Origin of the sequence: Mesorhizobium sp. SP-1A (assembly GCF_032460275.1) — a bacterium.
Taxonomy (GTDB): Bacteria; Pseudomonadota; Alphaproteobacteria; order Rhizobiales; family Rhizobiaceae; genus Mesorhizobium.
Genome location: NZ_JAVXZD010000001.1, coordinates 1 through 115,343, shown reverse-complemented (window position 1 = coordinate 115,343; position 115,343 = coordinate 1). Strand labels below are relative to the sequence as shown.

Genomic DNA, 115,343 nt, shown 5'->3' with positions numbered 1-115,343 from the left:
GTGGACAACAAGCAGTACATGATCCCGTACGGCTACTTCATCCGCGCCATGTTCTGGAACAAGAAGCTGTTCAAGGAGGCCGGGCTCGACCACGCGCCGGCGACGCTGGACGAATTCGTGGAATCGGCCAAGAAGATCTCGGCATTGCCGGGCAAATACGGCTACTGCCTGCGCGGCGGCCCCGGCGCCTTCAACGGCGCGCAGATGTTCATGAACACGGCCGACGGCAAGGGCGGCTACTTCAACGAGGACGGCACTTCGATCTTCAACGATCCGGGTTCGATCAAGGGCCTGCAAATGCTGGCTGACATCTACCAGAAGGGCTATGCGCCCAAGGACAGCGTGAGCTGGGGCTTCAACGAGATCGTCACCGGGTTCTACTCCGGCACCTGCGCCATGCTCGACCAGGACCCGGACGCGCTGCTCGGCATCGCCGAGAAGATGAATCCGGACGACTTCGCCGTGGCGCCGATGCCGGCCGGGCCGAACGGCAAGGCCTATCCGACGCTCGGCTATGCCGGCTGGGCCATGTTCGCCAATTCCAAGGTCAAGGACGACGCCTGGAAACTGATGGCGACGCTGCTTTCGCCCAAGGACAATCTGGACTGGGCCAAGGAAGTGGGCGTCATCCCGATCCACAAGGGCGCGGAAGAGGACCCGCATTTCAAGACCGAGCAGTTCAAGGGCTGGTTCGAGGAACTGAACGGCGGCGACAAATATGTCTTCGTCACCCCACCGACCCATCTGGAGAACCTCGGCAATTTCTATGACTCGGTCTCGGTGAAGGACCTGCAGGAAATGCTGCTCGGCAAGCGCACGGCCAAGGACGTCGCCGACGAGTGGGCGGCGTTCCTGACCAAGGAACAGCAGGACTGGATGGCCAAGAACAAGAAATAGGCCCGCTCCGGTCCGACCCTCTCCCTTTCTCCCGGGGAGAGGGTCTTTCCATCGACATCGAGCACGGGCCGACCGCGTGCGGCACCCCATGGACACGCAATGACCTACGCCGTTTCCGAGACAGGATCCGCCGGCAGGCCGCGCCGCGGGCGCTTCGCCTTCGCGGCAGTCGAGCCATGGCTCTATCTCAGCCCTGCGATCGTGCTTTTGATCGCGGTGCTTCTGGTACCGCTGGTCATCGGCATCGGCTATTCCTTCCGCAAGTTCTCGGCCTTCAAGTCGGAATATGTCGGGCTCGGCCAATACGAGGCGATGCTTTCGGACCCGCTGCTCGGCCAGGCGCTGTTCAACACGCTGTGGTGGACAGTGGCCAGCCTGTTCTTCCAGTTCTTCCTCGGGCTCGGCCTGGCGCTGCTGCTCGACAAGCCGTTCACCGGCCGCAGGGTCGTTCAGGCGGTGGTGTTCCTGCCCTGGGCGGTGCCGTCCTTCCTGTCCGGACTCACCTGGGCATGGCTGTTCAACCCGATCGTCGGCCCGCTGCCGCACTGGCTCTATGCGCTCGGCCTGATGTCGGCGCCGAACAACATCCTGTCCGATCCCGGCACCGCCATGTGGGGGCCGATCATCGCCAATGTCTGGTTCGGCATCCCCTTCTTCGCCATCACGCTGCTGGCGGCGCTGAAGTCCATCCCCGGCGAGCTGCACGAGGCGGCAGCCATCGACGGGGCCACGCCCTGGCAGCGCTTCACCAAAGTCACGCTGCCCTTCCTGGCGCCGACAATCGCCATCACGGTGATGCTGCGCACCATCTGGATCGCCACTTTCGCCGACCTGATCTTCGTCATGACGGCTGGCGGGCCGGCGGGTTCCACCAACACGGTGCCGGTCTACATCTACGTCAGCGCCTTCAAGTCGCTCGACAAGGGCTATGCATCGGCCGTCGCGGTGCTGCTTCTGGTGCTGCTCATCCTCTACGCCGCGGTGCTGATCGGCATCCGCCGCACGCTGACGAGGCACACGTCATGATCGCCGGACGCTCCAGTTCCTCGCGCCTCGTCGGCGGCATCGGCCTCTACGGGGCCATTGGCGCCTATGTGATCTTCGCGCTGTTTCCGATCTACTGGACGCTGAAAATCTCGGTGACGCCGTCCCGGCTCCTCTATTCTGAGGGCATCACGCTCTGGCCTTCGCGCACGACGCTGGAGAACTATGCCACCGTGCTCGGCGCCTCCGACTTCCCGCGCTACTTCCTCAACAGCGTGATCGTGTCGGTTTCCACGTCGGCGCTGGTCACCGTGATCGCCACGCTGGCCGGCTATGCCATGTCGCGCTTTACCTTCCGCGGCAAGGCCACGCTGGCGGTGCTGCTCTTGCTCACCCAGACCTTCCCGCTGGTGATGGTCATCCCGCCCATCTACCGCATCATGGGCCAGCTCGGCCTGATCAACAGCCTGACCGGGCTGATCATCATCTACACGGCCTTCAACACCGCCTTCGCCACCTTCCTCATGCAGTCGTTCTTCGACGGCATCCCGAAGGACCTCGAGGAAGCCGCGATGATCGACGGCTGCACGCGCGCCCAGGCGATGCGCCGGGTGATCGTGCCGCTGACCCTGCCCGGCCTGGGCGCCACGCTGGGCTTCGTCTTCACCGCCGCCTGGAGCGAGCTGCTGTTTGCGCTGATGCTGATCTCCAGCGATGAGCAGAAGACCTTCGCAGTCGGGCTGCTCACCTTCATCGGCAAGTTCGCGGTGGACTGGGGACAGATGATGGCCGCGTCGATCCTGGCCCTGATCCCGGTCTGCATCTTCTTCGCCTTCCTGCAACGCTATCTCGTCACCGGCCTCACCGCCGGGGCGGTCAAGGGGTAAGCCGATGGCTTCCGTCACGCTCGCAAAGGTCCGCAAGGACTACGGCAATTTCCGCGTCCTGGAAGCGGTCGACCTCGACATCGCCGACGGCGAATTCGTCGTGCTGGTCGGCCCCTCCGGCTGCGGCAAGTCCACGCTGCTGCGCATGATCGCTGGGCTGGAGGAGGTTTCCGGCGGGGAAATCCGCATCGGCGAACGCGTCGTCAACGACGTCGCGCCGAAGGACCGCGACATCGCCATGGTATTCCAATCCTACGCGCTCTACCCGCACATGAAGGTGTCGTCCAACATGGGCTTCAGCCTGATGCTGCGCAAAGCCGGCAAATCGGCCATAGAGGCGCGCGTCAACGGGGCTGCCGAGCGGCTCGGCCTGCAGACGCTGCTGGAGCGGCTGCCGCGGCAGCTTTCCGGCGGCCAGCGCCAGCGCGTGGCCATGGGCCGCGCCATCGTGCGCGACCCGGCCGTGTTCCTGTTCGACGAGCCGCTCTCCAACCTCGACGCGAAGCTGCGCGTGCACATGCGCGCCGAGATCAAGGCGCTGCACCAGCAGCTCAAGACCACCTCGGTCTACGTCACACACGACCAGATCGAGGCCATGACCATGGCCGACCGCATCGTGGTCATGCACGACGGCGCAGTGCAGCAGGTCGGCGCTCCGCTCGATCTGTACGACCGCCCCGCCAATATATTCGTGGCCGGCTTCATCGGCTCGCCGGGAATGAATTTCCTGCCTGCGACCGTGAGCATGAGCACCGGCAAGGTGGAGGCCGTGCTGGCCGACGGCCAGAAGCTGGCCTTGCCGGCCGGCCTGCCTTTGGAGAACGACGCCGCGATCACCGTCGGGCTGCGACCGGAGCATATCCGGCTGACCGACAACGGGCTGAAGGCCTTGGTGGAGGTGGTGGAGCCGCTCGGGCTTTCGACCCAGTTCTATGTCACGCTCGCGGGCCAGCAGGTCTGCGTCTTCGCCATGGGCCGCGCCGACGTGAAGTCCGGCGAAACCGTCCGGCTGTCCGCCGATCCGGCATCGCTGCACGTGTTCGATCCCGCGAGCGGACGGCGCATTTCAGCGAGCCCCAATTAGCCGCAAAAAGAAAAGCCGCCTTCGTATCGAGTCGAAGGCGGCCTTGTCTCCGTCAGTCCAGGAAACCGGTCAGACGACGCGGTCCGGCAGTTCCTTGCCTTCGAAGAAAGCGGTCAGATTGTCCACCGCCTTCATGCCCATGGCGACGCGGGTTTCCTCGGTCGCGCTGCCGAGATGCGGCAGCAGAACCGCGTTCTCGAGGCGCCTGAGCGCCTCGGGCACATTGGGCTCGCCGTCGAACACGTCCAGGCCGGCACCAGCGATGCGCTTGTTTTCCAACGCTTCGATCAAGGCCGCCTGGTCGACCACATCGCCGCGCGCGGTGTTGATGAGAAAGGCGCTGCGCTTCATGACCGCCAGCCGTTCGGCATTGATCAGATGCCGGTTGGCCGCGCCGCCGGGGCAGTGCAGCGAGACGAAATCGGCCTCGGCCAAAACGTCCTCGATGGTCGGAAGCTGGCGCGCGCCCATGGCGCGGGTCTCCTCGTCGTCCACCTTGGAGCGGTTGTAGAAGACCACGTCCATGTCGAAGCCGAAATGCGCGCGCTTGGCCGTCGCCTTGCCGATGCGGCCCATGCCGATGATGCCGATCTTCTTGCCGGTGACCTTCGTGCCGATCATGTGGGTCGGGCACCAGCCGGCCCATTCGCCGGCACGCAACTGGCGCTCGCCCTCGCCCGCGCGCCTGGCGACCGCAAGGATCAGGCTCAGCGCTATGTCGGCGGTGCAGTCCGTCAGCACGCCCGGCGTATTTGTGACGACGATGCCGCGCTCGCGCGCCGCATCGATGTCGATATGGCTGAAGCCGACACCGAAATTGGCCAGTATACGGGCGCGGACGTCTCCGTCGGGGAAGACGGAAGCCGGCATGTGGTCGCTCACGGTGGGCAGGATCGCGTCGAAAGCCTGGAACGCCGCCTTCAGCTCGATGGGACCGAGCGGCGCGTCACCCTGGTTGAACGTGGTGTCGAAGCGTTCGGCCAGAACCTGCTCGACGGCGGCCGGCCAGCGCCGGGTGACGATGATGCGTGGCTTCATGGAAAGTCCTTAGATTTGCTGCCTGCTGATAGAGCAGGAAGAAGGGGCCGGCAAGCCGGCCCCTTAGGATCGATCAGGCCGCAGCCTGCTTCTGCTGACGCAGCACCTCTTCCACGGTCTCGCCGAACGCAGCCGGGGTCGGCACGATGGCGACGCCGGCATCGCGCAGGATCTCCACCTTTTCCTGCGCGGATTCGCCGAAGGCGGAAATGATGGCGCCGGCATGGCCCATGCGCTTGCCCTTCGGGGCGGAAAGACCGGCGATGTAAGCGATGAGGGGCTTGCGCATATTGTGCTTGGCCCACTCCGCAGCCTCGGCCTCCTGCGGACCGCCGATCTCGCCGATCATGACGACGGCGTCCGTGTCCGGATCTTCCTCGAACAGCTTGAGGATGTCCTTGAAGGACGAGCCGTTGATCGGGTCGCCGCCGATGCCGACGCTGGTCGAGACGCCGATGCCCCTGGCCTTCATCTGCGAAGCCGCTTCGTAGCCCAGCGTGCCGGAGCGGCCGACGATGCCGACGCGGCCCGGAAGGTAGATGCTGCCCGGCATGATGCCCATCAGCGCCTGGCCCGGAGTGATGACGCCGGCGCAGTTCGGGCCGACGAGGCGCATGCGGTCCTCGTAGCGGAAGCGGCGCATGTAGCGCTTGACGCGCATCATGTCCTGCGAGGGAATGCCGTCGGTGATGCAGACGCACAGCTTCAGGCCCGCATCGGCGGCCTCCATGATGGAGTCGGCCGCGAAGGGCGGCGGCACGAAGACGATGCTGGCTTCAGCGCCGGTCTCGCGCACCGCGCCCTTGACGGTGTTGAAGACCGGGATGCCCTGGTGGACCGTGCCGCCCTTGCCGGGCGTGACGCCGCCGACGACATTGGTGCCGTAGCGTCTCATGTCGTCCGCATGGAACGTGCCGATCTTGCCGGTGAGGCCCTGGACGATGACGCGGGTGCGCCGGTTGAGAAGAATGCTCATGGTCGTCCTCCCTTAGTGCTTCTTGCTTTTCGAGAAGGCGTGCATCGCCTCGACCGCCTTTTCGGCAGCCTCGGCCAGCGTCTCGGCGACAATCACCTTCTCGCCCGACTCGGCCAGGATGCGACGTCCCTCCTCCACATTCGTGCCGGCAAGGCGAACCACCAGCGGCACGGAAACGCCGACCTCCCGGATCGCCTTGATGACGCCTTCCGCCACCCAGTCGCAGCGGTTGATGCCGGCAAAGATGTTGACCAGGATGGTCTCGACATTCTTGTCCGCCAACACCGCGCGGAACGCCTTGGCGACACGCTCGGGCGACGCACCGCCGCCGATGTCGAGGAAGTTTGCCGGCTCGCCGCCGGCGATCTTGATCATGTCCATGGTCGCCATGGCAAGGCCGGCACCGTTGATGATGCAGCCGATATTGCCTTCGAGGCCGACATAGGACAGACCGCGGTCGCTGGCGAAGGTCTCGCGTGGATCTTCCTGCGACTTGTCGCGCAGTTCGGAAATCTCGGCGCGGCGGAACAGCGCGTTCTCATCGAAGGACATCTTGGCGTCGAGCGCCAGGAGCTGGCCGTCCTTGGTCACCACGAGCGGATTGATCTCCAGCATGCCCGCGTCGAAATCGCGGAACACGCGGTAGCAGCCCATCAGCGTGTCGACTGCCTTGCCGATCAGATGCTTCTCGAGGCCGAGGCCGAAGGCGATCTCGCGGGCCTGGAACTGCTGCATGCCCGCACCCGGATCGACGATGGCGCGGATGATGGAATCGGGCTGCTTTTCGGCGATCTCCTCGATCTCCATGCCGCCCGAGGCCGAAGCCACGATCATGACGCGCTCCGATTTGCGATCGAGCACGATGCCCAGATAAAGCTCCTGGGCGATGTCGACCGTCTCCTCGATATAGAGGCGCGACACCAGCTTGCCCTTGGGGCCGGTCTGCTTGGTCACCAGCTTGCGGCCGAGCATGGCTTCCGCAGCATCCGACACCTCGCCGTCGGACTTGCAGACGCGGATGCCGCCGGCCTTGCCGCGGGCGCCGGAGTGGATCTGCGCCTTGACGACCCACTGGCCGCCGCCGATCTCGCTGGCGCGATAGGCCGCCTGCTCGGGGCTATAGGCGAGACCGCCGCGCGGGATGTGCACCGAATAGCGCGAAAGCAGTTCCTTGGCCTGATATTCGTGGATATCCATGTCGAACTCCTCCTCTGTTCGGCTCAGTTGGGAAGCGAAGTGCGGGCCTGGGCCGCGTGTTCGATCGCTTCGTGCATGATGAGCACATTGCGTGCCATGCGTTCGGATGCGGCGTCGATCATCTTGCCGTCGAGAGCGGCGGCGCCTTTGCCTTGCTCTTCCGCTTCCTTCAGCACTTCGATGATGCGACGGGCGCGCGTCACCTCCTTCTCAGGCGGCGAGAAGACGGTGTTGGCCAGCTCGACCTGGGAAGGATGGATGGCCCATTTGCCCTCGATGCCCAGCGCGGCGGCGCGCTTCGCGGCGGCGATATAGCCTTCCGGATCGGAGAAGTCGCCGAACGGTCCGTCGATGGCGCGCAGGCCGTAGGCGCGACAGGCCACGGTCATGCGCGACAGCGCGGCATGCCATTGGTCGCCCGGATAATCGGGATTGAGACCGCCGATGTTGACGGTGCGCGCCTTGCAGCTCGCCGCATAGTCGGCGACGCCGAAATGGAGCGCTTCCAGCCGGCTGCCATAGGCGGCGATGGCTTCGACATTGGCCATGCCGAGCGCGGTTTCGATCAGCGCCTCCAGGCCCACGCGGGTCTTGAAGCCCTTGGCCATCTCGATCTGGTTGACCATGGCCTCGACCATGTAGAGATCGGACGGAACACCGACCTTCGGCACCAGGATGGTGTCGAGCCGGTCGCCGGCCTGCTCCATCACGTCGACGACATCACGATACATATAGTGGGTGTCGAGGCCGTTGATGCGTACCGAGATGGTCTTGCCGCGGGCGCGCCAGTCGATCTCGTTAAGCGCCTGGATGATGTTCTTGCGCGCACGCTCCTTGTCGGGCGGCGCCACCGCGTCCTCGATGTCGAGGAAGACGTAGTCGGCGGCGCCGTCGGCAGCCTTGCGGATCATTTCCGGGTTCGAGCCCGGCACCGCGAGCTCGCTGCGCTGGAGCCGAAGCTTGCGCAGATGGTGGATGGTATGGCTCATCTGTTCCTCCCGTGAAGGGCCCGTGCCGCGTCAGGCCGCCTTGGCGACGGCCGGCTGCTGCGAAACCCGGTAGTATTCGAGCGCCGCGCCGACGCCCGAACCGGCCGTGATCTTCGCACCGCAGTCGCGCAGCGCCATTTCGGCGGCCGAAAGCGCGCCGCACATCATGACTTCGTTGACCCAGCCCAGATGGCCGATGCGGAACACCCTGCCGGCGACCTTATTGAGGCCGACGCCGAGCGAGGTCTGGTACTTTTCATACGCGGTCTTGACGATCTGGGCGCTGTCGATCCCCTCCGGGGCGAGCACGGCGCTGACCGTGTCGGAATTCCACTTCGCTTCCTTGGCGCACAGGCGCAGGCCCCATGCGTCCACCGCACGGCGCACGCCTTCGGCAAGCCGGTTATGGCGCTGGAACACGTTGTCCAGCCCTTCCTCCAGCAACAGGTCGAGCGAGACGCGCAGGCCGCGCAGCAACTGCACCGCCGGGGTGTAGGGGAAGTAGCCGGTGTCGTTGGCGCGGATCATGTCCTCGAAGGAGAAGTAGCAGCGGTTCGACCGGCTGTTCCTGGTCGAGTCCTTCGCGAAGTCGAGCGCCTTCTGGCTGACCGACAGGAAGCCGAGGCCGGGCGGCAGCATGAAGCCCTTCTGAGAACCGGAAACGGCGAGGTCCACGCCCCATTCAGTCTGGCGGAAATCGATCGAGCCGACGGACGAAACGCCATCCACGAACAGCAGCGCGGGATGCTTCGCCGCGTTGAGAGCGGCCCGCACCGCAGCGATGTCGCTGGTGACGCCGGTGGCGGTTTCGTTGTGCGTGCAGAACACGGCCTTGATGCGGTGCTCCTTGTCGGCCGCGAGACGCTCGGCGTAGAGCTCGACCGGAACGCCGGTACCCCAGTCGACATCGATCACGTCGACGTCGAGGCCCATGCGCTCGGCCATGTCGACCCACAGCAGCGAGAACTGGCCGAAGCGCGACATCAGCACGCGGTCACCGGGGTTCAAGGTGTTGGTGATGGCGGATTCCCAGGCGCCGGTGCCGGACGACGGGAAAATGAAGACGCGGCCGCCGTCGTTGCGGAACACCTTGGCGATGTCCTGGAAGAGCCCGCGCGTGAAGCTCGGATAATCCGGGGCGCGCATATCCTCCATGGGCATGTTCATCGCCTGCCGGACGCTCTCAGGAACGTTGGTGGGACCCGGAACGAAAAGCTGATTATAACCGGCCATTACAAAACCTCCCAAGGACAGCGGCGAGCCTCGTGCTCTACCTGTGGCATTGGGGTGATGGTGATGCGTGATGTCTTCTCCAACAACACCTAGCCAGATAGAAAAGCCGACCTTGTGAGACTGGCCCCAAACTACTCTTTCGGAGGCCCCGGGCTCCCATCGGATAGGGCAAAACCTACCCGTTCGCACCGCAGGGGAAAGGCGGAGCATACCGGTCTCCGGCCGGGCGAGCCGTCCGCAAGAAAGCTATTTTTCCAAGGAAAAACAACGGACCAACCGGCGCATCGCCGCCGGTCAGCGCGAATTGAGCGAAGGCGTGCGGTTCTTTTCGCTGGCGTAGAGGGCCACCGCCATCGCACGGTTCTTGACCTCGAGTTTGTCGTACAGGTTCTTGAGGTGGTATTTGACGGTATTCTCCGAAATGCCGGTGCGGGCGGCGATCTGGAGATTGGTCCAGCCGTCGGCGAGGACGGCAAGAAGCTCCCGTTCGCGTGTCGTCAATCGCGACAGCGGCGTGTCGTTGATCTTCGACACGTCGATATAGGGGATGCAGATGCGCCCATGGACGACCGCCATCAGCGTGTCGAACAGGATCGCGGGATCCTCGAACTGGTAGCAATAGCCCTGCGCGCCCAGGCGCACGCACTGCTTGAGGATTGCGACGTCATGGTCGTTGGAGAAGATGACCACCCGCGCCGGGAGCGAGCGGCGCTGCATCTCGGCCAGAACCTCGCCGCTGTCGGTGTCGGACAGCCGCCACCCGAGCACGGCCACGTCGAAAGGCATGGACTTCGCGGCAACAGCCTCGAGGAAGTCCCGGCCGTTCTGCAGGCTGCCGACCAGTTCGAACCGACCATCGCGCGAGATCATGTCGCCGAGCGCCGCCACGACCAATGGATTGCGCTCCGCCACCAAGACCTTGAATTTCTCCGCGGCCGGTTGCGCCGCCTTGCCATCGACGTGCTCGCCCTGATGCTTCCACGCTCGATCCATGTTCCTCCCCTGGCGACCGGCTCTTCCTCGTTATTGATCGCCGATGCACCATAACGCAACGGCAGCGAGGAAGATATTCTCTCTATGAGGCGGCCGTTCGCCTCTGCGCAACACTGCTGCCGTGCGCAAGCGGAGCTGCAGCGAAGGCAGTGTTTTCGATGCAGACTTTCTTTTAATGAAATTTTGTTGCCTGTCAGTTGACTATTAGGCGGCTATACCACATAGTCCCCCGCAGGTGCTCAACGCCGAGCACATCCTCGGATCGACGGGCGACAAGCTTCGCGTTCGCAAGCATTCGCCGCCACCGGAAACGGCGCGCCACAAGGCTGAGCCGACACCCGCTCCCGCGGCGTTCCTTCTTCTCCCAAGCAGGAACGCCCTTTTTCAGGCTTGGCACTCGTTGCCAAGCCATTTTTTTTACCCGCGACGAGCTTGGCGATGGATGTCCGTGGCCAAAACGACAAAAGCCCCGTCAGGGACGGGGCTTTTGCGTCAATAATAAAACCGGCTCTATGCGGCGGCAACCGAGGCCGACTGCAGACCGAATTCCAAGGAAGACTCCGCGACCACCCCGTAGAGACTGTCGGCGAAGCTTGTGAAAACCGCGAGATTGTAGACCGGCAACCCGTCTGCGCTGTCCGCATCGCGCCAAAGGTTGACTGCCGTATGGTCGAGCGAGGTCGTGGCAGCGGCGCCGACAGGAAAGACGCTGTCATGCAGGTCGAGCGACAGGAACTTGGCCATGGCCTGTCTCGCGCGCGAGCCGGAAATGCGGAGCAGGCAGCGGCCGTCGGACTGGTCCGACAGCGAGGCGCTACCTGCGAACGCCTCGGCGATCTTTCCAAGCTGGCTGCCGTCGCCCCGCGGCGCATAGGCCAGGAACTGGTCGGGGCCGGACCAGATCAGGGTCACGCCTTTGCCGGACGCGACGCCGGGCTTTGCCGGCGGCTCCGCGCCGAACAGCTTCTTGGCGGCCTTGGCCGTCTCTGCCGCCTTGCCGCGGCGCGCCATGACCTGCACCAGCAGGATGTCGCGAATCTCCGTCAAAGTGACACCGGCCGGCCCGGAGGCGCCATGGGCGCCCGCCACCAGCGCCTTTTGCAAAGGCGATTGGGTTGTCCAGGAAAAATCAGCCACGTTGACGCACTCCCTCCGGATCGTAGAAGACCGGGTTGCAAATCTCGGCCTCGTAGTCCTCGTTCCGCAACGGATCGTAGATGCGAACCACTTCGCCGAACCGCTCGCGTCCGCGCTTGACCAGGCCAAGTCCGAGCCATTGGTTCTGCGTGGGCGAGAAGCACACCGAGGTGACGTAGCCGTGATCCGTGTCCGGTCCGGGAATCTGTCCCTTCGGCACGACATGCGCGCCCGAGCGCAGCCGCCGCTGCCTGTCGACCGGCTTGATGCCGACCACCACCTGGCGATCCGGCGAAACCAGCGCCTCGCGGCCCGCCATCACCCGTCCGATGAAGTCCTTCTTCTTGGACATCATCTTGCCGAGGCCGAGATCGTCGGCCGTGGTGGTGCCGTTGAGCTCCGGCCCGGCGACATGGCCCTTTTCGATGCGCATGACGCCCAGCGCCTCCGTGCCGTAGGGCGTGACGCCGAAAGGCTTGCCGGCGATCATCAGGTTCTCGGCCATCGCGTTGCCATAGCGGGCCGGCACCGAAATTTCGAAGGCCATCTCGCCCGAGAAGGAGATGCGGAACAGGCGAGCCGTAACTCCGCCGCGCAGCTTGACCTCGCGGGCGCCCATGAAGGGGAAGCCTTCGTTGCTGAGATCCTCGGACGGGTCGCACAAGGCCTGCAGGAGGTCGCGCGTCTTCGGCCCGGCGATGGAGAACTGTGCCCACTGGTCGGTTGCCGAGGAAAGCTGGACATCCAGTTCCGGCCACAGCATCTGCCGGCAGAACTCCAGGTGCTGCATGACGGGACCGGCCTTGGCGGTGGTCGTCGTCAGGAAATAATGGTCGTCGGCCAGACGCGAGGTGGTGCCGTCGTCCATGACGATGCCGTCCTCACGCAGCATCAGGCCGTAGCGGGCCTTGCCCACCGCGAGAGAGGAGAACGCATTGATGTAGACGCGGTCGAGGAAGGTGCCTGCGTCGGCGCCGCGCACATCGACTTTGCCCAGCGTCGAGACATCGCAGAAGCCGACGCCGTTGCGCACGGCCATGACCTCGCGGTTGACCGATTGCAGCCAGTCCTTCTCGCCAGGCTGCGGATACCATTGCGCGCGCTTCCACAGGCCGACGTCGACGAACACCGCGCCGCGCGCCGCCGCCCAGTGATGCGACGGCGCAAGCCGCCAGGCGTGGAACGTCTCGTCTCTGTTGTGACCGGCGAAGGCGCCGATCGCGACCGGCGCATAGGGCGGCCGGTAGATCGTCGTGCCGGTTTCCGGGATGGAGCGGCCGGTGGCGGCGGCCATGATGGCCAGGCCGTTGATGTTGGAGGTCTTGCCCTGGTCGGTCGCCATGCCGAGCGTGGTATAACGCTTCAGATGCTCGACGCTCTCATAGCCCTCGCGCTGCGCCAGCGTCACGTCCGATGCGGTGACATCGTGCTGGAAGTCGACGAAAGCCTTGCCCTTGACCTTCACCTGCCAGAGCGGCGAGATCGCATAGGCTTCGTCGTCCGCCTGCGCCGGCGCGCCCGCGCCCTTGCCGAAGCCGCAGTCGGCAGCGGCCGCAGCGCCGGCCGCATGGCCGTCGCGCAGGCACTCGCCGAGCGAGAACTCGCCCTTCGCCGCACCGGCCATCGTCATGCCGGGCGGGCAATCGCCCGGAACGAAGGCGGCGATGTCGTCGCGCCACACCGGGCGGCCGCGATGGAAGCAGGAGAGGCCCACATTCGGGTTCCAGCCGCCGGAGACGGCAAGGCAATCCGCCGAAATCTCCTGGCTGCGGCCGTCATTCGCCGTCACCACGACGCCGCGGACGCCGTCGACGCTGCCCTTGATGTCGGACACGCCGCCCGCCACGACGCGCAGCCCGGAAGCCTTGGCCAGGTCCTGATATGCGGCGGGAACCTTGCCGCGCGGATCCACGACGGCGGCGACCGCGCCGCCGGCACGCTGGATCGCCTCCACCGTGCGCCAGCCGTCGTCATTGTTGGTGAACAGCGCAACCTGCCGGCCCGGCATGGCCGCGAAACGGTTGACATAGGTGCGGACGGCCGAAGCCATCATCACGCCGGGGCGGTCGTTGCCGGGGAACACGATCGGCCGCTCGAGGGCGCCTGCGGCAACCACGCTGCGCTTCGCGACGATGCGCCAGAGACGCTGGCGAACCTGATGCGCTCCGGGCACCGGAACATGGTCGTTGACGCGCTCGAGCGCGCCGTAGGTGCCGCCGTCATAAACGCCGAACAGGGCCGTCCGCCTCATGATGCGGACATTGGACATGCCTTCGAGTTCGGCCGTCGTGCGACGAAGCCATTCGCCAGCCGACACGCCGTCGATCTCGCCGCCGTCGCTGAGCAGGCGGCCGCCGAGCGACGTGTCCTCCTCCACGAGGATGACACGGGCGCCGGTGCGGCCGGCTGCAAGGGCGGCCGACAGGCCAGTCGCGCCGGAACCGATCACGAGCACGTCGCAATGCGCCCAGACCTTGTCATAGTGGTCCGGATCGGGCTGGCCCGCGCTCTTGCCGAGACCGGCGGCACGGCGGATCAGCGGCTCATAGAGCGATTCCCAGAACTTCGCCGGCCACATGAAGGTCTTGTAGTAGAACCCGGCTACGAAGATCGGCGACAGCAGCGAATTCACCGCCATGAAGTCCCGCCGCAGCGAGGGCCAGCGGTTCTGGCTGTTGGCGACGAGGCCGTCGTAGAGCTCCTGCGTGGTGGCTCGCGTGTTCGGTTCGCGGCGGGCGCCGGAACGCATCTCCACCAGCGCACTCGGCTCTTCGGAGCCGGCCGTCATGATGCCGCGCGGGCGATGGTACTTGAACGAGCGGGCGACCAGCTTGACGCCGTTCGCGACCAGCGCGGAAGCCAGCGTGTCGCCGGCGTAGCCGGTCATCGCCTTGCCGTCGAAGGTGAAGCTCAGCGGCGCCTTGCGGTCGATCAGGCCGCCGCTGCGAAGCCGGTGCGACTGCGCGCCGCCTGCCGCGCGCGCGGCCGTGCCAGCATCGTCTTCCTTCGCGGAAGTCCTGCTGAGGGGTTGGGATTCGGTATAACCCGACATGCTCATTCTCCCGGCAGTGCCGCCTTGGCCGCTCCCGCGCCAGGCGCGGCCTGCACCGATTTGAATTCGTGGGTGAGCGTGCTGCGTTCGGCTATCAGCCAGGAACGGCAGCCGCCTCCGTGATACCAATATTCACGCATGGTGCCGGCTACGTTGTCGCGCAGATAGACGTAGTCGTAGAAGGCATCCTCCAGCGCCGCGGGATCGGTGCCGTCGTCCACCGTGTAGCGTGGGCGTTTGGGGGAGGCGTCGCCGAGATAGCTGAACTCGCCGAGCTCGCGTTCGCCGCAGAAGGGACATGCAATACGCATCAGGCCTATCCCGCTTTCAATGTAGGTTTGGCTGGGCGCCCTGGCCCTTTTCGTCGACCATGGCGCCGCGCCGGAAACGGTCGAGCCGGAAGCGGGTCGCCTCCTGATGCGGCTCGTCGCGCGCCATCAGGTGGGCGAAGACGAGGCCGGAAGCCGGCGTCGCCTTGAAGCCGCCGTAGCACCAGCCGGCGTTGAGATAGAGGCCCTCGACCGGGGTCTTGTCGATGATCGGCGTGCCGTCCATCGACATGTCCATGATGCCGCCCCACTGGCGCAGCAGGCGCACGCGCCCGATCATGGGCATGATCGCCATGCCGCCCTCGCAGACGTCTTCCATCACCGGCATGTTGCCGCGTTGGGCATAGGAGTTGTAGCCGTCGAGGTCGCCGCCGAAGACGAGGCCGCCCTTGTCGGACTGGCTGACATAGAAATGGCCGGCGCCGAAGGTGACGACGCCCGGAATAAGCGGCTTGATCGCCTCCGAGACGAACGCCTGCAGCACGTGGCTCTCGACCGGCAGCTTCATGCCGGCCATGGCCGCGACGCGCGAAGTGTTGCCGGCGACGGCCATGCCGACCTTGCCGGCAGCGATGTTGCCGCGCGTCGTCTCGACGCCGGTGATGCGGCCGTTGGTGCGCTGGAAGCCGGTGACTTCGCAATTCTGGATGATATCGACGCCCAGGTCGTTCGCGGCGCGGGCGTAGCCCCACACCACCGCGTCGTGGCGGGCCGTGCCGCCGCGCCGCTGGGCGAGGCCCCCCAGGATCGGGAAGCGCGGGTTGGAATAGTTGAGGAACGGCAGCTCCTTGCGAATCTGCTCGGCGTCGAGAAGTTCCGCGTCGATGCCGTTGATGCGCATGGAATTGCCGCGCCGGGCAAAGGCGTCGCGCTGCGCGTCGGAATGGTAGAGATTGATGATGCCGCGCTGGCTCACCATGGTGTTGTAGTTGAGGTCCTGCTCCATCCGCTCCCAAAGCTTCATGGACAGCTCATAGAAGCCGACATTGCCCGGAAGCATGTAGTTGGAACGGATGATGGTGGTGTTGCGGCCGGCATTGCCGGAGCCGATCCAACCCTTTTCGAGCACGGCGACGTTGCGGATGCCATATTCCTTGGCAAGGAAATAGGCCGTTGCGAGGCCGTGGCCGCCGCCGCCGATGATGACGACGTCGTAGCGGCTCTTCGGCGCCGGGTCGCGCCAGGCCCTCGTCCAGCCCTGGTGGCCGGACAGCGCTGCCTTGGCAAGGGAGAATATCGAATACTTCATCGCAGTTTGCTCCGGCGAAAATGCGGCCGCGCAGTGGTTGCCCGCCGCCGGAGCGGCGGGCATCGGCATCTCAGATGTCGAGCGTGTTGTCCCGTTCCCACTGGGTGAAGTGGGAAGCGTAGGCGTTCCACTCGGTGGTCTTCATCTTGATGAACGCCGCCGAGAACTCCTCGCCCATGGCGGCCTTCAGCTCGCTGTCTTCGTCATAGGCGCGCAGGGCGTCAAGCAGATTGAGCGGCAGCTTGGCGCCGTGCGTGACGGTATGACCCTCGCGGTACATGTCGACGTCGCTGCGCGGGCCGGGATCGGCCTTCGTGCGGATGCCGGACAGGCCGGCCGCGATGATCACGGCCTGCATCAGATACGGGTTGGCCGCACCGTCGGGCAGGCGCAGTTCGAAGCGGCCGGGGCCCGGCACGCGCACCATGTGGGTGCGGTTGTTGCCGGTCCAGGTCACCGTGTTCGGTGCCCAGGTGGCGCCCGAAACGGTGCGCGGCGCGTTGATGCGCTTGTAGGAATTGACCGTCGGGTTGCAGATCGCGGCCAGCGCGGACGCATGCTTCATGATACCGCCGAGGAAATGGCGGCCCTGATCCGAGAGGCCGAGTTCCTTGCTCTTGTCGGCGAAGGCGTTGGACTTGCCGCTGAGGTCCCACACGGAGATGTGCGCGTGGCAGCCGCTGCCGGTGAGGCCCTTGAAGGGCTTGGGCATGAAGGTCGCCCGCAGCCCGTGCTTCTCGGCGATCGAGCGCACCATGAACTTGAAGAAGGAGTGCTTGTCCGCCGTCGCGAGGACGTCGTCATACTCCCAGTTCATCTCGAACTGGCCGTTCGCGTCCTCGTGGTCGTTCTGGTAGGGCTTCCAGCCCAGTTCGAGCATGGCGTCGCAGATCTCGGCGATGACGTCGAAACGGCGCATGACCGCCTGCTGGTCGTAGCAGGACTTCTCCGCGGTGTCGTAACCGTCGGAAATCTGCTTGCCGTCCGGCGTGACCAGGAAGAACTCCGGCTCGACGCCGGTCTTGACGCGGATGCCCTGCTCCGCCGCCTCGGCGACCAGGCGCTTCAGCGTGTTGCGCGGAGCCTGCCCGACGCTCTTGCCTTCCATGATGCAGTCGGAAGCGAGCCAGGCCACTTCCGGCCGCCAGGGCAACTGGATGACCGAAGAGGCATCAGGTACGGCCAGCATGTCGGGATGCGCCGGCGTGAGGTCCAGCCAAGTGGCGAAGCCGGCAAAGCCGGCTCCGTCCTTCTGCATGTCCGATATGACCTGGGCGGGCACCAGCTTTGCACGCTGTGCGCCGAAAAGGTCCGTGAAGGAGACCATGAAGTACCTGATCTTGCGAGTCTTGGCGAACTCGCCGAGGTCAGTTACTTCCGCCTGGTCGATTTTGGCATCGAAGGCCGTACCCATGAATTTTCCTCCCAATCGAGCTTGTTAAAAGGCGCTCTTGCCAGGCACCCAATTCGTCCCGGCCAGCGGGACACCCGCCATTGCTGCCGCCTCGATGGTCAAGGCGCACAGATCCTCCGGCTCGAGATTGTGGACGTGGTTCTTGCCACAGGCACGGGCGATCGTCTGTGCCTCCAGCGTCATGACTTTTAGATAATTCGCAAGGCGGCGACCAGCAGCAATCGGATCCACCCGCTTCATCAGTTCCGCATCCTGCGTCGTGATGCCGGCAGGATCCTTGCCCTCGTGCCAGTCGTCGTAAGCGCCGGCCGTGGTGCCGAGCTTCTGATACTCGCTCTCCCAACGAGGATCGTTGTCGCCCAGCGCGATCAGGGCCGCAGTGCCGACCGAAACCGCGTCGGCGCCCAGCGCCAGCGCCTTGGCCACGTCGGCACCGTTGCGGATGCCGCCCGAGACGATGAGTTGCACCTTGCGGTGCATGCCGAGGTCCTGGAGGGCCTGGACCGCAGGCCGGATGCAGGCGAGCGTCGGCTGGCCGACATGCTCGATGAACACTTCCTGCGTGGCGGCGGTGCCGCCCTGCATGCCGTCGAGCACGACCACGTCGGCACCGGCCTTAACGGCGAGCGCGGTGTCGTAGTAGGGGCGCGCGCCGCCGACCTTGACGTAGATCGGCTTTTCCCAGTCGGTGATCTCGCGGATTTCGAGGATCTTGATCTCGAGATCGTCCGGACCGGTCCAGTCGGGGTGACGGCAGGCCGAGCGCTGGTCGATGCCCTTGGGCAGGGTACGCATCTCGGCGACGCGGTCGGAGATCTTCTGGCCGAGCAGCATGCCGCCGCCGCCGGGCTTGGCGCCCTGTCCGACCACCACTTCGATGGCGTCGGCGCGGCGCAGGTCACGCGGGTTCATGCCGTAGCGCGACGGCAGGTATTGGTAGACCAGGGTCTTGGAATGACCGCGCTCTTCCTCCGTCATGCCGCCGTCGCCGGTGGTGGTGGAGGTGCCGGCGATCGTCGCGCCGCGGCCGAGGGCCTCCTTGGCCGGGCCGGACAGCGAGCCGAAGCTCATGCCCGCCACGGTGATCGGGATCTTCAGTTCGATCGGCTTCTTGGCGAAGCGGGTGCCGAGCACCACCTTGGTCTCGCACTTCTCGCGATAGCCTTCGAGCGGATAACGCGAAATCGACGCGCCGAGGAACAGGAGATCGTCGAAATGCGGGACCTTGCGCTTGGCGCCCGAGCCGCGGATGTCGTAGATGCCGGTCGCCGCGGCGCGGCGGATTTCCGACATGCTGTATTCATCGAACGTGGCCGAGTGGCGCGGGGTCGTCGGGGGATTGTGATAGGTCATGTTGCCCTCAATACGCGTCGGCGTTGTCGATGTTGAAATTGTAGAGGGTGCGCGCCGAGCCGTAACGCTTGAACTCCTCCGGCTTCACATCGGTGATGCCCGCGCGGTCCAGAAGCCCCTTCAGGATCGCGATGTGCTCGGGACGCACCTCCTTCTCGATGCAGTCGGCGCCGAGGCTCTTTACCTTGCCGCGCACGAAAAGGCGAGCTTCGTAGATGGAATCGCCCAGCGCGTCGCCGGCGTCGCCCAGCACGACCAGATTGCCCGACTGCGCCATGAAGGCCGACATGTGGCCGACATTGCCGCGCACGACGATGTCGATGCCCTTCATCGAAATGCCGCAACGCGACGAGGCGTTGCCCTCGATGACCAGCAGGCCGCCGCGGCCGGTGGCGCCGGCATATTGCGAGGCGTCGCCCTTCACGACGACGGTGCCGGACATCATGTTCTCGGCGACGCCCGGACCAGCGGAACCGTGGACCGTGATCGTGCCCTTCTGGTTCATGCCGGCGCAGTAGTAGCCGACGCTGCCGCGCACATCCACATTGATGGGCGCCTCGACCCCGACGGCCACGGCATGGCTGCCCTTGGGGTTGAGAACTTCCCAGGCGGTGTCGCGCGCGACTTCCTGGGGATCATGCAGGGCCCGGTTCAGGTCCCTGAGCGAGATTTCCGCCAGATCGACGATCCGGGCCTCATCGGCCCGCGCACTGGCGGGCATAGTAGCGAGATTGGATGTAGGCATCGTCTCAATGCTCCCAGAAATAGACGGTTGACGGCTCGGGCTCCCAGACCCTCGCCTGCTCGATGCCCGGCAGATTGACCAGGGCGCGATACTCGGAACCGAACGCCACATAGCGGTCGGTCTCGGCCATGACGGCCGGCTTGCAGGCGATCGGGTCGCGGACGACGCCGAAGCCGTTCTTGGTGCCCACCACGAAAGTGAAGAAGCCATCCAGATCGTTGAGGCTGGCCTCGAGAGCCTCGCCCAGACCCATGCCGCTCGCGATCTTGTGCGAGAGATATGCGGCCGCGACTTCGGTGTCGTTTTCCGTCTCGAACTTCATGCCTTCGCGCTTCAGCTCGCGACGGGTGTTGTTGTGGTTGGAAAGCGAACCGTTGTGCACCAGGCACTGGTCGGGGCCGGTCGAGAACGGATGCGCGCCCATCGTCGTCACGGCCGACTCGGTGGCCATGCGGGTATGGCCGATGCCGTGCGTGCCGGACATCTTCGAAAGTTCGAAACGCTCGGCCACCTTCTCCGGAAGGCCGACTTCCTTGTAGATCTCGATCGATTCGCCGACGCCCATGATCCGAACGTCCGGACGCAGCTCGGCGATCGCGCCGCGAACGCTCTCGACCTTGTCCACCGGAACCTCGAGCACGGCGTGGGTGGATTTCACCGTCATCGCGACGGGAGCCCCCACCTTCTTGGCGATCTCCTGATCGAGACCGGCGAAGTCGCGGTCCGGAGTCGGCGACTGGATCGTTATCTTGCCGCGATTCTTCTCAGTCGATCCGTAGATCGCAATGCCCGCGCTGTCGGGACCCCGGTCGGTCATCGAAACCAGCATATCCGACAGCAAGGAGCCCAGTTGCGGCTCCAGCGATTTGTCCTTCAGGAACAGCCCTACAATGCCACACATCGGTATCTCACCTCTTCCCAGCTCATGCCTGCTGAAATGAAAGGTAGCAGGGTCTTTGACGCAATTCAACTGTGATGAATGTTTTTTTCATTTAAGACAAGTCGCAATTTTGCCGGCGCCTTTGACGCCGGCTCCATGCGCGACCGGGCGGCGGTTGCCGCCGATGTCTCGACAAGGTGGACCGGAACGGGCGCACCTCGACGAACGCGATAAGGCTCCTGGCTCCACATCATCGAGCCGATCAGCCAGTTGCGCTGCGGATCGGCTCCCATGACGATGGCGGCACAACCGTGCCGCACCGCCTCGCGCAGAATGCTCTTGCGAGGATTGCGGGTGATGACGATGTGGCCGTCGGCCGCCACGCCAAGCTCTTCCAGCCTGGCGATGGCGCGGCCGACGTTTTCCTCCTGCTCCGACATTTCACGCTTGCTCGGCCGCAGGCCCGGATTGGGCAGGCCGAAGCCCGTCCCCCAGAGCCGTGCGACGGCAAGCACCCGGACCTGGCCGCCCCCCTCCCGGGAGATGCGGGCGGCCAGTTGCAGAACGTCTTCGCCGAAGCTCCGGCCTTCCGAGGCGACCAGAACTTTCGAACCCTCACGCGGGTGGACGGGCCGCGTTCGCAGCAGGAGGTTGCGCAACATCGATCAGCCCCCCGCCGCTTCGGTCAGGGGCCTGTCGAGCGATACCGCGCCGGCCCTGCGATCCTCCGCCTTCCTGTACCAGTACAGCGGCAGGTACATGAAGATGGTCGCGACGCCGAGGAAATAGTAGATCGCCTGTCCGCCGATGTAGGAATATATGAGTCCGCCGACGAGCCAGACGAAGAAGTAGAGCGCCGCCAGCGCGAGAGCCACATATTTGAAGAATTCCGGCAGCCGGAACGGACGGTTCACGTTCGGCCGATCGTTACGCAGCAGATAGTAGCCGATCAGCACGGGAACGAACGACCCGAGATAGCCCACGTTCGAGAAGGAATAGATCTCGATCGCACCGCCCATGAAGGCGATGAGCAGGCTTGCGGCCACGTTGGTCATCATGGCCCGGTCCGGCACATGGTGCTTGTTCAGGTGCTGGTAGAAGCGCGGGAACTGCCCGTCGAGCGACATCTGATAGAGCGAGCGCGAGCAGCCCATCAGCGAGTTCAGCGCCGACAGCACGAGCGCCACGATCAGCATGCCGGCCATCAGCCATTCCATCACCGCGCCGGCCACGCCGGGGAAGATGTTGCTGGCGAAGGTGACGAACATGGTCTTGGGATCGACGAAGGCCGGGTCCGAGATGGCCTTGGCGCCGAGCACGACAACGAAGGAGATCGGCAGCATGGTATAGACGAACACGCCGTAGCCGCCTTCCAGCGTCATGGCGATCTTCGCATCCCGCCCCGGATGCTTGCATTCGCCGATGTAGCAGGCCGCCGCCTCATAGGCGATCACCGTCCACAGCAACGGGAAAGCGTAGGCGACATACATCATCCAGGCCGGATAGCCGCCGATCGGACTGAGGAAGCTCGATCCGTCGAGATGCGGGAAGCCGGCGAGCTCGCTCCAGTTCGCGGCGCCGGGATTGAAGATGAAGCCGATCGACAGAAAGGTCAGCGGGATCATCGACAGAACCGCCAGGATCGTCGCCATCGAGGTGCCGAAGCGGATGCCGAGATAGGCCGGGATCGACAGGACGATCAGCCCCACGGCGGTGATCGCCAGCGTCCACCACGGAATGAACGTGCTGATGGGCGTGATGCCATGCGTGGCATCGAGGCCGAAAAGATGCGTTATATAGAAGGACGCCAATATCATATTGAGCGGTGCCACCGGCATCCAGCCGACCCAGTACATCCAGGCGGTGACGCCGTTGACATGGGGCGCGAGCCGCGGCCAGCGGTTCTTGAAAGCCGGATAGGCGTAGGACGGCGATCCGCCGGTGCGGCCCGGCATCATGGCCGACAATTCGGCCAGCAACAGGCAAAGCACGACGCCCGTCAGGGTAAAGAAGGTAATGAAAGGTATGTAGGAAGCACCGAAAACGGTGAGGAACGCGGGCGCCGCGCCGGTTACCAGAATGGTTCCGGCAAGGCCGATGACGAAGGCGCCCCACCAATTCGTTCCTGTCTGCAGATTGCCCTGTTCATAATCCAGGACGTCGGTTGCCGTAGATTCGTTGTAGCTCACTGGATGCTCCTCTCTTCATCCGTGTCCAACTTTTCAAAGAACTCCGATCGAACGTCCTCGCGTTCGATCAAGTCGAAAACAGGTATTCGCTTGCCCATCGTCTCTCCTCCATTGGAATCAAGCACCTGAATGAAATCGGCAAAATCGTGCTGTCGACCCGGGCGGCAGCCCGAGCTCCAATTCTTCTCCTTTCTCTGACGACGTCCCTCCCCCCACTGGCAACGGCCAGCTTTGCTGCCTGGCGCCGTATACTGTCAGGCAACAAATTTGATGATGAGGAAATCATTCGCTTTCCGGGTTGTCAACCCGAAGGCGTTTGCCGCGTTTTCTTGCAAACGCGGAAAAGCAATTCGATCTGGAATGCAAAATGGAACCGCTCGATGCCCGCGCGGGCACCCCTCGGCCGTGCGATACCAGCGCCGCAAGCCAAGGCCGTCGGCGTTCAGCGACCGGCCCTGAACCGATGTCTACTCGCGGCCGGCGCGCTGCGGATAGGAAATGATCGACAGATAGCGGATCGGCAGACGCGTCAGTTCCACCGGGCCGTGCGGCGCATCGGCGTCGAAGAACAGGCTGTCGCCCGGCACCATGCGATAGAGATGGTTGCCATGCCGGTACACCACCTCGCCTTCGAGCATGTAGAGGAACTCCATGCCGTCATGCTGGAAGGTGGGGAAAACGTCGGATTCCTCCGACAGGGTGATCAGATAGGGCTCGACGGTCACGCCGGCCGAGTTCGATCCGATATGGCCGAGCAAGGTATATTGGTGGCCGGCGCGCGTCCCGCGCCGCTCGACGTCGACACCCTGCCCCGCTTTGACGAAAACGGCGTTGCGCTCCTCCTCGAAGCGGCGGAAAAACGAGGTGAGCGGCACGCCGAGCGCACGCGAAAGCGCCTGCAGCGTGGTCAGGGACGGCGACGTGATGCCGTTCTCGATCTTCGAGAGCATTCCGAGCGAAATGTTGGTGGCGGTCGCCAGATCGGCAACCGTGATGCCGAGTTTCTTGCGGAAGGCGCGCACCTCGTGTCCGATCGCGACCTCCAGCACCTTTTCCCGCTCGTCGCGGATGGCATGGGGGTCCTGCATCAAGGGCGACACTTTGGCTACTCCACCACCGGCGGCGAGCGAACGGCTCTCCTTGTCGTCGTTCGCCGGCTTCTCCGCAACCTTCGCCTTTGCCATGCCTTCCCCGCGCTTCCTTGGCTTTATTTTCCTAAAGGTAAACTTTCCTTCAGTGTTCCACAACACCCAAGAGCTGGATTTCTTTCTCGCATGGCGTGCAAGGACACTCGCATGAAGCGAGGCCCCCTGGTTTAAAACAGGAAAATAAAACGGCGTTCCGCGCGGCTGCACGGAATTCAGCCCAGGATTTCAGCCTGGCGTGGTGACCCGCTTAGATGCAGGATTGCGACAACGCCATCCCGACCGGTGCCGGAGCCTGTTGCAGGCGTTCGAGGCGTTCGTCGCACAGGGGCAGCACGATCCTGGCGCCGTCTGCATAGAGCCCGGCGCCCGAGCGCAGCACGTTTCTGTCGACTATGGTTTCGATCGTGTCCCGGGTCCTGTGGGGCAAGAGGTCCGTGCAGGCCCGCATATGGGTGAAGATCATGCTGATCGGATAATGGGCGCCTTCGATCCTTACCTCAGGCTCCTCGCCGTCAACCCAGTCCTCCAGCGCCTCGACGGCGTCATGGAAAGCATTTTGAAGCGCAATCGGCGCATGGCCCTCATCAAGGCCGGGCAATACTTTCTGCATGTACGAACTCCTCTCCTAGGCTCGTCAAGATCGCGACCGGTCGCACGGATTTTTCAGGATCGAACTGCGGTGGGCGGCCTCTTCAATGTTTCATTCCAGACAACATACTTGCACTCAGGTTAAGCGCCGTCCATCCGCTTTGCTGCTGGCCCAATAGATCGCGCGCGGATCGTCCAATGCGTAACAGACGGCCGCCCGCTCGTCTCTCGCCCGAGCGGGTGGCGAAAGGCTGCCCGCAAGGCCAACGCGCCGGCCCCCTCAAGCGCCCACCCGATAGAACGGGATTTCTACCCGTCCGGGCGTTTCGGCAAAGCGCAAAACGCGCTCTCCTGCATCCTTGGCGCAAGCCGGCAAATCCGGCAAATCAATGGAGGCCGCGATGGAACAAAGCAGGCCACTCCGCTTTCGCGAAGATGTCCGCAGCCTGTTGCACAGACTGCTGGTTTCGGTCGTCAGCCAGCGCGAGCCCGGGCTAGCGGACGTGATGAACGGGCGGGCCAGTCTCGACTCGCTCGCCCCTGAGCAACGTATTGCCGCCTTGCAGGCCACCGGAATCTGGTTCCAGCTCGTGGCGATCGCCAACGAACTGCTCGCCATGCGCTCGCGCCGCGAGACGGAACAGGTCGGCGGGGCAGTGGAAGTGGTCGGCTCCTTCGCCAATGTGGTGCACGAGATGGCCACCGAGGGCTACCCGATCGAGCAGATGCAGGCCACCCTGGCAAGCCTGTGCGTCGGCCCGACGATGACCGCCCATCCCACGGAGGCGAAGCGCGTCACCGTCCTGGAGATCCATCGCCGCATCTATCGCAAGCTGACGGAACTGGAGCAGCTGCGCTGGGCGCCGCGCGAGCGCGACCACCTGATGGACGACCTCAAGACCGAGATCGAGCTCCTGTGGATGACGGGCGAACTGCGCCTGGAGCGGCCGACGGTCGAGCGCGAGATCGCCTGGGGCCTGCACTTCTTCCGCGAGGTGATCTTCGAGGCCACGCCCAAGCTCTACGACAGCCTCGAGGATGCGCTGGCGCGCCACTATCCTGGGCGCGAGCTTGCGGTCCCGTCCTTCATGCGCTTCGCGTCCTGGATCGGCGGCGACCGCGACGGCAACCCCAATGTGACGGCGAAGGTCACCGCCTATGCGCTGGCGGAATGCCGCAAGGCCGTCGTCGGCTGGTATATCTCGCAGGTGCGGCGGCTGGTGACCGTGCTGAGCGTCAGCGCCAATGTCGTCGATATTCCGGAAGAATTCACCCGGGTGCTGGCACGCGCCCTCCACCGAGCGGGGACATCCTCCGAAATCGTGGCGCGTAACCTCGACGAGCCGTTGCGGCAGTTCGCGGCCGCTATGCTGGAGCGCCTGCGGGCGATGCGCGGCGAAGGCTCGGCGCGGCCCTACAGGCGGTCGGACGCCTTCCGGGCCGACCTGCGCGCCTTGGAGGACGTTCTGTGCGCGCTGGGCGGCAGCTCGGTGGCGCGGCGCTTCGTGCGGCCGCTGCGCCAGCAGGTCGAGACCTTCGGCTTCCGCACCGTCGCGCTCGACATCCGGCAGAACTCGACCGTGGTCAACCGCGTCCTCGCCGAGCTCTTCAAGCTCAGCGACGGCGAGGCGGCGCCGCAGCCCGACACCCGGCAATGGAGCGAACGCATCCGCGCCGGACTGGGCAGCGGCGAGCAGATCGAACCCGACGCGCAAGCGCTTTCGGAGGAGGCACGCGAACTGCTCGACCTGTTCGGGGTCATCCGCGACGCCTCGGACGGACTGAACGGCGGCGCCATCGGCGCATTCATCCTGAGCATGACCAGATCGGCCGACGACCTTCTGGCGGTCTACCTGCTGGCGCAGTACAGCGGCCTCGCCACCGCCCTGGACGGCAGCGGGACGGTTCGCCTGCGCGTCGTTCCGCTGTTCGAGACCATAGCGGACCTCAGGGCCGCGCCGGACATCCTCGACCAGGTGCTTTCGGTTTCGATCGTGCGCCGCTCGGTGCGCGACTTCGGCAACCAGCAGGAAGTGATGCTGGGCTATTCCGACTCCAACAAGGACGGCGGCTTCCTGGCCTCGAACTGGGAACTCAGCAAGGCGCAGCGCCGCATCGCCGAACTCGGCCAGCGCCGCAAGCTCAGGATCAGCTTCTTCCACGGACGCGGCGGCTCGGTGAGCCGGGGCGGCGCGCCGACCGGCCGCGCCATCGCCGCGCAGCCGGCCGGCACCATCGGCGGCTCCATGCGCGTGACCGAGCAGGGCGAGGTGGTGTCGTCCAAGTTCGCCAATCGCGGCACCGGGCTCTACCAGCTCGAGATCCTGGCCGCGAGCGTGCTCGCCCACAGCGTGAAATCCCCGAACGAAGCGGAGCTGAAGGACAATCCGGAATTCAGCGAGGCGCTGGAAGCCCTGACCGGCATGTCGCAGGCCTCCTATTCCGGCCTCGTCAACGAGCCGGGCTTCATCGACTATTTCAACCAGGCGAGCCCGGTGGAGGAGTTGGCGCTGCTCAAGATCGGCTCGCGTCCCGCCCGACGCTTCGGCGCGCGCGACATCGCGGACCTGCGCGCCATACCCTGGGTGTTCGCCTGGACGCAGAACCGGCACCTGCTGACGAACTGGTACGGCATCGGCAGCGCCCTGAACTCCTTCGTCAATGTCCGCGGCGAAGCCGGTCTCGACGTGCTGCGCCAGATGTTCGAGCGGTCGCGGTTCTTCCGGCTGGTCGTCGACGAGGTCGACAAGGGTCTTTACCAGTCGGACATGGAAATCGGAAAGCTCTATGCCGGGCTGGTGAAGGACAGGGAGACGGGAGACCGCATCTTCAACAAGATCGCCGCCGAATACGCGCTCACCCGCAAGATGATCGGCGAGGTCAATGGCGGGCTGAAACTGTCCGAGCGGTTCCCGGCCTTCAAGCGCCATTTCGACCGCATCCGGCCGCAGATGGATTCGATCCACCGGCTTCAGGTGCAATTGCTGCAGGAGGTGCGCGCGCAGACGGACACCACCGCAAAGCCGAAGCGGGCGGTCAACGCGCTGCTGCTCTCGATCAACTGCATTTCGTCCGGCCTCGGCTGGACCGGCTAACGACGCCTTGCGGCGCATAACGGAGGACGAACATGAACATCCCCGCAAGATCCGGCACCGGCAGCACCCGGCATTTCTTCCGCACCAGCGTGGAAAAGTCCGACCCTGCCGTCAGCAACGCCCTGCAGCATGAACTCCAGCGGCAGCGCGAGGAGATCGAGCTGATCGCCTCGGAGAACATCGTCTCGCAGGCCGTGCTGGACGCGCAAGGCTCCGTCCTGACCAACAAATACGCCGAGGGCTATCCGGGGCGCCGCTACTATGGCGGCTGCCAGCATGTGGACGAAGTGGAAGACCTCGCCCGCGAACGGGCCAAGTCGCTGTTCAACTGCAGCTTCGCCAACGTCCAGCCGAATTCGGGCAGCCAGGCCAACCAGTCGGTGTTCATGGCGCTGATGCAGCCGGGCGACACGTTCCTCGGCCTGAACCTCGCCGCCGGCGGGCATCTGACCCACGGTGCGCCGGTGAACCAGTCCGGCAAATGGTTCAACGTCGTCTCCTACGGCGTGCGGCCCGACACCCACCGCATCGATCTCGACGAGGTGCGCGACCTCGCCCTCAAGCACCGGCCCAAGGTCATCCTCGCGGGCGGCTCGGCCTATCCGCGCGTCATCGACTTCCAGGCCTTCCGCGGCATCGCCGACGAGGTCGGCGCCAAGCTGTTCGTGGACATGGCGCATTTCGCCGGCCTGGTGGCGGGCGGCGTCCATCCCAACCCGCTCGACCACGCCCATGTGGTGACCACCACCACCCACAAGACACTGCGCGGCCCGCGCGGCGGCATGGTGCTGTCGAACGACGAGGAAATCGGCAAGAAGATCAATTCGGCCGTGTTCCCGGGCCTGCAGGGCGGACCCCTGATGCATGTCATCGCCGCCAAGGCCGTGGCCTTCGGCGAAGCGCTGACGCCGGACTTCAAGGACTACGCCCAAAACGTCGTCGCCAACGCCAAGGCACTGGCCGAAACGCTCGCCGCGGGCGGCGTCGACATCGTTTCGGGCGGTACCGACACGCATCTGATGCTCGTGGATCTCCGCCGCAAGGGCCTGACCGGCAAGGCGGTGGAAGCCGCGCTCGGCCGCGCCCACATCACCTGCAACAAGAACGGCATCCCGTTCGATCCGCAGGGGCCGATGGTGACGTCCGGCGTCCGGCTGGGCACCCCGGCCTGCACCACGCGCGGTTTCATGGCGGACGAGTTCCGCCAGGTCGGCCGCATGACGCTCGAGGTGATCGACGGCCTCGCCGCCAATGGCGACGACGGCAACGGAAAGGTCGAGGCGAAGGTGCGCGCGGAAACGGCGGAACTGGTCGGCCGCTTTCCGATCTACGAGTGAGCGCGGAGCGCCGGTCGCGGCGTCCCGGCACGTCGTCAAGGCCTGCAAATCACTGAGGATTGACCGCCGCGCACGGTGCAACCGCGCGCGGCGGTGCTACAAAGGCGGCATGGATGCCGAGACGAATCGACGGGCAGGCGGAGCCGTCCTGACGGACGACGAGCTTCTCGACGAAACGCAGCGCCTGTCGTTCGAGTATTTCGTCAAGGAGGCCAATCCGGCGAACGGCCTGATCGCGGACCGCAACCGAGAAGGCTCGCCCGCCTCCATCGCGGCGACCGGCATGGCGCTGAGCGCCTATCCGATCGCCGTCGAGCGCGGCCTGATGAGCCGGCAGGCCGCCGTGCGGCGAACGCTCGCCACCTTGCGTTTCTTCAGGGACGCTGCGCATGGGCCAGAAGCGGACGCCACCGGCTACAAGGGCTTCTACTACCATTTCCTCGACATGCAGACGGGCCGCCGCGTCTGGAAATGCGAGCTTTCGACCGTCGATACCGCCCTTCTGCTGGCCGGGGCACTCGTCGCCGGCGCGTATTTTGCCGAGGACGACGAGCAGGAAGCCGAGATCCGGCAAGTTTCCGACCTGCTTTACCGCCGCGCCGACTGGCGCTGGGCCCAGAACGGCAACGCGCTGGTGACGCATGGCTGGAGGCCCGAACGCGGCTTCCTGCGCTATCACTGGCTCGGTTACGACGAAGCGCTGATCCTCTATGTGCTCGGCCTCGGCTCGCCGACGCACCCGCTGCCGCCGGAAAGCTATGCTGCCTGGCTGTCCGGCTACGCCTGGAAGACGATCTACGGCCACAGGCTAGTGCAGGCGGGACCGCTGTTCATCCACCAGTTCTCGCATCTGTGGATCGATTTCCGCGGCATCCGCGACGCCTTCATGTGCCGGCACCAGTCGGACTATTTCGAGAACAGCCGCACGGCCACCTACATCCAGCGCGAATACGCCATCCGCAATCCGCGCGGCTTCGCCGGCTATCACAAGGACTGCTGGGGCATCACGGCCAGCGACGGCCCGGGACCGGACAGGCACCGGATCGACGGCCGCGAACGGCGCTTCTTCAACTATCTGGCGCGCGGCGTGCCTTACGGCCCCGACGACGGAACGCTTTCGCCGTGGACGGCAGTCGCCTCGCTGCCCTTCGCGCCGGAGATCGTCCTGCCGACGCTACGCCACTTCCATATCCTCGACCTGAAAAACGGCAATCCCTACGGCTTCACCTCGAGCTTCAATCCGACGTTCGGCGAGCCCGCCGGCAACGCACCCGGCTGGGTTTCGCCCGACCATGTCGGCATCAACCAGGGGCCGATAACCTTGATGATCGAGAACCACCGCACGGACTTCCTATGGCGGCTGATGCGCGCCTGCCCTTACATCGTTACCGGCCTGCGCCGCGCGGACTTCACCGGCGGCTGGCTGGAAGGATAGTCACCCGGAGTCCGCCGTCGCAAACGCCAGCCTGTCCGCATGTACGCCGATATCGCGCGGCCAGGCCGCCGAAAGCTCGCCGAAGCGGGCGCGATCGCCGGCGAACAGAGCGCGCGTCGCCTCCTCGTAGCCGGGCAGGTCGCCCGCCATCGTGGTCATGAAGCGATAGGCGCTTTCATGCGCGGCGCGCTGCCGGTCCGCCGCCCCTGCCGTGCGGCGCGCGTCATCAACCAGCTTGCGCAGGGCGACCGAGGCACCGCCCGGCTGCGCCGAAAGCCAGTCCCAATGGCGCGGCAGAAGCGTGATCTCGCGCGCCACGACGCCGAGTTTCGGCCTGCCGCGGCCGCGCGTCGCTTCCAACGGCTCGTCTTCGGGAGCGGCGGCCGGCGCCAGCCGCGCCGCGATCTCGGCGGCGCTGCCGCGCAGGTCGAGATCGACCACCCGACCCGTCGCATCGTCGAAGACCAGGATTGGCTCGGCCGCGCCCGCCTCGGTCGCGGCCTTGACCGCCAGCGCCACCTGCGCGAGCGGTCCGGAGGCAATGCGGCGCGGGCCCGCAAAGGCGGTGCAGGAAGGAGCAGCGGTCACGGCGATATCCTTGAGCGTATGTTCGATGCGCTCATTTATATCCGGGTATAATTCCAGTCAACATTGCCCGGGTAAAAATATTCTGCCGCCGCAGCCCCCCTATCCCCGCAATTCGCGCCGCAGGATCTTGCCGACCGGTGTCTTGGGCAACTCGTCCCTGAACTCGATCTGCTTCGGGCGCTTGTAGCCGGTGAGATTGGCGCGGCAGTAGGCGACGAGTTCCTCCACCGTCAGCGCCGGGTCCTTCCTGACCACGAACAGTTTCGGCACCTCGCCGGAGTGTTCGTCCGGGATGCCGATGGCGGCCACTTCCAGCACGCCGGGATGGCGCGCCACCACTTCCTCCAGCTCGTTGGGGTAGACGTTGAAGCCGGAGACCAGGATCATGTCCTTCTTGCGATCGACGATCTTGGTGTAGCCGCGCCCGTCCATGAAGCCCATGTCGCCGGAGCGGAAATAGCCGTCCTTCGTCATCACCTTCTCGGTCTCGTCCGGGCGGTTCCAATAGCCGGCCATCACCTGCGGCCCGCGGATGCAGATCTCGCCAACCTCGCCGAGCGGCATGTCGTTGCCGTCGTCGTCGCGTATGGCGATCTCGGTCGAGGGGATCGGCAGTCCGATGGTGCCGGTGAAGTCGGGCGAGCTGCATTTGTTGGCGGTGGCCACGGGCGAGGTTTCCGACAGGCCGTAGCCTTCGGTGATGTGGTTGCCCGTCAACGCCTTCCATCGTTCGGCCACGCCCCTCTGCACCGCCATGCCGCCGCCGAGGCTGAGCAGCAGCGTGGAGAAGTCGAGCTTGCGGAAATCCTCGTTGTTGAGCAGCGCGTTGAACAGCGTGTTGAGGCCCGGAAAGATGTGGAACGGCTTGCCCGACAGTTCCTTGACGAAAGCGGGAATGTCGCGCGGGTTCGGGATCAGGATGTTCATCGCGCCCTGCTGCATGCCCATCAGCGCGTTCACGGTGAGCGCGAAGATATGATAGAGCGGCAGCGCGCAGACATAGGTCAGGTGGTCCGGCTTGGGGCGGACCGTGTAGGCGTCCTCCACCCACAGCGCCAGTTGCGCCACATTGGCCAGCACGTTGCGATGCAGCAGGGTAGCGCCCTTCGACACGCCCGTGGTTCCGCCCGTATATTGCAGGAAAGCGGTGTCGGTCGGCATCACCTCGACCGGTTTCAGGTGCCGGCCGGCGCCCTGCCGCAGTGCGGCGGAAAAACGCACATGCCCGGGCAGCGACCACGCCGGAACCAGCTTCTTCACCCGCCGCACCACGAAATTGACCAGCGCGCCCTTCATGCCGCCCAGCATCTCGCCCAGTGAAGCGACGATGACATGCCTGACCGGCGTGCGGGCGACCACCGCCTGCAGCGTCGTGGCGAAATTCTCAAGGATCACGATGGCTTCGGCGCCCGAATCCCTGAGCTGGTGCTCAAGTTCGCGCGGCGTGTAGAGCGGGTTGACATTGACGACGACATAGCCGGCCCTGAGCACCGCCAGCATCGCCACCGGATATTGCAGGATGTTCGGCATCATCAGCGCCACGCGCGCGCCTTGCTGCAACCCCCGCGATTGCAGGAAGACGGCAAACGCCGCCGACAAGCGCTCCACCTCGGCATAGGAAAGGACTTTGCCCATGCAGGTGAAGGCGGGACGGCGCGCATATTGCCGGCATGCCGCCTCCAGCAGTTCACCGATCGAACCGGCCGGCAGGGTGCCGATTTCGGCCGGCATGTTTTCGGGATAGCTGGCGAGCCATGGCTTGGACGAAGCCGTAGCCAAGGGCGCATCCGCCTTGGGCAAGGACTTCGGCGGCGAGGCCGGCCTTCCAGTCGCAGTCTCGGTCGCAGCCTTGGCGCCCTGGGCGGCTTTCCCGGCCAAAACCGCCTTCGAGACCTTGCCGCCCTTCGCAGCAGGGCCTGCCGGACCCGTCGTCTTTGTCGCCTTCGCCATCCGATCCTCCGATGGTTACGCCGCTTCAAGGAGAATGCGGGCCTGTCCCAGGCAGGTGGGGTCCCAAGAACCCCGCCCGCCGGCCGCAATGCGGCTCGCCCCTACGTTCCCTTGCAGCTATCTATTGGCGACAATCGACGACCTTGCAAGCCTGCAAGGATCAGGCCGACATGCCGCAGCGGCACCTGGTTTCAAGACCGCGAAAGGAGCCGCCAGAATGGCTCGCTCAAGGAAAAATACGGACATTAATATCAACGTGAGGGCATGATCCGCGCCATATCCTTTCTTCGATCTGGCGCTTCAGGAAATGTTATTCCTCTTGCGGGGCCGCCAGCGGGCAGGCAGTTCCAAAGCCGCGAAAACGGTGCTTATATGCGCGCTTCACGAGCCTGATCAGAGGGGCTTGGAAAGCAATCAGGGAGTGCTCAATGAAAATAAAATCGACCCTTGCGGCCGCGTTGCTTGCCGCAACAGTCATGGGCGGAGCTGCCAACGCGAAAACGCTGGTCTATTGCTCGGAAGCCTCGCCCGAAGGCTTCGATCCGGCACCCTATACGGCAGGGCAGACCTTCGACGCCTCGTCGCGCACCGTCTTCAACCGCCTGGTCGAGTTCGATCACGGCAAGACCACCGTTTCGCCGGGGCTGGCGGAAAGCTGGACGATCTCCGACGACGGCAAGGAATACACGTTCAAGCTGCGCAAGGGCGTGAAGTTCGGGGCGACCGAGTATTTCACGCCCAGCCGTGAATTCAACGCCGACGACGTCGTGTTCTCGTTCCAGCGCCAGGTCGACAAGAAGGGTCCCTGGTTCCAATATATCCCCGGCATCGCCTACCAGTATTACAACGACCAGTTCGGCGACAACATCACCAAGGTCGAGAAGATCGACGACCTTACGGTGAAGTTCACGCTCAAGGAGCCGAACATCACCTTCATCCCGACGCTGGGCATGGATTTCGCCTCCATCGTCTCGAAGGAATATGCCGACAAGCTGCAGGCCGACAAGACGCCGGAGCTGTTCAACCAGAAGCCGGTCGGCACCGGCCCCTACATCTTCGTCGATTACCAGACCGACGCGGCCATCCGCTACACCGCAAACCCGGACTATTGGGGCGGCAAGCAGAAGCTCGACAATCTGGTGTTCGCCATCACCACCGACCCGGCCGTGCGCGCGCAGAAGCTGAAGGCCGGCGAATGCAACATCATGTCCTACCCGGCGCCCGCCGACATCTCGGGCCTGCAGGCCGATACGAACCTCAAGGTGGACGAGCAGGAAGGCCTGAACATCGGCGCGCTGATGTACAACACCCAGCAGAAGCCGTTCGACGACGCGCGGGTGCGCAAGGCGCTCAACATGGCCATCAACAAGCAGGCCATCATCGACGCCGTGTTCCAGGGCGCCGGCACGGTGGCCGTCAATCCCATCCCGCCGACGATGTGGGGCTACAACAAGAACGTCAAGGACGACCCCTACGATCCGGATGCCGCCAAGAAGCTTCTGGAAGAGGCCGGCGTGAAGGGCCTGAAGATGAACGTGTGGGCGATGCCGGTGTCGCGCCCCTACATGCCGAACGCGCGGCGCGCGGCCGAACTGATCCAGGCCGATTTCGCCAAGGTCGGCGTCACGGTGAACATCGTCTCCTATGACTGGGCCGAATATCTGAAGCGTGCCTCGGCGGTGGATCACGACGGCGCCGTCATCGTCGGCTGGACCGGCGACAACGGCGATCCGGACAACTTCCTCGGCGTTCTGCTGTCCTGCGCGGCGGTCGGGTCCAACAACCGCGCCGAATGGTGCAACAAGGACTTCGACGCGCTCATCATCAAGGCCCGTACCGTGTCCGACCAGGCCGAGCGCGCCAAGCTCTACGAGCAGGCGCAGGTCATCTTCAAGGAGCAGGCGCCCTGGGCGACGCTGGCCCACTCGAAGGTGTTCATGCCGATGCAGAAGACCGTCACCGGCTTCGCCATGGACCCGCTGGGCATTCACCGCTTCGACGGCGTCGACATCGCCGAATAACCAACGAAGGGGGGGCGGCGCCGGAAAGCGCCGCCCCTTCCGCTCATGCTCCGATACATACTCAACAAGATCCTCCTCATCGTCCCCACTTTCCTGGGGATCACGGTTCTCGCTTTCGCCTTCGTGCGCGTGCTGCCGGGCGATCCCGTGCTGGTGCTGGCCGGCGAACGCGGCATCGCGCCGGCACGCTACCAGGAGCTGATGCACCAGTTCGGCTTCGACCAGCCGATGTGGCGCCAGTATCTGGCCTATCTCAACAATGTGCTGCATGGCGATTTCGGCATATCCTTCTCGACCAAGACGCCGGTGCTGAAGGAATTCCTGTCGCGCTTCCCCGCAACGGTGGAACTGGCCATCTTCGCCATGATCTTCGCCGTGGTGATCGGCGTGGCGCTCGGCATCTTCGCCGCAGTCAGGCGCGGCTCCTGGTTCGACCAGGTCACCATGGGCACGGCTCTGGCCGGCTACTCCATGCCGATCTTCTGGTGGGGCCTGCTGCTCATCATCGTCTTCTCCGGCACACTGCACTGGACGCCGGTCTCGGGCCGCATCGACCTGATGTATTTCTTCAAGCCGGTGACGGGCTTCGCCACCATCGACGCGCTGATCTCCGGACAGAAAGGCGCCTTCCGCTCGGCGCTGTCGCACCTCATCCTGCCGACGATCGTGCTGGGCACGATCCCACTGGCGGTCATCGCGCGCCAGACGCGCTCGGCCATGCTGGAGGTCCTGGGCGAGGACTATGTGCGCACCGCCCGCGCCAAGGGCCTTACGCCGCGCCGGGTCATCGGCCTGCACGCCTTCCGCAACGCGCTCATCCCGGTCGTCACGACCATCGGCCTGCAGGTCGGCACGCTGCTGACCGGGGCGATCCTGACGGAATCGATCTTCTCATGGCCGGGCATCGGCAAATGGATGATCGATGCTATTTCCAAGCGCGACTACTTCGCCGTGCAGGGAGGGCTTCTGCTCATCGCGCTGATCGTCATGTCAGTGAACCTGATCGTCGACGTGCTCTATGCCGTCATCAACCCCCGCATCAGGGTGCAGTAAGATGGCCGACCAGACCGCAGGCGAAGGCACTGCCGCCACCGTCCCGACCAGCCCGCCCCAGAACGCTCTGGCGGAATTCTGGTATTATTTCTCGATCAACAAGGGCGCCGTCATCGGCCTGGCGGTGTTCGTCCTCCTGATCCTGATGGCGATCTTCGCGCCGCTTCTGGCGCCGCATCTGCCCAACGAGCAGTTCCGCGACTCGCTGCTGACCCCGCCGGCATGGCAGGAAGGCGGCAAGCCGGCCTTCCTGCTCGGCACCGACGCCGTCGGTCGCGACATCCTTTCGCGGCTGATCTACGGCTCGCGCTTCTCGCTGGCCATCGGCTTCGTCGTGGTGACGGCGGCTCTGGTCTCGGGCGTCATCCTCGGGCTCCTGGCCGGATACTGCCGCGGCTGGGTCGATACGCTGATCATGCGCGTCATGGACATCATCCTGTCCTTCCCGTCGCTGCTTCTGGCGCTGGTGCTGGTGGCCATACTGGGACCGGGGCTGGTGAATGCCATGATCGCGATCGCCTTTGTGCTGCAGCCGCATTTCGCGCGGCTGACCCGGGCGGCGGTGATGGCCGAAAAGAACCGCGAATATGTGGTGGCGGCCAAGGTGGCGGGCGCCTCGCACCTGCGCCTGATGCTGGTGACGATCATGCCGAACTGCGTGGCGCCGCTGATCGTGCAGGCCACGCTTTCCTTCTCCAACGCCATCCTGGAGGCGGCTGCACTCGGCTTCCTCGGCATGGGCGCGCAGCCGCCGACGCCGGAATGGGGCACGATGCTGGCCGAGGCGCGCGAATTCATCCTGCGCGCCTGGTGGGTGGTGACCTTCCCCGGCCTCGCCATCCTCATCACCGTCTTCGCCATCAACCTGATCGGCGACGGGCTGCGCGATGCACTCGACCCCAAGTTGAAGAGGTCGTGAGCCATGCCGCTGCTTGAAATCAGGAACCTTACCGTTTCCTTCGACACCTCGACCGGGCCGTTCATGGCGGTGCGCGGCATCGACCTTTCCATCGAGCCGCGCGAGGTGCTCGCCATCGTCGGCGAATCCGGCTCCGGCAAGTCCGTGTCGATGCTGGCGGTGATGGGCCTGCTGCCCTCCTCCGCCACGGTGAAGGCCGACCGCATGACGTTCGACGGCAAGGACCTTTTGACGCTTTCGCCCGAACAGCGGCGCAAGATCATCGGCAAGGACATCTCGATGATCTTCCAGGAGCCGATCGCGAGCCTCAACCCGTGCTTCACGATAGGGTTCCAGATCGAGGAGGTGCTGCGCTTCCACATGGGCATGGACCGGGCGAAACGGCGCGCCCGCGCCATCGAGCTGCTCTCGCTGGTGGGCATTGCCGAGCCGGCCGAGCGCCTCGGCTCCTTTCCCCACCAGATGTCGGGCGGCCAGTGCCAGCGCGTCATGATCGCCATGGCCATCGCCTGCAATCCGAAGCTGTTGATCGCGGACGAGCCGACCACGGCGCTGGACGTGACCATCCAGAAGCAGATCCTCGACCTTCTGGTGCGCCTGCAGGCCGAATACGGCATGGGGCTGATCATGATCACCCATAATATGGGCGTGGTGGCCGAGACCGCCGACCGGGTCGTGGTGCAATACAAGGGCCGCAAGATGGAAGAGGCCGACGTGCTTTCGCTGTTCGAGAACCCGCAAAGCAACTATACGCGCGCCCTGCTCTCGGCCCTGCCGGACAACGCCGTCGGCGACCGGCTGCCGACCGTCTCCGACATGATGTTCGAACCCGCGCCGGGAGCCGCGCAATGACAGTCGTCGTCGAAGGCCGTGACATCAAGCGCGACTATCATGTCAGCGGCGGGCTGGTGCGCCCAGCGCGCACCGTCCATGCGGTCAAGGGCGTTTCCTTCTCGGTGGAGAAGGGCAAGACGCTGGCCATCGTCGGCGAATCCGGCTGCGGCAAGTCCACGCTGGCACGCATCATCACGCTGATCGACGCGCCGACCGCAGGCGAATTGTTCATCGGCGGCAACAAGGTCGACATCGCCAAAGACGGCCTGTCGAAGGAGATGCGCCGCAAGGTGCAGATCGTGTTCCAGAACCCCTACGGGTCGCTCAACCCGCGCCAGAAGATCGGCGACATTCTCGGCGAGCCGCTGAAGATCAACACCGACAAGCCGGCCGCGGAGCGCCGCGAACTGGCGATGCGGATGCTGACCAAGGTGGGCCTGGGGCCGGAACACTACAATCGCTATCCGCACATGTTCTCGGGCGGCCAGCGCCAGCGCATCGCGATCGCACGCGCGCTGATGCTGAACCCCAGCCTGCTGGTGCTGGACGAGCCGGTTTCGGCGCTCGACCTTTCGGTGCAGGCGCAGGTTCTGAACCTTCTGGCCGACCTGCAGGACGAGTTCCAGCTCACCTACATCTTCATCAGCCACGACCTGTCGGTGGTGCGCTACATCGCCGACGAGGTGATGGTGATGTATTTCGGCGAGGCGGTGGAATATGGCCCGCGCGACGAGGTGTTCTCCAACCCGCAGCACAGCTACACCAAGACGCTGTTCGCCGCCACGCCGCGCGCCGACGTGGAAAGCATCAAGGCGAGGCTCGCGCGCAAGCACGCGGCCTGACCCGAAAGGCCGGACGGGCGTTCAGGCCGGGTTCGAATCCTCGGCCGGCAATCGCTCCACGCTGGCCGTGCCATCGGGCGCGGTCTCGACGCGCAGCATGTCGCCGCTGGCGATGTTCTCGGTCGAACAGACCACGACCGGGCATTCGATGCCGTAGAGCGAAGCCGCCACCAGCGCGCCCACGGTGATGATCGGATCGGGCCGCGACAGCAGGACGGCGACCGGTCCGGTGCCGCGCCGGATCGTTTCAGCCAGCACGGAGGACGAGGAGGACGAGCCGCGCCCGCCCGCCATCACCAGAACCTTTCCGTCTACGCTCTTTCCAAGATCGGGATGCGAGCGATCAATGATACGGCCGGTTTCCGGCTCCACGCCGCCCCAGAAGCTCAGTTCCCGCGCAAGCACCAATGCGGTGCCTGCTGCCACGCCGGGCGCATAAGCCTTCGCGGCGCGGTTCATGGCGCGCTCCGGACGACGCGGCCGGCAAGGGCTGAGACAACGCAATCCTCAAGCGCACCGAAACCCACTTCAACGCCGATATTGCCGGGCGCATAGTGCGCCCACTTGCCGGAATTGGTCATTACCGCACCGTCCAGTTCCTTCAGGATCGCGGTGACATAGGTGCAGGTGTCCGCGACCGGAACGAGGCCGAGCGCGGCGGCGTCGCGCAGTTCCCCGGCCTTCTCCAACTCGGCCAGCGTCGCGCGGCCGGTGTTGACGTAGATCGGCACCTTGCTCGCGGCACCAGCATGCCGCAGCAGCGCCAGCAGCCGGTCCCATTCGGCGCGCGAAAAATGCGGCGTGCCGAGGCAGACGGCGCTGATCGGAAACCCATCCGGCACGCTGGACAGATGTTTCAGCGCGCGGGCGACATCCTGCGGCGTGATGTCGATCGTCTCCAGCGGCGACCTGCCGCCGAAGGCTTCGGCAAGGGTCGGCGCTTCCGGCGTGATGCCGACCGCGTGGAACAACGCCACCGCGCCGCTGGAAGCGGCGGCCGCGCCCAGCGCCTTCAACTGGTCCTCGTCGCGCGGCGGCGGCAAGCCCTCTATGACCGGCACAAGCTCGCCCGAGCGCTGGCCGACGATCAGGCCGACGGCGACGTAAAGGGCATCGCCGGGTGCGAGCGAGGCCGGGAAGCCGACCAGCCGGAAATGCAGACGGCCGTGGCGGTTCTCGTCGAGATGCAGCCCCCAGGCCGGCGCACGTCCCGTCATGGCGCAGCACAGGTCGATGAAATCGCCATAGCGGTTGGTGCGCGCGCCGATCACCGAATTGGCGAAGACGATGGCGTTGGATTCGCCCCAGGCGATCTGCTCGCCGAAAACTGGCCGGAACAGCGTCTGATAGGGCGCACAGGTGAAGGAGGGCTGGCAACCGAGCTCCTCATGCACCCGCATCAACCGCCGGGCCGGCGCCTGCTCGTCGGGGCTCATGCGCATGATTTCGGGGTGGATCAGGTCGAGCGACCCGACATTCAGCGTGGTCGGCACCCGCACCTTGCCGCCATGTCCGGCCAGCCGCTCGACGAAATCGAGGCTGACCTGACCATGATAGAGGCAGCCGTCAATATGCGCGCGGGAGATGTCGAGCAGTTCCGGGGCGCCCATGGCTTCGGAAAAAGCGCAGAGAATGCGCATGGCGAAAGAAGCGGCCTCGCCCGCCTCTCCTGCCAGCATCGCCCGGTCCTGCGCGGCCAGCGAAAGCGTCATGTCAACGGTCCTTCACCCAGATGCCCGGGAACGGCAGGTACGTCGGCCATCATAGGCGACCGCCCCGCCTTGTGCCGGGCGGATCCCCTTTCTATCGTGCATCCGGGGCGACACCAATATGGCCCGGAGGCCCGGAAGGATGAAGCACAGGCACAAGGTCGGCATCGTGGGCGGCAATGGCTGGCTGGGCAGTGCGATCGGGCTTGCCATGCTCGAAGCCGGCGTGATCGAGCCGCGCGACCTTTGCGTCTCGTCCCGGTCCGGTCTCGCGCCGAGTTTCGCCGACTGGCCCGATGTGGAAGCGATCTCCGACAACGCCGTGCTGGCCCAGCGCAGCGACGTGATCGTGCTGTCGGTCCGGCCGCAGCAGTTTCCCGACATCGGCATCGACGCGGGCGGCAAGCTGGTGGTGTCGGTGATGGCGGGTGTCGCCATGAAGACGCTGCAGACCCGCTGCGGCAGCGACCGCGTGGTGCGGGCGATGCCCAACGCCGCCGCCGAAATCCGCCGTTCCTATTCGCCCTGGTGCGCCAGCGCTGCGGTCACCGACAGCGACAAGACCTTCGTGCAGGCCATGTTCGAGGCCAGCGGTACGGCGGACGAGGTGCCGGACGAGGCGGCGATCGACTACCTTACCGCGCTCAGCGGGTCGGGACCTGCGTTCCCTGCCCTGCTGGCCGCCGCCATGCTGGAACATGCGCGCCGCAACGGGCTCGGGGAGGCGGTCGCCCGGCGCGCCGTCGCCGCCGTGGTGACCGACGCCGCGCAATTGATGCGCGCGGCAAGCTTCTCGCCCGAGGACATGGTGAAAACCTTCATCGACTATCGCGGTACGACGGCGGCGGGGCTTCAGGCCATGCTCGACCACGGCTTCAAGGAAGCCGTCGGGGCCGGTCTTGGCGCCGCGACCGAAAAGGCTGCGGCCATGGCCGCCAGCGAGGCAGGATAAGGGCCGTCAACTACAGGGCTGATGCGCGCCCTCCAGCTCCGCAACCACCTGCTGCGAGGACGGTTGGCCCATGTGCGACGTCATGGAATGGAGAGCGTCGGCCAAGGCCGCGAAGCGGGCAATGTCGAGCCTGCGCGCAACCACGACGTAGCGGAACGAAGCGTCCGCCCATGCGGCGGAGCGCACGTCGCCGTCGTTGACGACACGAAGGGTCCGCGGATCGCCCGAACCGGCCATGCGGAACAGGCTCAGCCTGCAGCCGTGCCGGCCCGCATAGCCGGCCTGCACGGCCGGCCGTCCCTCCAGCATAGCATCGGAACGAAGCGAAACCAGGGAAAGACCCGCGGCACCAAGCTGCGGGGCCTCGAAGCTGCGGATATCGAGAGCCGGGGCGGACGCATCGAGAATCCGGGCCGACCAGTCGTCGTGCAATGCCAGCGCCTGGGCGACCTCGTCGCCCGCCGGCGATCTGGCGCGGCCGTCGAAGGCGACCGCGCCGAGCCAGCCTCCGAGGAATACCAGGCACAGAACGGCCGCCGCCGCCGCAATGGTGACCGGGCGCGGGCGCGTGCCGGCGCGCAGGGCCTGCATGACCACGAATTCGGACCCCATGCCGGCGACCTGCCGCTTCATGCGCCTTAGCGTTTCGACCCGATGCGCAAGTGCTGCCTCCGAGGCGATGCGGGCTTCCAGAAGCGAACGGGCGTCTGGCGAGAGCTCGCCGTCGACATAGGCGTTCAGCATTTCGAGGTCTGTGTCGGTCATGCCTGTCCTGTTTTTCGTGCAAGGGGGACGACGTTGGAGCCATCGTCCGCCAGAAGCCCCGCCAGCGCCTGCCTTGCGCGGCTGATGCGGCTCATCACCGTTCCGCGCGGCACGCTGAGGAGATCGGCCGCCTCCTGGTAGCTGAAGCCGGAAATGTCGACCAGCGCCAGCACCTCGCGATGGTCGTGCGACAGAAGCTCGAAGGCCTGCCGCACCGCGAAGGTTTCGACGACCATGCTTTCGAGCGAGACCGGTATCGGCGCCATGGCGTCCGACAGCGTCTCCGCCGCCCGCGAGCGCCGTTCCTCCGCGCGCAGCTGGTCGATCCACAGATTGCGCATGATCGTAAACAGCCAGGCGCGGAAGGCGGGCTCGTCCGCGGGGCGCACGCGTGCCGCCGCGGCGCGGGCCACGCAATCGTGCAACAGGTCGCGCGCGCGGTCGCGGTCGCCCGTCATGGCGACCGCGAAACCGAAGAGCCGCTGCTGATAGGGCGCGAACCGCGTCTCGAAACGCGTGCGCGTCAGCATCGTCCCTCTCCTGGCTTCCCGCTCGGCCCGCCGCCCTCCGCAGACGGAAAGCGACTGCCGTAGGTGGCTGGGCTACGCCGTTCGATGTCGCCCGTCCTTTCTCAATAGGTTGCCGACAGGTAGTCAGCGATACCCTTCAGGTCGGCGTCGTCAATGGGGGCTCCGTAGGTCTTCTTCATCTTGTTGACCTCCGCCTCCCAGAACGCATGGCCCATCTTGGGCGGCTGGGTGTTGATGTAGTCTGCCGAATGGCAGGCCGCGCAGTTCGACTGCGCCAGTTCGACGCCCGGTCCCGGTCTGAACTCGGCAGTCTCGTCGGGCAGTTCGTAAGAGAGCGGGTCGGCCAGGGCATAGCCGCCACCCAGCATGGCGGCAGCGGCGACGAGAAGGGCCTTGGTGGAAACGAACTTCATGATCTTCCTCCTCAAGCCGCGATGACCCTGGTGGTCTCGATGACGTTGCGCATGTAGCCCGACGGATTCCAGGGCTGTTTCTCCGGCTGCGTCTTGCCGTCGTTCGACGTGGCGCGCACCTTCAGTTCATGCTCGCCCTTGGGGAGCTTGACGGTGGCGGTCCATTCGCGGAACGAATATTTGCCCAGGTCCTCGCCCAGCGTCGTCGGCTGCCAGGTCTTGCCGCCGTCGATGGAGACCGAGACCTCCTTGATGCCGGAACCGCCGTCGAAGGCGATGCCGCGCAGCTTGAGCGGCGCCTCCGCCTGAACCTTGTCGCCGCCCATGATGCTGGTGATGAAGGAGCGCACATTGAAGCGGTTGATCGGAACCGTCTTCTCGGCCGGCTTGCCGGGCTCCGTGCAGATGCAGTCGTTATCGGGGATGCGGTAGGCCTTCTGCATCCAGAAGCCGTCGAACGGCTTGTCGAGCACCGTGATCTCAGCGAGGTGCTTGACCCAGTAGGTGCCGTACCAGCCAGGCACGACCAGCCGCACCGGGAAGCCGTTGAGCCAGGGCAGGTCCTCGCCGTTCATGGCGAAGGCGATCATCACCTCGCCGTCGCGCGCATGGTCGATGTCGAGCGCCTTGACGAAATCGGGCGTCTCCGGCAGCGCCGGGCCGTCCAGCCCGTTGAACGACACCTGCACGGCGCCGGCCTTGACGCCGGCCTTGTCCAGCACCGCCTTCAGCGGCACGCCCTTCCAGCGCGCGTTGCCCATGGCGCCGTTGCCCAGTTGCCCGCCGGCCATGCGCGGCTCGAAGAAGCCGCGGCTGTTGCCCGAACATTGATGGACGGCGACGATCTCGACCGGATCGTGCAGCGCCTTCAGTTCGTCGAGCGAAAGCGACAGGGATTTCTCGACCAGGCCCTTGACCTCGATGCGATAGGTGGCGGGATCGATGTCCAGCGGAATGTCGGCCAGATGATAGCGCACGAAGAAGGCGTCGTTGGGCGTGATGATGCTTTCGTTGAACACGCCGAACGGCGTTTCGAGCTGCGGCGGCCGTGTCGTCTGGCCGATCAACGCGCGCTTGCCCGGATATTTCACCAGCGGCCTGTCGCCGTTGGCAAAGGGAAGCACCACCGTTTCCGCGGCGCGGGCGGCCGTAAAGGCCATGCCGCCGGCGGCGCCCAGGGCCGCCGCGCCTGCCGTCTTGAGCACCTGACGTCTGCTGATCATTCGTCCTCTCCACTTTACAATGGCAGAGGAGACGCGGCAGGCGGCCGGAATATTCCATGGGCGGCGGAAAAAATTTCGAGCGGCGGCCGCCAGCCCCGTTTCGAATGTCCCGTTTTCAGTGGTTGTCGCGCGGCAGACCGCTGGTGTGGGCGACATCCTGATATTTGACCGCCGGTTTCAGCACCATGCCCTCCGAGAACTGGTCGACCATGGCGCGCTGGATTTCCTGCCACGGCGTCTGGTGCTTCGGATAGCGATAGCCGCCATCGGCTTCGAGTGCGGCCCGCCGCGTGGCAAGCTCCTCGTCCGAAATCAGGATGTCGGCCGTGCCCTTGCGAAGATCGATGCGCACCCTGTCGCCCGGCCTGAGCAGCGCCAGCCCGCCGCCGACGGCGGCCTCCGGCGAGGCGTTGAGGATCGACGGCGTGCCCGACGTGCCCGACTGGCGGCCGTCGCCGACGCAGGGCAGCGAGTGGATGCCCTTCTTGATGAGGTAGGCGGGCGGCTGCATGTTCACCACCTCGGCGCCGCCGGGATAGCCGACAGGCCCGGCGCCGCGCATGAACAGGATGGTGTGTTCGTCGATGCCTTCGGCCGGGTCGTCGATGCGGGCGTGATAATCCTCCGGTCCGTCGAACACGGCGGCCCTGCCCTCAAAGGCGTCGGGATCGGCCGGGTTCGACAGGTAGCGGTCGCGAAACTCCTTCGAGATCACGCTGGTTTTCATGATGGCCGAATCGAACAAGTTGCCCTTGAGGTTGAGGAAGCCGGCTTCCTTCATCATCGGGGCGGACACCGGACGGATGACCTTTTCGTCCAGGTTCTGCGCCCCGGCGCAGTTCTCGGCCATAGTCCTGCCGTTGACCGTGCGGACTTCGGGATGCGGCAGGAGACCCGCCTTAAGCAGTTCCGCGACCACGGCGGGAACGCCGCCGGCATGGTGGTAGTCCTCGCCGAGATATTCGCCCGCCGGCTGCAGATTGACCAGCAACGGGATCTTGTGGCCGACGGCCTGCCAGTCGTCATTGTCGAGCTCGACGCCGAGATGGCGGGCGATGGCGTTGAGATGGATGGGCGCATTGGTGGAGCCGCCGATGGCCGAATTGACGACGATGGCGTTTTCGAACGCCTGCCGCGTCATGATGTCGGACGGCTTCAGGTCCTCGTAGACCATCTCCACGATACGGCGGCCGGTCTCGTAGGAGATCTGGCCGCGCTCGCGATAGGGCGCGGGAATGGCGGCGGAACCGGGAAGCTGCATGCCCAGCGCCTCGGCCAGGCTGTTCATGGTGGTGGCCGTGCCCATGGTGTTGCAATAGCCGACCGAAGGCGCCGAGGAAGCGACGATCTCCATGAACTCGTCATAGTCGATCTCCCCGGCCGCCAGGCGCTGGCGCGATTCCCACACGATGGTGCCGGAGCCGGTGCGCTTGCCCTTGTGCCAGCCGTTCAGCATCGGCCCGACCGATAGCGCTATGGCCGGGATGTTGACGGTTGCCGCCGCCATCAGAAGGGCCGGCGTGGTCTTGTCGCAGCCAATGGTCAGCACCACGCCGTCGATCGGATAGCCATAGAGCACCTCTACCAGCGACAGATAGGCGAGATTGCGGTCGAGCGAGGCGGTGGGGCGCTTGCCGGTCTCCTGGATGGGATGGCAGGGAAACTCGAACGGAATGCCGCCCGCCGCCTCGATGCCGGCGCGCACGCGCTTGGCCAGTTCGAGATGGTGGCGGTTGCAGGGCGACAGGTCCGAGCCGGTCTGGGCGATGCCGATCAACGGCTTGCCCGACTGTAATTCGGCGCGCGTCAGGCCGAAATTCAGATAGCGCTCCAGATAGAGCGCCGTCATGCCCGGATTGTCGGGATTGTCGAACCATTCCTGCGAGCGGAACTTTTTCCGGGTGGGCGCGCCTGCCATGGGAGTCTCCGTATTTGTAAGACAAATCGATATGGCAACGAACGCCGGCAGGCAAGGGGCTGCACGCTCGCCGCCTGACGCCGCCGTGCGGTCGTCCCGTCGCCCCGCACTTTGGTGCGATAGACAGGAGCCGGCACTAAGGCTACGCCTTATCCCGTTGCAAAGGGAGGTTTTTCGCAATGGCCCTGGTGATCGAAGGCGAGGAGCGCATCGCCGCGCCCATCCGCAAGGTTTGGGAAGCGCTGAACGACCCCGACGTGCTCAAGGAAAGCATTCCCGGCTGCCAGAGCCTGGAGAAGAAGTCGGACACGGAACTGGGCGCCACCGTGGTGCTGAAGATCGGCCCGATCAAGGCGACCTTTCAGGGCGAGGTCACGCTGACCAACCTCAACCCGCCGCATTCCTACACCATCCAGGGCGAGGGCAAGGGCGGCATTGCGGGATTTGCCAAGGGCGGCGCCGACGTGACGCTCACCGAAGACGGCGCGGACGCGACCGTGCTGAAATATGCGGCCAAGGCCGATGTCGGCGGCAAGATCGCGCAACTCGGCAGCAGGCTGATCGATTCCACCTCGCGCAAGCTGGCAGGGCAGTTCTTTTCCACCTTCGGCGAGAAGGTGGGGGCGGACGCCTAAGCCTACTCGAACACGATGGTCGGCGCGGAACCCTCGGCGCCGGCCTTTTCCTCCTGCAGGCGCTGCCACACCCTGCCGGCGATGTCGCGGTAGATCTTCGCTTCGACCCCGTCCGGCTTGGCGGCGACCACCGGGTGCCCTCCGTCCGAGCTTTCGCGGATGCCCATTTCCAGCGGCACTTCGCCCAGGAAGGCGACGCCGAGTCGCTCGGCCTCCTTCTTCGCGCCGCCATGGCCGAAGATGTCGTAGCGCTTGCCGGTATCGGGAGCGATGAAATAGCTCATGTTCTCGACGATGCCGAGCAGCGGCACGTCCACCTTCCTGAACATGTTGAGGCCCTTGCGGGCATCGATCAGGGCCAGGTCCTGCGGCGTCGACACGATGATGGCGCCGGCCAGCGGCACCTGCTGGGCCATGGTGAGCTGGGCGTCGCCCGTGCCGGGCGGCATGTCGACCACCAGCACGTCGAGCGGGCCCCATTCGACCTCGCGCAGCATCTGTGTCAGCGCCGAGACCACCATCGGCCCGCGCCAGATCATCGGCGTCTCCTCGTCCACGAGGAAGCCCATCGACATGACCTTGAGCCCGTAGTTTTCCATCGGCTTGAGGATCCTGCCGTCCGCGGTCTGCGGCCGGCCGCGAATGCCGAGCAGGCGCGGAACGGAAGGGCCGTAGATGTCGGCATCGAGGAGGCCGACCTTGAGGCCGATCGCGGCGAGCCCCAGCGCGATGTTGACGGCGGTCGTCGACTTGCCGACCCCGCCCTTGCCCGATGCCACCGCCACGATGGCCTCGATGCCCGGCACGCCACGCTTGCCGGGCTGCTGGCCGGCCGGCGCCTGCTGGCGCGCCGGGGCCGCCGGGGCCGATGTTGCGGGACGCGGGGCCGGGCGCGGCGGCGCGTTTTCCATGCCGCCGCCCTTCTTTTCCGCGGTCAGCGCCACCATGGCGCTCGCCACCCCGGGAATGGCCTTGACCACGCGCTCGGCGGCGGCCCGCAGCGGCTCCATCTCCTTGGCGCGGGCAGCAGGCACGGTAATGGAGAAGAAGACCTTCGAATCCGCGATGAAGATGTCGGAGACCAGGCCGAGATCGACGATATTGCCGCTGAAATCCGGCCCGGTGACCGTCCGCAGGCGATCGATGACGGCTTCCTTGGTCACGGACATGGCTTTTCCTTCAGGTTGGCTACGGCTGAGATAGTGCAAATCCGCGGCCGCTCCAAGCGCCGGCGGCGCTCACCCGCCGATCAGCGACACGATGACATAGGTGAGCGCGGAGATCGCGGCTGTCGCCGGAAGCGTCACCACCCAGGCGACGACGATGTTTCCGGCGATGCCCCAGCGCACGGCCGAGACGCGCCGCGCCGCGCCGACACCGATGATGGCGCCGGTTATGGTGTGGGTGGTGGACACCGGAATGCCGAGCCAGGTCGCGCCGAACAGGGTGAGCGCGCCGCCCGTCTCGGCACAGAAGCCCTGCATGGGATTCAGCCGCGTGATCTTGGAGCCCATGGTGTGGACGATGCGCCAGCCGCCGAACAGCGTGCCGAGCGCCAGCGCAGACTGGCAGGTCAGCACGACCCAGAGCGGTACGTAGAACTTGTCGCCCAGCATGCCCTGCGAATAGAGCAGCACCGCGATGATGCCCATGGTCTTCTGGGCGTCGTTGCCGCCATGGCCGAGCGAATAGAGCGAGGCGGAGAAGAACTGCAGCACGCGGAACTTGTTGTCGACGGCGAAAGGCGTCTGCCGCACGAACAGCCACGAAACCAGGAGCACCAGAAGCAGGGCCAGCAGGAAGCCCGCCAGGGGCGACAGCACAATGGCGGAGGTGGTCTTGAGCAGGCCGGACCAGACGATCGCGCCGCTGCCGGCCTTGGCCACGCCGGCGCCGACCAGTCCGCCGATCAGCGCGTGGGACGAGCTGGACGGGATGCCGAGCGCCCAGGTGAGGATGTTCCAGACGATCGCGCCGGCAAGAGCCGAGAAGACCACCGCCGGCGTGACTGTGTCGGCGTCGATGATGCCCGTGCCCAGCGTGTTCGCCACATGCAGGCCGAAGAACAGGAAGGCGATGAAATTGAAGAAGGCCGCCCAGAACACCGCATATTGCGGCCGCAGCACCCGCGTCGAGACGATGGTGGCGATGGAATTGGCCGCATCGTGCAGGCCGTTCAGGAAATCGAAGAACAGCGCGACCGCAATCAGGCCGACCAGCAGGGGAAAGGCGAGGGTCGCGTCCATCGGTTGCGATCAAACGTTCTCGATGACGATGCCGCTGATTTCGTTGGCGACGTCCTCGAAGCGGTCCACCACCTTTTCGAGCTGGCCATAGATCTCGGAGCCGATCATGTAGGCCATGGCGTCGCCGCGGCCGTGGCGGCGGAACAGATCCTTCAGCCCCTGCTCGTGCAGATCGTCCGCGCGGCCCTCCACGCGCATGACCTGCTCGGTCAAGGCGGTCAGCCGCGGCGCGTTGGCGCCGACCTTGTTGAGCAGCGGGATGGCCTCGGCGACCAGCCGCGCCGCTTCGACGATGACCGTGCCCATTTCGCGCATCAACGGGTCGAACTCGGTCTTCTCGAACAGCTTCACCGTCTTGACGGTCTTGTGCATCATGTCGATGGCGTCGTCCATCGACTGGATCAGGTCCTTGATGTCGCCGCGGTCGAAGGGCGTGATGAAGGAACGCCGCACCGCCAGCAGCACCTCCGCCGTGATCGCGTCGGCCTCGTTCTCGAGTTCGACGATCCTGCTGCAATTGCCTTCGACGTCCTCGCCGGCCAGCAGCCGTTGCAAGGCCTCGGCACCGGCGACGACGGTGCGCGAATGACGGTCGAAAAGGTCGAAGAAGCGGTCTTCCCGTGGAAGCAGCGCCCGAAACCAGCTCAGCATGTCCGCCCTTTCGTCGCCGTGATCCTGTTCAGCGGGTGTCTCCACATAGCGCTACGCGGCGTCGCGGGAAACCGTTCACCGACGAAAAATGTGGATATATGGCGAGAGCACGCGACCTGCGGCGCAGCCGCGGAACGCTTCCAACCGGCGCTGAACCGCTCTAAGACATGCCGGGCCGGCGCAGTCGGCGGAAGCCGGCAAGAAGCGAAAAGCATGATCGACAAGCTGGAATTCTTCATCGCACTGGCCCGCGAAGAGCATTTCGGCCGCGCAGCCGAGGTGTGCAGGGTGACGCAGCCGACGCTGTCGGCCGGCATCAAGCAGCTGGAAGACCAGCTCGGCGTGATGCTGGTCAAGCGCGGTTCACGCTTTCAAGGCCTGACTGCGGAAGGCGTGCAGGTCCTGGCCTGGGCGCGGCGCATCGTCGGCGACGCGCGCACCATGAAGGAGGAGATGCGCGCCGCCCGCCACGGACTGTCCGGCCATATCCGCATCGCCGCCATCCCGACCGCGCTGGCCATGGTGCCGCGGCTGACCACGCCGTTCCGCGAGAAACATCCCGGCGTGACCTTCTCGGTCCTGTCCCGGACCTCGATCGAGGTGCTGTCCCTGCTCGGCAATTTCGAGATAGACGCCGGCATCACCTATCTCGACAATGAGCCGCTCGGGCGCGTCGCCAGCGTTCCGCTCTACGAGGAACGCTACCAGCTCATCACCTCGACCGGAAATCCCTACGCGGACCGCGACAAGGTGACCTGGGCCGAAGTGAGCCGGCTGCCGCTGTGCCTGCTCACCCCCGACATGCAGAACCGGCGAATCATCGACCAGCACCTGGCCGAAGCGGGCGCGCAGGTTCGTCCCACGCTGGAGAGCAATTCGATGATCGTGCTGTTCTCCCATATCCGGACCGGCAAATGGTCCTCGATCATGCCGCTCAACCTGACCGAGACCTTCGGGTTCGCCGAGCCGATCCACGCGATCCCCATCGTCGATCCGGACGCCAGCCACGTGGTCGGGCTGGTTGCCGCGCCGCGCACGCCGCAGACCCCCCTGGTTTCGGCGCTGCTGGATGAGGCGACGACGCTGGCGAACGCTTTCCGCTCCCGGAAATAATCTATAATTTTCCCAGTAGTTAGAAGTTTTCACCGACAGTTGATAGATATTTTCTATCACCTCACGGAAAGCCGATATTGATCGGCCTGAATTTCTCTGTTTGGATAATGGCTTAAGCGAAACATCGCTTCCGATAGGGAGGGCGCTGCATGAGTGGGCAGCACGCAAGTACCGAAGTCGCGACCCGCGCGGCCGCCATCGTCCAGGACATGAAAAAGCTCGAAGGCCCGCTGTTGCCGATCCTGCATGAGATCCAGGAGGAGTTCGGCTACGTGCCGCAGGAGGCGCTGCCGGCGATCGCCGCCGGCCTGAACCTGTCGCGGGCGGAGGTCCACGGCGTGGTGAGCTTCTACCACGACTTCCGCCGCGAGCCCGCCGGGCGCCACGTCCTCAAGGTCTGCCAGGCCGAATCCTGCCAGGCCATGGGTTCGGACGCGGTCGCCGCCAGGCTGAAGCAGCTGCTCGGCATCGATTTCCACCAAACCACCCCCGACGGCGCGGTCACGATGGAACCGGTCTACTGCCTCGGCCTGTGTTCCTGCTCGCCTGCCGCGATGCTGGACGGCGAGGTGATCGGCCGGCTGGACGCCGACAAGATTGACGAAATTGCAGCGGAGGTCCGCTCGTGAAACCCCGCATCTATGTTCCGGACGATTCAGGCGCCCTTTCCCTGGGGGCCGAGAAGGTGGCCAAGGCGATCGAGCGGGAACTGGCCGAACGCGGCCTCGAGGCGCAGATCGTCCGCAACGGCTCGCGCGGCGCCTTTTTTCTCGAGCCGATGGTCGAGATCGAAACCGCCGAAGGCCGCATGGCGTATGGTCCGGTGAGGCCGGCCGATGTCAAGAGCCTGTTCGACAACGGCTTCCTCTCCGGCGGAGAGCACAGGCTGCGGCTCGGCGCCCCGGACGAAATTCCGTTCCTGGCCGCGCAGACCCGGCTGACCTTCGCGCGCTGCGGCGTCATCGACCCCGTGTCGCTCGAAGACTATGAGCGCCACGGCGGCCTTGCCGGCCTGCGCAAGGCCATCGCCATGGCGCCGGCGGACATCGTCGCCCAGGTGACGGAATCGGGCCTGCGCGGACGCGGCGGCGCCGGGTTTCCCACCGGCATCAAATGGAAGACCGTCCACGACACGGCTGCCGACCAGAAATACATCGTCTGCAACGCCGACGAAGGCGACTCCGCTACTTTCGCCGACCGCATGATCATGGAAGGCGACCCCTTCGTGCTGATCGAGGGCATGGCGATCGCGGGCGTCGCCACGGGCGCGACCAAAGGCTTCGTCTATGTCCGCTCGGAATATCCGCACGCGATCGACAAGATGAACAGGGCCGTGCAGGTGGCCCGCAAGGGCGGCATGCTCGGCAAGAGCGTGCTGGGATCGACCCACGCCTTCGACATGGAAATCCGCGCCGGCGCCGGCGCCTATGTGTGCGGCGAGGAAACCTCGCTGCTGAACTCGCTCGAAGGCAAGCGCGGCGTGGTACGCGCCAAGCCGCCGCTGCCCGCGATCCAGGGCCTGTTCGGCAAGCCCACCGTCATCAACAATGTGATCTCGCTGGCGTCCGTGCCGATCATCATGGACAGGGGCGCGGCCTACTACAAGGATTTCGGCCTGGGCCGCTCGCGCGGCACCATTCCGATCCAGATCGCCGGCAATGTGAAGCGCCCCGGCCTCTACGAGATCGCCTTCGGCCTGACGCTCGGCGAGATCGTGGACCAGATCGGCGGCGGCACCGCGTCCGGCCGGCCGGTGAAGGCGGTGCAGGTGGGCGGTCCGCTCGGCGCCTATTTCCCGCGCGCGCTGTTCGACACGCCCTTCGACTACGAGGCCTTCGCAGCCAAGGACGGGCTGATCGGCCATGCCGGCATCACCGTCTTCGACGAGAGCGCCGACATGATGAAGATGGCCCGTTTCGCCATGGAATTCTGCGCCGTCGAAAGCTGCGGCAAGTGCACGCCCTGCCGCATCGGCTCGACCCGCGGCGTCGAGACGCTCGACAGGGTCGCCAAGGGGATCGAAGCGGAGAAGAACCTCGCTCTGGTCGCCGACCTCTGCAACACCATGAAGTTCGGGTCCCTCTGCGCGCTCGGCGGCTTCACGCCCTATCCGGTGATGAGCGCGATCACCCACTTCCCCGAGGATTTCAAACCGGCGCCGGTCGCCGTCGCAGCGGAATAGGAGACGAAAATGGGTCTCGTACAGGAAATCGACTACGGCACTCCCGCCTCCCGCGCCGAAAAGCAGGTCACGCTGACCATCGACGGCTTCGAGGTGACAGTGCCGGAAGGCACGTCGGTCATGCGCGCCTCGATGGAGGCCGGCATCCAGGTGCCGAAGCTTTGCGCCACCGACATGGTCGACGCGTTCGGCTCATGCCGCCTCTGCCTGGTGGAGATCGAGGGCCGGGCCGGAACGCCCGCCTCCTGCACCACGCCCGTGGCGCCCGGCATGGTGGTCCACACCCAGACGGGCCGCCTCAAGGACATCCGCAAGGGCGTTATGGAGCTTTACATCTCCGACCACCCGCTGGACTGTCTGACCTGCGCCGCCAACGGCGACTGCGAACTGCAGGACATGGCCGGGGCCGTGGGCCTGCGCGACGTGCGTTACGGCTACGAAGGCGACAACCACGTCCGCGCCAAGAACGACGGCGTCGAAAACTTCAAGTGGATGCCGAAGGACGAGTCGAACCCCTATTTCACCTACGATCCGTCGAAGTGCATCGTCTGCTCGCGCTGCGTGCGCGCCTGCGAAGAGGTGCAGGGCACCTTCGCGCTCACGATCGAGGGCCGCGGTTTCGACAGTCGCGTCTCGCCGGGCGCGCACGAACTGTTCCTCGACAGCGAATGCGTGTCCTGCGGGGCCTGCGTGCAGGCCTGCCCGACCGCGACGCTGACGGAAAAGTCGGTCATCCAGATCGGCCAGCCGGAACATTCCGTCGTCACCACCTGCGCCTATTGCGGCGTCGGCTGCTCGTTCAAGGCCGAAATGCGCGGCGAGGAACTGGTCCGCATGGTGCCTTGGAAGGACGGCAAGGCCAATCGCGGCCATAGCTGCGTCAAAGGCCGCTTCGCCTACGGCTACGCCACCCACAGGGATCGCATTCTCAAGCCGATGATCCGCGAGAAGATCACCGATCCGTGGCGCGAGGTCTCCTGGGAAGAGGCGCTGACCCATACCGCCAACGAGTTCCGCCGCATCCAGTATCAATATGGCCGTGGAGCGGTGGGCGGCATCACTTCTTCGCGCTGCACCAACGAGGAAACCTATCTCGTCCAGAAACTGGTGCGCCAGGGCTTCGGCAACAACAATGTCGACACCTGCGCGCGCGTGTGCCATTCGCCCACCGGCTACGGCCTCGGCCAGACCTTCGGCACCTCTGCCGGCACGCAGGATTTCGATTCGGTCGAATATTCCGACGTGATCGTGGTCATCGGCGCCAACCCGGCGTCCGCTCACCCGGTGTTCGCCTCGCGCATGAAGAAGCGCATCCGGCAGGGCGCCAAGCTGATCGTGATCGATCCGCGCCGCACCGAGATGGTGAAGTCCGCGCATATCGACGCCGCCTATCATCTGGCCCTGAAGCCGGGCACCAATGTCGCGATCATGACGGCGCTCGCGCATGTCATCGTCACCGAAGGGCTCTATGACGAGGCCTTCATCCGCGAACGCTGCGACTGGTCGGAATTCGAGGACTGGGCCTCCTTCGTGGCCGAGCCGCAGCATTCGCCGGAAGAGGTCGAGAAGCTGTCAGGGGTTCCGGCCGAAACGATCCGCGGCGCAGCCCGCCTTTACGCGCGCGGCGGCAACGGCGCGATCTACTACGGCCTCGGCGTGACCGAGCACAGCCAGGGCTCCACGACGGTCATGGCCATCGCCAATCTCGCAATGGCCACCGGCAATATCGGCCGGCAGGGCGTCGGCGTAAATCCGCTGCGCGGCCAGAACAATGTGCAAGGTTCCTGCGACATGGGCTCGTTCCCGCACGAACTGCCGGGCTACCGCCACATTTCCGGCGACGCCGTGCGCGAGATCTATGAAAGCCTGTGGGGCGTGAAGCTCGACGACGAACCGGGACTGCGCATTCCCAACATGCTCGACGCCGCCGTCGACGGGTCCTTCAAGGGACTTTACGTGCAGGGCGAGGACATTCTTCAGTCCGATCCCGACACGAAGCATGTCGCGGCCGGTCTGGCGGCAATGGAATGCGTGGTGGTCCAGGATCTGTTCCTGAACGAGACGGCAAACTATGCCCACGTCTTTCTGCCGGGCTCGACCTTCCTGGAGAAGGACGGCACCTTCACCAATGCCGAGCGCCGGATCAACCGCGTGCGCCGGGTCATGACCCCGAAGAACGGCTACGCGGATTGGGAAGTGACGCAGTTGCTCGCCCAGGCCATGGGCCTCGACTGGAACTATGCGCATCCGTCCGAGATCATGGACGAGATCGCCAAGACCACGCCGAGCTTTGCCAGCGTCTCCTACGACTATCTCGACAAGATGGGCTCGGTGCAGTGGCCCTGCAACGAAAAGGCGCCGGAAGGCACGCCGATCATGCATATCGGCGGCTTCGTACGCGGCAAGGGCAAGTTCATCCGCACCGAATATGTGGCCACCGACGAGAAGACCGGGCCACGCTTCCCGCTGCTGCTCACCACCGGGCGCATTCTCAGCCAGTACAATGTCGGCGCGCAGACGCGTCGCACGGAAAACGTCGCGTGGCATGCCGAGGACCTGCTGGAGATCCATCCGCACGATGCCGAACAACGCGGCATCCGCGACGGTGACTGGGTGCGCCTGAAGAGCCGTTCGGGCGAGACGACGCTGCGCGCGCTGATCACCGATCGCGTGGCGGCCGGCGTGGTCTACACCACCTTCCACCACCCCGACACGCAGGCCAACGTGGTGACCACCGACTTCTCGGACTGGGCCACCAACTGCCCCGAATACAAGGTCACCGCCGTGCAGGTGTCGCCGTCCAACGGCCCGACCGACTGGCAGACCGAATACAACGAGCAGGCCCGCAACAGCCGGCGGATTTCCCTGGAAGCCGCGGAATAGGGAAGGCCCGTCCACGATGTCAGATCGCCCCGCCGTCACATCCACCCTGCGTCTCGCGCGCCGCGCCGACGGCACCGCGTCGGCCGTCCGCCTGGTCCCGGAGGAGGCGCCCGTCGCCTTCTCCTATGCCGGAACGACGCATGCGGTGATGATGGCGAGCCCGGCCGATTTCGAGGACTTCGCGCTCGGTTTCTCGCTGACGGAAGGCATCGTTGGCAGTCCTGACGAGATCGAGGACATCGTGGTCCAGGACCTCGGCGCCGGCTTCGATATCCAGATCAGGCTGAGGGACCGCGCCAATACACGTTTCGAAGCAAGGCGGCGCCGGCTCGCCGGGCCGGTCGGATGCGGCCTTTGCGGCATCGAATCGATCGAGGAAGCGATGCGCTCGGTGGACGCGGTCGGCGCCTCGAAGCTTTCCTTCACGGCCGACGACGTCACGCTGGCCGTCAAGCTGCTTTCGAAGATGCAGCCGTTCCACTCCGAAACCGGCGCCGTGCACGCCGCCGGCTTCTACGTGCCCGGCAAGGGCGTCGTTGCCGCGCGCGAGGATGTCGGCCGGCATAACGCGCTGGACAAGCTGGCGGGCGCGCTGGCGCGCGACGGCATCGACGGTTCCAGCGGCGCCGTAGTCATCACCAGCCGGGTCTCGGTGGAAATGGTGCAGAAAGCGGCGGCGATCGGCGCGTCTGCCATCTTTGCTGTATCGGCGCCGACCGCGCTTGCGGTGCGCACGGCCGATGCGGCCGGCATGACACTCGTGGCGCTTGTGCGCGGCGAGGATTTCGATGTTTTTTCCCACCCGGACCGGGTGATTTGCGAGGATACCAGGCATGTCGCATGACGAGGATCACGTCCTGTCCACCAGCGAGAAGCTGGTGATGATGGCCAACCAGATCGCGACCTTCTTCCTTTCCCAGCCGCACGATGAAGCCGCGGCGGGGGTGGCCAACCACATCAACAAGTTCTGGGAGCCGCGGATGCGGCGCCAGTTTTTCGAAATGATCGACGCCGGCGGCAAGGGCTTCAAGCCGCTGGTCATCGAAGCCGCCTCCAGGATCAGGCGCCCCGCGCCGGAAGAGAGGCCGGCGGCGGCGCGTGCCTCAGCCGCCGCGCACTGACGGGGAAGATCACATAAGCCCGAGCTGCTTGTAGAAACCGAGAGCGTCGTAATAGTCGCTCTGGGTAGCGATCTTGCCGTCCTTCACGGAAAACATCGACGCGCCGTTGAAGGAAAACTTCTTGCCGGTGGCCTTCGTGCCGTCAGCCCAGGCGCCGGTGTTGGTGCCGGAAAAGACCCATTCGAAGGACACCCGATCGCCCTGCACGACGGGGTCGCCCCTCATCTTCCAGACGGCATCCGGAACGGCGTTGAGAAAATTGTCGATGACGCCCGTCTTGGCGGCGTCCTTGCCCGTCACCGGCGTTCCGACCGAGGCATCGTAATAGGTCACGTCGTCGGCGAAATAGCCGGCGGCCTTGGCCGAATCATGTGCATTCCAGGCGGCCAGATAAGCTTTCACGACCGATTGGGCGCTGTCTTCGGCAAATGATGGCGTCACGGCCAAAAGTGCCGGCACGGCGGTAGCGATGGCAAGAAACTGACGACGTTGCATGGGTTCCTCCCTCGGTTCATGCGTCGATGCAGATGGGCTTCCATTGTCGGACGGGCTGGCCGAGCAGTGCGGACTTCGGCCATTCCGGAACCGCCCGGCGGGGACCGCTGCCTCCGCCAGCTCCCGCCGCGCGCTGGCCTGCCTTGATGCCACCGGCATCAAGGTTTCTCTGTGCGCTCGAAGCCGGCGGGCCGGCCCTCCGCTTCGGCTCCGGGCGTTCGTTGTTCGAAAAGCCCATTCCGGACTTTTCGTCCGCTACGCGGACCACTCCTCACCCATGCGCGATCATGACGTGCCGGACGGCCGTGTAGTCCTCCAGCGCATAGACCGACATGTCCTTGCCGTAACCGGACTGCTTCAGCCCGCCATGCGGCATCTCGTTGGTCAGCATGAAGTGCGTGTTGATCCAGGTGCAGCCATATTGCAGGCGCGCGGCGGTGGCCATGGCGCGCGAGACGTCCTTCGTCCACACCGAGGAGGCAAGCCCATAGTCGCTGTCGTTGGCCCAGGCGACGGCCTCGTCCACGTCGGAAAAGCGGGTGACGGAAACCACCGGCCCGAACACCTCGCGCCGCACGATCTCATCCTCCTGGAGAGCGTCGGCGATCACGGTCGGCTGGTAGTAGAAGCCGTTGCCGTCGCCCGGCTTGCCGCCGGTGGTGATCTTGATGTGCTTCAGCTCCGAGGCGCGCTCCACGAAGCTCGACACCCGGTCGCGCTGCCGCCTGGAGATGAGCGGCCCGATCTCGTTTTCGGTATCGTCCGGGCGGTTGTACTTGATGGTGGAGACCGCCGAGGTCAGGTCCGCCACCAGCTTGTCGTAGATCTTGCCGCCGGCATAGATGCGGCAGGCGGCGGTGCAGTCCTGCCCGGCATTATAGTAGCCGAAAGCGCGCAGGCCGGCGACGACGGCATCCAGATCGGCATCGTCAAACACGATGACCGGCGCCTTGCCGCCGAGTTCCAGATGCGTGCGCTTGACCGACTTGGCGGCCGCCTGCAGCACCTTCTTGCCGGTGGCGACATCGCCGGTGATGGAGATCATGTTGACCTTGGGATGGTTGATCAGCGGGCTGCCGACACTCTCGCCGCGCCCGAGCACTACGTTGACCACGCCTTCCGGCAGCACATCGGCCAGAATGCGGGCGAGCTTCAGCGCCGTCAGCGGCGTCTGCTCGGACGGCTTGAAGACCACCGTGTTGCCGCCGGCGATGGCCGGCGCCAGCTTCCAGGCCATCATCATCAGCGGATAGTTCCACGGTGCTATGGAGGCGACGATCCCGACCGGGTCGCGCCGCACCATCGAGGTGTGGCCCGGCAGGTACTCGCCCGCCACCTGGCCGGGCATGGAACGCACCGCACCGGCGAAGAAGCGGTAGCAGTCGACGATGGCCGGGATCTCGTCGTTCAGCACGGCGTTGATCGGCTTGCCGCAGTTCAACGCCTCCAGCCGGGCAAATTCTTCCGCCTCGGCCTCGATGCGGTCGGCGATCCTGAGCAAATAGCCTGAACGCTGCGCCGGCGTGGTGCGCGACCATGTGGCGAAGGCCTTTTCGGCGGCATCCACTGCCGCATCGATCTGTGCGGAACTGGCTTCGGGCAGGTCGAGGATGGTTTCGCCGGTCCTTGGATTGAGGATCGGCTCCGCGGTTTCGGTACCCGTCTCGAACTTCGAGCCGATCAGCATCTGGGTGTCCATGAGAAGTCTCCCTTTATTTGCCCGAGCCGGCGATCTGGTCGCCGTCGCGGGTGAGGTAATAGGCGGCAAGGATGGGCAGCAGCGTCACCAGCACCACGACCATGGCCACGACATTGGTGACGGGACGCTGGCGCGGGCGGATCAGTTCCTCCAGCATCCAGATCGGCAGCGTCTGCTGTTGCCCGGCGGTGAAGGTGGTGACGATGACCTCGTCGAAGGACAGGGCGAAGGCCAGCATGCCGCCCGCCAGCAGCGCGGTGGCGATGTTGGGCAGCACGCAATAGCGGAAGGTCTGGAACCCGTCAGCCCCGAGATCGTAGGACGCCTCGATCAGCGAACCGGAGGTGCGGCGGAAGCGGGCCACCGCATTGTTGTAGACCACCACCACGCAGAAGGTGGCGTGGCCGAGCACGATCGTCCAGAACGAGAACGGAATGTCCGTCAGCGCGAAGGCCGAGCGCAGCGCGATGCCGGTGATGATGCCGGGCAGCGCGATGGGCAGGATGACCAGAAGCGAGATGGCCTCGCGGCCGAAGAACTTCGTGCGCGACACGGCGGCCGCGCACAGCGTGCCGAGGATCAGCGCGATCAGCGTCGAGACGGCCGCCACCTGCACGGACAGCGACAGGGCCTTCCACACGTCCGGCCGGTTCCAGGTCACGGCGAACCAGTCGAGGGTGAGGCCGGGCGGCGGCCACTGGTAGCTCTTCTCCTCGCTGGTGAAGGCGTAGACGAAGATGATGAGGATCGGCAGGTGCAGGAAGAGCAAGCCGCAGGCGGCGGCGATCTTCAAGCCCAGCGGTGCGGATTGCGAACGGTCAGAGCGCATGGTTCGCTCCTTCGACGTTGAAATCGACCCCCACTCCGGTTTGCTGCGCAAACCACCTCTCACCCGATCGACGGGGGAGAGGAAAAGCCGGCCGCTCGCCTCGCGCCCTTCCTTTCCCACAGGCAGGGGGAGCGGTGTCGAGCGCAGCGAGACGGAGTGGGGGTGCATTCCCGGTTTTGGCGAAGCCTGAAACATGCCCGACATCAGAGCGCATCGAAAGCTCCCAGACGCTTGGCGCCCCACAGGTAGAAGCCCATGATGACGATGGGCACGACCGTGAAGGCGGCGGCGAGCGGAATGTTGCCGGCCGTGCCCTGCTGGGCATAGACGGCCTGGCCGATGAACAGGCGCGAGGTGCCGATGATCTGCGGTATGATGTAGTCGCCGAGCGTCAGCGAGAAGGTGAAGATCGAGCCGGCGACGATGCCGGGCAGAGCCAGCGGAAACAGCACGTTGCGGAAGGTCTGGCCCGGCGATGCGCCGAGATCGGACGACGCCTCGACCAGGTTGCCCGGCACCCGCTCCAGCGCGGCCTGCACCGGCAGGATCATGAAGGGCAGCCAGACATAGACGAAGACGATGAAGGTTCCGGTGAAGGAGAGCGACAGCGAATTGCCCCCGACGTAGGGAAGCGACAGCCACGCGTCGAGCAGCCAGGAGAGATGGAACTTGTCGAGCACCCAGGTGAGGATGCCTTCCTTGGCCAGGATCAGCTTCCAGGCATAGATCTTGACCAGATAGCTGGACCACAGCGGCAGCATGACGGCAAGATAGAACAGCGCCTTCCAACGGCCGCGCGCATAGCGGGCCGCATAATAGGCGATGGGGAAAGCGACGATGGCGGCGGCGACCGTCACCAGCGCGGCCATGGTGATCGTGCGGACGATGATGTCGAGATTGGCCGCCTGGAACAGGTCGGCATAGGTCCTGAGCGTGAACTGGCGATTGATGAGGCCGGAAAACTCGTCGATCGAAAAGAAGCTCTGCAACAGGAGCGCGATGAGCGAGCCGATATAGACGATGCCCAGCCAAAGTACCGGAGGCAGGAGCATCAGTAGGAGCAGAAGCTTCGGCTTGCGCCAGAACACGTCGGACAGCGCGCCGCGCATGCCGCCCGAGGACGGCAGGATAGCGCGCCTATGGTCGTTGAGAGCGGCGCTCGTCATGACGCGACGCCCCCTTTCGCCTTGCCGGCCATTTCCCCCTCAAGGAGGGCGATCGAAAAACCGTCCATCATCCCGCGTCCTCCATCAGGTGCAGCTGGTCGCGGTTGAAGGTGAGCCTCACCTCTTGTCCTTCGGCGGGCAAATGGACACCGGCTGGGGCCATGGCATGCAGGCGCAATCCTTCGGCATCCAGCAGCAGGCGGGTGGTGGCACCGAGATAATTGGTGGAGATCAGGCGTGCGGAAACGCCATCGCCGGAGCCGGCGGAGCCGATGCGGATGGCTTCGGGCCGCAGGCTGCCCCAGCGGCGCTGGCCTGCATAGCGCTGGACGAAATCCGGCGGCAGCACGTTGGAGGAGCCGACGAAATCGGCAACGAAGCGGGTAGCGGGACGCTCGTAGATTTCCTGCGGCGTGCCCACCTGCATGATGCGCCCGTCGTTGAAGACGGCGACGCGGTCGGCCATCGACAGCGCCTCGCCCTGGTCGTGGGTGACGAAGACGAAGGTGATGCCGAGCGATTTCTGCAGCGACTTCAGCTCCTCCTGCATGTTCTCGCGCAGCTTGAGATCGAGCGCGCCGAGCGGCTCGTCCAGCAGAAGCACCCTGGGCTGGTTGACCAGCGCGCGGGCGAGCGCGACTCGCTGGCGCTGGCCACCGGAAAGCTGGCTGGGGCGGCGCACGCCATAGTCCGGCAGACGGACCAGCGCCAATGCCTGTTCGGCGGCCCGGTAGCGTTCGGACTTGGCCACGCCCTTGACCATCAAACCGTAGGCGACATTGTCGAGCACGCTGAGATGCGGAAACAGCGCATAGTCCTGGAAGACGGTGTTGACGTTGCGCCGGTAGGGCGGCACGCCCTCGGCGCGCTCGCCGAATATGGACACGGAACCGGAGGTCGGCTGCTCGAAGCCGGCGATCAGGCGCAGGCAGGTCGTCTTGCCGGAGCCGGAGGGGCCCAGCATGGCGAAGAATTCGCCCGGCGCGATATCGAGATCGACCGCGTCGACGGCTTTCACCGCACCGAAATGGCGGGACACTTGTCTGAAGGAGACGGCTGTGGTCATAGGTTCAATTTCCGCCGGATATGGTCTTGTCGAAGTGCAAGCGCGGGCGCGCAACCTGGCCTTCCCCGTGCGTAGGGAAGGCGAACACCCGAGCGAAGCGCAGGCCGGGAAGCGGTTTGGGTACGGCAACCGCGGAATACCTTGCCCCGCGTCCCGATTTTTCGCTTCGCTTCAATTGCTCCGCCACCCTTCCCCAAAGAGGAGGGGCAAGCGGTGAACTCTCAGCGTCCGCCGATAACGGCGATGTAGTCGGACACCCAGCGGTAGTAGGGCACGCACTGGTCGCCCTGCGTGGCGCATTTGGACACCGGGGTCTTCCAGAACTTGACCTTGTCGAAGTCCTCGAAGCCGTTGGTCTTGCAGCCCTCGTCCGTCAGCAGCGCATTGCCCTTACAGGCGGCCGGAACGGCGGGGTTGGAGCCGAACCAGGCAGCGAGGTCGCCTTGCAGCTTGGGCGAAAGGGAGTGCTCCAGCCACATGTAGGCGCAGTTCGGATGCGGGCTGTCGACATGGAGCATGGTGGTGTCGGCCCAGCCGGTGACGCCTTCTTGCGGGATGGTGGAGGCGACGGGCTGCTTCTCGCTGGCCAGCAGATTGACCTGAAAGGGCCAAGAGCCGGAAGCGACGACGCCCTCGTTCTTGAAGTCGTCCACCTGGATCATGGCGTCGTGCCAGTAGCGGCCGACCAGCGTGCGCTGCACGCGCAACAGGTCGAGCGCGGCCTTGTACTGGTCCTCGTTCAGCTCGTACGGATCCTTGATGCCAAGCTCGGGCTTGTGGAACATCAGATAGTTGGCGGCGTCGGCGATATGGATCGGGCCGTCATAGGCCTGGACGCGACCCTTGTTGGGCTTGCCGTCGGGCAGGTCCATGGGCTCGAACACCACGTTCCAGCTCTTCGGCGCTTCCTTGAACACCTTCGTGTTGTACATCAGCACGTTCGGCCCCCACTGATAGGGCACGCCGTAGTGCACGCCGTTGACGGTGAACCAGGGCGCGTCCTGCAGCCGCTTGTCGACGGTCTTCCAGCTCGGGATAAGGTCGGTGTTGATCGGCTGGACACGCTTGCCGGCGACCATGCGCAGCGAGGAATCGCCCGAGGCGGTGACGAGGTCGAAGCCGCCCTCGTTCATCAACGCGACCATCTCGTCCGAGGTCGCGGCGGTCTTGACCGTCACCTTGCAGCCGGTCTGCTTCTCAAAATCCGTGACCCAGTCGTAATTCTTGTCGCTCTCGCCACGCTCGATATAGCCCGGCCAGGCGACGATCGAGAGCGCGCCCTCGCCCTTGCCCAATTCCTTGAGCGCCTCCTGCGCGACGGCCTGTCCGGCAAAGGTCAGCGCGACGGTCAAAGCGGTACAGGATTTCAGGAATGCATTCATGGTTTCCTCCTCCACCAAGGACCGCCCCTGCTGCGATCCGTTGCCTGGACTGAAGGTGTCGCGAAAAAGCCGCTTTCGCAAATTCATTTGTCAGAAAGTCGATATCGGTTTTTCCGATAGCTTTATTGCCGCTGGCGGATTGTCCGCTGCGACTGGGCGATGCCGATGAAATCGCGCGCGGCCTGTGGCAGGCCGGAGCCGCGGCGCCAGACCATGCCGACCTGCACGACCGGCAGCGAGCCGGAGACGTCGCGCGACTCGATACGATCGCCTTCGAGCGACCACGGCCGGTAGACAAGATCGGGCAGCAGCGCCACGCCGGCGCCGGTGGCGACGAGGCTGCGCACCGCCTCCACCGAGCGCGTCCGGAACGCGATGTGCGGCTTGGCGCCGATCGCCGACAACAGCCGGCCGGTGTTCTCCTCGATCTCGTCGACGGTCAGCATGATCAGCGGCTCGGTGGCGATGTCGCCGATGCTGATGATGTCCGCACCGGAGAGGGCGTGGCCGAGCGGCATCCAGAGGCGATAGGCGGAAACTTCGAGGATTTCGGATTGCAAGGCGGTGCGGTCGCGCAGGTTGGAGGTGACCATGACGGCCACGTCCAGCTTGCCGCCGATCAGGAGATGCTCAAGATAGTCGCCATTGTCCTCGATGGCCGAGATCTCGACACCGGGATAGGCGCGGCGGTAGCGGGCGAGCAGGTCGGACAGCACATAGCCAGCGACCAGCGAGGTGACGCCCAGCTGCAGCCTGCCCCTGACCATTTCCTGGCCGATATGGAAGGTCCGGCGCGCATCCGAAACATCGGCCAGGATCTTGGTGGCATGGCGCAGGAACTGATGGCCCTTATGGGTGACGTTCAAGCCGCGCGGATGGCGGTCGAACAGTTCGACGCCGAGATCGCTTTCCAGATCCTTGATCGCCTCGGTCACCGACGATTGCGAAATGGAAAGCGTTTGCGCGGCGCGCGACACCGAGCCCTGTTCAGCCGCGGCGACGAAGAACTGCAACTGCCTGATGGTGAAAGCCATGTTTCGACTAAACGCCGTCGCGACGGCCGTTGGAAGGGGTCACTTGGACAGCCTGCAGGGCCGCATCGGCGGAACCGGCCCGGTCTCAACGATCTCCAGCAGCGAGGACGTCAGCATCTCGCGCTCCCGTTCCGAAAGCAGATCGAAATCGAACAGGTTCAGGCTGCGCATGCCCTCGATGGCGAGATAGGCGACCAGCAGCGCGTTGAGGTCCGGCGTTTCGGCCTTCAGACGGTCGAAGAGCTGCCGGCGGAAACTCTTGATCGGCGCCAGGAAATCAGGATCCTCCGCCACCGCCGAAAATATCCAGGAGGCAGAAGGATGCGTTTTTTCGCATTCCCTGGTCGAGAGGCGGATATAGATGGCCAGCAGGCTTTCCTTGCTGTTGGCAGCGCTCTCGACTTCGAGCGCATGCTCGAATTCCTTCAGGTAGTTCTCCACCAGGGCCTGCATCAGCTTGGCCTTGGTTGGAAAATTGTAGAGCAGCCCGCCCTTGGAGACTCCCGCCCGATTTGCTACTGCGTCAAGCGACAGGTTGCCGGGTCCATTTTCGCGAGCCACCGCGGCAGCAGCTGTCAGTATCTTTTCGCGAGAATTGGTTCTTGGGGTCTTCATCGGGCCTCTCGATTGAAGTTTTAGCGTATCCACAATTGACAAGACCGTCTAGACGGTACAGTAAAACCGCTCGATTTAAGCCGGCACGCGTCGTTTTGGAGAACGACCGGGCATTTGGACCCGTATAGCCGCAAGAGGACCCGCCCGTGATCAAGCGCTTCATCATAGCAATCATCCTGCTCGTTCTGATCTGCGGGGGGATCGTCGGCTTCAACATGTTCCGCGACAAGGCGATCCAGCAATATTTCGCCAACATGCCGGTTGTGCCGCTCACCGTGTCCACGGTGAAGGTCGAGCCCGTCACATGGACGCCCGGCATCGAGGCCATCGGCACCGTTTCGGCCTCGCAAGGCGTGAGCCTGACCGTCGAGACCACCGGCGTGGTCAAGGAGATCCTGTTCAAGGCCAACGACCGCGTGGAGCAGGGTCAGTTGCTGGTGCGGCTCGACGACGCCGTCGAGCAGGCCGACCTGGCGGCCGCCAAGACCCAGGCCGCTCTCGACGCCATGGCGCTGGAACGCGCGCAGGCACTGCGCAAGAGCGGCGCCGGCACGCAGGTGACGCTCGACGCCGCCAGCGCGGCCGCTTCCTCGTCGAAATCGCAGGTCACGAAGACGCAGGCTTTGGCCGACCAGAAACTGCTCAGGGCGCCGTTCTCCGGCATCGTCGGCATTCCCAAGATCGATCTGGGACAATATCTGGCGCCCGGCAATCCGGTGGTCTCTCTGCAGAACGTCGACACCATGCGGGTCGATTTCACCGTGCCGGAACAGCAGTTCCCTAATCTCAAGATGGGTCAGCCGGTGGCCTTCGGCCTGACGGCGGACGACATGCCCTACAAGGGCTCCATCACCGGCATCGACCCCAGGATCGACCCGTCGAGCCGACTGGTGTCGGTCCGCTCCGAGGTGGTCAATCCCGACGCCAGGCTCACCCCCGGCCAGTTCCTTCAGGTCCGGGTCGAGCAGCCGAAGGAGGACGGCGTCATCGCCGTGCCGCAGACGGCGCTGACCACCAGCCTCTATGGCGACTACGTCTATGTGGTGCGGCCGGCGGAGAAGAAGCCAGCGGCTCCCGCCGCCGGCAAGGACGGCCAGGCAGCCGCTGCCGAGCAGCCCAAGGACAAGGGCCCCGAGCTTGCGGCCTATCAGGTCTTCGTCAAGACGGGCCGCCGCTCCGACGGGCGCATCGAGATCACCGACGGCGTGAAGCCGGGCGAGCAGATCGTCACCGCGGGCCAAAACCGGTTGTCGAACGGCGCGCCGGTCAAGGTCGACAACGCCATCGATCCGTCCAAGCTGGTCGGCAAGGAGAGCGGTTCAAAATGAGTTTCTCCGATATCTTCATCCGACGGCCGGTGCTTTCGACCGTCGTCGCGCTGCTGATCCTGCTCGTCGGCTTCCAGGCCATCTTCAACCTGGCGATCCGGCAATATCCGGAGGTCGAGGAGACGGTCATCACCGTCACCACGGCCTATCCCGGCGCCAGCGCGGACCTGATCCAGGGCTTCATCACCGCCCCGATCGCGCGCGCGGTCTCGACCACCGAAAACATCGACTACGTGACCTCGCAGAGCCGGCCGTCGTCTTCCACCGTGACGGTGCAGATGAAGCTCGGCTCCAACCCGGACGTGGCGCTGACCGAGGTGCTGTCGAAGGTGCAGGGCGTGCGCGGAACGCTGCCGCAGGACGCCAAGGACCCGGTGATCACCAAGGGTACCGGCCAGCAGTTCGCGATGATGTACATCTCGCTGCAGAACCCGAACATGACGCCGGAGCAGCTCACCGAATACATCTCGCGCGTCATCCGGCCGCGCCTGACCACCGTCGAAGGCGTCGCCGACGCCCAGATCCTCGGCGCCGCCGAATATTCGATGCGCGTGTGGGTCGATCCGCAGAAGCTCGCTTCGCGCGGACTGACCGCGGCTGACGTGCTCGCCGCCATCAAGGCCTCGAACTTCCTGTCGGCGCCGGGTTCCACGCAGAACAAGTTCGTCGCCAACTCGATCACGGTGAAGTCCACGCTGCAGTCGGCGGAAGCGTTCGGCGCCATGCCGCTGCGCTCGACCGACGGAAACGTGGTGCGCCTGCGCGACGTCGCGAAGGTCGAGCTGGCCGCCGAGAACACGGACACGCGGGTCACCTTCAACACGCAGCCGGGCATCTTCCTCGGCGTGTTCCCGACGCCGTCGGCGAACCCGCTGACCACGGCCTCGGCGATCCACAAGGAACTGCCCAACATCCAGGCCACCCTGCCGCAGGGCATGAAGATGGTCATCGTCTACGATTCGACCGAGCAGATCGGCGCGTCGATCGACGAGGTGTTCAAGACCATCGCCGAAGCCGTGGCCATCGTCATGGTCGTGATCCTGCTGTTCCTGGGCTCGTTCCGCTCGGTGGCAATGCCGATCATCACCATCCCGCTGTCGCTGATCGGCGTGTGCTTCATCCTCTATGCGGTCGGCTATTCGATCAATCTCCTGTCGCTGCTGGCCATGGTCCTGGCCATCGGCCTGGTCGTGGACGATGCCATCGTGGTGGTGGAGAACGTCCACCGCCATATCGAGGAAGGCCTTTCGCCCATGCAGGCGGCCTTCGTCGGCATGAAGGAAATCGCGGGACCGGTCGTGGCCATGACGATCACCCTGGCCGCCGTGTTCGCGCCGCTCGCCTTCACCGGCGGCCTGACCGGCGCGCTGTTCCGCGAGTTCGCCATGACGCTCGCCGGCTCGGTCATCATCTCGGGCTTCGTGGCGCTGACGGTCACGCCGATGATGTCGGCGCGGCTGCTGAAATCCGGCCACAACAGCGGTTTCGCGGCCTTCGTCGACAGGACCTTCGAGCGCCTGACCAACCGCTACGAGCGGCTGGTCACCGGCTCCCTGAAGTATCGGCCGGTCACGCTGCTGATCGTCATCGCGCTGGTCAGCGTCACCGGCTTCATGTTCACGAAGACATCGAGCGAACTGGCGCCGGAAGAAGATCAGGGCTTCCTGCTCTCGATCGTCAACGCGCCGCGCTACGCCACGTCGGATTACACCAACACCTATGTCGAGCAGATCCTGAAACTGACCAAGGACCTGCCCGAACTGAGGGCGATGTTCTCCATCGTCGCGCCCAGCACGGGCCAGACGGACATGGCGTTCATCGGCTGGGCGTTCAAGGACTGGGCCGAGCGCAGCCGCTCGCAGAAGGAGTTGCAGGCCGACCTGCAGAACCGGATCGGAGCCGTGGCGGGCGTGCAGTCCTTCGTGTTCGCGCCGCCCACCCTGCCGGGCTCCGGCGGCGGACTGCCGATCTCGATGGTGATCCGCACCACCGGCGATCCCGACAAGGTCTACGAGGTGGCGGAGCAGATCAAGCAGAAGGCGCAAGCCTCCGGCCGCTTCATCATCGTGCAGAACTCGATGTCCTTCGACGCGCCGCAGGTGACGGTCACCATCGACCGCGATCGCGCGGCCGCGCTCGATCTGCCCATCTCCGACATCGGCAACACGCTGGGCCTTCTGGTCGGCGGTGGCGAAATCGCGCAGTTCGACCGCGATTCCAACAGCTACGACATCATCATGCAGGTGCCGCAGGAGTATCGCGACAACCCGCAGAGGCTGGGAGAATATTTCGTCCGCAACAGCACGACGGGCCAGATGGTGCCGCTGTCGTCGGTGGTGCATATCGCCACCAACGCCTCGCCGGTGGCCATCGAGCAGTTCAACCAGCTCAACTCGGCGACCATCTCGGCCCTGCCCCTGCCGGGCGTGACCACGGGCACCGGCCTGCAGACCATCGAAGACATCGCGCAATCGGTGATGCCGAGCGGCTTCTTCGTGGACTATTCCGGCCAGTCCCGGCTCGAGAAGGAACAGGGCAGCACCATCCTGATCGCCTTCGCGGCGGCCGTCGTCGTCATCTACCTGGTGCTGGCGGCGCAGTTCGAGAGCTTCCGTGACCCGCTCATCATCATGATGTCGGTGCCGCTGTCGATCTTCGGCGCCGTGGTGCCGCTGAACCTCGGGCTCGGCACGCTCAACATCTACACGCAGGTGGGCCTCATCACGCTCATCGGCCTCATCACCAAGCACGGTATCCTTCTGGTGGAATTCGCCAACCAGCAGCGGGAACTGCATGGCATGTCCAAGGTCGATGCCATCATCGCGTCGGCCAAGGTGCGCCTGCGGCCGATCCTGATGACCACCGCGGCCATGGCGCTGGGCGTGGTGCCGCTGATCCTGGCCCAGGGCGCAGGTGCCGCCGCGCGCTACTCGATGGGCCTGGTGATCTTCTCGGGCATCCTCATCGGCACCATGTTCACGCTGTTCGTCGTGCCGATGTTCTACACCTTCCTGGCGCATAACGAGCACAAGCGCGCGGCGGAAGAGGCCGCGCCAGCCGAAACCGAAGTCGCGCCCCAGCACGGGTGACGGCACAGCGCGCAGAAAAAACAAAAGCGGCGGAGCGATCCGCCGCTTTTTTGTTCGTGCCCTTTGTTGTCCGGGTTGTCCGGGCTATCCCTTCGCCGCCTCTTCGATCTTGGCGACGTCGATCTTGACCATCTTCATCATGGCCTGCATCACGCGGCCCGCCTTGGCCTTGTCCGGATCGTTGAGCAGCCGGGGCAGGATTTCCGGCACGATCTGCCAGGACACGCCATAGCGGTCCTTCAGCCAGCTGCATGCGATCTCCTTGCCGCGATCGCCGATCAGCTTGTCCCAATAATAGTCGACCTCGGCCTGGTCCTTGCAGTCGACGGACAGGGAGATCGCATTGTTGAAGGCGTCTTCCGAGTTGCCGTTCAGGGCCTGAAACGACTGACCGAACAGCTCGAAGTTGACCAGGACGACGCTGCCCGCAGGTCCGGGACCGCTATCACCGCTCCGCAGCACGGTCCCCTTCTTCGCGCCGGGAAAGATCGAAACATAGAAATCGACCGCCTCTTCGGCCTCGTTCCGGAACCACAGGCATGGACTGATCTTCTGCATGATTTTCTCCTCGCTATGACTGGCTGGCCCTCTGGCCGAACGGCGTTTCGTGCGCCGTCAGTCCAAGGACGTGCGCGACGCACGCAATCCTACAACGACCGTGAAACAGATTGGCTGCTGTCGGCACGGGTGCCAAACTGGCGCAGCGCAAAATCGTGGCCAGTACCGCCGATGACGTATATATAGCCCTTCAAGCCAGATAGGCCGCTTCCGTTCTTCCGGGCGCGGCACGTAAGCCAAGGACGATTTCATGCCTCCCTATCGCTCACGCACCACCACCCATGGCCGCAACATGGCCGGCGCCCGCGGGCTCTGGCGCGCCACCGGCATGAAGGATTCCGATTTCGGCAAGCCGATCATCGCGGTGGTCAACTCCTTCACCCAGTTCGTGCCCGGCCACGTGCATCTGAAGGACCTCGGCCAGCTCGTGGCGCGCGAGATCGAGAAAGCGGGCGGCGTCGCCAAGGAATTCAACACCATCGCCGTGGATGACGGCATCGCCATGGGCCATGACGGCATGCTTTATTCGCTGCCGTCGCGCGAGCTGATCGCGGATTCGGTGGAATATATGGTCAACGCGCATTGCGCCGACGCCATGGTCTGCATCTCCAACTGCGACAAGATCACCCCCGGCATGCTGATGGCCGCGATGCGGCTGAACATCCCCACCGTCTTCGTTTCCGGCGGCCCGATGGAGGCCGGCAAGGTGGTGTGGAAGGACAAGGTCACGGCCGTTGACCTGATCGATGCCATGGTGGCGGCCGCCGACGACAATGTCAGCGACGAGGAAGTGACCGTGATGGAGCGCTCGGCCTGCCCGACCTGCGGCTCCTGCTCCGGCATGTTCACCGCCAATTCGATGAACTGCCTGACCGAGGCGCTCGGCCTTTCGCTGCCGGGCAACGGCTCGACGCTCGCCACCCATGCCGACCGCAAGCGGCTGTTCGTGGAAGCCGGCCATCTGGTCGTCGATCTCGCGCAGCGCTACTACGAACAGAACGACGGGAGCGTGCTGCCGCGCGCCATCGCCTCGAAGCCGGCTTTCGAGAACGCCATGAGCCTGGACATCGCCATGGGCGGCTCCACCAACACGGTGCTGCATATCCTGGCCGCCGCCGTGGAAGGCGGCATCGACTTCACGCTGGCTGACATCGACCGGCTGTCGCGGCGCGTGCCTTGCCTCAGCAAGGTCGCGCCGGCCAAGAGCGACGTGCACATGGAAGACGTCCACCGCGCCGGCGGCATCTTCGCCATCCTCGGCCAGCTCGACAAGGCCGGCCTCATCAACCGCGACCAGCCGACGGTGCACACCGCGACCATCGGCCAGGCGATCGAGCATTGGGACATTTCGCGCACCAATAGCCAGAAGGTGCGCGACTTCTATCTCGCCGCGCCCGGCGGCGTGCCCACCCAGGTCGCCTTCAGCCAGGATCGGCGCTGGGAGGAACTGGATCTCGACCGCGAAACCGGCGTCATCCGGTCGGCCGAGCACCCCTTCTCCAAGGATGGCGGCCTGGCCGTGCTCAAGGGCAACATCGCGCTCGACGGCTGCATCGTGAAGACGGCCGGCGTCGATGAATCGATCCTCAAGTTCACCGGCCCGGCCAAGGTGTTCGAGAGCCAGGACGCCGCCGTGAAAGGCATCCTCGGCAACGAGGTGAAGGCTGGCGACGTCGTCGTCATCCGCTACGAGGGCCCGAAGGGCGGGCCGGGCATGCAGGAGATGCTCTATCCGACCAGCTACCTGAAGTCGAAGGGGCTGGGCAAGGCCTGCGCGCTGGTGACGGACGGCCGCTTCTCGGGCGGCACATCGGGCCTCTCCATCGGCCATGCCTCGCCGGAGGCGGCGCTGGGCGGCACGATCGGCCTCGTGCGCGAGGGCGATACGATCGAGATCGACATCCCGAACCGGACGATCAACCTGGCCGTGCCGGAAGCCGAGCTTGCCGCGCGCCGGGTCGAGCAGGACGCCAAGGGCTGGAAGCCGGCGGAACAGCGCAAGCGCCAGGTGTCGGCGGCGCTGAAGGCCTATGCCGCCTTCGCCACCAGCGCCGACAAGGGCGCGGTCCGCAAGGTTCCGGAGTAACAGCACCCGCGTCGTCCGTCAGGGAGCGAAAGCCACCGCGAGCCGGGATCCATTCCGGAACGCGGGCAAGGTGGCGGAATGGATCCCGGATAGCCGGTCCACGCTCTGGGCCGGCCGGCTTCCGCATGACGCCGCTGAATGTGAGAGGGAACCAGAATGAGCTTCGACGTCATCGTGCGCGGCGGCACCCTGCCGGACGGCAGGGTCGCCGATATCGGTATCAGGGGCGAGATGATCGCGGCGATCGAACCCCGTATCGAGGCGGAAGCCGGCCGGGTGGTCGATGCGGCCGGCAATCTGGTGTCGCCGCCCTTCGTCGATCCGCATTTCCATATGGACGCCACGCTGTCCTACGGCATCCCGCGCATCAACGCCTCCGGGACCCTGCTCGAAGGCATCGCGCTGTGGGGCGAATTGAAGCCGCTGCTCACGCATGAAGCGGTGAAGGAGCGTGCGCTCGCCTATTGCGACTGGGCCGTTTCGATGGGGCTGCTCGCCATCCGCACCCATGTCGACACCTGTGACGACCGGCTGCTTGCCGTGGAAGCGCTGCTGGAGGTGAAGAAGGAGGTGTCCTCCTATATCGACCTGCAGCTCGTCGCTTTTCCGCAGGACGGCTTCTACCGCTCGCCGACCGCGCGCGAGAACACCATCCGCGCGCTGGATCTCGGCGTGGACGTCGTCGGCGGCATCCCGCATTTCGAGCGGACCATGGCCGACGGCACGCGCTCGGTGACGGAGTTGTGCGAGATCGCGGCCGAGCGCGGGCTGATGGTCGACCTGCATTGCGACGAGACGGACGACCCGCTGTCGCGCCATGTCGAACAGCTCGCCTACGAGACGCAACGGCTTGGATTGCACGGCAGGGCGGCGGGCTCGCACCTGACCTCGATGCATTCCATGGACAACTATTACGTCTCGAAGCTGCTTCCGATGATCGCGGAGGCCGATCTTTCGGTCATACCGAACCCGCTCATCAACATCATGCTGCAGGGCCGCCATGACACCTTCCCGAAGCGGCGCGGGCTGACGCGGGTGAAGGAGATGCAGGCGCTCGGCATACGCGTCGGCTGGGGGCAGGACTGCGTGCTGGACCCCTGGTATTCGCTCGGCACCGCCGACATGCTCGACGTCGCCTTCATGGGGCTGCATGTGGCGCAGATGTCCTCGCCGGCAGACATGGCGAAGTGCTTCGACATGGTGACCAACGTCAACGCCACGATCATGGGTCTCGACCATCTCGGCCTGGCGGTCGGCAAGCGCGCCAGCCTCGTGGTTCTGGACGCCGGCAACCCGATCGAGGCGGTCAGGCTGCGGCCGGAGCGCCTTTGCGTGATCGCGCGCGGCAAGGTGGTGGCCGAGCGTGCCCGGCAGAAGACCAGGCTGGCGATCGCTGGCCGTCCTTCCGAGATCGACCGCCGCCACGTCACGCCGCCGCAGGAAACATGACGCCCGGCCGCGCATCGAAGCGGTAGTTCCTGAGCCAATCGATTCCTCTCGCCAAACCCCATGGACGCGGCTAGAGGGTGGTGAGCAAGCCATCGTCGGCGGCAGGAAAGTTCGGCATGGCGTCCATCTTCGCCCGTGAGCATCTAGCGAGAAATGCGGTCCTGGCCGGCATCCTGTTGATGCTGGGCGGCGATTTCATGTTCGCGCTCAACGACGCCATGGGCAAATGGCTGGTCGCCAGTTTCTCCGTCGGGCAGGTGGTGCTGGTGCGCTCCATCGGCGCCTTCTTCGTGCTCGGACCGATGATCGCGCGCAAGCCGGCCGCCAGCCTGTTCCGGCTCGAACGGCCGCTGCTGCAGGTGCTGCGCGTCATCGCCACGGCGCTGGACACGGCCTTTTTCTACGCCGCCGTCGTCTACCTGCCGCTGGCCGACGTGATGAGCTACTACATGGCCGGCCCGATCTATGTCGCGGCGCTTTCCCATCTGCTGCTCGGCGAGAAGGTAGGCTGGCGCCGCTGGCTGGCAATCCTGATCGGCTTCTGCGGCGTGCTGGTGATGCTGAACCCTTCGTCGGCAGCGCTGTCGCTGTCTTCGCTGTTCGCGCTCGTCGGCAGCGTCTCCTTCGGCATCGCCATCGTGCTCGGACGAAAACTGCGCAACACCAGCGATACCGCGCTGGTGACATGGCAGACCATAGGCACCGGGCTGGTCGGAGCGGCCGCCGCCGTCGGGAACTGGCACGCGGCCACCCCGCTCGACTGGGGCGCCATGCTTCTGCTCGGCATCGTCTCCTGCGCCGCGCATCTGATGATCACGCGGGCGCTGAAATTGGCGCCGGCTTCCACGCTCGCGCCACTGCACTACACGCTGCTTTTGTGGGCGACGATCTTCGGCCTGACGTTCTTCGGCGACGTGCCGTCGCTGCGCATGATGGCGGGCGCAGGCATCATCGTTCTGGCGGGCCTGTTCATCTTCCACCGCCAGAAGGTGGTCGACACCGTCGAGCCGGCAGACGTGCCGAAGGGCGTGAGCTGAAGTCAGGCCCGGGCAATCGCAAGCAGGTCCGCGACAGTTTCGGCAATGGCGAGGCACGAAGTCAGGCCCGGGCTCTCGATGCCGAACAGGTTGACCAGGCCCGGGATGCCATGTTCCGTCCTGCCCTGGATCAGGAAGTCACGGTTCGGCTCGCCGGGTGCCGAGATCTTCGGCCGGATGCCGCTATAGGCCGGCTGCAGGCTTCCGTAGGCAAGACCGGGCCAATAGGCGCGGATGGCGGCATAGAACCGTTCCGCCCGTGCAGGATCGACGCGATAGTCGAGGGCATCGGTCCATTCGACATCGGGACCGAAGCGCGCAATTCCGTTCAGGTCGAGCGTCAGGTGAATGCCGAGGCCGCCGGGTTCCGGCACCGGATAGATCAGCCGCGAGAAAGGCGCGCGGCCGGCGACGGAGAAATAGTTGCCCTTGGCGTAGCGCAGCGCCGGAACATGGCCGGGGTCGAGGCCGGTGATCGATCCGGCCAATTCCACCGCCCCGAGACCCGCCGAATTGACGACATGGCGGGCGGCGATCTCGAAACGCTCGCCGGTTCCGATATCCAGCGTTTCCAAAACGATCCGGCCGGGCTCGATCCGGCCGCGCACCGCTCTTGTGTTGAGGCTTAAAACCGCGCCGGCCTCTTCGGCATCGCCAAGCAAGGCGAGCATGAGCCCGTGGCTATCGACAATGCCGGTCCGCGGCGAGAACAGCGCCGCCGTGCAGCGCAGCGCCGGCTCAAGCGCGATCGCCTCCTTCGCTGCGAGCGGGACGAGTTCCCCGGCCCCGCTGGCGCGCGCATTGGCGGCAATCGCGGCAAGTGCGGCCTCCTGCCCGTCGCCTGTGGCGACGATCAGCTTGCCGCAACGACTATGTTCGATGCCGCGCTCGGCACAATAATGGTAGAGCTTCTCCCGGCCGGCCACGCAAAGCCTGGCTTTCAGCGATCCCGGTGCATAATAGAGGCCCGCATGGATCACCTCGGAGTTGCGGGAACTGGTGCCGGTGCCTATCGCGTCCGCCGCTTCGAGGACAAGAACCTCGAGACCGCGCAGGGCCAGTTCGCGCGCGACGGCGAGCCCGACCACGCCTGCGCCCACGACGATGCACTCCACTTGTTCCATGCAGGTAACCTCGCCCCCTTCACGCGACTGGACCAAACTTCGCAGGTTGATCGTCTGCCCGAAACATGATGGATCGTTTCTTCCAATAGCAGGAATTGCCGAGCCTGCCTGCCCGATTGCAGCCAAAGGCACAAACCCGACAGGACAGATCATGGACGCCCAGCCCAACTCCCCAGAAGCACGCGACATCCGCTACAATCTTCATGCCTATACCGATGCGCGCCGGCACCAGCAGACGGGCCCGCTGGTGATCGAGAAGGGCGAGGGCATCTATGTCGAGGACAATAACGGCAAGCGCTATATCGAGGCCATGGCGGGGCTGTGGAGCGTTGCCGTCGGCTTCTCTGAGCCGCGCCTGGTCGAGGCGGCCGCGAAGCAGATGTCGAAGCTGCCCTACTATCACGGCTTCACCCACAAGTCGCATTCGCCGCTGATCGACCTGGCCGAGAAGCTGGTGCAGATGGCGCCCGTGCCGATGAGCAAGGCCTTCTTCACCAATTCCGGCTCCGAGGCCAACGATACGGCGATCAAGATGATCTGGTATCGCTCCAACGCGCTCGGCCAGCCGGAGCGCAAGAAGATCAACAGCCGCAAGCGCGGTTATCACGGCGTCACCGTCGCTTCCGCCAGCCTGACGGGACTGCCCAACAACCAGATTTCCTTCGACCTGCCGATCGCCAACATCCTGCACACCTCCTCGCCGCATCATTGGCGCGACGCCCTGCCGGGCGAGAGCGAAGAGCAGTTCGCCACGCGTCTGGCGGACGACCTCGAAAAGCTGATCCTCGCGGAAGGGCCGGAAACGGTCGCCGCCTTCTTCGGCGAGCCGGTGATGGGCGCCGGCGGTGTCGTCGTGCCGCCGGCCGGCTACTGGGAAAAGATCCAGGCGGTGCTGAAGAAGTACGACATATTGCTCGCCGCCGACGAGGTGATCTGCGGTTTCGGCCGCACCGGCAACATGTTCGGCACGCAGACCTACGACATGAAGCCGGACATCATGGTGATGTCGAAACAGATCTCGTCGTCCTACCTGCCGATCTCGGCGCTGCTGATCAACGAGAAGGTGTTCGAGCCGCTGGCCGACGAGAGCCACCGCATCGGCACCTTCGGCCACGGCTTCACCGCCGGCGGCCATCCGGTGGCCGCGGCGGTGGCGCTGGAAAACCTGCGCATCATCGAGGAACGCGACCTCGTCGGCAACGCGCGGACCGTGGGCGCGCATATGCAGAAGCGCCTGCGCGAACTGGCTTCGCACGAGCTGGTCGGCGAGGTGCGCGGCATCGGCCTGATCGCCGCCATAGAACTGGTTGCCGACAAGGCGACGAAGGCGCCATGGGGCAAGCCGGGCGCGCTGGGAACCCTGACCAACGGCCTGCTGCAGCAGAACGGCGTGATCTCCCGCAACATGGGCGATGCGCTGGCCTTCTGCCCGCCGCTGATCATCACCGAGGCCCAGATCGACACCATGATCGACGCGCTGCGGCTTTCGCTCGATGAGGCCCTCAAGCAGATGAAGGCCTGAACCGGCACGACCTGCCTTGCAGGTCCGGTCCGTCGATGGTCAGATGCCGCAGCGTCTGACCGAACGGACATGTCATGAGCCTGGAACGATTCCCGCACGAAAGCCCAACCGGATCCGATACCAGCCGGGCTTTCGTGAAGATGCACGGCCTGCGCAACCACTTCGTCATCTTCGACCGGCGTCTCGACAGGCGCGCCTTCCGGCGTCGGGACATTGTGCGCATCTGCGACACCCATGTCGGCGTCGGCGGCGACCAGTTGCTGACCATCGAACCGCCGTCGGCTGACGGCCTGGCTGCGGGCGCGCGTGCCGGGATGCGCATCTTCAACATCGACGGCCGCGAAGTCTCGGCCTGCGGCAACGCTACGCGCTGCGTGGCGCATCTGCTGTTCGAGGAGACGGGCGGCGACGCGCTCGTACTGGAAAGCAGCGGCGGACTGCTGAAATGCCGGCGCACAGGCGCCATGGAGGTCAGCGTCGAACTGGGACCGATCCGCAGCGACTGGCGCCTGTTTCCCATGTCGCGCGAGGTCGAAACGCTGCACCTGCCGGTGGAAAGTGGCCCGCTGGCCGACGGCGTCGCGCTATGGATCGGCAATCCGCATGCGGTGTTCTTCGTGGACCGGCTGGACACAGGCGACGTCGTGAGATTCGCGCCGGCGATCCAGAACGACCCGCTCTTCCCCGAAGGCGTGAATGTCGGCGTCGCCGAACTCACCGACCCCTCGACGATCCGGCTGGCGGTCTGGGAACGTCCGGGCATGCTGACCGAAGCCTGCGGCACCGGCGCCTGCGTGGCCGCCTATGCTGCGCGGCTGAAAGGGCTGACCCCGGAAAACCGCTTCACCGTTCATCTTCCGGCCGGCTCGCTCTCCATAGAGATTTCCGGCGACATGGCGGTGATGAGCGGTCCCGTCGCCTATTGCTGCCGCGGCACCGTCGATGGCGGCGAGACCGTCTACGATTTCGACTGACGACGATGATCAGGCAGGCGCACCGGCAGGTCAGGCGATGCGCAGGCCCTTGTCGTCCAGAAGCACGCAGCCGGCCGGATCGAAGCCGATCTCGACCGTTTCGCCTTCGCGCGCCACCTTGCCGTCGATCAGCGTGTTGGCGCGCACGATCGCGCCCTGCCCGATATCGATCTCGTAGACGGCGCTGCCGCCAAGATAGGACGTGGAGACGACCCTGCCCTGCAACCTGTTGACGCCAGCCAAGCCGCCGACCTGCAACTTCTGCGGCCGGACCACCACGGTGACAACGTCGCCGGGCGCAAGCGGACGCGGCGCATTCGCCTTCACCGTCTTGCCGGTCGCGAGCGCGATCGTGGCCGCCCCGCCATCCATGGCGGAAACCCTGCCCGGCAGCATGTTCGCCTTGCCGAGGAAATCGGCGACGAAGGCCGTGGCCGGCGTTGCATAGACCTCTTCCGGCGTGCCGATCTGCTCGACCCTGCCGGCATTCATGACCACGATGCGGTCGGACATGGACAGAGCCTCTTCCTGATCATGCGTCACGAAGATGGCGGTGATGCCGGTTTGCTTCTGGATCTTCTTGATCTCGACGCGCATCTCCTCGCGCATGTTGGCGTCCAGCGCGGAAAGCGGCTCGTCCAGGAGCAGCACCTCCGGCTCGAAGACGATGGCGCGGGCGAGCGCGATGCGCTGCTGCTGACCGCCGGAAAGCTGCGCCGGCAGCTTCTTTTCGGAGCCGGGCAGGCGCACCATCTCAAGCGCCTTGCCCACCCGGCGCGCGATCTCCGCCTTGGGCACGTTGCGATATTTCAGGCCGAAGGCGACATTGTCGAACACGCTCTTGTGCGGGAACAGCGCGTAGCTCTGGAACACCAGGCCGATATTGCGCCTGTAGATCGGGATGTCGTCGACCCGCCTGCCGCCGATCGAGATCTGGCCGGCCGAGATGTCGACCAGCCCGGCGATGGAGCGCAGGATCGTGGTCTTGCCGCAGCCCGAGGGGCCGAGCAGGGTTACGAAACTGCCTTTGCGGATCGACAGCGAGAAGTCGCGCACGGCGACGAATTTGCCGTAGGCGATGGAGATGTCGCGGAATTCCACTGCGGGCTGGGCGGCGGCGTCTCGCGCGACATGCCCGCCGCCGGAAACGGCGACTCCGGCCGCAGCCGGCCGGAGCGCAGTATCGGATCTCTCCAGATTGTCAGGCACCTTTCGAAATCCTGTCCCACTGCTTGGTCCAGGCGTCCTCGTTCTTCGCCCAGTAGAGCGGGTCGGCAAAGGTCAGCGCCTTCATCGAGCCGGTTGAATCGAAGGCGGGAAGCTTCTCGATCTTCTCGGTCAGCTTGACCTTGGTGGGATCGAGCGAGGGCGGATAGTTCTGGCCTTCCGCGACGGCGATTGACGTGGCGGGATCGAGCATGAAGTTGATCAGTTCCTCGCATTCGGCCATCGGCGCGCCCTTGAGCACCAGCATGTCCTCCATCCAGGCATAGGAACCCTTCGGATCGATATAGCCGATCGGATGGCCTTGCTGCTGAAGCGCGGCGACGCGGCCCGACCAGGCGTCCGTCACCACGATCTCGCCCTTGGAAAGCAGATCCATCAGTTCGGCGCCGGAACTCCAGAACTTCTTGGCGAGGTCGCGGTTCTCGCGCACCTTCGCCCAGACCGCATCCATGTCCTTGATGTCGTTGGGGTCCTGGCCCGTCTGCAGTGCGGCATACCAGACCCGCGTGGTCATGTCGGCATAGCCGCCCACCTTTCCCTGGTACTTCTTGTCGAACAAAAGACCGACGCCCTTTTCCTTGGCTTCCGCGTCGGAAATGACCTTGTTGTTGTAGGCGATGCCGGTGGTGCCATAGTCGTAGGGAACGGCGGAAATCTTCGGCGTGATCTTGCGGAACGGCTCGATCATCGGTTCGAGCACGTTCTTCATGTTGGGGATGTTGGCTTCGTTGATCTCCGAGTTGACGCCGGCGTTCACATATTTGATGTAATAGTTCACCCCGGACGAGTGGATGACCTGATAGTCGCCCGGCTTGGAGGTCTTGATCTTGGTGATGATCTCGTCCTCGTCGCCGAAAGTACCCTGCACCACCTTGATGCCGGTCTTCTTCGTGTAGGGCTGGAAGGCGTATTTATCGATCGCCTCCTGCACGACGCCGCCCCAACCGTCGAAGCGCACCTCTTTCGCGGCCGCGAGCGCCCGCCCCATCCAGGGCATGGACAGACCCGCCGATGCCGCGGCGGCGGCCGTCAGCGTCAGGAACGTCCTGCGGCTGACGTCGCCGTTCTGGTAGCGCTCGCTCAGGCGCTCCAGCCTTTTGGTATCCGACATTTTCATGCTGCACTCCCCTTTTCACCGACACGTTTCCTCAACCTGGTGAGGCTTTGCAGGATAAGCCCGCCAATGAGCGGGATGCCGACGGTCACCAGGATCATGACCGTCCCCAGCGCATTGACTTCCGGGCTTATCGAGATCTTGAGCATGGAAAGGATCTGCGTCGGCATCGTCTCGACGCCGGCGGGCCGCCAGAACAGGCTGGCGGAGGTGTTGTCGAAGGAAATGGTGAACGCGAGCAGCAGGCCGGCCACGACCGAGGGTATCAGCAGCGGCAGGGTGATCTCGCGGAAGGTGGCGACGCGCGGCGCGCCGAGCGAAAGCGCGGCCTCCTCATAGGTGCGGCTGATGCCGATCATGCGCGCCTGCACCACCAGAACCACATAAGGCAGCGCCAGCATGATGTGGCCGAGCAGCAGCAGCCAGATGGTGCGCGGCTGGTCCACGGCCTTGATCAGGACCAGCAGGCCGACGCCGAGGATGGTTTCCGGCACCAGCGCGGGCAGGATGACCAGCGTGCCGAAACTCTGCTTGCCCGGAAACTGGAAGCGGACCAGCGCGAAGGCCACCATGATGCCGAGCAACGTGGTCGCCGCCGCCGTGACCAGCGCGATCCACATCGAGGTCCTGAACGCGGCGAGCACCGGCTCGTTGGTCATCAGCTTGGCGTACCATTGCAGGCTGAAGCCGGTGAGCGGGAAGCCGCCGAACATCGAGGCGTTGAAGGAAAGCACGATCGTCGCCACGATCGGCGCGAACAGGAAGATGTAGACGAGCAGCGTGATCAGACCGGTCAGCCGCCAGGCCCATCTGCCCTCGCGGTCGTGCCGCAGTGTCGTCATCCGCCGAGCCCCTTCATGATCTGGGACATGCCCATGTAGCGCGTGTAGGCGGCGGCCACGCAGCCCAGCAGGACGAACAGCACGATGGAGAGCGTGGCGCCCAGCGGCCAGTTCAACTGGCTCATGATGGTGTCGTAGATCAGATTGCCGAACAGCGCGTCGCGCCCCGAACCCAGGAGCTGGGGCGTCACGTAACTGCCCGCCGCCAGAACGAAGCACAGCAACAGCCCTGCAGCCAGGCCCGGCAGGGAAAGCGGCAGCGTGACCTCGCGGAAGGCCTGCGCGCTGGTGCAGCCCATGGACTGCGCCGCCGAGATCAGCGTGCGGTCGATGCTTTCGAGGCTCACATAGACGTTGAGGATCATGTAGGGCAGCAGGAAGTGCAGCAGGCCCATGATGACGGCGCCCTCGGTGTAGAGCATGGGCAGGGGCTCGGAGATGACGCCGAGCTTCATCAGGGTCACGTTGATGACGCCCTGCTCTCCCAGGATGTTGATCCAGGAAAAGGTGCGGATCGTGAAGGAAATCCAGAACGGCACGATGAGCAGCAACAGCAGTAGCCATTTGTGCCGGAACTTCGTGGCCCAAATGAAATAGGCGGGAAAATAGCCCAACACCGCGCAGATGAAGGCCGTAATGGCGCCGACGCGCACCGTCTTCAGCAGGAAGCCGGCATAATAGCTGTCGGTCAGGAACTCCTTCCAGTTATCGAGCGTCAGCGCACTCGATTCCACGCCGGCGGTGACGAAGGTGTAGAAGGTGTAGATCGTCATGACGACGATCGGCAACACCAGCAGGACAATCAGCAACAGCAGCGTCGGCGCGATGAGAGCCCACGCCAGCCGCGCATCGTAGAGTGTCCACCCCTTGGCCTTCGTCATCCGGATCCTGGCGCCCCGGTTGGACCGGAGTCACGCCGGTCGAACGGCCAGATTGTGCGATCAGTGCGCCGATGTCCACAGCCCCGGCGCCAAATTTCGCATTTCCTTATGGAGCCAGCCAGAGGCGGCCCGAGCGTCGCGCGTCAGTGCCGCGACGAGAGGGCGGCGGGAAGATCGGCGATCGAATCCAGCACCAGGTCGGCCATGGGCGCCAGGGAATCACGCGTGCCGGTTCCCGACAGGACGCCGACCGCAAGGCCGCAGCCTCCGGCACGCGCCATTTCGAGATCGTGCCGGTTGTCGCCGACCATCGCGACCTCGGCCGGCTTTAGCCCGGTGAGATCGCAAAAGGCGCGCACCGTGTCCGGCGCCGGCTTTGGATTGGCGACGGCATCGTAGCCATAGGCGGCCACGAAAAGCTGGGCGACGCCGAGCGCGGCAAGGGTCTTCTCCGCACCTGCGGTGGAATCGTTGGTCGCCACGGCGAGCCGATAGTCGCCGGCATGGAGCGCGGAAAGGGCGTCGGCCATGCCGGGCAGGGCGACGGCCATCGCCGATCCCTGGTCGGAGGTGATGCGATCGAAGCGCGTCAGCGCTTCCTTTTGCGCCTCGCTCTCAAGCTCCGGGAACCACAGCCTGACCACGTCCATGTTGGTGCCGGCGGCAAAGACGGAGTCCGGCTTGAAACATCCGGCAACAAAATCGAGGCCGGCGGCCGACAAAAGCGCGTCGGCCTTCGAGCGGTCCCCGTCGGCCGCCTCCATCGCCATCAGCCTGGCGACGGCGAGCCAGGTCGCGTTGAAGTCGACAAGGGTGCCGTCCTTGTCGAAGAGAATGCCCCTGATCCGCGCCAAAACGTCCGCTCCATCTATTTCGACCCACGCAAGCGGTGGATGTGTTGCACCAGCCCGGCGGTCGATGCGTCCCTGTTTCCGGCATCTTCCTTCCCTTCGACGACCGGCAGCAGGCTCATGGCCAGTTCCTTGCCGAGCTCGACGCCCCATTGGTCGAAGGAGTTGATGTCGAACAGCGTTCCTTCCACAAACACCCTGTGCTCGTAAAGAGCGATTAGCCGGCCAAGCATGCGCGGATCGAGCTTTTCATAGATGATCGACACCGACGGGCGGTTGCCGGAGAAGACGCGGTGCGGCGCGATCCTGTCGACCTGCTGCGGCTTCATGCCCTTGGCCAGCATCTGGGCTCGCGCCTCCTCCAGCGTGCGCCCCTTCATCAGCGCTTCCGACTGGGCCACGCAATTGGCGAGCAGCAGGTCGTGGTGATATTTCAGCTCCGGTTCGTGGCCGACGGCCGCCGCCAGGAACTCGATCGGTATGATGTCGGTGCCCTGGTGCAGAAGCTGGAAGAAGGCGTGCTGCCCGTTGGTTCCCGGCTCGCCCCAGACCAACGGTCCCGTCGGCGTGGTGACCGGCCTGCTTTCCAGCGTGACGCTCTTGCCGTTCGATTCCATGTCGAGCTGCTGCAAATAAGCCGGCAGGCGCAACAGGCGCTGATCGTATGGAATGACCGCGCGGGCCGGATAGTCGCATACCACCCGGTGCCACCAGCCGACGAGCCCGAGCAGGACGGGAAGGTTCTTCTCCAGCGGCGCGTTCAGGAAATGCGCGTCCATCTCCGCTCCACCCGACAGAAAGGCGCGGAAATTCCGTGGCCCCACCGCGATCATCACCGGCAGGCCAATGGCGCCCCAAACCGAATAGCGGCCGCCGACCCAGTCCCAGAAGCCGAACACGCGGTCTTTCTCGATGCCGAACTTCGCCACGAGATCGAGCGCGGTGGAGACGGCCGCGAAATGCTTGCCGACGGCAGCCTCGCCGAGCTGCTCCGCCACCCAGCGGCGCGCCGTCGCGGCATTGGTCATGGTCTCGATGGTGGTGAAGGTCTTGGATGCGATGATGAAAAGAGTCGTTTCGGCCGAAAGTCCCTTCAGCGTGTCGTGAATATGGGCGCCGTCGACGTTGGACACGAAATGCGCCCGCGGGCCATCGTGATAGGGCGCCAGCGCCAGCGTCGCCATTGCCGGTCCGAGATCCGAGCCGCCGATACCGATATTGACGATGTCGGTGATCTTCTTGCCCGACGCGCCGGCTGCCGCGCCGGAGCGGATCGCGTCCGCGAACGCGCCCATCTCGTCAAGGACCTTCAGCACGTCCCCGTTCACGTCCTGCCCGTCGACGACGAAACCCTTGCGATCGAGGTCGCGCAGCGCGGTATGCAGCACGGCACGATCCTCGGTGACGTTGATGCGCTTTCCGGCGAACATCGCCGCCCGGCGCCCCTCGACATCGGCGGTTCGCGCCAACGCAAACAGCATGTCCATGGTCTGCTGGTCCACCGCGCATTTGGACCAGTCGAGCAGGAGATCGCCATCCGTGGCCGAAAACCGGCCGAAGCGGCCCTTATCGTCGGCGAAAGCCTTGCGCATATCCATCTGGGTTGCAGCGCGGTGCGCGTGCAGGGCGGCGAGCTGTTTGTTGAAAGCGTCGTGGTCCACGGCAATCTCCGGAGCATTGAGAGGCGGGTCGAACGGCAATGTAGCAGACGAAATATGGCGGGCGAGCGTCGCCGGGAACTTATCTTGCGAAATTTAAATCGATTCAAGTCGCGATCGAAGCGCTGACGCGCTCGCATGATGCGACTGCCGGTGAAAAGGCCGAACGGCCTCCGGCAAATCCCTGCAGCAGGAAGGACGCCGCTTCGCTCCTGGGCGCTTTCGCCTCCGAAAGGTCGAAAGAAGGCCATTCTCGCATTTTCGTAACGAGAGGCAATTTCCGCCGCGTTCCGTTCACTGCGGGGAATGAAGGATCACTGGCATAAATCTTAGCGATCAGAAAAATTGATTGGCGCAACCCCTTGTACCAATCATACAGTCGACTGGTCCACCAAAGCGGAAAAGATTGGCCATCGAGGAGGGATCTGTCATGCCACAGAGAAACGACACCGCGATCTGGTCCGGCCTGTTCCGCATTTCGGCGGAGTCCGGCCAGACCCTGCAAGCGCAGATCCGCCAGGCGATCGTGGCCGCCATCCTCGACCGCCAGATCGCCGCGTCGATGCCGCTGCCGTCCTGCCGCATCCTTGCCGAAAAGCTCGGCGTCGCGCGCGGAACCGTGGTGCTGGCGTTCCAGCAGCTCGTGGACCAGGGCTTCCTGGTGGCGCGGGAACGACGCGGCCATTTCGTCAATCCGGAGGTGCTGGCCACGCCGGCCAAGCCGCAGAAGGCGCCGGAGCAGTCGAACGAGATCGACTGGAAGGCGCGCCGCCAGATCGCGGCCTCCGACATGTCGCCGCCGGCCAAGCACGAGAACTGGATCAAGTCGTCCTATCCCTTCGTCTACGGCCAGTTCGATCCGGCGCTGTTCCCGACCGCGGAATGGCGCGAATGCAACCGCATGGCGCTGGCGGTGCTGGAGATCCGCAACTGGGCCTCCGACATGGTGGACCGCGACGACCCGCTGCTGATCGAGCAGATCCAGGCGCGGCTCCTGCCCCGGCGCGGCATCTTCGCCAATCCCGATGAGATCATCGTCACGCTGGGCGCGCAGAATGCGCTCTACATGCTGGCCACGCTTCTGATGACCAAGGGCTCGAAGATGGCCATGGAGGATCCCGGCTATCCCGACGCGCGCTCCATCTTCAAGCTGGCCGGCGCCGACGTGCTGCCGATACCGGTGGACCAATCCGGCATCGTGACCTCGGCGATCCCTTCGGATGCCGGCTTCGTCTTCGTCACGCCGAGCCATCATTGCCCGACCATGGTGCCGCTGTCGCCGGAACGCCGCCAGGATCTCCTGGCGCGCGCCGCCCGCAACAACCAGATCATCATCGAGGACGGCTATGACAGCCAGTTGCTCGACGAGGCTCCGCAGCAGGCGCTGAAGAGCATCGACCGCTCAGGCCGGGTCATCTATGTCGGCTCGATGTCGAAGACGCTGGCACCGGGGCTGCGGCTCGGCTACATCGTTGCCTCCGCCGACCTGGTCGCCGAACTGCGCGCGCTGCGCCGCTTCATGCTGCGCCACCCGCCGGCCAACAACCAGCGCGCGGTGGCGCTGTTCCTGTCGCTTGGCCATCACGAGGCGCTGGTGCGGCGGCTTTCAGGAGCCTTCGAGGAACGGCGCAAGCGTTTGGTCCAGGCGATTTCGGCCTTTCTGCCAGAATGGCGCCCAACCGATTCCGCGGGCGGCACCTCGCTTTGGCTGGAAGGCCCGCGCGGCACCGACTCGCGCGATCTGGCGGCTGCGGCGGCCAGCCGGAGCGTCATCATCGAGCCCGGCGACCGGTTCTTCGACCGCAGCGAAAAACCGTCGCGATTCATGCGCTTGGGCATTTCCTCGATCGCATTGCAGCATATCGAGCCAGGCATACGCGAACTGGCGACGGCGGCGGGCCGCCGGCCGGCGGCGGCCTGAGATCCACGGATGCCTGTCGCCGGACCGGGCCGGCAGGCGCGGATTTCGTGGCCCACGTGACGGAATTTCCTGGCCCATAGCCTGTGCCAATGGCCGCGGCATAGTCGGGTCAATGGGGAAGAAGCCGCAGAAGCGCTGGACCAACCGGCGCCCGGGTTGGCTTTGCCGGAACGGTGGAGTTTTCGATGTCTGTGGCTGCGGAAAAGCAGGATACGTCGGCGGGGCGTCGCGCCGGCGGACGTGAGGCACGTCGCGCCATGCGGGCGGCACCCCTGGCCGATGACGTGAGGCCAGTGCGGCCGGGGCTGGAGGGCGGGCGCTATGCACCGCTGGGCCAGAACGATCTCGAGCGCATCCATGAAGCGGTGCTGACGCTCCTGGAAACCGTCGGCTTCGCCAACGCCATTCCCTCCTGCATCGAAGCGCTGACCCGCGTCGGCGCAATCTACGGCGCGGACGGCCGCATCCGCTTTCCCCGCAACCTCGTGCTCGACACCATCAGGAACGCAGCGCGCCATTTCACGCTGCATGGCCAGGACCCCAGGCACGACATGCTGATCCAAGGCAAGCGTGTGCATTATGGCACCGCCGGCGCCGCCGTGCATCTGGTGGACGTTGAGAAGCGCGAATACCGCGAGTCGCTGTTGCAGGACATTTACGACGCGGCGCGCATCGTCGACGGCCTGGACAACATCCATTTCTTCCAGCGGCCGATGGTGCCGCGCGACATCCCCGACCCGCTCGATATGGACTTCAACACGCTCTACGCCTGCGTGATGGGGACCTCCAAGCATGTCGGCACCTCGTTCACCGTGCGCGAGAACGTCGCTCCCGCGCTGGAGATGCTCTACGCGATCGCCGGCGGCGAGGAGAATTTCCGCGCCCGGCCTTTCGTTTCCAATTCCAACTGTTTCGTCGTGCCGCCGATGAAATTCGCCGAGGACGCCTGCGGCGTGCTCGAAGCCTGCGTGGAAGGCGGCATCCCGATCCTGCTCCTGTCGGCCGGACAGGCCGGCGCGACCGCGCCGGCGGCGATCGCCGGGGCCGTGGTGCAGGCGGTGGCCGAAGTGCTGGCCGGACTGGTCTATGTCAACGCCATCAAGCCCGGCCATCCGGCCATTTTCGGCACGTGGCCGTTCGTGTCCGATCTCAGGACCGGCGCCATGTCCGGCGGCTCGGCCGAACAGGCGCTGCTGACCTCGGCCTGTGCCCAGATGGCGCAATTCTACGACCTGCCGGGCGGCTCGGCCGCCGGCATGGCCGATTCCAAGCTGCCCGACATCCAGTCCGGCTTCGAAAAGGGCATCACCAACGTGATGGCCGGCCTTGCGGGCCTGAACCTGGTCTACGAATCGGCCGGCATGCATGCCTCGCTGCTCGGCTTCTGCCTGGAAAGCCTCATCATCGACAATGATCTCCTGGGCTATTGCCAGCGCTGCGTGCGCGGCATCGAGGTGACCGATTCCGCGCTCTCGGTCGACACCATCGCCGATGTCTGCCTGAACGGTCCCGGCCACTATCTCGGCCATGAGCAGACGCTGAAGCTGATGCAGACCGAATATTTCTATCCCGCCGTCGGCGACCGTTTCTCGCCGAAGGAATGGAACGAGAAGGGCAAGCCCGACATCCTGCAGCGCGCCATCGCCGAGAAGAAACGCATCCTTGCCGAGCGCTTCCCGCGCCATGTGGCGCGCGCCATCGACGACAGGTTGCGCGCCCGTTTCGGCAATCTCGTCCATTTGCCGCGCAGTTCGATGGGCGGCTGATCTGCGGGCTGGCCGCCGTCGGCGGCCATGCTATCTTCGGCCGTTCCCAAGGAGAGCGGCATGATCGGACTTGACGAGATACGGGCGGCAGCGACGCGCATCAACGGCGCCGTGCGGCGAACGCCGCTGATCGCCGCGGACAATCTCAAGACGCCTTTTGTCAAGGATGCCCGGTTGATGCTGAAGCTCGAGCTTCTGCAGGTTACCGGCTCGTTCAAGGCGCGCGGGGCGACCAACAGGCTGCTTTGTGCCGACAGGGCTTCTTTGCAACGCGGCATCGTCACGGCGTCGGGCGGCAATCACGGGCTGGCGACGGCGCGCGCCGGCGCCATGGCGGGCGTGCCGACCACCATCTTCCTGCCGACCAACGCCTCGCCCGCCAAGCTGGAGAAGCTGAAGGCATGGGGAGCGGACACGCGCATCGTCGGGTCCGCCTGGCACGAATCCAACGAGGCCGCCCAAGCCTTCGTGCGTGAAACCGGCGCGATCTATTTCCACCCTTTCGCCGATCCCGACGTGGTCGCGGGTCAGGGCACCGTCGCGCTCGAAATCCTGGAGCAGATGCCGGACGTGACAACCGTCCTGGTCGCCATGGGCGGCGGCGGGCTGATCAGTGGCGTCGGCATCGCGCTCAAGGCGCTGGCGCCGCATGTGCGCGTCGTCGGCGTCGAGGCAGCGGGCTCCCCGGTGCTGCTGCGCGCGCTGGAAGCCGGCCGCAACGTCGCGCTGGACCGCGTGACGACGAAGGTAGCCACCATGGCCTGCGCCAGGACCGACGACCGCATCTTCGACATCGTCCGGCGCACGGTCGACGAAATCGTGCTGGTGGAGGACACGGAGATGGAGCGCGCCGCCAAGGCATTGTGGTTCGAGATGGGGCTGGCGGCGGACCTGAGCGGCGCAGCGGCCATTGCGGCGCTTTCGGAGGGCCGCATACGCCTCGAAAAAGGCGAGCGCATCTGTGCCATCGTCTGCGGCTGCGGCCCCGACGCCCTTCTCGCCTGAGACCTTGAATCCACGACGAGGGCCGGCCGCCCGGCCGCCAGCTTGGCTTTCGCCATGCCTGCCGATATGCTGGAGACGGATCGCGCATCCGATTTCCAAGCGACGGCCCCAATCGTAGCCGCCTTAGAAACAGGAACGAGCTATCATGCCTCGCGGCCTTGGCGGCCGCTCGGGTGCGTGGCCTGTGTGCAACCAACTGGAGGCGGGAATTGCCGCATGCGATATCGGAAGCATTGAAATGGCTTGAAGGCCGCGACGACATACAAAGCCTGAGGGCGGCGGTCTGCGATTTGAACGGCGTCATGCGCGGCAAGCGCATCCCCGTCGATCAGGCCCGCAAGGCACTCGAAGGCAAGCTCCGGATGCCCTATTCGCTGATCGGGCTCGACATCTGGGGCGAGGACATCACCGGCGACCCGCTGGTCTATTCCACCGGCGACGCCGACGGACTTTGCGAATGGACCGGGCGCGGCATCCTGCCGGTGAACTGGACCGCGCATCCCACGGGGCTGCTGCCGCTGTGGCTGACCGACGAGAACGGCGCCCCTTACCTGGCGGACCCGCGCCGCGCTCTCGCCGAGGTTCTGGAGCGCTATCGAGCACTCGGGCTGACCCCGGTGACGGCCACGGAACTGGAATTCTACCTCGTAGACCCCCATTCCCAGCGTCCTGTCGGACCCGTTTCCCCGGTAACCGGCCGGCGGCTGGATTCCGATGCGGCACTTTCGATCGACGAACTCGACGATTTCGAGTCCTTCATCTACGACGTCTACGAAGCCTGCCGCAGCCAGAATATCCCGGTCGATACGGCGATTGCCGAGAACGGCATCGGCCAGTTCGAGATCAACCTGAACCATGTGCCGGACGCGCTGCGCGCCGCCGACGACGCAGTCTATTTCAAGCGCACGGTCAAGGGTATCGCCCGCAAACACGGCTTCGTCGCCTGCTTCATGGCCAAGCCCTATGGCGAGCGGGCGGGCAACGGGCTGCATGTGCATTTCAGCCTGGTGGACAAGAACGGCCGCAACGTCTTCGACGACGGCACCGACCAGGGCTCCGACATGATGCGCCATGCGGTGGGGGGCATGCTTTCGGCCATGGCGGAAAGCACGCTGGTCTTTGCGCCGCACTATAATTCCTACCGCCGCCTGCGGCCCAAGTCGCACGCGCCGACGGCCGTGGGCTGGGGCTACGAGAACCGCATGGTGGCGATCCGCATTCCCGGCGGCCCCTCGGGGGCCCGCCGCATCGAACACCGTGTCGCCGGTGCCGACGCCAATCCCTATCTCGTGCTCGCCGCGATCCTCGGCGCGGCGCTGATCGGCATCGAAAGGGAAATGTCGCCGGGCGAACCCCTGAGCATCGACGTCTACGACCGCAAACGGCCCAAGCTGCCGCCGGACTGGGCCTCGGCCACGGCGCTGTTCGAGAACGGAACGCTGGTGCACGACATCCTGCCGGACCGGCTGCGGCAGTCGCTCATCGCCTGCAAGCGGCAGGAACTCGAAACCTTCGCGTTGCAGGTCAGCGATTTCGAACTCGAGACCTATCTCGAAGCGGTGTGATCGCCGTTAGCCGGTGCGAATATTCTCGCGCCGGCTAATTGTCTCATAACAAGTAAGACAGCTTTACTGCCCTTTTCGTGCGTTAGCGGCCGCTGCCTAAGACTAGATCACGGAAAGCATCGTCTTTCCCAATTGTGCTGCGCAAGCAATTCTTGCTCCGGCCCCGGACATGTGCTGGTATGAAAATATTGCCAGTTTCCAATCTGATAACCGGATGAAGGGAGTTGCATGATGTCCATCGACAGCAGGGGTTTTTCGCGTCGCCGTTTCCTCGGCGGCAGCGCCGTCGCGGTGGCGGCCGGCACGCTGGGAATACCTTTCGTGCGAACGGCGCGCGCGCAGGCGCCGACCTTCAAGGCCGGGGTCATCACCTCTCTGTCGGGCGAAAACATTCTCGGCGGCAACCTGACCAAGCGCGGCTACGACCTGTGGGCCGACGCGATCAACGCCAAGGGCGGCGTCGAGGTCGGCGGCGACCGTTTCAAGGTGGACATGTTCTACGGCGACGACCAGAGCAATCCGGCCACCGGCGCGGACGCGGCCGAGCGTCTGATCGTGCAGAACGAGGTCGACGTGCTGTTCGGGCCCTATACCAGCGGCTCCACCATCGCCGTGCAGCCGATCTGCCAGAAATACCAGGTGCCGATGATCTCCGGTTCGGCGGAATCGCCGAATGTCTGGAAGGCCAAGCCGGAATTCAACTTCGGCATCATCCCGGCCGTCGACACCACCGCCGGCAAATCCCTGGCGGTTCTTGCCAAGATGTCCAACCCCACCGCCAAGACCATCGCCGTGATCGGCGTCAACGAACCGTTCTCGAAGGAAACCGGCGAAGGCTTCCGCGACGGCGCCAAGGAAGCCGGGCTGGAACTGGTGGCCTATGAATTGGTGCCGCCCGAAGGCGACCTGACGCCCGTCATCTCCAAGATCGCGGCGCTCAAGCCGGACATCGTCGCGGTGGGCGGTCATGAGGAACCGCTGATCAACGTGGTCAAGACCTCGAAATCGCTGAATTTCCGGCCGAAGGCGCTGATCATGCACTACGGCGTCACCGATCCGGCCTACGCCCAGGCTTTGGCCGCCGATGCGGACGGCACCTGCGGCGTCGCCGTCTGGCTGCCGACCGTGCCCTACAAGGACGACCTGTTCGGCACCGCGAAGGACTTCGCCGAGATGGCGCAGAAGAAATCCGGGCACGAGCCGGACTATACGGAAGCCGGCTGCGCCGCCAGCGGCCTCGTCTTCGGCGACGCCATCAAGCGGCTGGGCAAGAAACCGGCGCTCAAGCCCGAGGACCGCGTGGCGCTGAAGGACGCCATCGCCGAAACCGACATCCATACCTTCTATGGGCCGATAAAGTTCGAGAAGGAAGGCAACCACTATCACGACAATATCCAGCCGGTGCCGGTTCTGATCCAGATCCAGGGCGGCAAGACCATCGCGGTGGGGCCGAAAGATGCCGCCGCGGCGGCGCTGACCTATCCGCTGCCGGCCTGGAAGTAGCGATCGCTGGAAGGGCGCTCATCTTGCCTCTTCGGCATTGCCCCGGATGGTGCGCGGAATGTCCGGCGTTCAATGCCGGACATTCGGTGCGTTCGACCGAGCCTCCAGGTCGAATGGCCGGCTCGCGCTTCCGAGGTTTGCCCGAATCAGGTTTTGCGTCCATCCTGTCCGGCGAGCAACCTGAACCGACGAACGGGTGACAGTTGGATCTCTTCCTGCAGACCTTGCTCAACGGGCTTCTGATCGGCGGTGTCATCGCCACCTTCACGATCGGCTTCCAGCTCACCTTCGGCGTGCTGCACGTCATCGATTTCGCCGTGGGCGGCTGGGTGGTGCTGGGCGGCTACCTCGCCTACTACATGGCCGCCGGGCTGGGGCTCGACGGCTTCCTGGCCATACCCGTGGCCTTCGTGCTGTTCGGCGCCATCGGCTACCTGATCGGGCCGATCCTCTACAATGTCCGCAACAGCCGTACGGCGCGGCCCGAACTGATGGCGCTGGCGCTGACCTTCGGCCTGTTCACGCTGCTGCGCGGCGGCATGCTGACCGCCTGGGGCTTCAACACCCACAGCGTGCCGACCGCGCTGAGCGGCGAAAGCCTGGCGATCGGGCCGGTGACCGTGCCGATGATCCGCGTCGCGGCGGCCGTGTTCGCCGTGGTCATCGCCGGCGGGCTGTTTCTGTTCCTCTACCGCACCCGCTACGGGCTGGCGATCCGCGCCACGGCGGAGAACCGCCAGAACGCGGCGCTGATGGGCGTCAACATCCGCCGCCTCAGCGCCAATGTCTACGGCCTCTATGCCGGCATCACCGCGATGGCCGGCGTGCTGATGGGCGCGATCTATTCGGTCAATCCCGAAGTCGGGCTGCGCTACACGCTGTTCGCCTTCTTCGTCGCCGTGCTGGCGGGGCTGGGCTCGGTCGGCGGCGCGCTGGTGGCGGCCCTGATGCTCGGCGTCATCGAGGCCTTCGTGTCGACCTATGTCGGGTCGAGCTATTCGCTGCTGGCGATCTTCGCCACGCTGTTCCTGGTGCTGCTCGTGTCCCCGCGCGGGATACTCCAGCGCGGATTGTGAGGACGGCCGTCATGAAGCCACGCTGGGCCGGCCTTGCCTTCCTGATCACGGTCATCGTCGTGCTGGCGCTGCTGCCGGTGCTGGTCAACAACTACTGGCTGCGCATCGCCACCGGCGCGCTGATGTGGGCGGGCCTGGCCTGCTCCTGGAACATGCTGGGCGGCTATGCCGGCTACATCAATTTCGGACAGTCGGCCTTCTTCGGTCTTGGGGCCTACACGACCGCCCTGCTGATGGGCGATCCGCTCGGACTGCCCTTCTTCGTCACGGTTCCCGCCGGCATCGCGGTCACCGCGATCTTCGCCGTCATCATCGGCGCGCCGACGCTGCGCCTGCGCGGCGCCTATTTCGCCATCGCCACCTGGGCCTTCGCCGAGGTGCTGATCCAGTTCGCCACTGTGACGAATTTCACCGGGGGTATCGGCGGCTTGAACCTGCCGCCTTTCCTGGACGAGCGCTTCTTCTACTTCACCATGTTCGGCGCGGCCGTGCTGGCCTATCTGGTCACCTGGGCGCTGTTCGAGCATTCGCGCTTCGGGCTGAAGGTCAAGGCCTTGCGCGACCACGAGCCGGCAGCGGAGGCGATGGGCATCAACACCTCGCTGGTGAAGCTGCAGACCTTCGTGCTGAGCGCCGTCACCGCATCGGTATTCGGCTCGATCTTCGCCTATTGGGTCACCTTCATAAACCCCAAGAGCGTCTTCGGCGGCGACATCACCGACCAGATGGTGGTGATGGTGCTTCTGGGCGGTCTGGGCAGCCTGTGGGGACCCGCCATCGGCGGCGTCGGCCTGTTCGTCGTCAACCGCCTGATCTGGATGTATTGGGGCGATACGGCCTTCTACATCGCCATTCTCGGCGCCGCCATCGTGCTGGTGGTGCTGTTCCTGCCCAACGGCATCGCCGGTTTGTTTGCCCGGCGGCGCAAGTCGGTCACGGTGCTGGACAAAGCCGTCGGCAAGCTGGTCGGCGATGGCGAGGGAGGCCGCGGTTGAGCACCTCGACGCAAACGGCCGCGCGTACCGAGACGCCGGCGATGGCCGATCCCATCCTCACGGTGCGCGACCTCTATCGCCATTTCGGCGGCATCAAGGCCGCCAATGGCGTCAACCTCGAGGTCGGCCGGCGCGAGATCGCCGGGCTGATCGGTCCGAACGGCTCCGGCAAATCGACCCTGTTCAGCCTCGTCGCCGGCACGGTGAAGCCCGACCGCGGCCAGATCCGCTTCGACGGCCAGGAGGTCGCCGGCATGAGCGCGCACAGGATCGCGCGGCTGGGGCTGGCCCGGACCTTCCAGATTCCCGCCATGTTCGACAACATGACCGTCACGGAAAACCTGCTTGCCGCGGCGGCCCAAGGCCATTGGCAGGGCGCGCATGAGCGGGCGGCCGACACGCTGTCCCTGCTCAAGCTCGAGCATGTCGCCGAAAACCGCGCCTCCGACCTTTCCGGCGGCCAGCAGAAGCTGCTGGAGTTCGGCCGCGTGGTCATGCGGCAAGCGTCGCTGATCCTGCTCGACGAGGTGACGGCGGGCGTGCATCCCAACATCCGCAAGATCATCCTCGACGCCATCGCCCGGCTGCGCGAGCGCGGCATCTCCTTCCTCATCATCGAGCACGACATGGAGATGGTGCGCAATGTCTGCGACCGCATCATCGTGATGGATTCCGGCCGCGTGGTCACCAGCGGCGCCTTCGAGGACATCGTGCGCGATTCCGAAGTCATGCAGACCTATCTGGGGCGGCCACAATGAGCACGCTGGCCGCCGAAAACATCGTCACCGGCTACGGCAAGCAGGAGATCGTCCATGGCGTGTCGCTGACCGCCGAGGCCGGCAAGATCACCTGCATCTTCGGACCTAACGGCTGCGGCAAGTCCACCCTCTTGAAAGCCATCGCCGGGGCATTGCCGGTGTGGAACGGCACGGCCAAGCTGGAGGACACGATGCTTTCCAACCTGCCCGTCCATGAGGTGGTGCGGCAGGGCCTGGTGCTGATGCCGCAAGGCGGTGGCGTGTTCCCGCGCCTGACGGTGATGGAAAACCTGCGCATGGGCGGCTACGCCATCGCAGACAAGAGGCTGGTCGAGCAGCGGATCGAGGCGCTGATCGACCAGTATCCTTCGCTGGCCCGGCGGCGGCGAACGGCGGCAGGATCGCTGTCCGGCGGCGAGCAGGCGATGCTTTCGCTCGCCCGCGCGCTGGTGTCCGAACCGCGCTTCATCCTGCTGGACGAGCCCTCCGCCGGCCTGTCGCCGGCCATGGTGATCGAGACGCTGGAGCGCATCACGGGGCTGACCGCCCACGGCATCGGCATATTGATGGTCGAGCAGAACATCCGCGAGGCCATGCCCATCGCCGACAAGATCTACATTCTCGCCGCCGGTGAAAAGCGCTTCGAGGGCACGCCGAGCGACGTGCGCGACGACCGCCAGATCATGGACATCTATATGGGCGGCGCATAAAGCCGCGCGTTCTCCGCGCCGGAGCGAATTCCAAACCGCCTCCGGGGCCGGCCTCGGCCCTTGCCGCGTCCCGCCGCTTCCGCTAGGACGCCGCTGTGTCCATTTTGTCGGTTTCACGCGGACAAAAACGGACGCAGCATATCGAAGCGACGAGTGGAACATGGCTGATCGGTCCGAAAAGATGAAGGCGCGGCTGCCGCGCGGCCTTGTCGACCGCAGCGCGGACGACATCCGCGCGGTCGAGAGGATGATGGCGAGGATCCGCTCCGTCTACGAGCTCTACGGCTTCGAGCCGGTGGACCAGCCGCTGATCGAATATACCGACGCGCTCGGCAAGTTCCTTCCCGATCAGGACCGTCCGAACGAGGGCGTGTTCTCCTTTCAGGACGACGACGAGCAGTGGCTGTCGCTGCGCTACGACCTGACCGCGCCGATGGCGCGTTTCGTCGCCGAACATTACGACCGGCTGCCCAAGCCCTACCGCAGCTACCGTTCCGGCTGGGTTTTCCGCAACGAGAAGCCCGGTCCGGGGCGCTTCCGCCAGTTCATGCAGTTCGACGCCGACACGGTGGGCACGCCGGGCGTGGCCGCCGACGCGGAGATGGCCATGATGATGGCCGACGTGATGGAGGCGCTCGGCATCGCGCGCGGCGACTACGTCATCCGTGTCAACAACCGCAAGGTGCTGGACGGCGTGCTGGAGGCGATCGGCCTCGGGGGCGACGAAAACGCCGGCCGCCGGCTGACGGTGCTGCGTGCCATCGACAAGCTGGACAAGGTGGGCGCCGACGGCGTGCGCGCGCTGCTCGGCAAGGGCCGGCTGGACGAAAGCGGCGACTTCACCAAGGGCGCCGGGCTGGACGACGGCCAGGCCGAGCGCGTTCTTCTGCTGACTTCCTCCACCGCCAGCGATCTTGCAGAGACGCTGCAGAAGATGCGCGCCGCGGTCGAAGGCTCGCAGCGCGGTGCGGACGGCGTGCAGGAGCTTGCCGACATCGGTGCCATGGTCGCGGCCGCCGGCTATGACGATGGCCGCGTCAAGATCGACCCCTCCATCGTGCGCGGCCTGGAATACTATACCGGCCCCGTCTACGAGGCCGAGCTTCTGGCCGAAATTCCTAACGACGAAGGCAAGATCGTGCGCTTCGGCTCGGTCGGCGGCGGCGGGCGCTATGACGGGCTGGTGTCGCGCTTCCGTGGCGAGCCGGTGCCGGCCACAGGCTTCTCGATCGGCGTGTCGCGGCTGATGACCGCGCTGAAGAACCTCGGCAAGCTCGATACGTCCGACGTGATCGCGCCGGTGGTCGTGCTGGTCATGGACAAGGACACGGAAAGTCTCGGCCGCTACCAGAAGATGGTGGCGCAGCTTCGGCAGGCCGGCATCCGCTCCGAAATGTATCTCGGCGGCGCCGGCATGAAGGCGCAGCTCAAATATGCCGACCGCCGCGGCGCTCCTGTCGCCATCATTCAGGGGGGCGATGAACGCGCCAGGGGCGAGGTGCAGATCAAGGACCTGATCGAGGGTGCGCGCATGTCCGCCGAAATCACGGACAATGCCGAATGGCGCGCCGCCCGTCCCGCGCAAGTGACCGTGGCCGAAGCCGACCTGGTGGACGAGGTCCGGAAAATCCTGGAGGCTCAAGCGGCTGACCGGGCGAAGACATGAGGACGATCACCGCGGTGACCAACGGTTCCGGTTGCCTCTGCAGGCCAGAGGGGGGTGTTCCAAGCACCGCCTTGCCATGACCTTGCGCCATCCCTCCGTCGCCGCCGCGTTCACGCAGCTTTTCGCCGAGCGCGGCGCCGCCATGGTCGAGGTACCGGTGCTGCAGCCGGCGGACCCGTTCCTCGACATGGCGGGCGAGGATTTGCGCCGCCGCATCTTCCTGACCGAGAGCGAGACCGGGGCAACCCTGTGCCTGCGGCCGGAATTCACCATTCCCGTCTGCCTCGACCACATCGCCAGCCAGGCCGGCACGCCGCGCCGCTATGCCTATCTGGGCGAAGTGTTCCGCCAGCGTCGCGAGGGCGACAACGAGTTCTTCCAGGCAGGCATCGAAGATCTGGGCGACCGCGATACGGCCGCCGCCGATGCGCGATCCATAGCGGACGCCCACGCGCTGCTTTCGCTGGCGCTTCCGAAGAGGCCATTGACGGTCACGCTCGGCGACCAGGCCGTTTTCGAGGCGGTGCTGGCCGCGCTCGGACTGCCGCGCGGCTGGCGCATGCGGCTGGCCCGCGCCTTCGGATCGCACGCCATGCTGGACGCGGCCCTTGCCGATCTCGCCGACCCGCAGCGCAATGGCGGCCTGCCGGCCGAGGTTACGGCGCTTGCCGCCGACGCCGACATGGAAGCGCTGACCGCACATGTTGCCAAGGGCATGGAGAATGCCGGCCTGCCCGTCACGGCCGGCCGCACGCCCGCCGACATCGCGCGCCGGCTGATCGAGAAGGCGCAGTTGCGCAGCGTGCGACTGTCGGATGCCGCGTTCTCCGCGCTGAAGACCTTCCTCGCCATCGATGCGCCGCTTTCGGAAGCGGCGACGGCGCTCAAGGATTTCGCGGCCGATGCCGGATTGTCGCTGGGGGCGGCACTCGACAAATTCGCCGCGCGGGCGTCCGCCGTCGCCGATCACGGCCTGACAGGCGAACGCATCCGCTACGACGCGGCGTTCGGCCGGCCGCTGGACTATTACACCGGCCTGGTGTTCGAGATTGCGGCCGAGGACAGCGACCTTTCCCGCGACCGCCGGGACAGCCAGCCGCTGGTCGGCGGCGGCCGTTACGACCGGCTGCTGACCTTGCTCGGCGCCCGCGAGCCGATCCCGGGCGTCGGCTTCTCCGTCTGGCTCGACCGCGTCGAGGCGCTGAAGGAGGACGGGCGATGAGCGTGACGCTGGCGATCCCGTCCAAGGGACGGCTCAAGGAACAGGCGCTCGAGGTGCTGGCGCGTGCGGGCCTTGCCGTCCGCCGTCCGGAGGACGAGCGCAAATATCACGCCCGCGTCGAAGGCCGCGACGATATCGACGTCGCTTTCCTTTCCGCTTCGGAGATCGCGGGGGAGATCGGCCAGGGCACCGTGGATCTCGGCATAACGGGCGAGGACCTGCTGCGCGAGACCCTAGCCGACTGGGAGGCGCGCGCCGCAATCGCGGCGCGGCTCGGCTTCGGCCATGCCGACGTGGTGGTTGCGGTGCCGGAAATCTGGCTGGACGTGGAAACCATGGCCGATCTGGACGACGTCGCCGCCGATTTCCGCCAGCGCCATGGTCGACGGCTCAGGATCGCCACCAAATACTGGCGGCTGACGCAGCAATTCTTCACCGCCAAGCATGGCATTCAGGTCTATCGCATCGTCGAGAGCCTTGGAGCGACCGAAGGCGCGCCGGCCGCCGGCTCGGCGGACATCATCGTGGACATCACCTCCAGCGGCTCGACGCTGAGGGCCAACCACCTCAAGGTGCTGGGCGACGGCGTGGTGCTGCGCTCGCAGGCCTGCCTGGTGTCGTCCCGCAAGGACAGGCCAGCAGCCGATACGGCATTGCTGGACGAGGTGACTTCCAGGGTCGCGGCGGCGGTCCGCTAACCCCGGGAAACGCTGTACCCGCTTTCACTCCGCCGCCGGGGCGCCAAACGCCGCTTCCGCGGGATCGCCCTGAAGCGAATCCCACCATCGCCGGATGTCCGTCTCGTTGGCAGTCAGGGAGGTCGCCTCGGGCAGGAACGCTTTCCAGGCATTGCGAAACCGGGCAGACACGGTGGTCAATACCGGCTTGCCATTGGCAAAGGCAGCCTCGAAAGCCGGCACGAGCCCGCCCTGCCCGGCTTCCAATTTGCCGAACTTGCTGAGCAGAACGAGATCGGCATCCGCGATGCGGCCGACCAGGGATGCGCATGCCGCATCGATCCCCATTGCGTCCACATGGCACGAGGGATCGTTCGGCGGCAGCTCGCGAAAGATCTGGAAGACATCGCCGGACGTGAGATCGCGCAGGAAACCCGCCGAACAGGTCTGGCCCGACAGGTCTTCGGCCAGCACGCCGACCACGCGCACTCCCTGAGCCTGCCAGCGCGCGGCCATGGCGCCAAGGAATGCCTGCACGTCGCTGCCGTCTTCTGCGGTTACCGCTGCGATCCTGTTCATGGGCCCATCAGCGCATTTTTCCCCGGAGAGGTCAAAGGAAATAAGGCCGCAGACCGCCGCCGGGGCGGCGGCAATCCTGGCATTACGCCGGCAATAACCCCGCGCTATCTCTGGGCCCAGGGATCGTCGACCCGCGGCCAGATCGGGCGCACGAGCTTCGTGTAATTCGTTACGCGCGGATCGCTCGGATAGGAGCTGGGCGCGGAAACGTAGATGATTTCGGAGGCGACGGGCGCGAATCCGGCATGGAAATGGTTGGTCGACTTGACCAGGAGCACTTGCTTGGACAGCGGGTCGAGGCCGAGATTCGAGAAGATGTCCGGCTCGAAGGTCTGGGTCCGGTTGGTGTTGAGGACGATATCGATCCCGGTGCCTTCGATGCGCACCAGCGCCGCGGGTCCGAGCGTCACACGGCTGGGCCCGAAACTCTGCCAGCCCTCATCGGCGATGCGGATCACCCGCACCGTGGCGTCGATCGGCTCGCCTGCCCGCGGCCCGGCTTTGCCGCCGAAGCGAAGACCGATGACGGCACCCTCGCCGGCCGCGTGGCAGAAGGTGACGGCAACCGGGTCCCAGATCGTCGCCACGCCGATATTGTCCAAGCCGCGCTCCATCATCCGGCGCAGCAGGCTGGTGCCGTCGCCGGCAACGCCGCCGCCCGGATTGTCCCAGACATCGGCGACCACCACCGGCTTCGACCGGTCCTGCGCACGGACGGCGAGCACGCGGTCGATGCCGTCGTCGGGTCCGAGCATGGTCATGGCCAGTTCCGCGCGCCGGGCGTAGAGCTCCCGCCCCAGCCGCTCGGCCAACTCGTCGCCGCGCTCCCTGGCATCGTCGGTGACGACCATGATGCGCGTGCCCATTTCCGGCACGTCGGCGGCCATGAAGCCGTGGATGACCGATATGGACAGGATGCCGTCGCGGCCCTGCATGGCCTTGATACGGTCGACGAAGGAACGCATCGGCTCCCGGCTGGTCGGCAGCACCTGGATCATGCGGCAGTCGAAGGTGGAGATGACCGGCTTCGTCTCGCCCCGCGCCGCGGCCAATGCCAGTTCCACCACATGTTCGCCGCGCTCGTAGAAATCCGTGTGCGGGAACTCGAGAAAGGCCGCCAGTATATCGGAGGCGGCGACCCGCTTCGGCGTGAGATGGCTGTGCGGGTCGAGTTCTGCCGCAACCACCACGTCGGGCCCGACGATGTCGCGCACGCATGACAGGAGATCGCCCTCGCAATCGTCATAGCCCTGCGCGACCATCGCGCCATGCAGGCCGAGGATGACCGCATCGACCGGCAGCGCCGCCAGAAGCTGCGCGAGAATCTCGTCGCGCAGAAGCTCGTAGGTCCGGCGCTGGATCAAGCCACCGGGTTCGGCCCAGGTGGCCGTGCCTTCAATGACGGTCAGTTCCTCCTGCCTGGCACGCTTGCGCAACGCCACCATGGGCGAGGAACAGAGCGTCGGCGTGGCAGGATGCTCGCCCGGCCGGGCATAGAAGGCCATTTCGAAGCAGGCCCGGTCCGTAGGCACCGGCGAAAAGGTGTTGGTTTCCGTCGCCAAAGACGCGGTGAAGACGCGCATGGTGCCTGTCCTGTCGGCCGCTGACCATGAAGGAGGCTGCTGGACAGAGTGGACGAATATCAGGTCCGCATCAAGCGGTGCCTTAGCGGCGGCTCATATGCGGCCGATCACGCCGCGGTCTGTGCCGCCTTCGCCCGAAGCAGCATCCCGAACAGGTCGCGCGGTTCGTCGGGATCGGCCAGCAGGTCGAGTTCGTCGAACAGACCGGTGCGCGCCACCTGCTCACGCACATAGCGCAGTGCCGAAAAATCCTCGATGGCAAAGCCGACGGAGTCGAACAGCGTGATCTGGCCCGCGTCCCGGCGCCCTTCGGCGCTGCCGGTCATGACCCGCCACAATTCGGTGACCGGATGATCGGGCGCAAGCTGCTGGATTTCGCCCTCGATGCGCGTCTGCGGCGGATATTCGACGAAGATGTCGGAGCGGCGCAAGATATCCGCGTGCAGCTCGGTCTTGCCCGGACAGTCCCCGCCGACGGCGTTGATGTGGATGCCGGCGCCGACCATGTTGTCGGTGAGAATGGTGGCGTATTGCTTGTCGGCGGTGACGGTCGTCACGATCTCGGCGCCGACGACGGCTTCCTCGGGTGATCCGCAGATCTCGATGTCGAAGCCGAAGTTACTCAGATTGCGCACGCATTTGAGGCTGGCGGAACGGTCGATATCGTAGAGGCGCAGGCGGTCGACGCCCAGCAAGGCCTTGAAGGCCAGCGCCTGGAATTCCGACTGTGCGCCGTTGCCGATGAGGGCCATGGTGCGGGCGCCCTTCGGCGCCAGATATTTGGCGGCGACCGCAGACGTGGCCGCGGTGCGCAGCGCCGTCAGGATGGTCATCTCGGTGAGGAGCACCGGATAGCCGGTCGAAACGTCGGCCAGCACGCCGAAGGCGGTCACGGTCTGGCGGCCGTCGCGCGTGTTCTTGGGATGGCCGTTGACATATTTGAAGCCGTAGACCTCGCCGTCGCTGGTCGGCATCAGTTCGATCACGCCTTCCGCGCTGTGCGAGGCGACGCGCGGCGTCTTGTCGAACAGTTCCCAGCGCTTGAAATCGGCTTCGACGAAAGCGGCCAGTTCGGTAAGGAAACGCTCCACGCCGATGGCCAGCACCAGCTTCATCATGTTGTCGACATTGACGAAGGGAACGACGTTCAGTTTGGGCAGCATGGGTCAGAAGCTCCTGGTAGGGCGGTCGAGCACACGGCGACCCATCAGGCTCGCGGCCAGATCGACCATGAGGCGCGCGGTACGGCCGCGCTCGTCCATGAAAGGGTTCAGTTCGACCAGATCGAGGCTGGAAACCAGGCCGCTGTCATGCAGCATCTCCATCACCAGATGCGCCTCGCGGAAGGTGGCGCCGCCTGGCACGGTGGTTCCGACGCCCGGCGCGATGTCGGGATCGAGGAAATCGACGTCCAGGCTGACATGCAGAAGCCCGTCCGCGGCCTCGACTTCACGCAGGAAACGGCTGAGCAGCGAAGCGACGCCATGCTCGTCGATGGCGCGCATGTCGTGGACCAGCACGCCCGTCTCGGCCAGCGCCTTGCGCTCGGCCGGATCGACGCTGCGGATGCCCATCATGCATATCTTCGCCGGATCGAGCGGCGCGGCCAGGGGCGGGAAAACCCCTTCGAAGCCGGGGCGGCCGACGGCATAGGCCATGGGCACGCCGTGCAGGTTTCCGCTCGTGGTGGTGTCTGGCGTGTGAAGGTCCGGATGCGCGTCGAGCCAGAGCACGAAAAGCTTGCGCCCCTTCTCGGCGGCGCTGCGGCTGAGACCCGACAAGGTTCCTGCGGCAAGGCTGTGATCGCCGCCAAGCACGATCGGCATGCCTTCGCCTGCGGCCCGGTAAGTGGCTTCGGCCAGCGCCTCGGTCCAGGCCACCACTTCCGGCAGCGACTTGATCGCCGGATTGCCGTGCCGGAGCGGCCGCAAAGGCGGGCGTTCGATGTTGCCACGGTCGACAACGGCATGGCCGAGTTCCCGCAGCGTCTCGAGCAGCCCGGCCGCGCGGAAGGCGCTCGGCCCCATGTCGCAGCCGAAACGCCCGGTGCCTTCCTGCACCGGCGCGCCCAGCAGGATGCAAGTCTGTGATTTCATCGCAGCCCTCGTAAAGATCGGATCGAACCTATCGGCACGCACTGGCGAAATGAACATGGAAATTTGGCAAGAAGATAAAGTTAGTCTATCAAAACGGCAGTTCCAATTGGCAAAATGGCAGGATGGCCGATCTCGACCGACAACTGATCGGACTGCTGCGGCACAACGGGCGCCGTAGCGTCTCGGACCTCGCCGCGGAACTGGGCGTCTCGCGGGCGACGGTGCGCGCGCGCATGGAGCGTCTGGAGCGGGACGGCGAGATCGTCGGCTATACGGTGATCCTGCGCGCGGACGCGGTTTCCATGCCGGTGCGCGGCATCATGCTCATCGAGGTCGAGGGGCGCGCGGCCGACCGGGTCGTGGACGTGCTGGCCGGCTTTCCGGAGATCTCCGCCATCCACACCACGAACGGGAAATGGGACCTCGTGGTCGAACTCGGCACGAACAGCCTGACCGACCTCGACGCGGTGCTGCGGCGCATACGACTGGTGCCCGGCATCACCGCTTCGGAAACCAATCTCCTGCTTGCGACGCCGCGCAGCACCCGCGCGCGGCTGTGATGCCGGCGCAAGGACCATGGCATAGTCGTTGTTCCGGCCCAGCGCTTTACATCGCCGTGTTGCGCGGGCAGCTTCGCGGGTGCCTGTCGCAACGGAGCTAACCATGCCGCATCAAGCCGTCTATCGCTTCAACCGGGCCATCGTGCGCGAACCGGCCCGCTCGGTGGTCAGCGGGTTGCGCGCGGACGACCGGGGCGACCCGACCTATGAGGGCGTGAAGGCCGAGCACGCCGCCTATGTGGAGGCTCTGCGCGCGGCCGGGGTCGAGGTGACGGCGCTGCCCGCGCTGGAGACTTTTCCCGACTCGATCTTCGTGGAAGACCCGGCGCTGGTTTTTCCCGAAGGCGCGATCCTGCTCAGGCCGGGAGCGGCAACGCGTGCCGGCGAAACGCGTCAGATCGAACCGACGCTTTCGGCCATGTTCGACACGGTGCTCAACCTGCCGGAGCCTGGCTACGCCGACGGCGGCGACGTGCTCTACACGCCCGGCAGCGTGATGATCGGGCTTTCGGCCCGCACCGATCGCGCCGGTGCCGAGGGGCTTATTGCCGCAATCGGGCGGCTGGGCCGCAAGGCCGCCATCGTGCAGACCCCTGAAGGCGTGCTGCATTTCAAGACCGACTGCTCGCTGCTCGACGACGAAAGCGTACTTTCCACGCGCCGGCTGGCGCGCTCCGGCGTGTTCGATACGTTCCGGCAGGTCCTGGTGCCGGAAGGCGAGGAGGCGGCCGCCAACGCTCTGCGCGTCAACGACGTGGTGATGGTGGGCTCCGACTTTCCCCGCACCATCGAGATGCTCGACGGGCTGGGATACAAGGTGGTGCCGCTAAAGACCACCGAGATCGGCAAGATCGACGCCGGCCTGTCCTGCATGTCGCTGCGCTGGCATGACAAGGCAGGCTGACCCCGTTCAGGGTGTTAGATGCCGGCGCGCCGGGCTTCGGCCTGCGCGATATCTGTAGCGCCTGACGGCCCCGCAGGGCGCAGACTCGCGACCAGCCCGCACACGCAGATCACGGCGGCGAGATGCGCCAGCCATGCGGCGGCGAAGGTGCCGGTCAGGTCGTGCAGCGCGGCCGCGATCCAGGGGCCGCCGGCCGCGATGATGAACCCGCCGCCCTGCATCAAAGCGCTGACCGCGCCGGCCTCGAGCGGATCGGACGCCTGGTCCAACGCGACCACCAGGCACAATGCGAAGCAGCCGCCCAACCCGGCGCCGCAGGCCATCGCCCACAATGCGGGCGCGACATCGGGCGCGAAGGCCAGCCCGGCAAAACCCGCCGCCTGCAAGGCCAGCGCCAGCCACAGCCAAGGCCGCCGGTCATTGCCGCGCGCCGCCAGGGCCGGCAGGGCGAGGGCGGCGACGGCCTGGGCGCTGGCCATGACCGCCACCAGCGTGCCGCTCGCGGTGCCTGTCCAGCCATGCGCCTGATAGAAAGGCGCCAGCCATGCCACGACGGAAGAATAGCCGCTGTTGATCAGCCCGAAGCACGCAATCAGCACGGAAATGCGCAGCCACGAGACGGATATGCGCGGCCGAGCCGCAGGTCCAGCGGTCCTTTCCTCCCGCGGGATGGCCAGGGCGACGAGCAGCATGGCCAGAGCCACCGGCAGGGCGAACAATGCAAGCGCCGGATGCCAGTCGCCGGTCCAGCGTGCCAGCAGCGGCGCAGCCTGTGCGCCCACGGCGCCGCCGCCGACCAGAGCGGCCGAATAAAGGCCCATCACCGGCGCCACGGCACCCGGGAAGCGTTGCTTGACCACGGCGGGAAACATTGCCTGCACGACCGCCACCCCAAGACCGCACAAGGCCGCCGTGGCGATGAGCGCACCGCCGCCCGTGACCGCCTGGCGCACGGCGATGCCGATGCCAAGCATGGCCAGCGCGCCCAGAACCGCCCGGCGCACGCCGAACGCGGCTTGCAGCCAAGGCGTGAAGAAGGCGCAAACCCCCATCAGCAGCATAGGCAGCAGCGTGAGCCAAGCCATGCCGCGCAGCCCGAGGCCGGTATCGGCCACGATCGAGGCAGTCAGCGGCCCGGGCCCGGTCAGGAACGGACGCAGGTTGAGCCCGACCAGCACCACCGTCGCCAAAAGAAGGGTATGCCCGGCGCGGACGCTTCCAGTTGCCATCGTCAACCCCGCGCCGATGCCGCCTGCCATGCCCGGTAAAGATCGGCCGGGCCTTCCTGACGCACCGGCAGATGCGTGATCTTCATCGACTGCTCGGCAAAGGGCCGCGCCAGTTCGGCATAGATTGCCGCCGTCGACAGACCGAACGGCTCGCCATCCTCATTGGAATAGGCATAGGCGACCTCGCCGATACCTGCCAGGCGCATGGCCGCAAGGCACATCGGACAGGGATGGCCGCTGGCATAGACGGCGCAACCGTCGAGACGCGGCGAGCCGAGCGCCATGGCGGCGGCGCGGATGGCGTTCAACTCGGCATGGGAGGTCGGATCGTTGGTCGAGTGGATTTCATTGACGCCGCGCGCGACGACCTCGCCGCCGCGCACGACGACGGCACCGAACGGGCGGCCGCCGCTCGAGATATTGTCGCGTGCCAGCTCTATGGCCTCGCACAGAAAATTTCGTGGCGACGACATCGGCAACCTCCTTCGATCCGGAAAGGACAGCCTCTTTTCAGGAAAGCCTCCCGGTGCAGATAGCGACGTGCCGCTATATTTGGAAATTAAATATTGTCATGCTATCCAATCGAATTATGAATAGCACTCCGCTCGAACTGGATCTGCTGCGGGCCTTCGTCACCGTCGTCGACAGCGGCGGCTTCACCGCAGCGGCGCGCCGGCTTCATTCGACGCAATCCACGGTCAGCCAGAAGGTGTTGAGGCTGGAAGGCGCGGCGGGGCACCGTCTGCTTCAACGCGAGCGCGGCGGGGTGCGGCCGACGGAAGCCGGAGAGCGCCTGCTGGGTTATGCCCGGCGCATCCTGGCGCTCGATGCGGAAGCAGCCGCGGCGCTGTCGGGAATGCCATCCATCGCCGTCCTGCGGCTCGGCCTGCCGGAAGATTTCGCGGCCGGCCGCTGCACGGGCATGCTGGCCGCGTTTGCCCGCGGGCATCCCGGCCTCAAGCTGGAGGTGGCAAGCGGTCTCAGCCGTGACCTGATGCGGCTCTACGAGCGCGGCGAACTCGACCTTGCCCTGGTCAAGCAGCGCAGGGACACGGCCGAAGGGGTCGAGCGCTGGCCGGAGCCGCTGTGCTGGATCGACAGCCTCGACCACCCGACGATCGACGAGGATCCGTTGCCGCTGGTGGTGTTTCCGTCCAACGGGCTTTATCGCGACGACATGATCGACCGGCTCGATGCGCTCGGCCGCCGCTGGCGCATCGCCTATTCTTGTCCGAGCCTCGCGGGCATCCAGTCCGCCGTGGCCGACGGGTTGGGCATCAGCCTTCTGCCTCGGCGCACGACACTGCCGCGCCACAGGATTTTGGACGAGGCCGACGGCTTTGCCGCCGTCGAGACCATGGAAATCGCCGTCCATCATCGCAGCGATGCCGACATTCTGGTGCTGGACCTCGCCCGTCGATTGGCGGAACTGGTTGAGGCTTCCGGCAAGGGTTGAAGCCCTTCGACAGGTGGCGGGATCAAGCCGATCCGTACTTTCGAGGGATTTGCGCGGCGCTCCCGGGCTGATAGTTTTTGGACGAGAGCACGATGGCAGGCCGGCTCGCCGGCCGGCGTTCGCTGAGGAAAGCGGAGGAGGCCGATATGGCAAGCAACCAGCCGGGGCCGGAGACATCGTTTCTCCGTTTTCGCCATGCCTCTGGCGAGGCCGAAGCCTTTATTGCGCCTCGCGACGGGCTCTCCCATGTTTCGGGCGACCGCTCGGTTGCGTTGCTGGACAAGACCATTCCGCAACTGCTGTTCGACACGGTGCGGCGGAACGGCCCCTCGGACGCGGCCGTGTTCCTCGGCCAGAACAAGCGTTTCACGTGGGACGAACTGGGCGAAACCGTCGACGCCTTCGCCGCCGGGCTCCTGGCGCTCGGCCTGGAAAAGGGCGACCGCATCGGCATCTGGTCGCCCAATCGCTGGGAGTGGCTGGTGACGCAGTTCGCCACCGCCCGCGCCGGCCTCATCCTGGTCAACATCAATCCGGCCTACCGGCTGGCGGAACTGGAATATGCCCTGAACAAGGTGGAATGCCGGGCGCTGGTCACCGCGGCTCAGTTCCGTTCCTCCGACTATCTCGGCATGCTGCGCACGCTGGCGCCGGAACTCGAGGCGGCACAACCCGGCAAACTCGCCGCGGCCAGGCTGCCGTCGCTGGAAATCGTCATTCGCATGGGCGAGGACAGCACGCCCGGCATGCTGAATTTCGACGACGTCCTGGCCATGGCCGGGCTCGACGACCATGAGCGGCTGGACACGATCGAGCTGCACCCCGGCGAGGCGATCAACATCCAGTTCACCTCGGGCACCACGGGTGCGCCGAAGGGCGCCACGCTCAGCCATATCAACATCGTCAACAACGGCAATTTCGTCACCTCCGCCATCAAGCTGACGGCGGACGACCGGCTCTGCATTCCCGTGCCGCTCTATCATTGTTTCGGCATGTCGATGGGCACCATGGGCTGCGTCAGCAAGGGCGCGACCATGGTCTTTCCCGGCGAAGGCTTCGACGCCGGGGCGACGCTGAAGACGGTTGCCGAAGAACGCTGCACCGGGCTCTACGGCGTGCCGACCATGTTCGTGGCCATGCTCGACCACGCCGACTTCGCTTCCTTCGACCTTGCCAGCCTGCGAACCGGCATCATGGCAGGCTCGCCCTGCCCCATCGAGGTGATGAAGAAGGTGGTCTCCCTGATGCATATGTCCAAGGTGACCATAGCCTACGGCATGACCGAGACCAGCCCGGTCTCGTTCCAGAGCAATGTCGACGATCCGCTGGAGAAGCGCGTCTCCACCGTCGGGCGCATCCAGCCGCATGTCGAGGCCAAGGTGATCGGAGCGGAAGGCGAGACGGTTCCGGTCGGCCGGGCGGGCGAATTGTGCACCCGCGGCTATTCGGTCATGAAGGGCTATTGGGAAGACGAGGAAAAGACCGCAGAAGCCATCGACCCGGAAGGCTGGATGCACACCGGCGACCTCGCCACGCTGGATGCCGAAGGCTATTGCAACATCGTGGGCCGCGTGAAGGACATGGTGATCCGCGGCGGCGAGAACATCTATCCGCGTGAGATCGAGGAGTTCCTGTACCGCCACCCCAAGATCAAGGAGGTGCAGGTGTTCGGTGTGCCGGACGCCAGATATGGCGAGGAACTGGCCGCCTGGATCGTGACCGTGCCGGGCCAGACGCTGACCGAGGACGACATCAAGGCGTTCTGTGCCAACCAGATCGCGCACTACAAGGTGCCGCGCTACGTGCGCTTCAAAGACAGCCTGCCGATGACGGTTACCGGCAAGCCGCAGAAATTCATCATGCGCGAAGCGATGATGCAGGAACTGGGGCTGACCGACATCAAGACGGCATAGGCTGTCGCGAATGCCGCGGGCACATCCAGCTTCAGCGTGTCGCCGTCGAATGGCCTGAGGCAAATGAAACGGGAAGAGCCTGCTTCCAGCGGCCTTCCCGATTTTTACCGAACTGCGGCGGCCGTCAGCGGCAGGTCCTGATCTTCTTGACCACAACACGGTGGTGATGACGCTGCTTCACCGTCTTCACCCAGCAGCGCTGCATTCTGTGGTGCGGGGCGGTCGTAACCAGGACGATGGACCGTCTTGGTGACGGTGGTGACGGTAATCGCGGCCTGCGCGGGCATGCCGACAGCCATTGCGCCCGCGACCGCAATCGCGGCGGCAAGGATCAGATTTTTCAAGATGACCTCCATGGGTGAAACAAGCCCGACAACTGACCGTCCCGGAAAAACGTTCCAACATTACAAAATCTTCAGGTTGGGGTTTCGGCCGCCTTGTCGTGGCACGACGCATCTTGTCCATACCGGCTCGGGGCGTTAGTCACTCCGCGTCGGGTACACCGGAACAAGGATCACCAATGCGACTGGGCGGACGGCTGGCGGCAGCCATCGAAGTGCTGGAAGACATCGACCGGCGCCACAGGCCGGCGGCCGATGCGCTGCGCGACTGGGGCCTGTCGCATCGCTTCGCCGGCGGCGGCGACCGCGCAGCCATCGGCAACATCGTCTACGACGCATTGCGCCGGAAGCGTTCGGCGGCCTGGCTGCTCGGCGAGGACACGTCGCGCGCCATCGGGTTCGGGGCGCTGTTGCTCGAATGGCGGCAAACGCCTGAAGCTCTTAACGCGGCGCTGGCGGGCGACCGGTTTGCCCCGCCGCCGCTGACGGAAACCGAACTGAAGGCGCTCGCCGACAGGAAACTCGACGGGGCGCCGCCCGCCATTCAGGCCGATTGCCCGGACTGGTGCGTCCCGCTGCTGGAACAGACCTACGGTGCGGGATGGGTCGAGGAAGGCATGGCACTCGCCACCCGGCCGCCGCTCGACCTGCGCGTCAACACCTTGAGGGCCGGCCGCGAGGCTGTGCTGTCGGAACTCAGGGAAACCGGCGCCGAACCGGCGCGCCTGGCCCCGCACGGCATCCGTGTCGCACCGATCGAGGGCGATGGCAGGCACCCCAACGTGCAGGCCGAGCCGGCCTTCCAGAAGGGCTGGTTCGAAGTCCAGGACGAGGGTTCGCAGATCGTCGGCGAACTGGCCGGCGCGGCGCCCGGCATGCAGGTTCTGGACTATTGCGCAGGCGCCGGCGGCAAGGCGCTGGCGCTTTCCGCGGCGATGAACAATCGCGGCCAGATCTTCGCGCACGATGCTGAAAAGCAGCGGCTGGCGCCGATGTTCGAGCGCATGCGCCGCTCCGAGAACCGCAATATCCAGGTGATCGCCAGACCCGACGAGCTTCGGCCGCTCGCCTGCCGCATGGACCTCGTTCTCGTGGATGCGCCGTGCACCGGGAGCGGCACATGGCGCCGGCGGCCCGACGCCAAATGGCGGCTGACCCGCAAGCAGCTCGACATCCGCAAGGCCGAACAGGCCACCATCCTCGATACCGCCGGCACTTTCGTGAAGCCGGGCGGGCTGTTGGCCTACATCACCTGCTCCGTGTTCGATGAGGAAAACGCCGCGCAGATCGCGGCTTTCCGCACGCGCAGTGCCGAATTCTCGCCGGTGGACCATGTCGCCTTGTGGAACGAAAAGTTCCCCGGCCAGGGCGATGCCTCCCATGTCGACAGGGAACGCGGCATCTCGCTTTCGCCCGCGCGCAGCGGCACGGACGGATTTTACTTCTGCGCGCTGCGCCGGCAGGGCTGATACGGCCCGCAGAATGTTTTGCGTTGCAACATAGCCGTTGCCCGAGCCGCCCGCGTCTGCGATAAGCCGGCTGTCGAAGGGCAAGCACCATGGCCGCCAAGATCGTACCGGACCCGAACTATGAAGAGCGTGTGCGCGCCTCCTTCAGCCGTCAGAAGGCCATGGAGACGCTCGGCGCCGAACTGACACTGGTGACGCCGGGCATCATCGAGATCGAGATGCCGTATTCGGACGCCTTGACCCAGCAGCACGGCTTCCTTCATGCCGGCGTGATCTCTACCGCGCTGGATTCGGCCTGCGGCTATGCGGCCTTCTCGCTCATGCCTGAAAATTCAGGCGTGCTGACCATCGAGTTCAAGGTCAATTTGCTGGCGCCAGGCCGCGGCGAGCGCTTTCTGTTCCGCGGCTCGGTGACGAAGCCCGGCCGCACCATCATCGTGGCCGACGGACAGGCATACGCCATCGCCGCCGACGGCGAGGCCAAGCTGATCGCCACCATGACCGGCACGTTGATGACCGTTGTCGGCCGCGACGGCATCGAGGGGTGAGGGCCACCGCCTTCGGCCGATGAAAAGCCCTGTAACGGGCTTTCGAGTGACGGATGCCCGAAGCAAAGCGGAGGGCAAGGAACTGTCCGCGGGCTGCGCAGGGAAATTTTTGATGCATGAACATCCCGCCAGTCCGACCCGCCTCGCCGGCAAGTCCGTCCTGTTCGTCATGGCCGCCGAGGCCGAATACGGCCCGCATCTGAAGCGTCTGTTCGTGCCCTACATGACCGGCGTCGGGCCTGTCGAGGCCGGCGTGAAGCTCGGCGCGGAACTTGCGGCGCTGGCCTCGGCCGGCTCGCTGCCCGATCTTGTCGTGTCGCTCGGATCGGCGGGCTCCCGCAGGCTGGAGCAGGCCCAGATCTACCAGGCCGTTTCGGTCGCCTATCGCGACATGGACGCCTCGCCGCTGGGATTCGAAAAAGGCGTCACGCCCTTCCTCGACCTGCCCGCGATGCTGCCCCTGCCCTTGCGCATTCCCGGCCTGAGAGAGGCCACGCTCTCGACGGGCGCCGCGATCGTGTCGGGCGCCGCCTACGACGCGATCGCCGAGGACATGGTCGACATGGAAACCTACGCCTGCCTGCGCGCCTGCCAGCTTTTCGACGTGCCCTTGGTCGCGCTGCGCGGCATTTCGGACGGCGCGGCCGAGCTGCGGCATGTTGGCGACTGGACCGAATATCTCCATATCATAGACGAGCGCCTCGCCGACGCCGTTATCCGGCTCGAAAAGGCGCTCGCTACCGGCGCGGTCGAACTTGCCGCAAGATAAGGTGGCCATTGCGCCTTTGCGCGTTCTTCTTTAAAGCCTCGCCATGACGACACATCCTGACACAGTTCTCATCATCGACTTCGGCAGCCAGGTCACGCAGCTCATTGCGCGGCGCGTGCGCGAGGCCGGCGTCTACAGCGAAATCGTGCCCTTCCAGTCAGCCGCGGAAGCATTCGAGCGCATCCGGCCGAAAGCGGTTATCCTCTCGGGCAGCCCTCATTCCACCGTCGACATCGGCAGCCCGCGCGCCCCGCAGCAGGTCTTCGAGGCCGGCGTTCCGGTGCTCGGCATCTGCTACGGCGAGCAGACGATGTGCGCCCAGCTCGGCGGCAAGGTCGAGGCCGGTCACCATCGCGAGTTCGGCCGCGCCTTCCTGGAAATCCAGGCCGACTGCGCCCTGTTCGACGGCGTCTGGGCCAAGGGCACGCGACATCAGGTCTGGATGAGCCACGGCGACCGCGTCACCGCGCTGCCGCCGGACTTCCGCGTCGTCGGCACGTCGGCAGGGGCGCCTTTCGCGGCGATCGCCGACGAAAAGCGGAAATTCTACGCCGTGCAGTTCCATCCCGAGGTGGTGCATACGCCGGACGGCGCCAAGCTGCTGCGCAATTTCGTGCACAACATCGCCGGCCTGAAGGGCGACTGGACCATGGCCGCCTATCGCGAGCAGGCGGTCGCGGCGATCCGCCGGCAGGTCGGCAAGGGCAAGGTGATCTGCGCGCTTTCGGGCGGCGTGGATTCGTCCGTCGCGGCCCTGCTGACGCACGAGGCGGTCGGCGACCAGCTCACCTGCATCCTTGTGGACCATGGCCTGATGCGCAAGAACGAGGCGGCCGACGTGGTCGCCATGTTCCGCGAACACTACAATCTGCCGCTGATCCTGGTGGATGCCTCCGACCGTTTCATCTCGGCCCTCGAGGGGGAAGCGGACCCCGAAAAGAAGCGCAAGACCATCGGCCGCCTGTTCATCGAAGTGTTCGAGGACGAAGCCAAAAAGCTCGGCGGCGCGGATTTCCTCGTCCAGGGCACACTCTATCCGGACGTGATCGAGTCGGTGTCGTTCACCGGCGGCCCCTCCGTCACCATCAAGTCGCACCACAATGTGGGCGGCCTGCCCGAGCGCATGAACATGAAGCTGGTGGAGCCGCTGCGCGAATTGTTCAAGGACGAGGTGCGCGCGCTCGGCAAGGAACTCGGCCTGCCCGAAAGCTTCATCGGCCGCCATCCCTTCCCGGGTCCGGGCCTCGCGATCCGCTGTCCCGGCGGCGTGACGCGCGAAAAGCTGGACATATTGCGCGAGGCCGATGCCGTCTATCTGGACGAGATCCGCAAGGCCGGCCTCTACGACGCCATCTGGCAGGCCTTTGCGGTGCTGCTGCCGGTGCAGACCGTTGGCGTGATGGGCGACGGACGCACCTACGAATTCGTCTGCGCGTTGCGCGCGGTAACCTCCGTCGACGGCATGACGGCGGATTTCTACCACTACGACATGGAATTCCTCGGCCGCGCCGCCACACGAATCATCAACGAGGTGAAGGGCATCAACCGGGTCGTCTATGACGTGACGAGCAAACCGCCCGGCACCATCGAGTGGGAATGATTTTACCCCCCAAAACGCGGCCGAGCGGTTTCCATGCTCGACCGGCACGCGCGATCCCGCCGCGCATACACCTGGGCGTAGCTAGAGCACGTCCGGGGATCGATGAATCGATTGTGATGTGACGCGGCATCCGGCTTCTGATTCAACGTCCGCTTTGACGGAGGTTGATGATGGCGAGAGCGCTCGGCGAGGATCTGCGGCTGCGTGTTTTGAAGGCTGCCGACGAAGGGTCATCGGCGCGTCAGGCGGCAGCACGTTTCGGCGTCGGGGTATCGAGCGCGATCCGCTGGATTGCTCGGGCGAAGATCGGCGAGTTGGCACCCCGACAGCAAGGGCGCAGGCGCGGCTCGCGCCTCGACGAATACGCGGGCTTCATTGTCGGGATGATCGAGGATCGCAAGGACATCACGCTGAACGAGATGGTGGCGCGCCTTGAGGCGGAGCGCTCGATGCGCATCGGCCGCAGCGCCTTGAGCGACTGGCTTCGCGGCCACGGCTGGACGTTCAAAAACGTATGGCCCGCCCCGTCTGCAAGAGGGTTTTGAAGGCGGCGTGAGAGGTCTGCACAAACGTATCCGGTCTCACGAGACTTTGCTCGCGGCCAAGATGGATATCCGCGCGCGCCGATC

General features: G+C 65.4%; 100 protein-coding genes and 1 pseudogene (1 of these 101 running past the window's edge). 48 read left to right on the top strand and 53 right to left on the bottom strand.

Annotation, left to right across the window (positions count from 1 at the left end):
- The 4 genes from QU595_RS00505 to QU595_RS00490 form a co-directional block, all read left to right on the top strand.
- On the top strand, window positions 1-897 hold the 3' portion of the coding sequence (locus QU595_RS00505) for a sugar ABC transporter substrate-binding protein (RefSeq protein WP_315918224.1). Its footprint begins 381 nt before the window's first position; only the last 897 of its 1,278 coding nucleotides appear in the window; its start codon lies off the left edge, out of view; it ends in the stop codon at window positions 895-897.
- Window positions 898-996: 99 nt separating this feature from the next.
- Window positions 997-1,923 (top strand): sugar ABC transporter permease, encoded by a 927-nt coding sequence (locus tag QU595_RS00500; protein ID WP_315918222.1) that lies wholly within the window; start codon window positions 997-999, stop codon window positions 1,921-1,923.
- Complete coding sequence (locus tag QU595_RS00495; protein ID WP_315918220.1) at window positions 1,920-2,768, top strand: carbohydrate ABC transporter permease; 849 nt, start codon at window positions 1,920-1,922, stop codon at window positions 2,766-2,768. The genes QU595_RS00500 and QU595_RS00495 overlap by 4 nt, the downstream gene beginning before the upstream one ends.
- A 4-nt stretch (window positions 2,769-2,772) precedes the next feature.
- Window positions 2,773-3,852 carry a sn-glycerol-3-phosphate ABC transporter ATP-binding protein UgpC gene (locus tag QU595_RS00490; protein ID WP_315918219.1) on the top strand — a complete coding sequence of 360 codons (1,080 nt, stop codon included), beginning with the start codon at window positions 2,773-2,775 and terminating at the stop codon, window positions 3,850-3,852.
- Window positions 3,853-3,921: 69 nt separating this feature from the next.
- Here QU595_RS00490 and QU595_RS00485 read toward each other — a convergent pair whose 3' ends face one another.
- From QU595_RS00485 to QU595_RS00400, 18 genes are all read right to left on the bottom strand, one after another.
- A complete protein-coding gene (locus QU595_RS00485) occupies window positions 3,922-4,890 on the bottom strand; it encodes a D-glycerate dehydrogenase (protein ID WP_315918218.1) in 969 nt (322 codons plus the stop codon).
- 73 nt (window positions 4,891-4,963) lie between these two features.
- On the bottom strand, window positions 4,964-5,866 hold the full coding sequence (gene sucD, locus QU595_RS00480; protein ID WP_315918217.1) for a succinate--CoA ligase subunit alpha: 903 nt from the start codon (window positions 5,864-5,866) through the stop codon (window positions 4,964-4,966).
- Window positions 5,867-5,878: 12 nt separating this feature from the next.
- Window positions 5,879-7,063 carry a malate--CoA ligase subunit beta gene (locus tag QU595_RS00475; protein ID WP_315918216.1) on the bottom strand — a complete coding sequence of 395 codons (1,185 nt, stop codon included), beginning with the start codon at window positions 7,061-7,063 and terminating at the stop codon, window positions 5,879-5,881.
- Between the two features lie 23 nt (window positions 7,064-7,086).
- On the bottom strand, window positions 7,087-8,052 hold the full coding sequence (locus tag QU595_RS00470) for a CoA ester lyase (RefSeq protein WP_315918214.1): 966 nt from the start codon (window positions 8,050-8,052) through the stop codon (window positions 7,087-7,089).
- 30 nt (window positions 8,053-8,082) lie between these two features.
- Entirely contained in the window at window positions 8,083-9,285 is a 1,203-nt protein-coding gene (locus QU595_RS00465; protein ID WP_315918213.1) for an aminotransferase class V-fold PLP-dependent enzyme, read from the bottom strand.
- Between the two features lie 294 nt (window positions 9,286-9,579).
- Window positions 9,580-10,278 (bottom strand): response regulator transcription factor, encoded by a 699-nt coding sequence (locus QU595_RS00460; protein ID WP_315918211.1) that lies wholly within the window; start codon window positions 10,276-10,278, stop codon window positions 9,580-9,582.
- A 510-nt stretch (window positions 10,279-10,788) separates the two neighbouring features.
- A complete protein-coding gene (locus QU595_RS00455; RefSeq protein ID WP_315918210.1) occupies window positions 10,789-11,415 on the bottom strand; it encodes a sarcosine oxidase subunit gamma in 627 nt (208 codons plus the stop codon).
- Entirely contained in the window at window positions 11,408-14,473 is a 3,066-nt protein-coding gene (locus QU595_RS00450) for a sarcosine oxidase subunit alpha (RefSeq protein WP_315918209.1), read from the bottom strand. Before QU595_RS00450 ends, QU595_RS00455 begins: the two co-directional genes overlap by 8 nt.
- Window positions 14,470-14,778 carry a sarcosine oxidase subunit delta gene (locus QU595_RS00445; RefSeq protein ID WP_315918207.1) on the bottom strand — a complete coding sequence of 103 codons (309 nt, stop codon included), beginning with the start codon at window positions 14,776-14,778 and terminating at the stop codon, window positions 14,470-14,472. The genes QU595_RS00450 and QU595_RS00445 overlap by 4 nt, the downstream gene beginning before the upstream one ends.
- Window positions 14,779-14,794: 16 nt before the next feature.
- A complete protein-coding gene (locus QU595_RS00440; RefSeq protein WP_315918206.1) occupies window positions 14,795-16,045 on the bottom strand; it encodes a sarcosine oxidase subunit beta family protein in 1,251 nt (416 codons plus the stop codon).
- 70 nt (window positions 16,046-16,115) lie between these two features.
- The gene (gene glnT, locus QU595_RS00435; RefSeq protein WP_315918204.1) at window positions 16,116-17,459 is read right to left on the bottom strand and encodes a type III glutamate--ammonia ligase; all 1,344 of its coding nucleotides are present in this window, start codon (window positions 17,457-17,459) and stop codon (window positions 16,116-16,118) included.
- 24 nt (window positions 17,460-17,483) lie between these two features.
- Window positions 17,484-18,812, bottom strand: coding sequence for an FMN-binding glutamate synthase family protein (locus QU595_RS00430; RefSeq protein ID WP_315918202.1), 1,329 nt, complete (start codon window positions 18,810-18,812; stop codon window positions 17,484-17,486).
- A gap of 7 nt (window positions 18,813-18,819) precedes the next feature.
- Window positions 18,820-19,533, bottom strand: coding sequence for a protein GlxC (locus QU595_RS00425; RefSeq protein WP_410000483.1), 714 nt, complete (start codon window positions 19,531-19,533; stop codon window positions 18,820-18,822).
- A 28-nt stretch (window positions 19,534-19,561) separates the two neighbouring features.
- Window positions 19,562-20,458, bottom strand: coding sequence for a glutamine amidotransferase family protein (locus QU595_RS00420; protein WP_315918199.1), 897 nt, complete (start codon window positions 20,456-20,458; stop codon window positions 19,562-19,564).
- 65 nt (window positions 20,459-20,523) lie between these two features.
- Window positions 20,524-21,099, bottom strand: a complete 576-nt coding sequence (locus QU595_RS00415; RefSeq protein ID WP_315918198.1) for a universal stress protein — start codon at window positions 21,097-21,099, stop codon at window positions 20,524-20,526.
- Window positions 21,100-21,102: 3 nt separating this feature from the next.
- Complete coding sequence (locus QU595_RS00410; RefSeq protein ID WP_315918197.1) at window positions 21,103-22,626, bottom strand: APC family permease; 1,524 nt, start codon at window positions 22,624-22,626, stop codon at window positions 21,103-21,105.
- 467 nt (window positions 22,627-23,093) lie between these two features.
- Window positions 23,094-23,810: an XRE family transcriptional regulator gene (locus tag QU595_RS00405; RefSeq protein WP_315918195.1), complete on the bottom strand. Its 717-nt coding sequence runs from the start codon at window positions 23,808-23,810 to the stop codon at window positions 23,094-23,096.
- A 211-nt stretch (window positions 23,811-24,021) separates the two neighbouring features.
- Entirely contained in the window at window positions 24,022-24,384 is a 363-nt protein-coding gene (locus tag QU595_RS00400; protein WP_315918193.1) for a hypothetical protein, read from the bottom strand.
- 379 nt (window positions 24,385-24,763) lie between these two features.
- Here QU595_RS00400 and QU595_RS00395 point away from each other — a divergent pair, with 379 nt between their 5' ends.
- The 3 genes from QU595_RS00395 to QU595_RS00385 all read left to right on the top strand — a co-directional run bounded on the left by QU595_RS00395 (window position 24,764) and on the right by QU595_RS00385 (window position 30,229).
- On the top strand, window positions 24,764-27,457 hold the full coding sequence (locus QU595_RS00395; RefSeq protein ID WP_315918191.1) for a phosphoenolpyruvate carboxylase: 2,694 nt from the start codon (window positions 24,764-24,766) through the stop codon (window positions 27,455-27,457).
- Between the two features lie 32 nt (window positions 27,458-27,489).
- Window positions 27,490-28,794, top strand: a complete 1,305-nt coding sequence (glyA, locus tag QU595_RS00390) for a serine hydroxymethyltransferase (RefSeq protein ID WP_315918189.1) — start codon at window positions 27,490-27,492, stop codon at window positions 28,792-28,794.
- 109 nt (window positions 28,795-28,903) lie between these two features.
- Window positions 28,904-30,229, top strand: a complete 1,326-nt coding sequence (locus QU595_RS00385; RefSeq protein WP_315918187.1) for a glucoamylase family protein — start codon at window positions 28,904-28,906, stop codon at window positions 30,227-30,229.
- On the opposite strand, the gene QU595_RS00380 is transcribed toward QU595_RS00385, so the two are convergent.
- Both QU595_RS00380 and QU595_RS00375 read right to left on the bottom strand, forming a co-directional pair.
- Window positions 30,230-30,817: a DUF2239 family protein gene (locus QU595_RS00380; RefSeq protein ID WP_315918185.1), complete on the bottom strand. Its 588-nt coding sequence runs from the start codon at window positions 30,815-30,817 to the stop codon at window positions 30,230-30,232.
- 99 nt (window positions 30,818-30,916) lie between these two features.
- Entirely contained in the window at window positions 30,917-32,767 is a 1,851-nt protein-coding gene (locus tag QU595_RS00375) for a long-chain-fatty-acid--CoA ligase (RefSeq protein WP_315918184.1), read from the bottom strand.
- Between the two features lie 428 nt (window positions 32,768-33,195).
- Here QU595_RS00375 and QU595_RS00370 point away from each other — a divergent pair, with 428 nt between their 5' ends.
- The 5 genes from QU595_RS00370 to QU595_RS00350 are packed head-to-tail and all read left to right on the top strand — an operon-like array spanning window position 33,196 to window position 38,436.
- Window positions 33,196-34,788, top strand: coding sequence for an ABC transporter substrate-binding protein (locus QU595_RS00370; protein ID WP_315918182.1), 1,593 nt, complete (start codon window positions 33,196-33,198; stop codon window positions 34,786-34,788).
- A 45-nt stretch (window positions 34,789-34,833) separates the two neighbouring features.
- Window positions 34,834-35,841 (top strand): ABC transporter permease subunit, encoded by a 1,008-nt coding sequence (locus QU595_RS00365; RefSeq protein ID WP_315918181.1) that lies wholly within the window; start codon window positions 34,834-34,836, stop codon window positions 35,839-35,841.
- Window position 35,842: 1 nt separating this feature from the next.
- Window positions 35,843-36,760: an ABC transporter permease subunit gene (locus tag QU595_RS00360; RefSeq protein WP_315918180.1), complete on the top strand. Its 918-nt coding sequence runs from the start codon at window positions 35,843-35,845 to the stop codon at window positions 36,758-36,760.
- 3 nt (window positions 36,761-36,763) lie between these two features.
- Complete coding sequence (locus QU595_RS00355; protein ID WP_315918178.1) at window positions 36,764-37,612, top strand: ABC transporter ATP-binding protein; 849 nt, start codon at window positions 36,764-36,766, stop codon at window positions 37,610-37,612.
- Window positions 37,609-38,436 (top strand): dipeptide ABC transporter ATP-binding protein, encoded by an 828-nt coding sequence (locus tag QU595_RS00350; RefSeq protein WP_315918177.1) that lies wholly within the window; start codon window positions 37,609-37,611, stop codon window positions 38,434-38,436. The genes QU595_RS00355 and QU595_RS00350 overlap by 4 nt, the downstream gene beginning before the upstream one ends.
- A gap of 21 nt (window positions 38,437-38,457) precedes the next feature.
- Here the strand turns inward: QU595_RS00350 and QU595_RS00345 are convergent, their stop codons facing one another.
- The gene (locus tag QU595_RS00345) at window positions 38,458-38,895 is read right to left on the bottom strand and encodes an aconitase X swivel domain-containing protein (protein ID WP_315918176.1); all 438 of its coding nucleotides are present in this window, start codon (window positions 38,893-38,895) and stop codon (window positions 38,458-38,460) included.
- The gene (locus QU595_RS00340) at window positions 38,892-40,148 is read right to left on the bottom strand and encodes an aconitase X catalytic domain-containing protein (RefSeq protein ID WP_315918175.1); all 1,257 of its coding nucleotides are present in this window, start codon (window positions 40,146-40,148) and stop codon (window positions 38,892-38,894) included. Before QU595_RS00340 ends, QU595_RS00345 begins: the two co-directional genes overlap by 4 nt.
- Window positions 40,149-40,287: 139 nt before the next feature.
- Between QU595_RS00340 and QU595_RS00335 the strand changes: the two genes are divergently transcribed.
- Complete coding sequence (locus QU595_RS00335) at window positions 40,288-41,097, top strand: pyrroline-5-carboxylate reductase family protein (RefSeq protein ID WP_315918174.1); 810 nt, start codon at window positions 40,288-40,290, stop codon at window positions 41,095-41,097.
- Between the two features lie 6 nt (window positions 41,098-41,103).
- Here QU595_RS00335 and QU595_RS00330 read toward each other — a convergent pair whose 3' ends face one another.
- The 5 genes from QU595_RS00330 to QU595_RS00310 form a co-directional block, all read right to left on the bottom strand.
- Window positions 41,104-41,862: a hypothetical protein gene (locus tag QU595_RS00330; protein ID WP_315918172.1), complete on the bottom strand. Its 759-nt coding sequence runs from the start codon at window positions 41,860-41,862 to the stop codon at window positions 41,104-41,106.
- Window positions 41,859-42,392, bottom strand: coding sequence for an RNA polymerase sigma factor (locus QU595_RS00325; RefSeq protein WP_315918170.1), 534 nt, complete (start codon window positions 42,390-42,392; stop codon window positions 41,859-41,861). Before QU595_RS00325 ends, QU595_RS00330 begins: the two co-directional genes overlap by 4 nt.
- A 101-nt stretch (window positions 42,393-42,493) precedes the next feature.
- Window positions 42,494-42,805, bottom strand: coding sequence for a cytochrome c (locus tag QU595_RS00320; RefSeq protein WP_315918169.1), 312 nt, complete (start codon window positions 42,803-42,805; stop codon window positions 42,494-42,496).
- A gap of 11 nt (window positions 42,806-42,816) precedes the next feature.
- Window positions 42,817-44,028, bottom strand: coding sequence for a molybdopterin-dependent oxidoreductase (locus QU595_RS00315; protein WP_315918168.1), 1,212 nt, complete (start codon window positions 44,026-44,028; stop codon window positions 42,817-42,819).
- A gap of 115 nt (window positions 44,029-44,143) precedes the next feature.
- Complete coding sequence (locus QU595_RS00310; RefSeq protein WP_315918166.1) at window positions 44,144-45,946, bottom strand: IlvD/Edd family dehydratase; 1,803 nt, start codon at window positions 45,944-45,946, stop codon at window positions 44,144-44,146.
- A gap of 179 nt (window positions 45,947-46,125) precedes the next feature.
- On the opposite strand from QU595_RS00310, the gene QU595_RS00305 reads away from it, so the two are divergent.
- Window positions 46,126-46,581, top strand: a complete 456-nt coding sequence (locus QU595_RS00305; protein ID WP_315918164.1) for a carbon monoxide dehydrogenase subunit G — start codon at window positions 46,126-46,128, stop codon at window positions 46,579-46,581.
- Window positions 46,582-46,583: 2 nt separating this feature from the next.
- Here QU595_RS00305 and QU595_RS00300 read toward each other — a convergent pair whose 3' ends face one another.
- The 3 genes from QU595_RS00300 to QU595_RS00290 form a co-directional block, all read right to left on the bottom strand.
- The gene (locus QU595_RS00300) at window positions 46,584-47,750 is read right to left on the bottom strand and encodes an Mrp/NBP35 family ATP-binding protein (protein ID WP_315918163.1); all 1,167 of its coding nucleotides are present in this window, start codon (window positions 47,748-47,750) and stop codon (window positions 46,584-46,586) included.
- A gap of 69 nt (window positions 47,751-47,819) precedes the next feature.
- On the bottom strand, window positions 47,820-48,827 hold the full coding sequence (locus tag QU595_RS00295) for an inorganic phosphate transporter (RefSeq protein ID WP_315918162.1): 1,008 nt from the start codon (window positions 48,825-48,827) through the stop codon (window positions 47,820-47,822).
- A gap of 9 nt (window positions 48,828-48,836) precedes the next feature.
- Complete coding sequence (locus QU595_RS00290) at window positions 48,837-49,478, bottom strand: DUF47 domain-containing protein (protein ID WP_315918161.1); 642 nt, start codon at window positions 49,476-49,478, stop codon at window positions 48,837-48,839.
- A 213-nt stretch (window positions 49,479-49,691) separates the two neighbouring features.
- Between QU595_RS00290 and QU595_RS00285 the strand changes: the two genes are divergently transcribed.
- From QU595_RS00285 to QU595_RS00260, 6 genes are all read left to right on the top strand, one after another.
- The gene (locus QU595_RS00285; protein WP_315918159.1) at window positions 49,692-50,591 is read left to right on the top strand and encodes a LysR family transcriptional regulator; all 900 of its coding nucleotides are present in this window, start codon (window positions 49,692-49,694) and stop codon (window positions 50,589-50,591) included.
- 149 nt (window positions 50,592-50,740) lie between these two features.
- The gene (locus QU595_RS00280) at window positions 50,741-51,220 is read left to right on the top strand and encodes a formate dehydrogenase subunit gamma (RefSeq protein WP_315918158.1); all 480 of its coding nucleotides are present in this window, start codon (window positions 50,741-50,743) and stop codon (window positions 51,218-51,220) included.
- Window positions 51,217-52,773 carry an NADH-quinone oxidoreductase subunit NuoF gene (locus QU595_RS00275; RefSeq protein WP_315918156.1) on the top strand — a complete coding sequence of 519 codons (1,557 nt, stop codon included), beginning with the start codon at window positions 51,217-51,219 and terminating at the stop codon, window positions 52,771-52,773. The genes QU595_RS00280 and QU595_RS00275 overlap by 4 nt, the downstream gene beginning before the upstream one ends.
- Before the next feature lie 9 nt (window positions 52,774-52,782).
- Complete coding sequence (gene fdhF / locus QU595_RS00270; RefSeq protein WP_315918155.1) at window positions 52,783-55,656, top strand: formate dehydrogenase subunit alpha; 2,874 nt, start codon at window positions 52,783-52,785, stop codon at window positions 55,654-55,656.
- A gap of 16 nt (window positions 55,657-55,672) precedes the next feature.
- Window positions 55,673-56,500: a formate dehydrogenase accessory sulfurtransferase FdhD gene (gene fdhD / locus QU595_RS00265; RefSeq protein WP_315918153.1), complete on the top strand. Its 828-nt coding sequence runs from the start codon at window positions 55,673-55,675 to the stop codon at window positions 56,498-56,500.
- A complete protein-coding gene (locus QU595_RS00260; protein ID WP_315918151.1) occupies window positions 56,490-56,777 on the top strand; it encodes a formate dehydrogenase subunit delta in 288 nt (95 codons plus the stop codon). Before fdhD ends, QU595_RS00260 begins: the two co-directional genes overlap by 11 nt.
- 9 nt (window positions 56,778-56,786) lie before the next feature.
- Here QU595_RS00260 and QU595_RS00255 read toward each other — a convergent pair whose 3' ends face one another.
- From QU595_RS00255 to QU595_RS00220, 8 genes are all read right to left on the bottom strand, one after another.
- Window positions 56,787-57,272 carry an ester cyclase gene (locus QU595_RS00255; RefSeq protein WP_315918149.1) on the bottom strand — a complete coding sequence of 162 codons (486 nt, stop codon included), beginning with the start codon at window positions 57,270-57,272 and terminating at the stop codon, window positions 56,787-56,789.
- A gap of 271 nt (window positions 57,273-57,543) precedes the next feature.
- Window positions 57,544-58,971 (bottom strand): gamma-aminobutyraldehyde dehydrogenase, encoded by a 1,428-nt coding sequence (locus tag QU595_RS00250; RefSeq protein WP_315918148.1) that lies wholly within the window; start codon window positions 58,969-58,971, stop codon window positions 57,544-57,546.
- A 13-nt stretch (window positions 58,972-58,984) separates the two neighbouring features.
- The gene (locus QU595_RS00245; RefSeq protein WP_315918146.1) at window positions 58,985-59,800 is read right to left on the bottom strand and encodes an ABC transporter permease; all 816 of its coding nucleotides are present in this window, start codon (window positions 59,798-59,800) and stop codon (window positions 58,985-58,987) included.
- A gap of 203 nt (window positions 59,801-60,003) precedes the next feature.
- Window positions 60,004-60,909 (bottom strand): ABC transporter permease, encoded by a 906-nt coding sequence (locus QU595_RS00240; RefSeq protein ID WP_315920624.1) that lies wholly within the window; start codon window positions 60,907-60,909, stop codon window positions 60,004-60,006.
- A 124-nt stretch (window positions 60,910-61,033) separates the two neighbouring features.
- A complete protein-coding gene (locus QU595_RS00235; RefSeq protein WP_315918144.1) occupies window positions 61,034-62,032 on the bottom strand; it encodes an ABC transporter ATP-binding protein in 999 nt (332 codons plus the stop codon).
- Between the two features lie 221 nt (window positions 62,033-62,253).
- Window positions 62,254-63,414: an ABC transporter substrate-binding protein gene (locus QU595_RS00230; RefSeq protein ID WP_315918142.1), complete on the bottom strand. Its 1,161-nt coding sequence runs from the start codon at window positions 63,412-63,414 to the stop codon at window positions 62,254-62,256.
- Window positions 63,415-63,536: 122 nt separating this feature from the next.
- Complete coding sequence (locus QU595_RS00225; protein WP_315918141.1) at window positions 63,537-64,448, bottom strand: LysR substrate-binding domain-containing protein; 912 nt, start codon at window positions 64,446-64,448, stop codon at window positions 63,537-63,539.
- A gap of 39 nt (window positions 64,449-64,487) precedes the next feature.
- Entirely contained in the window at window positions 64,488-65,063 is a 576-nt protein-coding gene (locus QU595_RS00220) for a TetR/AcrR family transcriptional regulator (RefSeq protein WP_315918139.1), read from the bottom strand.
- A 146-nt stretch (window positions 65,064-65,209) separates the two neighbouring features.
- Here QU595_RS00220 and QU595_RS00215 point away from each other — a divergent pair, with 146 nt between their 5' ends.
- Together QU595_RS00215 and QU595_RS00210 are read left to right on the top strand one after the other, a co-directional pair.
- A complete protein-coding gene (locus tag QU595_RS00215; RefSeq protein WP_315918137.1) occupies window positions 65,210-66,391 on the top strand; it encodes an efflux RND transporter periplasmic adaptor subunit in 1,182 nt (393 codons plus the stop codon).
- On the top strand, window positions 66,388-69,480 hold the full coding sequence (locus tag QU595_RS00210; protein ID WP_315918135.1) for an efflux RND transporter permease subunit: 3,093 nt from the start codon (window positions 66,388-66,390) through the stop codon (window positions 69,478-69,480). Before QU595_RS00215 ends, QU595_RS00210 begins: the two co-directional genes overlap by 4 nt.
- Before the next feature lie 84 nt (window positions 69,481-69,564).
- On the opposite strand, the gene QU595_RS00205 is transcribed toward QU595_RS00210, so the two are convergent.
- Window positions 69,565-70,038 carry a VOC family protein gene (locus tag QU595_RS00205; RefSeq protein ID WP_315918133.1) on the bottom strand — a complete coding sequence of 158 codons (474 nt, stop codon included), beginning with the start codon at window positions 70,036-70,038 and terminating at the stop codon, window positions 69,565-69,567.
- A 250-nt stretch (window positions 70,039-70,288) separates the two neighbouring features.
- Between QU595_RS00205 and ilvD the strand changes: the two genes are divergently transcribed.
- From ilvD to QU595_RS00190, 3 genes are all read left to right on the top strand, one after another.
- Window positions 70,289-72,124 carry a dihydroxy-acid dehydratase gene (ilvD, locus tag QU595_RS00200; RefSeq protein ID WP_315918132.1) on the top strand — a complete coding sequence of 612 codons (1,836 nt, stop codon included), beginning with the start codon at window positions 70,289-70,291 and terminating at the stop codon, window positions 72,122-72,124.
- Between the two features lie 156 nt (window positions 72,125-72,280).
- Window positions 72,281-73,573 (top strand): amidohydrolase family protein, encoded by a 1,293-nt coding sequence (locus QU595_RS00195; RefSeq protein WP_315918131.1) that lies wholly within the window; start codon window positions 72,281-72,283, stop codon window positions 73,571-73,573.
- A 116-nt stretch (window positions 73,574-73,689) separates the two neighbouring features.
- Window positions 73,690-74,610 (top strand): DMT family transporter, encoded by a 921-nt coding sequence (locus QU595_RS00190; protein WP_315918130.1) that lies wholly within the window; start codon window positions 73,690-73,692, stop codon window positions 74,608-74,610.
- Between the two features lie 2 nt (window positions 74,611-74,612).
- Here the strand turns inward: QU595_RS00190 and QU595_RS00185 are convergent, their stop codons facing one another.
- Window positions 74,613-75,734, bottom strand: a complete 1,122-nt coding sequence (locus tag QU595_RS00185) for an NAD(P)/FAD-dependent oxidoreductase (RefSeq protein ID WP_315918128.1) — start codon at window positions 75,732-75,734, stop codon at window positions 74,613-74,615.
- Window positions 75,735-75,885: 151 nt separating this feature from the next.
- Here QU595_RS00185 and QU595_RS00180 point away from each other — a divergent pair, with 151 nt between their 5' ends.
- Window positions 75,886-77,256 (top strand): aspartate aminotransferase family protein, encoded by a 1,371-nt coding sequence (locus tag QU595_RS00180; RefSeq protein ID WP_315918127.1) that lies wholly within the window; start codon window positions 75,886-75,888, stop codon window positions 77,254-77,256.
- Between the two features lie 74 nt (window positions 77,257-77,330).
- Complete coding sequence (dapF, locus tag QU595_RS00175) at window positions 77,331-78,230, top strand: diaminopimelate epimerase (protein ID WP_315918126.1); 900 nt, start codon at window positions 77,331-77,333, stop codon at window positions 78,228-78,230.
- Window positions 78,231-78,260: 30 nt separating this feature from the next.
- On the opposite strand, the gene QU595_RS00170 is transcribed toward dapF, so the two are convergent.
- From QU595_RS00170 to pgi, 6 genes are all read right to left on the bottom strand, one after another.
- Window positions 78,261-79,439 carry an ABC transporter ATP-binding protein gene (locus tag QU595_RS00170; protein ID WP_315918125.1) on the bottom strand — a complete coding sequence of 393 codons (1,179 nt, stop codon included), beginning with the start codon at window positions 79,437-79,439 and terminating at the stop codon, window positions 78,261-78,263.
- The gene (locus QU595_RS00165) at window positions 79,432-80,574 is read right to left on the bottom strand and encodes an extracellular solute-binding protein (protein ID WP_315918123.1); all 1,143 of its coding nucleotides are present in this window, start codon (window positions 80,572-80,574) and stop codon (window positions 79,432-79,434) included. The genes QU595_RS00170 and QU595_RS00165 overlap by 8 nt, the downstream gene beginning before the upstream one ends.
- Window positions 80,571-81,413, bottom strand: coding sequence for an ABC transporter permease (locus tag QU595_RS00160; protein ID WP_315918122.1), 843 nt, complete (start codon window positions 81,411-81,413; stop codon window positions 80,571-80,573). Before QU595_RS00160 ends, QU595_RS00165 begins: the two co-directional genes overlap by 4 nt.
- The gene (locus QU595_RS00155) at window positions 81,410-82,294 is read right to left on the bottom strand and encodes an ABC transporter permease (protein WP_315918121.1); all 885 of its coding nucleotides are present in this window, start codon (window positions 82,292-82,294) and stop codon (window positions 81,410-81,412) included. The genes QU595_RS00160 and QU595_RS00155 overlap by 4 nt, the downstream gene beginning before the upstream one ends.
- 143 nt (window positions 82,295-82,437) lie before the next feature.
- Entirely contained in the window at window positions 82,438-83,148 is a 711-nt protein-coding gene (locus QU595_RS00150) for an HAD family hydrolase (protein ID WP_315918120.1), read from the bottom strand.
- A gap of 14 nt (window positions 83,149-83,162) precedes the next feature.
- The gene (gene pgi / locus QU595_RS00145) at window positions 83,163-84,806 is read right to left on the bottom strand and encodes a glucose-6-phosphate isomerase (protein WP_315918118.1); all 1,644 of its coding nucleotides are present in this window, start codon (window positions 84,804-84,806) and stop codon (window positions 83,163-83,165) included.
- Between the two features lie 427 nt (window positions 84,807-85,233).
- Between pgi and QU595_RS00140 the strand changes: the two genes are divergently transcribed.
- The 12 genes from QU595_RS00140 to hisG all read left to right on the top strand — a co-directional run bounded on the left by QU595_RS00140 (window position 85,234) and on the right by hisG (window position 99,688).
- Complete coding sequence (locus tag QU595_RS00140) at window positions 85,234-86,724, top strand: PLP-dependent aminotransferase family protein (RefSeq protein WP_315918116.1); 1,491 nt, start codon at window positions 85,234-85,236, stop codon at window positions 86,722-86,724.
- A 185-nt stretch (window positions 86,725-86,909) separates the two neighbouring features.
- Window positions 86,910-88,490: a trimethylamine methyltransferase family protein gene (locus QU595_RS00135; RefSeq protein WP_315918114.1), complete on the top strand. Its 1,581-nt coding sequence runs from the start codon at window positions 86,910-86,912 to the stop codon at window positions 88,488-88,490.
- Window positions 88,491-88,550: 60 nt separating this feature from the next.
- A complete protein-coding gene (locus tag QU595_RS00130; protein ID WP_315918112.1) occupies window positions 88,551-89,495 on the top strand; it encodes a threonine/serine dehydratase in 945 nt (314 codons plus the stop codon).
- Between the two features lie 209 nt (window positions 89,496-89,704).
- Window positions 89,705-91,060, top strand: a complete 1,356-nt coding sequence (locus QU595_RS00125; RefSeq protein ID WP_315918111.1) for a glutamine synthetase family protein — start codon at window positions 89,705-89,707, stop codon at window positions 91,058-91,060.
- A gap of 231 nt (window positions 91,061-91,291) precedes the next feature.
- Complete coding sequence (locus QU595_RS00120; RefSeq protein WP_315918110.1) at window positions 91,292-92,563, top strand: ABC transporter substrate-binding protein; 1,272 nt, start codon at window positions 91,292-91,294, stop codon at window positions 92,561-92,563.
- Between the two features lie 203 nt (window positions 92,564-92,766).
- Window positions 92,767-93,639, top strand: a complete 873-nt coding sequence (locus QU595_RS00115; RefSeq protein WP_315918109.1) for a branched-chain amino acid ABC transporter permease — start codon at window positions 92,767-92,769, stop codon at window positions 93,637-93,639.
- A gap of 11 nt (window positions 93,640-93,650) precedes the next feature.
- Window positions 93,651-94,634, top strand: a complete 984-nt coding sequence (locus QU595_RS00110) for a branched-chain amino acid ABC transporter permease (RefSeq protein ID WP_315918108.1) — start codon at window positions 93,651-93,653, stop codon at window positions 94,632-94,634.
- Window positions 94,631-95,392 carry an ABC transporter ATP-binding protein gene (locus tag QU595_RS00105; RefSeq protein ID WP_315918107.1) on the top strand — a complete coding sequence of 254 codons (762 nt, stop codon included), beginning with the start codon at window positions 94,631-94,633 and terminating at the stop codon, window positions 95,390-95,392. Before QU595_RS00110 ends, QU595_RS00105 begins: the two co-directional genes overlap by 4 nt.
- Window positions 95,389-96,102, top strand: coding sequence for an ABC transporter ATP-binding protein (locus tag QU595_RS00100; RefSeq protein WP_315918106.1), 714 nt, complete (start codon window positions 95,389-95,391; stop codon window positions 96,100-96,102). Before QU595_RS00105 ends, QU595_RS00100 begins: the two co-directional genes overlap by 4 nt.
- Window positions 96,103-96,262: 160 nt before the next feature.
- Window positions 96,263-97,768, top strand: a complete 1,506-nt coding sequence (hisS, locus tag QU595_RS00095; protein ID WP_315918105.1) for a histidine--tRNA ligase — start codon at window positions 96,263-96,265, stop codon at window positions 97,766-97,768.
- A 76-nt stretch (window positions 97,769-97,844) separates the two neighbouring features.
- Window positions 97,845-98,990, top strand: a complete 1,146-nt coding sequence (locus tag QU595_RS00090; RefSeq protein ID WP_315918104.1) for an ATP phosphoribosyltransferase regulatory subunit — start codon at window positions 97,845-97,847, stop codon at window positions 98,988-98,990.
- Window positions 98,987-99,688: an ATP phosphoribosyltransferase gene (hisG, locus tag QU595_RS00085; protein WP_315918102.1), complete on the top strand. Its 702-nt coding sequence runs from the start codon at window positions 98,987-98,989 to the stop codon at window positions 99,686-99,688. Before QU595_RS00090 ends, hisG begins: the two co-directional genes overlap by 4 nt.
- Window positions 99,689-99,712: 24 nt before the next feature.
- Here hisG and QU595_RS00080 read toward each other — a convergent pair whose 3' ends face one another.
- The 4 genes from QU595_RS00080 to rocF form a co-directional block, all read right to left on the bottom strand.
- Window positions 99,713-100,246 (bottom strand): DUF2478 domain-containing protein, encoded by a 534-nt coding sequence (locus QU595_RS00080; RefSeq protein WP_315918101.1) that lies wholly within the window; start codon window positions 100,244-100,246, stop codon window positions 99,713-99,715.
- A 104-nt stretch (window positions 100,247-100,350) separates the two neighbouring features.
- Window positions 100,351-101,829, bottom strand: coding sequence for a M81 family metallopeptidase (locus tag QU595_RS00075; protein ID WP_315918100.1), 1,479 nt, complete (start codon window positions 101,827-101,829; stop codon window positions 100,351-100,353).
- Window positions 101,830-101,936: 107 nt separating this feature from the next.
- Window positions 101,937-102,992 carry an ornithine cyclodeaminase gene (locus QU595_RS00070; protein ID WP_315918098.1) on the bottom strand — a complete coding sequence of 352 codons (1,056 nt, stop codon included), beginning with the start codon at window positions 102,990-102,992 and terminating at the stop codon, window positions 101,937-101,939.
- 3 nt (window positions 102,993-102,995) lie between these two features.
- Complete coding sequence (gene rocF, locus QU595_RS00065; protein WP_315918096.1) at window positions 102,996-103,925, bottom strand: arginase; 930 nt, start codon at window positions 103,923-103,925, stop codon at window positions 102,996-102,998.
- 122 nt (window positions 103,926-104,047) lie between these two features.
- On the opposite strand from rocF, the gene QU595_RS00060 reads away from it, so the two are divergent.
- Complete coding sequence (locus tag QU595_RS00060) at window positions 104,048-104,485, top strand: Lrp/AsnC family transcriptional regulator (protein WP_315918095.1); 438 nt, start codon at window positions 104,048-104,050, stop codon at window positions 104,483-104,485.
- Between the two features lie 103 nt (window positions 104,486-104,588).
- Entirely contained in the window at window positions 104,589-105,389 is an 801-nt protein-coding gene (locus QU595_RS00055; protein ID WP_315918094.1) for a dimethylarginine dimethylaminohydrolase family protein, read from the top strand.
- Between the two features lie 14 nt (window positions 105,390-105,403).
- Here QU595_RS00055 and QU595_RS00050 read toward each other — a convergent pair whose 3' ends face one another.
- Both QU595_RS00050 and QU595_RS00045 read right to left on the bottom strand, forming a co-directional pair.
- Window positions 105,404-106,618, bottom strand: coding sequence for an MFS transporter (locus QU595_RS00050; RefSeq protein WP_315918092.1), 1,215 nt, complete (start codon window positions 106,616-106,618; stop codon window positions 105,404-105,406).
- 2 nt (window positions 106,619-106,620) lie between these two features.
- A complete protein-coding gene (locus QU595_RS00045; RefSeq protein ID WP_315918091.1) occupies window positions 106,621-107,091 on the bottom strand; it encodes a nucleoside deaminase in 471 nt (156 codons plus the stop codon).
- 116 nt (window positions 107,092-107,207) lie between these two features.
- Between QU595_RS00045 and QU595_RS00040 the strand changes: the two genes are divergently transcribed.
- Together QU595_RS00040 and QU595_RS00035 are read left to right on the top strand one after the other, a co-directional pair.
- Window positions 107,208-108,074, top strand: a complete 867-nt coding sequence (locus tag QU595_RS00040) for a LysR substrate-binding domain-containing protein (RefSeq protein WP_315918090.1) — start codon at window positions 107,208-107,210, stop codon at window positions 108,072-108,074.
- 146 nt (window positions 108,075-108,220) lie between these two features.
- Complete coding sequence (locus QU595_RS00035; protein ID WP_315918088.1) at window positions 108,221-109,987, top strand: AMP-binding protein; 1,767 nt, start codon at window positions 108,221-108,223, stop codon at window positions 109,985-109,987.
- Window positions 109,988-110,091: 104 nt separating this feature from the next.
- Here QU595_RS00035 and QU595_RS00030 read toward each other — a convergent pair whose 3' ends face one another.
- Entirely contained in the window at window positions 110,092-110,331 is a 240-nt protein-coding gene (locus tag QU595_RS00030) for a hypothetical protein (RefSeq protein WP_315918086.1), read from the bottom strand.
- A 176-nt stretch (window positions 110,332-110,507) separates the two neighbouring features.
- On the opposite strand from QU595_RS00030, the gene QU595_RS00025 reads away from it, so the two are divergent.
- The 5 genes and pseudogenes from QU595_RS00025 to QU595_RS00005 all read left to right on the top strand — a co-directional run.
- The gene (locus QU595_RS00025; protein ID WP_315918085.1) at window positions 110,508-111,797 is read left to right on the top strand and encodes an RsmB/NOP family class I SAM-dependent RNA methyltransferase; all 1,290 of its coding nucleotides are present in this window, start codon (window positions 110,508-110,510) and stop codon (window positions 111,795-111,797) included.
- A gap of 89 nt (window positions 111,798-111,886) precedes the next feature.
- Window positions 111,887-112,345, top strand: coding sequence for a PaaI family thioesterase (locus QU595_RS00020; RefSeq protein WP_315918084.1), 459 nt, complete (start codon window positions 111,887-111,889; stop codon window positions 112,343-112,345).
- Between the two features lie 112 nt (window positions 112,346-112,457).
- Window positions 112,458-113,114 (top strand): 5'-methylthioadenosine/S-adenosylhomocysteine nucleosidase, encoded by a 657-nt coding sequence (locus QU595_RS00015; protein ID WP_315918083.1) that lies wholly within the window; start codon window positions 112,458-112,460, stop codon window positions 113,112-113,114.
- Between the two features lie 43 nt (window positions 113,115-113,157).
- Window positions 113,158-114,714 carry a glutamine-hydrolyzing GMP synthase gene (gene guaA, locus QU595_RS00010; RefSeq protein WP_315918082.1) on the top strand — a complete coding sequence of 519 codons (1,557 nt, stop codon included), beginning with the start codon at window positions 113,158-113,160 and terminating at the stop codon, window positions 114,712-114,714.
- Between the two features lie 170 nt (window positions 114,715-114,884).
- A pseudogene (locus QU595_RS00005) lies at window positions 114,885-115,223 on the top strand (helix-turn-helix domain-containing protein); the annotation flags it as partial.
- Between the last annotated feature and the right edge of the window lie 120 nt (window positions 115,224-115,343).

Excerpts from the sequence above, each read along its gene's own strand:
- QU595_RS00500 (WP_315918222.1), top strand. The coding sequence starts at position 997 with ATGACCTACGCCGTTTCCGAGACAGGATCCGCCGGCAGGCCGCGCCGC.
- QU595_RS00495 (WP_315918220.1), top strand. The coding sequence starts at position 1,920 with ATGATCGCCGGACGCTCCAGTTCCTCGCGCCTCGTCGGCGGCATCGGC.
- QU595_RS00490 (WP_315918219.1), top strand. The coding sequence starts at position 2,773 with ATGGCTTCCGTCACGCTCGCAAAGGTCCGCAAGGACTACGGCAATTTC.
- QU595_RS00485 (WP_315918218.1), bottom strand. The coding sequence starts at position 4,890 with ATGAAGCCACGCATCATCGTCACCCGGCGCTGGCCGGCCGCCGTCGAG.
- sucD (WP_315918217.1), bottom strand. The coding sequence starts at position 5,866 with ATGAGCATTCTTCTCAACCGGCGCACCCGCGTCATCGTCCAGGGCCTC.
- QU595_RS00475 (WP_315918216.1), bottom strand. The coding sequence starts at position 7,063 with ATGGATATCCACGAATATCAGGCCAAGGAACTGCTTTCGCGCTATTCG.
- QU595_RS00470 (WP_315918214.1), bottom strand. The coding sequence starts at position 8,052 with ATGAGCCATACCATCCACCATCTGCGCAAGCTTCGGCTCCAGCGCAGC.
- QU595_RS00465 (WP_315918213.1), bottom strand. The coding sequence starts at position 9,285 with ATGGCCGGTTATAATCAGCTTTTCGTTCCGGGTCCCACCAACGTTCCT.
- QU595_RS00460 (WP_315918211.1), bottom strand. The coding sequence starts at position 10,278 with ATGGATCGAGCGTGGAAGCATCAGGGCGAGCACGTCGATGGCAAGGCG.
- QU595_RS00450 (WP_315918209.1), bottom strand. The coding sequence starts at position 14,473 with ATGAGCATGTCGGGTTATACCGAATCCCAACCCCTCAGCAGGACTTCC.
- QU595_RS00445 (WP_315918207.1), bottom strand. The coding sequence starts at position 14,778 with ATGCGTATTGCATGTCCCTTCTGCGGCGAACGCGAGCTCGGCGAGTTC.
- QU595_RS00440 (WP_315918206.1), bottom strand. The coding sequence starts at position 16,045 with ATGAAGTATTCGATATTCTCCCTTGCCAAGGCAGCGCTGTCCGGCCAC.
- glnT (WP_315918204.1), bottom strand. The coding sequence starts at position 17,459 with ATGGGTACGGCCTTCGATGCCAAAATCGACCAGGCGGAAGTAACTGAC.
- QU595_RS00430 (WP_315918202.1), bottom strand. The coding sequence starts at position 18,812 with ATGACCTATCACAATCCCCCGACGACCCCGCGCCACTCGGCCACGTTC.
- QU595_RS00425 (WP_410000483.1), bottom strand. The coding sequence starts at position 19,533 with ATGCCCGCCAGTGCGCGGGCCGATGAGGCCCGGATCGTCGATCTGGCG.
- QU595_RS00420 (WP_315918199.1), bottom strand. The coding sequence starts at position 20,458 with ATGTGTGGCATTGTAGGGCTGTTCCTGAAGGACAAATCGCTGGAGCCG.
- QU595_RS00415 (WP_315918198.1), bottom strand. The coding sequence starts at position 21,099 with ATGTTGCGCAACCTCCTGCTGCGAACGCGGCCCGTCCACCCGCGTGAG.
- QU595_RS00405 (WP_315918195.1), bottom strand. The coding sequence starts at position 23,810 with ATGGCAAAGGCGAAGGTTGCGGAGAAGCCGGCGAACGACGACAAGGAG.
- QU595_RS00400 (WP_315918193.1), bottom strand. The coding sequence starts at position 24,384 with ATGCAGAAAGTATTGCCCGGCCTTGATGAGGGCCATGCGCCGATTGCG.
- QU595_RS00395 (WP_315918191.1), top strand. The coding sequence starts at position 24,764 with ATGGAACAAAGCAGGCCACTCCGCTTTCGCGAAGATGTCCGCAGCCTG.
- glyA (WP_315918189.1), top strand. The coding sequence starts at position 27,490 with ATGAACATCCCCGCAAGATCCGGCACCGGCAGCACCCGGCATTTCTTC.
- QU595_RS00385 (WP_315918187.1), top strand. The coding sequence starts at position 28,904 with ATGGATGCCGAGACGAATCGACGGGCAGGCGGAGCCGTCCTGACGGAC.
- QU595_RS00375 (WP_315918184.1), bottom strand. The coding sequence starts at position 32,767 with ATGGCGAAGGCGACAAAGACGACGGGTCCGGCAGGCCCTGCTGCGAAG.
- QU595_RS00370 (WP_315918182.1), top strand. The coding sequence starts at position 33,196 with ATGAAAATAAAATCGACCCTTGCGGCCGCGTTGCTTGCCGCAACAGTC.
- QU595_RS00365 (WP_315918181.1), top strand. The coding sequence starts at position 34,834 with ATGCTCCGATACATACTCAACAAGATCCTCCTCATCGTCCCCACTTTC.
- QU595_RS00360 (WP_315918180.1), top strand. The coding sequence starts at position 35,843 with ATGGCCGACCAGACCGCAGGCGAAGGCACTGCCGCCACCGTCCCGACC.
- QU595_RS00355 (WP_315918178.1), top strand. The coding sequence starts at position 36,764 with ATGCCGCTGCTTGAAATCAGGAACCTTACCGTTTCCTTCGACACCTCG.
- QU595_RS00350 (WP_315918177.1), top strand. The coding sequence starts at position 37,609 with ATGACAGTCGTCGTCGAAGGCCGTGACATCAAGCGCGACTATCATGTC.
- QU595_RS00345 (WP_315918176.1), bottom strand. The coding sequence starts at position 38,895 with ATGAACCGCGCCGCGAAGGCTTATGCGCCCGGCGTGGCAGCAGGCACC.
- QU595_RS00340 (WP_315918175.1), bottom strand. The coding sequence starts at position 40,148 with ATGACGCTTTCGCTGGCCGCGCAGGACCGGGCGATGCTGGCAGGAGAG.
- QU595_RS00335 (WP_315918174.1), top strand. The coding sequence starts at position 40,288 with ATGAAGCACAGGCACAAGGTCGGCATCGTGGGCGGCAATGGCTGGCTG.
- QU595_RS00330 (WP_315918172.1), bottom strand. The coding sequence starts at position 41,862 with ATGACCGACACAGACCTCGAAATGCTGAACGCCTATGTCGACGGCGAG.
- QU595_RS00325 (WP_315918170.1), bottom strand. The coding sequence starts at position 42,392 with ATGCTGACGCGCACGCGTTTCGAGACGCGGTTCGCGCCCTATCAGCAG.
- QU595_RS00320 (WP_315918169.1), bottom strand. The coding sequence starts at position 42,805 with ATGAAGTTCGTTTCCACCAAGGCCCTTCTCGTCGCCGCTGCCGCCATG.
- QU595_RS00315 (WP_315918168.1), bottom strand. The coding sequence starts at position 44,028 with ATGATCAGCAGACGTCAGGTGCTCAAGACGGCAGGCGCGGCGGCCCTG.
- QU595_RS00310 (WP_315918166.1), bottom strand. The coding sequence starts at position 45,946 with ATGGCAGGCGCGCCCACCCGGAAAAAGTTCCGCTCGCAGGAATGGTTC.
- QU595_RS00305 (WP_315918164.1), top strand. The coding sequence starts at position 46,126 with ATGGCCCTGGTGATCGAAGGCGAGGAGCGCATCGCCGCGCCCATCCGC.
- QU595_RS00300 (WP_315918163.1), bottom strand. The coding sequence starts at position 47,750 with ATGTCCGTGACCAAGGAAGCCGTCATCGATCGCCTGCGGACGGTCACC.
- QU595_RS00295 (WP_315918162.1), bottom strand. The coding sequence starts at position 48,827 with ATGGACGCGACCCTCGCCTTTCCCCTGCTGGTCGGCCTGATTGCGGTC.
- QU595_RS00290 (WP_315918161.1), bottom strand. The coding sequence starts at position 49,478 with ATGCTGAGCTGGTTTCGGGCGCTGCTTCCACGGGAAGACCGCTTCTTC.
- QU595_RS00285 (WP_315918159.1), top strand. The coding sequence starts at position 49,692 with ATGATCGACAAGCTGGAATTCTTCATCGCACTGGCCCGCGAAGAGCAT.
- QU595_RS00280 (WP_315918158.1), top strand. The coding sequence starts at position 50,741 with ATGAGTGGGCAGCACGCAAGTACCGAAGTCGCGACCCGCGCGGCCGCC.
- fdhF (WP_315918155.1), top strand. The coding sequence starts at position 52,783 with ATGGGTCTCGTACAGGAAATCGACTACGGCACTCCCGCCTCCCGCGCC.
- fdhD (WP_315918153.1), top strand. The coding sequence starts at position 55,673 with ATGTCAGATCGCCCCGCCGTCACATCCACCCTGCGTCTCGCGCGCCGC.
- QU595_RS00260 (WP_315918151.1), top strand. The coding sequence starts at position 56,490 with ATGTCGCATGACGAGGATCACGTCCTGTCCACCAGCGAGAAGCTGGTG.
- QU595_RS00255 (WP_315918149.1), bottom strand. The coding sequence starts at position 57,272 with ATGCAACGTCGTCAGTTTCTTGCCATCGCTACCGCCGTGCCGGCACTT.
- QU595_RS00250 (WP_315918148.1), bottom strand. The coding sequence starts at position 58,971 with ATGGACACCCAGATGCTGATCGGCTCGAAGTTCGAGACGGGTACCGAA.
- QU595_RS00245 (WP_315918146.1), bottom strand. The coding sequence starts at position 59,800 with ATGCGCTCTGACCGTTCGCAATCCGCACCGCTGGGCTTGAAGATCGCC.
- QU595_RS00240 (WP_315920624.1), bottom strand. The coding sequence starts at position 60,909 with ATGCGCGGCGCGCTGTCCGACGTGTTCTGGCGCAAGCCGAAGCTTCTG.
- QU595_RS00235 (WP_315918144.1), bottom strand. The coding sequence starts at position 62,032 with ATGACCACAGCCGTCTCCTTCAGACAAGTGTCCCGCCATTTCGGTGCG.
- QU595_RS00230 (WP_315918142.1), bottom strand. The coding sequence starts at position 63,414 with ATGAATGCATTCCTGAAATCCTGTACCGCTTTGACCGTCGCGCTGACC.
- QU595_RS00225 (WP_315918141.1), bottom strand. The coding sequence starts at position 64,448 with ATGGCTTTCACCATCAGGCAGTTGCAGTTCTTCGTCGCCGCGGCTGAA.
- QU595_RS00220 (WP_315918139.1), bottom strand. The coding sequence starts at position 65,063 with ATGAAGACCCCAAGAACCAATTCTCGCGAAAAGATACTGACAGCTGCT.
- QU595_RS00210 (WP_315918135.1), top strand. The coding sequence starts at position 66,388 with ATGAGTTTCTCCGATATCTTCATCCGACGGCCGGTGCTTTCGACCGTC.
- QU595_RS00205 (WP_315918133.1), bottom strand. The coding sequence starts at position 70,038 with ATGCAGAAGATCAGTCCATGCCTGTGGTTCCGGAACGAGGCCGAAGAG.
- ilvD (WP_315918132.1), top strand. The coding sequence starts at position 70,289 with ATGCCTCCCTATCGCTCACGCACCACCACCCATGGCCGCAACATGGCC.
- QU595_RS00195 (WP_315918131.1), top strand. The coding sequence starts at position 72,281 with ATGAGCTTCGACGTCATCGTGCGCGGCGGCACCCTGCCGGACGGCAGG.
- QU595_RS00190 (WP_315918130.1), top strand. The coding sequence starts at position 73,690 with ATGGCGTCCATCTTCGCCCGTGAGCATCTAGCGAGAAATGCGGTCCTG.
- QU595_RS00185 (WP_315918128.1), bottom strand. The coding sequence starts at position 75,734 with ATGGAACAAGTGGAGTGCATCGTCGTGGGCGCAGGCGTGGTCGGGCTC.
- QU595_RS00180 (WP_315918127.1), top strand. The coding sequence starts at position 75,886 with ATGGACGCCCAGCCCAACTCCCCAGAAGCACGCGACATCCGCTACAAT.
- dapF (WP_315918126.1), top strand. The coding sequence starts at position 77,331 with ATGAGCCTGGAACGATTCCCGCACGAAAGCCCAACCGGATCCGATACC.
- QU595_RS00165 (WP_315918123.1), bottom strand. The coding sequence starts at position 80,574 with ATGAAAATGTCGGATACCAAAAGGCTGGAGCGCCTGAGCGAGCGCTAC.
- QU595_RS00160 (WP_315918122.1), bottom strand. The coding sequence starts at position 81,413 with ATGACGACACTGCGGCACGACCGCGAGGGCAGATGGGCCTGGCGGCTG.
- QU595_RS00155 (WP_315918121.1), bottom strand. The coding sequence starts at position 82,294 with ATGACGAAGGCCAAGGGGTGGACACTCTACGATGCGCGGCTGGCGTGG.
- QU595_RS00140 (WP_315918116.1), top strand. The coding sequence starts at position 85,234 with ATGCCACAGAGAAACGACACCGCGATCTGGTCCGGCCTGTTCCGCATT.
- QU595_RS00135 (WP_315918114.1), top strand. The coding sequence starts at position 86,910 with ATGTCTGTGGCTGCGGAAAAGCAGGATACGTCGGCGGGGCGTCGCGCC.
- QU595_RS00130 (WP_315918112.1), top strand. The coding sequence starts at position 88,551 with ATGATCGGACTTGACGAGATACGGGCGGCAGCGACGCGCATCAACGGC.
- QU595_RS00120 (WP_315918110.1), top strand. The coding sequence starts at position 91,292 with ATGTCCATCGACAGCAGGGGTTTTTCGCGTCGCCGTTTCCTCGGCGGC.
- QU595_RS00110 (WP_315918108.1), top strand. The coding sequence starts at position 93,651 with ATGAAGCCACGCTGGGCCGGCCTTGCCTTCCTGATCACGGTCATCGTC.
- QU595_RS00100 (WP_315918106.1), top strand. The coding sequence starts at position 95,389 with ATGAGCACGCTGGCCGCCGAAAACATCGTCACCGGCTACGGCAAGCAG.
- hisS (WP_315918105.1), top strand. The coding sequence starts at position 96,263 with ATGGCTGATCGGTCCGAAAAGATGAAGGCGCGGCTGCCGCGCGGCCTT.
- QU595_RS00090 (WP_315918104.1), top strand. The coding sequence starts at position 97,845 with ATGACCTTGCGCCATCCCTCCGTCGCCGCCGCGTTCACGCAGCTTTTC.
- hisG (WP_315918102.1), top strand. The coding sequence starts at position 98,987 with ATGAGCGTGACGCTGGCGATCCCGTCCAAGGGACGGCTCAAGGAACAG.
- QU595_RS00080 (WP_315918101.1), bottom strand. The coding sequence starts at position 100,246 with ATGAACAGGATCGCAGCGGTAACCGCAGAAGACGGCAGCGACGTGCAG.
- QU595_RS00075 (WP_315918100.1), bottom strand. The coding sequence starts at position 101,829 with ATGCGCGTCTTCACCGCGTCTTTGGCGACGGAAACCAACACCTTTTCG.
- QU595_RS00070 (WP_315918098.1), bottom strand. The coding sequence starts at position 102,992 with ATGCTGCCCAAACTGAACGTCGTTCCCTTCGTCAATGTCGACAACATG.
- rocF (WP_315918096.1), bottom strand. The coding sequence starts at position 103,925 with ATGAAATCACAGACTTGCATCCTGCTGGGCGCGCCGGTGCAGGAAGGC.
- QU595_RS00060 (WP_315918095.1), top strand. The coding sequence starts at position 104,048 with ATGGCCGATCTCGACCGACAACTGATCGGACTGCTGCGGCACAACGGG.
- QU595_RS00055 (WP_315918094.1), top strand. The coding sequence starts at position 104,589 with ATGCCGCATCAAGCCGTCTATCGCTTCAACCGGGCCATCGTGCGCGAA.
- QU595_RS00050 (WP_315918092.1), bottom strand. The coding sequence starts at position 106,618 with ATGGCAACTGGAAGCGTCCGCGCCGGGCATACCCTTCTTTTGGCGACG.
- QU595_RS00045 (WP_315918091.1), bottom strand. The coding sequence starts at position 107,091 with ATGTCGTCGCCACGAAATTTTCTGTGCGAGGCCATAGAGCTGGCACGC.
- QU595_RS00040 (WP_315918090.1), top strand. The coding sequence starts at position 107,208 with ATGAATAGCACTCCGCTCGAACTGGATCTGCTGCGGGCCTTCGTCACC.
- QU595_RS00035 (WP_315918088.1), top strand. The coding sequence starts at position 108,221 with ATGGCAAGCAACCAGCCGGGGCCGGAGACATCGTTTCTCCGTTTTCGC.
- QU595_RS00025 (WP_315918085.1), top strand. The coding sequence starts at position 110,508 with ATGCGACTGGGCGGACGGCTGGCGGCAGCCATCGAAGTGCTGGAAGAC.
- QU595_RS00020 (WP_315918084.1), top strand. The coding sequence starts at position 111,887 with ATGGCCGCCAAGATCGTACCGGACCCGAACTATGAAGAGCGTGTGCGC.
- QU595_RS00015 (WP_315918083.1), top strand. The coding sequence starts at position 112,458 with ATGCATGAACATCCCGCCAGTCCGACCCGCCTCGCCGGCAAGTCCGTC.
- guaA (WP_315918082.1), top strand. The coding sequence starts at position 113,158 with ATGACGACACATCCTGACACAGTTCTCATCATCGACTTCGGCAGCCAG.